This is a genomic window from Mycobacterium sp. 852013-51886_SCH5428379, from assembly GCF_001665575.1.
Classification (GTDB): Bacteria; Actinomycetota; Actinomycetes; order Mycobacteriales; family Mycobacteriaceae; genus Mycobacterium.
In genome coordinates this window covers 286,466-374,683 of the sequence record NZ_LZSU01000051.1, presented here as the reverse complement: position 1 = coordinate 374,683, position 88,218 = coordinate 286,466, and the positions used below count along the sequence as shown (strand labels likewise).

Sequence of the window (88,218 nt, the reverse complement as noted above, 5' to 3'; positions counted from 1 at the left end):
AGATGTGTATAAGAGACAGGCGCCGGGGCGGGCGGGTACGGGGTGAGGCCCGTCGCGCCCGGGGTCGGGTACATCGCGGAGAACTGCTTGGTGCTGTTCGGTGGCGTCGGGACCGGCACCGGTGGCGCCACGGCCGCGGACGACGCCGCAGCGGTGGCGGCTTTGGCCAGTTCTCCGGCCGTTGAATACCGGTCGTCGGGATCCTTCGCCATACCGCGCGCGATGACGTCATCGAAGGCGCGGTTCACGCCGCGGCGCATGATGCTCGGCCGCGGCGGCTGGGCGAACATGTGCGCGCTCATCAACTGGCGCAGGTCGCCGGTCTCGAACGGCGCCCGCCCGGTCAGGCATTCGTAGAGCAGGCAGGTCAGCGAATACACGTCGGCCGGCGGCCCGACCGGTATCCCGTTGAACCGTTCCGGCGCCATGTAGGCCGCCGAACCCACGATCATGCCCGTCGAGGTGACGCCGGGATCTCCGCCGGTGTGAGCGATGCCGAAGTCCACCAGATAGGCGAAGTCGTCGGCGTTGAGCAGCACGTTCTCCGGCTTGATGTCGCGGTGCACCAGACCGTCGGCGTGCGCGGCGTCCAGCGCCGCGGCGACCTGCGTGATGATCGATGCCGCGCGGTGCGGAGGCAGCGCGCCGTTGGCGCGGAGTTCGCCGGCCAGGCTGACGCCCTCGACGAGCCGCATGTCGATGTAGAGGACGCCGTTGATCTCACCGAAATCGTGCACCGGGATCACGTGCGGTTCCTGCAGCCGGGCCGCCACGCGGGACTCCCGACGGAAGCGCTCCTGGAAGCTGGGGTCGGCCGCCATCTCGGTGCGCAGCAACTTCAGCGCGACCATGCGGCCCTTCACCGTGTCGTACGCCCGGTAGACCTCGCCCATTCCGCCCACACCGATGACAGAACGGAGCTCATAGGGGCCGAACCGGGTACCGAGACGTGCGCCGCCGTACGGGGTGGCCATGAAGAAGAGTTCCTTTCGATTCGTCCCGACGGTACCGGGAGCTCCTCGCCGGAGCCCACTGCGCGGCCTACCCATCTGGTATGACTATGCCCACACGCTGGGCCCACACGCTGCCCACCCTGCTTTCTCTGTGCAGGGCCTGCCAGGAAGGTCTGACGGTGAGCACTCCGACTCTCGAGCCGGTGCGCGCCGCCCCGGGACCGAGGGGTGCACTGGCGCTGTGGATCCGGCGCCTGGCCGTACCGATCATCATCGGATGGGTCGCGCTCGTCGCCCTGATGAACGTCAGCGTCCCCCAGCTCGAAGTGGTCGGCCAGCTGCGGTCGGTGTCGATGAGCCCCGACGAAGCGCCGTCGGTGATCGCGATGACCCGCATCGGCGAGGTGTTCGACGAATTCGAGTCTGACAGTTCGGCGATGATCGTGCTCGAAGGCGATCAGCCGCTCGGCGCCGAGGCGCACCGGTTCTACGACGACATGGTCGACCGGCTCGAAGCCGACACCCACCACGTGGAGCACGTCCAGGACTTCTGGGGCGATCCGCTCACCGAGGCCGGCGCGCAGAGCAACGACGGCAAGGCCGCCTATGTCCAGGTGTACACCGCGGGCAACATGGGCGAAGCGCTGGCCAACGATTCCATCGCGGCGGTACAGGAGATCGTCGACGGGATGACCCCGCCGCCCGGGGTCAAGGTGTTCGTGACGGGCACCTCGGCGTTGGCAGCCGATCAGCAGATCGCCGGCGACCGCAGCGTCCGGGTCATCGAGATGGTGACCTTCGCCGTCATCATCACCATGCTGCTGATCGTGTACCGGTCGGTCGTCACCGTCCTGGTCGTGCTCGCGATGGTGGTGCTGAGTCTCACAGCGTCACGTGGCGTCGTCGCCTTCCTGGGCTACCACGAGTTGATCGGGCTCTCGACATTCGCGACCAACCTGATCGTCACCTTGGCCATCGCCGCATCGACCGACTACGCGATCTTCCTGATCGGCCGGTACCAGGAGGCCCGGAGCATCGGCGAAGACCGGGAATCGGCCTTTTTCACGATGTTCCACGGAACCGCGCACGTGGTCCTCGGATCGGGCATGACGATCGCCGGGGCGACGTTCTGCCTTTCGTTCACCCGGCTGCCCTATTTCCAGTCCCTCGGCATCCCGGTCGCGGTCAGCATGACGGTGGGCGTGGTGGCAGCGCTCACCCTGGGGCCGGCGATCATCACCGTCGCAAGCCGGTTCGGTCTGCTCGAACCCAAACGCGCGATGCGGATCCGCGGCTGGCGGCGGTTCGGTGCGGCAATCGTGCGGTGGCCCGGCCCGATCCTGCTCGCCACCATCGCGCTGTCGCTGGTCGGGTTGCTCACGCTGCCCGGGTACAAGACCAACTACAACGACCGCAACTATCTGCCGTCGGATCTGCCCGCCATGGAGGGCTTCGCGGCGGCCGAGCGGCACTTCTCGGCGTCCAAGCTCAACCCCGAGATCCTGCTTGTCGAGAGCGACCACGATCTGCGCAACCCAGCCGACTTCCTGGTGATCAACAAGATCGCCAAGGCCCTGTTCAAGGTGGAGGGCATCGGCAGCGTGCAGGCGATCACCCGCCCGCAGGGAAAGCCTCTGGAGTACAGCACCATTCCGGCGCAGATGAGCATCGGCGGCACGATGCAGGAGCTGACCAGGGCCTACGTCGAGGGCCTCACCGACAACATGCTGGTGCAGGCCGACGAGATGCAGAACACGATCGACACGATGCACAGGATGACGGCGCTGATGGCGGAGATGAGCGCCAACACCAGCCTCATGGTCGAGCAGACCCACCGGATGGCCGCCGACATCACCGAACTCCGGGACAACATCGCCGATTTCGACGACTTCTTCCGGCCGATCCGCAACTACTTCTACTGGGAACCGCACTGCTACAACATCCCGGTCTGTTGGTCGATGCGGTCGATCTTCGACGCCATCGACGGTACGAACATGCTGACCGACGAAATCCAGAATTTGCTCCCGCACCTGGACCGGCTAGACGCACTGCTGCCGGAGCTGCTGGCCCTGATGCCCCAGCAGATCGAGTCCATGCGGTCTGCCCAGACCATGATGCGCAGCATGCAGTCCACGCAGGCGGGGATCCAGGAGTGGATGGCCGCCCAGCAGGAGGACGCCAGCGCGATGGGCGAGGCGTTCAACGACGCGATGAACGACGACACCTTCTATCTGCCGCCGGAGATCTTCGAGAACGAGGACTTCAAGCGCGGGATGGAGAGCTTCCTCTCCCCCGACGGTCACGCGGTGCGCTTCATCATCTCCCACGAGGGCGATCCACTGTCCGTGGAAGGTATCGACCGCGTCGACGCCATCAAGAACGCCGCCAAGGAAGCGATCAAGGGCACCCCCCTGGAGGGCTCGCGCATCTACATCGCCGGGACCGCGTCGGCGTTCAAGGACATGCAGGAGGGCAACAACTACGACCTGCTGATAGCCGGGATAGCGGCGCTGTCTCTGATCTTCATCATCATGCTGCTGATCACCCGGGCGCTGATCGCGGCCGCGGTGATCGTCGGCACCGTGGTGATCTCCCTCGGCGCCTCATTCGGGCTGTCGGTGCTGGTGTGGCAGCACCTGCTGGGCGTCGAACTGCACTTCATGGTCATGGCGATGGCGGTGATCATCCTGCTCGCCGTCGGAGCCGACTACAACCTGCTGCTCGTGGCGCGCCTGAAAGAGGAGTTACCGGCGGGGATCAACACCGGGATCATCCGCGCGATGGGCGGCAGCGGATCGGTGGTGACGGCGGCGGGGCTGGTGTTCGCGTTCACCATGATGTCGATGGTGGTCTCCGAGCTGACGGTGGTCGCCCAGGTCGGCTCGACGATCGGACTCGGGCTGCTGTTCGACACCCTGGTGGTGCGCGCGTTCATGACGCCGTCGATCGCGGCGCTGCTCGGTCCATGGTTCTGGTGGCCGCAGCGGGTTCGCCGGCGGCCCGCGTCATCGGGCTCGCTGGCGCGCCGATGACCGCTGTCGGCGGTATGCCCGCAAAGTCGCGCCGCGACGAGAGACAATGTCAGATCAGCCCGTCCCCGCCCGATCCCGAATGTCGGAGGTAGCCGCCATGGTCCGAACACTGTCCGCCGCACTCCTCGCCGGCGCCGCCGGTGCCCTCGGGCTCGCCGCTCCCGCCGCCGCGGACGAGGCCGGCTACCTCAAGCTGCAGGACCGGTTCGCGTTCCTGACCGCCGACCAACTGCTCAGCACCGGATACCAGGTCTGCCAGGCGTCACGCAGCGGGATGGTGGCGCCCGACATCGTCGACATGGTCTCGCGGGATCTCGGTGCTGGATTGGCTTCGGCCACCGAGATCGTCGCGAGCGCCATCATCCAACTCGACTGCTGACTCAGGGAGCCGGCGGCGGCACGTTCGGCAGACCCTCTTGGATCGCCGCGAGCTGCTTGTTGCCGATCTGATCGATGAAGTCCGGCGGCGGAGCGCTCGTGTCGCCGGGCGCGCTGTCGAACGAGATCGTCGTGAAGGTGTTCTGCTCGGTGAACATCAGTGCACTCGAACCGCGGCTCCCGTCAGGCGTCGTCCCGTTGACGACGGTGCCGTCGGATCCGATCGGCGCCGGCTCCGGTGTTCCGGTGTTGATGGTGCCCATTCCCTCGAGGGTCTTGGCCTTGAGCGCCGTCGCCTGTTCGGGGTTGTCCATGACGAAAATGTTGATGGTGATCGTCGCCGCCTTGTCGGCCGTGGCGAACACCTGCTCCGCACCCTGGGTGCCGTCCGGGTTGAGCTTCGCCGGTTCGGCGATGAACTCCACCGGCGCGTCGATGTCCTCGGCCGTGATGAGCAACGAGGTGTAGTCCGCCTGCTCTGCGGCCTCGTCGGCGGTGGCCTCGCCCGAACCTGCTGCGGCGGAGGTGGTTTCGGAACTGGCCTCGGCGGCGGACGTCGACGAGCTTTCCGACGACTCCTCTCCCCCGCCGCCGCAGGCTGCCAGCACGCAGGCGAGCGCGAAGCCGGCAGCCGCCATTCGGGTTCCGGTGGCGAGTGACGCGTTCATCGATCAGTGGCCCTTTCGCAGACATTTGCTGCCACCCCGTCGGCGACATGCGCGATGATGACGGTAGCTGCAGATCCGCCGTCACCGTCAAATTTCGGCGAATAACAGAAAAGCGTGTCTGACGTCGGGTCTTGGCCGGCAGCATCCGGTGAGGTGGATTATCGTCGTGACGGTCTGCTCCCGCCGTCGGCGAAGCGAACGAATGTTGCTCCACGGGACGCTCGCTCGACGCCACAGACCAATATTGACGCGCCACGAAACCCTTTGCGAACAAAATCATCCGCCGGAGAACCGCGCCTTGTAGCCTCTGCGTGACTGAATGGAGGTCATCTCGTGACGACGGTGAAGCAGATGTGTCTCGGTGTCGCCGTAGCCGGCGTCGTTGCCGGTGGCGGCGCCGCCGTCGGGACCGCGGTGGCCTACGCAGATCCCACCGGGTCCGACTCCTCGAGTGGCGTCAACGCCGGTCCCGGCGCATCGTCCGGTTCCACGGCGCAGGACGCGAGCACCCCCACGGAGCGGCCGACTCGGGGCGTGTCGAGCCCTGCCCGGGCGTCGTCGGACCGCAATCAGTCCGCTCCGACGCAGCGCACCACCTCCACCGCCCGATCCGCGCAGCAGGACGACGACGCCGAAGCGCCGAAGTCGATCCGGAGCGGAACCGCCTACCGCACAACGGGTTCGGTCGAATCGGCCGCCGATGCCGGTCAGGGCCCGACGGGATCGGCCGCCAGCCGGCCAGCCCCTCGGCGGGCCGAGACGACCGCGCTGCGGCAGGCCGTCAACAAAGTGCCCGATGTCGTGGCCCGTGCGCTGCAGACACCGGACGCGGCACCCAACCGGATCCCGCTGCCCGCCCCCTTCGTCCCGACGGCGTTCACCAACACCGCGGCGACCACGGCGGCGACCCGCACGCGCAACACACCCGCCGGGGTGACCGGAAAGCGCGTCGTCGACCCGACCAGAGAGCGCGTGCTGGTGATCGGCGTCGACGGCGCCAATCTCAGCCGCATCCTGGCCAACCCGCAGAACCAGAACTTCGTGCGCCTGATGGAGACCAGCACGACTGCGTCCGCGAGCATCGTCGGACACACCACGATCTCCAACCCGTCGTGGACCGCGATCCTGACGGGGGCGTGGGACAACAAGTCCGCCGTGATCAACAACGTGTTCACCCCGGACACCTACGACCGGTGGCCGACCGCGTTCACCCAGCTCGAGGGCTACAACCCCGACCTGCGGACCAAGGCCATCGCCAACTGGGACGTCATCACCGACATCGCGGGCGCGGGCGCCATCCCCGCCGACGACATCGTGTTCATCCCCCAGGTCCCCGGCGACGACGACTGGGCACTGACCGATGCGGCCGTCACCGCCGAGGCGGTCCGGTCGATCCTGGGCACCGCCCCCGGCTACGAGGACGTCCCCAACTTCCTGTTCACCTATCTGGTCCAGGTCGACGAGAACGGTCACATGCACGGCGGCGCGTCCCCGGAGTACGCGGCGTCGCTCGGGCGCACCGACGACAACCTCGGGCTGCTCCTCGACGCGGTCGCCGCGCGCGAGGCGGCCACCGGCGAGGACTGGACGATCATCGTGGTCACCGATCACGGCCACCAGCCGCAGCTCGGCTTCGGCCACGGCTTCCAGTCGCCGGATGAGACGGAGACGTTCGTCATCGTCGACGGTCCCGACTTCGCCGACGGCGCCATCAACCTCTCCTACGAGATCGTCGACGTGACGCCCACCGTGGTGAGTCTGTTCGGCGCCATCCCGGACGGCAACATCGACGGGGTGCCGCTGATGTCGCTCGCCGGGGACACCCTCATCCCGCCGAACCTGTTCCAGGCGCTCGAGGAGGCGATCGCGGCCAACCAGGCGCCGGACCCGATCACGACGTTCGCGCTGAGCCTGCGCACGATCTTCGCCACGATCCCCTACTACGTCGTGGACCTGACCGGTAGCGAGGACAATCCGCTCTACGACGTGACCAACCTCATCGCGCAGATCGTCGCGCAGCTGACCGGGGTGCAGGTGTTCCCGCCGCAGTATGCGACGCCGAGTCAGCCGCAGCCCAGCACCACGGCGGTGTGACGCTCGGTGCCGATGCGTTTCGCGATCACGTTCGTCGCCGCCCTACTGGCCGTCCTGACGATTCCCGCCACGCCCGCGGGGGCGACGAAGCCCAACGCACCCGATCTGCAGGCCTACACGTCCGTGCCCGCTGAGGGTTTCGTCGTCGGCCGGGAGGCGTACTTTCAGACCCCTGACGGCTTGCTGTGCGCAATGCTGCCCGACCAGGGCCGCGCCGGTTGTCACGGACGCCTGCCGGGAACGGCCAGCGGCGCCAACGAGATCGCGCTGGCCGCGGACGTGAACGCGCGGGGCCTGCGCAGCACCGTCAACCCCGGCTTCGTCAAACCGCTCGGCGGCGCCGCACCGGTGCTTCGTGAGGGCCAGAAGCTGGTGTTCGGGGACTTCGAGTGCGGGGTGGGACCCGGGCCGACCACCGCGTGCACCGAGGGCACCCCCGCGGCGCAGTGGCTGGTGGTCTCGCCGGCCGGCACCGGCGTCGGTCCGCCCACCGAGGGGCTGCCGGACAGCTTCCCCGACCCGAACGACTTCGTCGTCGGCGACGAGAGCTACATCGTCGGAATGGGCCCGAAGAACATGTTCCCCGTCTTCACCGTCGACGGCGGACTGACCTGTTCGATCGTCGTCTTCAGCGGCGGTGAGATCGGTTGCGACGGACCGCTTCCGGGCGTCACCGGTGGGGAGAACGAGGTCTACGCCCAGCTGCCCGGCGGCGCAGGCATCCGCCGCACCGACGATCCGAGATTCTCCACCCCCGCCTACCCCGGGCCGATCCGGCGATTGCCCGTCGGGCACCGCGTCAACGGGATCGGCTCGACGTGCATGGCCATTCCGTCCGGGGTGGCGTGCTACGGCACCATCGGCGATACGGTGCAGGGCTTTGAGGTCACGCCCGACGGCGTCTCGACGTTCGGCGGGTGATGTCCCGCCGGTGGGACCCCGCCGGGCCGTAACTGGTTTGATGGACCTTGATGCGAAGCGATGACCGGCTGTCCCCTCCGGAGCCGCCCGGTGCGACGGACGATCTCGTCCCGGTGGGCACACCGATCGACCTCGACAATTGCGCCCGCGAGCCGATTCACATCCCCGGCAGTATCCAGCCCCGTGGCGTACTGGCGGTCATCCGCGAGCCGGAGTTCGTCATCCGCCAGGTCAGCGAGAATGTGGCGGACCTGCTCGGACGTCCCGTCGACGCCGTACTCGGTGCACACCTGTCGGCGCTGATCGGCGCCGACCAGTCCGCCCTGATCGAGCAGGCGGCCGCGAGCTTCAGCGATCTGCGTCAGCGCAATCCGGTCGAATGCACGCTGGCGGTGGACGGCGAACTCCGCCCGTTCGACGCGATCATGCACCGCGAACCGGGCGGGGTGCTGCTCGTCGAACTGGAGATGGCCTACGGCGAGCGGCCGTTCTCGTTCCCGAACACCTACCAGGCCGTACGCAGTTCGATCGAGGAACTCAACCGGGCCGCGACCCTGACCGAGCTGTACAACGTGACCGCGGTGGCTGTGCGCGAACTCACCGGCTTCGACCGGGTGATGGTCTACCGGTACGACGCGGAGTACAACGGCGAGGTGGTCGCCGAGGCCAAGCGGGCGGACCTGAACTCCTTTCTGGGCCTGCACTATCCGGCCTCGGACATCCCGGCGCAGGCGCGGGCGATGTACGAGCGGAGTTGGCTGCGGCTGATCTCCGACGTCGACTACACGCCGGCACGCCTCGTGCCGACCGTCGACCCCGCCGTCGGGGCGCCGCAGGACCTGACCCACGCGACGTTGCGCAGCGTGTCTCCGATCCACATCGAATACCTGAAGAACATGGGTGTGCAGGCGTCGATGTCGATCTCGCTGCTGCGCCACGGCCGGTTGTGGGGCCTCATCGCGTGCCACCACTACGCCGGTCCGCATCTGCCGCCGTACGGCACGCGCGCTGCGGCGGAGTTCCTCGGATCGGCGTTGTCGCTGCGCCTCGTCGAACGATACGAGGGTGACCAACTGGAGAAGCGGCTCGCGGCACAGGCAGTGCTGACGAAGCTGACCGCGGCGGCGATGAACGAGGCCGAGCCGCTGACCGTCGCGCTGCTCGGCGCGCCTGATCTGCTCGATCTGGTACCCGCCGACGGTGTGGTCGTCGACATCCAGGGTGACCGGCAGGAGCGCGGCACGGTGCCGCCGCCGGAGGTGGTGTCCGCGGTCGCCGCCTGGGCGCTGGACACCGGCGAGGAAGTCGCCTACAGCGACTCCCTGTCCGGGGCGCTGCCCGACACCGACGTCGACGTGCAGTCTGCCGCCGGCGCGCTGGTGCTCAACCTGCCCGACGGCCAGTCCGCGATCTGGTTCCGGCGCGAGGCGGTGCGCTCGGTGGACTGGGGTGGCGATCCGCACAACAAGGCGATCGCGGTCCAGGAGGGCGACGAGGTCAGGCTGAGCCCCCGCAAGAGCTTCGAGAGATGGCGCGAGGTGCTGCATCACCGCAGCGAACCGTGGTCGCCGAGCGAGGTCGAGTCGGCGGACTCGCTGCGGCGGTCGCTGGTGGAGTCGCTGTACAACCGGACGCGCGACGAACTGCGGGTGGCGGAGATCCTGCAGCGCAGCCTGATGCCGGAGACGTTGCCGACGCTCGAGAAGTGGCAGCTGACAAGCCATTACGAACCATCGGGGATCGGACGGGTGGGTGGCGACTGGTACGACGCGTTCCAGCTGCGCGACGGCAGGCTGATAGTGCTGCTCGGCGACGTCGCCGGGCACGGGATCACGGTCGCAGGAACGATGGCGCAGCTGCGAAATGCGTTGCGCGCGCAGCTGTTCGCGGGTGCCGCACCGGCCGAGGCGCTCACCCAGCTCAACGAGTTCAGCTCGCACATGCTGCCCGGATCGCTGGCGACCGTGGTGGTCGCACGGATCGACCTCGAATCGGGCTACGTCGAGGCGACGAGTGCGGGGCACCTGATGCCGTATCTGACCAACGGGGGGCCGAGGGCCGCCGCGGCGCCGATACAGCTGTCCCCGCCGATCGGGCTGCGCGGCGCGGTGTATCACCAGAGCACGTTCACCGTCGACCCCGACCACGGGTTCGTGATGTTCTCCGACGGCCTCGTGGAGCGGCGGGGTCAGGCGATCGACGACCGCCTCGAGCTACTGTCCGAAACCCTCGGGCGCGCAGGCGATGCCCCGGCGACGAGGCTGTGGGCGGAGATGGGTTCCAGCGAGACCGACGACGACGTCACGGTGGTGACGTTGCGGCGGTTGTAGTCGCGGCCGCGAAGTTTCGGATCGGGGCGGCGGAGAGATACGCTCTCACGCTGTGAAGCGTCTAGCAGTACTCACTACCAGTCTTGTCCTCGGATTTGGGCTGATACCCGCGGGCAGCGCGAACGCGCAGAGTCCCTGCGACCCCAATTACTCGGGCCCCTGCGTTCCGATCGCGAGCGACGTCGACTGCGCAGGTGGCAGCGGAAACGGCCCGGCGTACGTGTCGGGTCCGGTCACGGTCGTCGGAAACGACATCTACGACCTCGATCGCGATGGCGATGGGACGGGTTGCGACTCGTAGTTCGCTCGGCAATGTGCGTCGCCCGCCCTTGCACCCGTGAGTATGCATTACGTATCCTACGGAGGTACGCTTTGCATATATAGGGACCGAACATGGCACAGACGCGCAGCACTCCGATCCCCACCACGCTGGCCCAGGCCCCGCTGAGGACAATCCGGCCACGCGATGCGGCAAGTACGTACGCTCATCCCCGGCCGCAGTTGGCCCGACTGGCCGAACAGGGACTCCTTCACCGTCTCACAGATGGGTATTACGTCGTCGTTCCCCAGGAGTTGGTGGGGCGCAACTGGATACCCGACCTGGAAACGGCGGCCGCTGGAATCGCGGCCGCGATCTACGGCCATGACGACGTCGTCGTCATGGGATTGAGCGCCGCACGCCTACACGGCGTAATCCCGCGCGCACTCGCCACCGCGATAGTGGCGGTACCGCGCCAGCACCGCGCCGTCACGCTCACCGACAGGCCAGCCGTCGTCCGGTTCGTCAAGCGCGACACCGCAGGCCTCGACGCGGAGCGCATCCGCACCGAGCTTGGCCCCACGCTGGTGACGACGCCCGAGCAGACCATTCTGGACCTGGCGCACCGACCAACTCTTGGCGATAACGAATCTGACGTTCCTGACGCTGTCGCCGCCCTTTGCTCACGCAGCGACAAGAAACACCTTCAGCGCCTCGCCACCGAACAACGCCGACTGTCCTCCCTGCGCCGGGCGGAAGACTGGGCGGGGGTCGATCATGGATCCTGACGAACGTGACTCGGTCGCAACGCAGTTCGGCGTGTCCGCCGAGCAAGTTGAGCGCGATCACCTCATTTCCCACCTCCTGGCGTTCCTCAGCCGTGAGTTCGGTGACCGGGTCCACTTCATCGGCGGGACCGCCCTGGCCCGCACCCACCTCCCCGACGGACGGCTGAGTGAGGACATTGACCTCATCGCCGTCGGCAGCCGCAAAGAGGTGGCCACCGCGCTCGACGCCACACTCCCCCGCGCCGTCGCGCGCACCCACGGCCGGCTGACCGTCGAACCCGCCCTCAGCGCTACCGCCGACACCCTGCCGGTGCTGTTGCACCCCTCGGACGGACGCCCGGTTCGCCTCCAATTGCTCTCCGCGCGCGACCGGGTCGTCTGGCCGACGGAACGCCGCGATCTCTTCAGCGCTATGGGGATGCACCCGCTGCTGAACTACTCGTGCCCACGCTCCCCGCGTTCGCGGCGTCGAAGACGGCGACATGGACGGACCGGCACGCGGCCCGCGATCTCTGGGACCTGTGGGCACTGAGCCGGGTCGGCGCCATCGACGCAGACGCCGCCGCGGTGTTTCGGCGGCACGGACCGACCAACAAGGCACCGGCGCAGCACATGTTTGACCGGGCCCCGACGGACGCCAAGTGGCAGGCGCAGCTGGCCGGGCAGACCCGCCTGACCGTGTCAGCAGCCGAAGCGCTCGCCGCCGTACGCGAGGCGTGGCGGCAGGCCGTGCGACCTGCACAGACGTTCACGAACGGTGAATAAACGGTGACTCGGCGAGACTGATCTTGAAAAATAGCCTCACCAGTGGGGCGGGCGGGGCTCGAACCCGCGACCAAGGGATTATGAGTCCCCGGCTCTAACCAACTGAGCTACCGCCCCGGCGCGTAGCGCGCCGACCATCGTGTCACACCGCGTCGGCGAAGACCGTCTGCCCGTCGTCGTCCACCAGGTACCGCTCCGTGCCGGACTCGACCCGCGGCGCGTCCGCGGCCAGCGCCACCGCGATCTTGTTCGTCGCGTTGCGCATCACATCCAGCGTCAACTCGACAGACTCCTCCTCCGAGAAGTGCGCGTGCACCCCGGCAGCGACCTCTTCCGGGATCGCGGACGGCGTCCACACCAGCGCATCGACATACCGCAGCGCGGCCTTGTGCTGCTCGGTCAACCGCTCAGAGGCCTCGAAGTCCTCGATGTCGCCGTACAACTCCTCCGAGCCGCCCGCATCCAATGCCTTGGCCTCCCGCAGTGATCGGCACAGCCGGCAGTGATGCGCAGCCGCACCGCGCAGTCGCACCACCTCGGTCGTCACCGCATCGAGCTCGCGCAGGCGCGCCACCGACGGCACGTACTCCCCCAGCAGCACACCGGCAGGATCCGTGTCGTGATCCCAGCCCACCTCGTCACTGTGGTCCGGCCGCGCCAGCCCCAGCGCGGCCAATCCCGCCCACACCCGCGGCACGAAGTCGGCGACGAAGATCGCCGACACCACCCGGAAAGCTCTGTCCCCCACCACCGCTGCGAACCGCCCGCGCTGGTGATCCCCGATCCCCGTGACATCGGTGCTGAACTGTTCGGCGAACGCCGCGACCACCGACTCGACCTCGGAATTCTCGTCGAGCACATCGACCTCGACCGGAAGCGGCCGTAGCCGCAGCGCGCGCCCACTCGTCAATCGGATCACGTTGTCGAGGCGGGGATCTCCCGACGACATCGCGACCAGACGGGACAGTTGTTCGAACACCGCGTCGACAGCCACAAGCGAATTATTGCGCCTGACTGACCGACGACATGTGAAAGTCGGGAATCCGCAGCGTCGGCATCGCTGCCCGCGTCGCCCAATCGCCCCATTCGCGCGGCAGCGTCACCTCGCTGCTCCCGGCTTCGGTGGCCCGCCGCAGCAGATCCAGCGGGCTCTCGTTGAATCGGAAGTTGTTGACCGCAGCCGTCACTTCGCCGTCCTCGACCAGGTACACCCCGTCGCGGGTCAGCCCCGTCAGCAGCAGCACCGTCGGATCGACCTCGCGGATGTACCAGAGCGTCGTCAACAGCAGACCCCGCTCCGTGCTCGCGATCATGTCCGCCAGGCTCGCGGTGCCGCCCGTCATCACCAGGTTCTCCGCCGGCACCGCCACCGGCTGGTCGAATTCGGCTGCCGCCGCCCGCGGATACGCCAGCGCATTGATCACACCGTCGCGCAACCAGTCCACCCGGCCGATGTCCATCCCGTTGTCGAACACCGAGACCCGCTCCGACGACGTCGACGCCGCCACGAACGGCGTACACGCCAGCCCCGGCACCGCCGGATCGGAGAACAGCGTCAACGGCAGATCCGTCAGTTTCTCACCGACCCGCGTCCCGCCCGGGGCCGACAGCGCCGTGCGGCCCTCCTGGGCGCCCCGGCCGTCCATCGTCCACGTCAGGTAGATCATCATGTCCGCCACGGTGGACGGCGGCATCAACGTCTCGTACCGGCCGGCGGGCAGTTCGACGGTCCGGCGCGACCAGTCCAGTCGCAGTGCCAGATCCGCGAGCATCGCATCGGTCGGCACGTTGACGAAGTCGGCGGTACTGATGCCCGCCCACGCGCTGCCGCCGTGGCGTTTCGCGTTGATCTCCACCGACCCCGTCGGCAGCGTGTAGCGGCGGCGCAAACCGGTCGACGTCGCCACGAACGTCGTCTCCAGCACGTGCCGGGCGAAACCGTACAGCGTGTCCTCGCCACGGAATCCGCGCGCAAGACTGCCCGCCACCCCCGCGAACACCTCGGCGCCGGTCATCGGCACCGGGGTGCCCCAGTCCCCCGGCGTCTCGGTGGCCGCCAGCGCGGGCGCGGCATCGCGGGCCTCGGGCGCCGCGATCGCCGCCTCCTGCGACGCCGTCACCAGCGCCGGGATCGCCGCCGGTTCCACCTCGCTGGAACGCACCGACCCGACCTGGGCCCGATCACCCTTGCGCACAATCGAAATCACCGTGGTGGTGCGGGTCACCGACTCCCCGTTGGTGGTCATGGAGTTGCCCGCCCACCGCAGCGACGCGTCGGCCCGGTCAGTGACCAGAACGATGGTCTCGTCGGCGCGGCCGCGGCGCTGCGCCTCGGCCAGGACCGCGTCCACGACCTCCTGCGGCTCGATCATCGGCTCGCCCCGATTGCCCTCTTCGCTGCGCTCATCGGGCGCCCTCACTCCGGGTGTTCAGCACATTGATCCCCCGGAACAGCGCCGACGGACAGCCATGGCTGACCGCCGCCACCTGACCGGGTTGCGCCTTGCCGCAGTTGAACGCGCCGCCGAGCCGCCACGTCGCCGGACCTCCGACCGCCTCCAACGCCCCCCAGAAATCCGTCGTCGTGGCCTGATACGCCACGTCGCGAACCTGGCCCTCGAGTTTGCCGTCGCGGATACGGAAGAACCGCTGCCCGGTGAACTGGAAGTTGTAGCGCTGCATGTCGATCGACCACGACTTGTCGCCGACGATGTACAGACCGTCGTCGACGCGCGCGATGAGGTCCTCGGTGCTGATGTCCTCGGCCGCGGGCTGCAGCGACACGTTGGCCATCCGCTGGATCGGTACGTGGTGCGGTGAGTCGGCATACGAGCAGCCGTTGGAGCGGGCGACGCCCAGCCGCGGCGCGAACACCCGGTCGAGCTGATAGCCGACGAAGATGCCGTCCCGCACCAGGTCCCAGCTCTGCGCCCGCACCCCGTCGTCGTCGAAACCGGTTGATGCCAGGCCGTATTGGACGGTGCGGTCGGCGGTCACGTTCATCACCGGCGATCCGTAGCGCATCGAGCCCAGCTTGTCCGGCGTCGCGAACGACGTGCCCGCATAGGCGGCTTCGTAGCCGATTGCCCGGTCGTATTCGGTGGCGTGACCGATGGATTCGTGAATCGTCAGCCACAGGTTCGTCGGGTCGATCACCAGATCCGTCGGCCCGGCGGTGACGCTGGGCGCCTTCGCCTTCTCGGCGAGCAGCCCCGGCAGCTGCGCGAGTTCCTCGGTCCAGTTCCAGATCCCGTCACCGGCAAGAACCTCCCAGCCCCGCGCAGTCGGCGGCGCCAGGGTCCGCATGCTCTCGAAGGTGCCCGCCGCGCTGTCGACGGTGACGGCCTCGAGGCTGGGCAACACACGCACCCGCTGCTGGGTGATCGAGGAGCCGAACGTGTCCGCGTAGAACGTCTGCTCCTTGGCGGTGTGCAGACCCGCCGACACGTGGTCGACGCCGTCGGCTGCCAGCAGTCGGCCCGAATACTCGCCCAGCACTGCGATCTTCTCGGCCGACGGCACGGTGAACGGATCCACGATGTAGTCCGACACCCAGCTCACGTCGCGGTACACCGGTTCGGGCGCGAGCTCGACGCGTTCGGCGTTGAGGGGGGCCAGTGCCTGGGCGACCTGGACCGCACGCTGCGCGGTCGCCGCGGCCACCGCGGGGTCGAGTTCGGCGTGCGAGGCGAACCCCCAGGTGCCGTCGACGATCACCCGCACCGCCAGGCCGATCTCCCGGTCGAGCACCGCGGTCTCGAGGTCACCGTCGCGCAGCTGAACCCATTCGTTGGTGATGGAATGGATCCGCAGGTCGGCGTAGCTCGCACCGGCGGACAGCGCTGCCGACAGGGCGGCGTCGGCCAGCTGGTGTCGCGGTAGCGCAAGGAAATCGGCGTCGATACGTCGCGGCGCTGTCACGCCACCACCGTAGTAGCTGCGTCCCGATCAGGTCGGTGCGGCGCTCGTCGGCAGCACGGTCAGCTCCACCGCCAGTGCCGCCCCGCACACCACCGCGACGATCGCGAGCGTGATCCAGTCCCTGGCCTTCGGACCGGCGGGCGCGGCCGCGATCTGGCCGGCGCCACCGCGGGCGGTGATGGCGTCGCCCATCTCGTCGGCGCGGCGTAGCGCCACGGTCATCGTGGCCGCCAGCAGGTCGACGACCTCGATCAGCCACCGTCTGCGGCGTGCCCGCCGGCTCGCCAGGTGCTGTTTGGGCCGCAGTCGCCGGGCGGCGTACAGCGTGGTGAACTCGTCGATCAGCATCGGGAACGCGCGTAGCGCCAGCGCGATCGCGACCGACCAGTGATCGACCGGGATGCGTAGCGGCCGCAGCGGACGGCCCAATTTCGCGATCGCGGGGGCGATCTCGGCGACGTTGGTGGTGAACGAGACCATGGCGCCGAGGCCGAGCAACACGATCGACAGCGTGGTGATCCGCAGGAAGTTCAGCAGCCCGCCGAATCCGATCTCGATCGAGCCGAAGTCGACGATCGGCGCCTTACCGGCGAAGGTCGCGGTCAGTCCGCCGAGGAACAACAGGAACCACAGCCACCCGGGGATCGACGGCAGGGCGCCGCGGGGGATGTGGGCCAGCCGCGCGGCGATCACGATGAGGACGCCGACGGTCAGGATCGGCACCCAGCCGGGGTAGAAGGTCAGCAGGACACCGATGGCCAAGACGATGATGAGCTTGGTGCCGGCCCACAGATCGTGGATCACCGAGCTGCCGGGCACCGGTCGCAGCAGGACGACCGGACGGCGTTGCCGGCGCGCAGGCGCGGTCATTGCACCCTTCCCGCGGCGGTTTGGGGGGTGACCAGTGCGCCGTCACGCAGATGCAGGGTGCGCGAGCACAGCTCCTCCATCCCGGAGAAGTCGTGGGAGATCACGACGACGGTCAGCCCGGCGGTGCGGCGGAGATCGGCCAGCAGCCGCAGCAGGCCGCGGGCGCTGGCGGCGTCCAGCCCGGCAAGCGGTTCGTCGAGGATGAGCGCCCGGGGGGAACGAGCCATCAGGCCGGCGAGGACCACGCGGCGCATCTGGCCGCCGCTGAGCTGGTCGATCCGCCGGTCCGCCATCGTCCCGTCCAGACCCACCGTGGCCAGCGCCCGGGCCACCCGGGCCTCGTCCCGGGGCGAGAACCCCGCGGCCGAGGCGATCTCCTCGCCGACGTTGGTGCGCATGAGTTGCAGCCGCGCGGCCTGGAACGAGATCGCCACCGCCCCGACCTGATCGCTGACCGGCTTGCCGTCGAGGAGGCACTGGCCGCTCGTCGGCACCGTCAGACCGGCCATGATCCAGGCCAGCGTCGACTTGCCCGAGCCGTTGAGGCCGTGGATGAGCACGCCGTCACCTTCGGGCACCACGAAGTTCAGGTCCCGCAGCGCCGGCTTCGCCCATGGCGTCCCGCTGCCGTATTCGTGCCCGACGTCGATGAGTTCGAGCACCGGCGCGGCCTGGGTGTCGCCGACGGGCGCCGTCGCAGCCGGGGCCTGCGCCGTCTCCACCATGTCGGTGTTGTCGGAGGCGCCGCCGTTGCCGGTGAGGTTGATGGCGCGGTCGGCGCTACGCGCCTCGTCGTTGTAATGGGTGATGTGTACCAGCGCCATCTGATGATGGTTGGTGAGGCCGGAGAGCACCGTCATCAATCCCTCGCGGCCCTCCTGATCGACCATGCTGGTCACCTCGTCCGCGATCAGCAGGGACGGTTCGCGCGCCAACGCGGCGGCGACGGCCAGACGCTGCAGCTCACCGCCGGACAACCCGCCGGTGTCACGTTCGTCCATCCCGTCGAGGCCGACCTCGGCCAGCAACCTGGGCACATCGGTGGTGGTGCCGGGCGGCAGCCCCCAGACGACATCGTCGGCGACGCGGGTGCCGAGCACCTGACTCTCGGGGTGCTGCATCACTACGGCGGTTCCGCCCAGCCGGCCCAGACCGACGGTGCCGGGGCGTTCGACGATCCCGGCGGTCGGCTCGCGGCCGGCGAGGATCAACATCAGGGTGGTCTTCCCAGACCCGTTGGCCCCTGTCACGGCGACGTGTTCGCCGCTTTCGATGGTCAGCGACACCGGGCCCAGCGCGTCGTGGTCGGCGCCGGGATAGCGGAAGCGCACGTCGGTCATCCGGGTCGGCACCGGGCCGACGGCGCCCTGTTCGGGCACCGGTTCGAGTTTGTGCACGTCGGGGACGCCGAGCAGCCGGCTGAGCACCCGGGACAGCGCCCACCAGCCGACGAGGGTGACGAACACGATGCTCAGCACGCCCGAGCCGCCGATGAGCAGCGGCCAGTAGTCCAGGGCGGTCGCGAAGTCGCGTTTGAGCCGTTCGGCGGTGCCCTCCATGTCCGGGATGCGGGCGATGATCGCGGCGACGCCGTTGACGTTGGCGGTGATCGAATCGAAGATCAGGTTGCGCAATCGCGACAGGACGGCCAGGGCCGCCACCGACGCCGCGCCGAACGCCGTACCCGCGATGAGGGCGGTGACCAGGACGGTCGGGGTGCCGCGACCGCGTCGTTTGACGACACCGGTCAGGCCGCCGATGTAGGCGCAGTTGATCACCGTCATCATCCCGCCCATCCCGGCGATGAGGAACGCGATGGTGGCTCCGGCGACGGTGGCGGCGAGCAGGACCCGCAGCCGGTATCGGTAGGCCAGTACGCCCATCGGAACGGTGCCCAGCAGGGACAACGCCGCCGCGAACGGGACGACGACGGCGATGATCGCCGTCGCCGCGCACAGCGCTGCCATCACCGAGGCCTGGGCCAGCTCGCCCGGGTGCAACGATCCGGCACGTCGACTGGGGGTCGGCGTTCCGGTAGCGGTCATCACCTGATTCTGCCAGCCTGATGGGGTGGCACCGCGCTCCCGTCGCGCAGAATCCACCACTGCATAGTGTGCCTATGTATTATGACGCCATGTCAGGTGAGCATCTGGGCGCCGAACTGCTGTCGGTCGTGGCCCGGTTGAATCGGTTCGCCACACAGCGCACCAAGCTCCCCCTGCCCTGGGCGCAGGCCCGGCTGCTATCCACGATCGAGGACCGCGGCGCGGCGCGGATCTCGGATCTGGCCTGTCTGGATCACTGCTCCCAACCCACGATGACCACCCAGGTCCGCCGACTCGAGGACGCCGGTCTGGTGTCCCGCACCGAGGACCCCCTCGACGGTCGGGCCGTGCTGATCCGGATCACCAAGAAGGGCAGACAGGTGCTCACCGAGGCCCGCATCGACCGCGCCGCGGTGATCGATCCCCGCCTCGAGAAGCTGACGGCCGAGGACCGCGAGACGCTCGCCCGCGCGGTGGAGGTCATCGAGCGAGTGCTCACCCAGACCGACTGATCACATCGCGAACGCCAGCACCTGCGTGGTCTGTTTCGGCGAGAAGTTGTCATCGCTGACCAGGAGCACCGTCCGGCGGCCGTCGGGCAGCGTCGGACCGAGCGTGATGCCTTCGATGTTGTCCAGCGCGGTCAACCCCGGCGTGGTCGTCAGATCGGCCAGCAGCGTCTTGGTCATGGGCCGCACGGCCTGCCCGGCCACCGCCGGACGCGCCAGCACGTCGTCGGCGCCGGTCACCTCGACGCGGTAGATCCGCACGGCCACGCGGGTGCCGTAGCCGCGTTCGATCGCCAGGAACGACGAGTCGTCGAGCGCCACCAGATCCGACAGCCCGTTGTCGCCACCGGGCCCGGCCACCACCGGATCCAACGGGTAGAGGTACTGCGCTGTCGCAGTACGGGTCTCGGGGTCGAAGCGGGTGATCCGGGTGAGCGCCCCGTCGGACTCCGTCGGCGCCGGACCGTCCTCGAAGCGAGGAGCCTCCATCGCCGCCCACAGCCAGCGTCCCTCGGGCGTCAACGTGAGTCCCTCCAGGGCGAAGTTCTGCCGGGGCCCGTGCTCGTCGGCGGACATCCGCAGGCCGGCGGGCAGCGCGAACTCGCCGAGGTAGCGGCCGTCGAGGTCGGCGATGCGCACCCACGGGTCGGACAGCAGCGGCGCCCCCTCCTCGGTGCGTCGCTCCCCCTCGCTGGACCAGTACAGCCGCTGCCGGGCGGCGTCGAAGGCGATGCCCTCGGGATCCGGCGGCACCACCGGCGGGTTCGAAGCGGCGTCCAGCGGCCGGAACGGGACGCCGGCCGGATCGAGCCACGGCCGGGTCGACACGATCTCGACGTTGTCGATGCCGTTGCCGGACAGCTGGATACGCGCGGTGTAGAACCTCGCCGGATTCTTCGCCGAGCGGTCGTCGCTGACGATGTAGTACAGATCGCGGCCGGGGTCGTAACTGATGCCGGACAGACCGCCGACGACCGTGCCGTCGAACGTTGCGTCCGGCGGCACCTGCCACTGCCCCAGGAACTGCAGTCCCGCCGGGGCCGCCTGCACCGGCGCGCATCCGGCGACACCCAGCGCACACGTCAGTAGCAGCGCACCGACGGTGCTTCTCATGTGACGACCGTTCCGATCATCGAACCGACGGCGTAGGTGGCCGCGATCGCCACCCCGCCGAGTAGCAACTGCCGGGAGGCCGCCCACAGCACCGGTTTCCGGGTGAACCGCGCGGCCACTCCCCCGACGAGGAACAGACCCGCCCCGCCGCAGGCCAGCCCGGCGGCGAGCGAGGCGAAGCCGAGCAGGTACGGCAGCAGCGGGATCACCGCGCCGATCGCGAACATGAGAAACGACGACCCGGCCGCGACCCAGGGGGACGGCTTCTCGTTCGGGTCGACGCCCAGCTCCTGCACGAGATGGAAATTGAGCGCGCGGTTCTCGTCGCGGTGGATCTCCTCGGTCGCGGTGGCGGCGGTCGCCTGGGACATGCCCATGTCGACGAGCATCGCCGCGAGTTCCTCTTTCTCCGCCTCCGGATACTTGCGGAACGAGCGGCGCTCGACGCGCACCTCCGAGTCGATCTGCTCGTTGGCCGTGGTGACCGAGGTGTACTCGCCGAGCGCCATCGAGAATGCTCCGGCCAACAGTCCGGCGACGCCGCTGAGGATGATGGCGTTGGCGCCCGCGCTCGCGGCCACCCCGGCGATCAGCGCGGTGTTGCTGACGAGGCCGTCCATCGCCCCGAACGTGGCCGCCCGCAACCAGCCCCCGGTGACGTCGGCGTGCTGGTGATCGAAACTGTGCGGTCGGGGCGTGGGTGGTTCCGGGGCCGGTGGGTTCGATTGCGTCATACGTGGTTCCCCTCGGTTTCCGACATCACAGTTTCCGGGAGCGTATAGCGGGTTACCGTCCAGTATGACCACCACTGCGGAGCATCTGCGAAACGCGCTCGACGGGCGCTGGCGCGACGTGAAGAACGACATGCGGGACAAACTCTCCCACCCGGTGTTCAAACCGCATCACACGCCCAACACCGTCATCGCCCGCACCAAAGCGAGCGAGCAGTTGCGGATCATGGCCGCCGAGGGCGCCGCCGAGGACGGGTTCGCCAAGGAGCACGGCGGCAACGGCAACGTCGGCGCTGCGATCACCCAGATCGAGATGCTCGCGATGAGCGACCTGTCGCTGATGGTCAAGGCCGGGGTGCAGTGGGGCCTGTTCGGCGGGGCCGTGGAGAACCTCGGCACCGAACGCCACCACGAGAAGTACGTCAGGCGCATCATCGAGTGCGATCTGCTCGGCTGTTTCGCGATGACCGAGACCGGCCACGGCAGCGACGTCCAGTCCCTGGAGACGACGGCCACCTACGATCCGCAGACCCAGGAGTTCGTCGTCAACTCCCCTACCCCGACCGCACGTAAGGACTACATCGGCGGCGCCGCCCAGACCGCCCGGATGGCAGCGGTTTTCGCGCAGCTGATCACCGACGTCGACGGCGAACCGGTCAGTCACGGTGTGCACTGCGTCCTGGTGCCCATCCGCGACGAGGACGGCAACGACCTGCCGGGTGTGACGACCTCGGACTGCGACTACAAGGGCGGTCTGCCCGGTGTGGACAACGGCCGCATCGTGTTCGACAACGTGCGGGTGCCGCGGGAGAACCTGCTCAACCGTTACGGCGACGTCGCCGAGGACGGCACCTACACCTCGCCCATCGAGAACCCCAACCGGCGTTTCTTCACGATGCTGGGCACCCTCATCCGCGGCCGGGTCACCGTCGGTGGTAGCGGCGCCGCCGCGGCTCGGGTCGCCCTGGACATCGCGACGCGGTACGCGTTGCAGCGCAAGCAGTTCTCCGCCCCCGACGGCGACGAGGTGCTCATCATGGACTACCTGGTCCATCAGCGCCGACTGCTGCCGCTGATCGCCCGGTCCTACGCGCTGCAGTTCGCGCAGAACGAACTCGTCGCCAAATGCCATGAGCTGCAGAGCGCGGAGAACCCCGACGCCGAGGAGCAGCGCGAACTCGAGTCGCGGGCGGCCGGCCTCAAGGCCGCCAACACCTGGCATGCCAGCCGCGCGATCCAGGAGGCGCGCGAAGCCTGCGGCGGCGCCGGATATCTGGCGGAGAACCGGCTGATCGGCCTGCGCGGCGACATCGACGTGTTCACCACGTTCGAGGGCGACAACCACGTGCTCACCCAGCTGGTGGCCAAGGAACTGCTCACCGCCTACGCCGACGACGTCAAGGGCATGAGCCCGGTGGAGTGGGTGCGGTTCGCTGCGAACTTCGCCGGCGAGCGGGTGCTCAAACGCACTGCGGCGGAGACGATCATGCAGACGATCCTCGACACCCGCCAGGACAACGAGGAGGAGGGCAGCCTCTTCAACCGCGGCACCCAGGTGCAGATGTTCGAGGACCGCGAGGAGTACCTGATCTCCACGGTGGCGCGCCGGTTGCAGCGCCGGTCCAAGGAGATGAGCGCGTTCGACGCGTTCAACTCGGTGCAGGACCACGTGCTGCACGCCGCGCGCGCCCATATCGACCGCGTCGTCCTGGAGGCCTTCGTCGCCGGCATCGACGCGTGCCCGGACGAGGAGGCCCGGCGCATCCTCGACCTGGTGTGCGACCTCTACGCGCTGTCGGTCCTCGAGGAGGACAAGGCGTGGTTCATGGAGCACCGCTTCCTGTCCACGGAGCGGGCCAAGCGGGTCACCAGCGGCATCAACGAGCGCTGCCGCAATCTGCGGCCGTACGCCGAGCTGCTCGTCGACGGCTTCGGAATCCCCGAGCAGCTGCGCTACGCGGCGATGATGGATCCGGACGAGCTGATGACCGTGGGACCGGCCTAGGAGTTCGGAATCGGGTCGAGGGCCTCGAGCGTGCCGTCCTGTCCGATGCGGAACCGCACGGTACCGATCCCCGTCGGGCAGCACGGCGCCTCGTCGCCCTGGCGCCACTGATACTGCACCTGCACGGTGTCCTGGCCGCCGGTCAGCACGGACACGTAGGGGCGCGGTGACGGTGTCGCCGGGCCCAGGGGCCGGTCGCCGTCGAAGAACAGCACCTGCTGCGGACTGTCGGACTGCTGGACGGCCGGGGCGATCTGGACCCAGTGCAGCCTGCAGTCCAGGGCGTGTCCGCGCGCGACCTCGGTCCACGGCCCCGATGCGGGTGGGGTGGCGCCGATCTCGCGCTGTACAGTGCCGGGTGCCGGGCCGTCGGCGGGGGTGCAGGTGTCAGGCTTGGGCGGCGCGGCGCCGGGCGGACTCCATCCGCACCCGGCGGCGATCAGGCCCGCCGATGCCAGCACTGCCAGGGGTAGGCGCATGCGGCTCAGCCTACGGCCGGGCGGGCTCCAAGAATTCCCCAAGAATCCGTTGAGGGCCGGGGCGGATTCTCTAGATGCGCCCCGAACAGCCCCCTTACCTGATCAGGACGCAAGAGGGCGGGCCCGTCAATGTGTCGACGGGCCCGCCTCTGCCTTTCCGGAGCAACTGTTCACTTGCGAGCGGATTCGATATTCGTCAATATCGATATGTGTCTAATTCAGACGGATCAGTGGTCGACGCCTGCTGCGTGACGCCACCGAGGCTGCGCGAGCCACTGGACGAGCGGGCATCCGCCGAGATGGCCAAGAAATTGAAGGCGTTGGCCGACCCGGTGCGCTTGCGGCTGTTCAGCGCGATCGCCAGTCACGCCGGCGGGGAGGCCTGCGTCTGCGACGTCTCCGCGGGGATCGACGTCTCACAACCCACCGTGTCGCACCACCTCAAGGTGCTGCGGGACGCCGGCCTGTTGCGATCGGAGCGTCGCGCTTCCTGGGTGTACTACGCCGTGGTGCCCGAGGCGCTGCGCGAGATCTCCGCCCTGCTGGATCTGCACTCTGCGGCGTCGACGGGGGCGACGGCATGACCAGTACGGTCGCCGCCGATCCGGCCCCGGTGGGCAAGCTCTCGACGCTGGACCGGTTGCTGCCGGTGTGGATCGGCCTCGCCATGGCGAGCGGGCTGTTGTTGGGGCGGTGGGTCCCTGGTTTGAACGCGACGCTGGACAGCGTTCAGCTCGACGGGATCTCCTTGCCGATCGCCCTCGGTCTGCTGATCATGATGTACCCGGTGCTGGCCAAGGTGCGGTACGACCGCCTCGACACCGTGACCGGCGACCGCAGGCTGCTGCTCAGCTCGCTGCTCTTGAACTGGGTGTTCGGACCGGCATTGATGTTCGCCCTGGCCTGGTTGATGCTGCCCGATCTTCCCGAGTACCGCACCGGTCTGATCATCGTCGGTCTCGCCAGATGCATTGCGATGGTGATCATCTGGAACGACTTGGCCTGCGGTGACCGCGAAGCTGCCGCCGTGCTGGTCGCGCTCAATTCGGTCTTCCAGGTCGTCATGTTCGCGGTGCTGGGCTGGTTCTACCTGTCAGTCCTGCCCGGCTGGCTGGGTCTGGAGCAGACCACCATCGACACCTCGCCGTGGCAGATCGCCAAGTCGGTGCTGATCTTCCTGGGCATCCCGCTGCTGGCCGGCTATCTGTCGCGGCGGCTCGGCGAGAAGGCCAAGGGGCGCGACTGGTACGAAACGACGTTCCTGCCCAGGATCGGGCCGTGGGCGCTCTACGGGCTGCTGTTCACCATCGTGATCCTCTTCGCGCTGCAGGGTGAACAGATCACCAGCCAACCCTTGGACGTCGTGCGGATCGCCCTTCCCCTGCTGGCCTACTTCGCGATCATGTGGGGTGGCGGCTATCTGTGGGGCGCAGCCATCGGTCTGGGCTATCAGCGCACCACGACACTCGCGTTCACGGCGGCAGGCAACAATTTCGAGCTGGCCATCGCGGTGGCGATCGCCACCTACGGCGCGACCTCCGGGCAAGCGTTGGCCGGGGTGGTGGGCCCGCTGATCGAGGTCCCCGTCCTGGTGGCCCTGGTGTACGTGTCGTTGGCGATGCGCCGCCGGTTCCGGCGGCACGAGTCAGAAGGACTTCCCGATGTCTGAAGGAGCCACACCGTCTGTGCTGTTCGTCTGTGTCAAGAACGGCGGCAAATCGCAGATGGCTGCCGGTCTCATGCGCCAGATCGCCGGCGACACGGTGACCGTGCATTCGGCCGGCACCGAACCCGGCGCTGCGGTCAACGAGCTGTCCGCCCAGGCCCTACTCGAGGTGGGTGTCGACATCGCCGGCGAAAAGCCCAAACCGGTGGACTACGAGCTGGCCGAAGAAGTGGACCTGGTGGTCACACTCGGGCGGGAAGCCCGACTCGACCCGCTGCCGGGCGTGCGTGTGGAGAACTGGGACACCGTCGAGCCGGCCGAACGCGGGATCGACGGTCTCGACCGTATGCGCCTGGTCCGCGACGACATCGCGGCGCGTGTGCATCGCCTGCACGCAGAACTCACCGACGCCACCTCCTGACCGACCCCGTCTCCATCGGTGCGCGGGCCGACAGCGATCGCGGGCCGGAACTCGCCGCGAGCAGCGCCCCCACTGCGGCGATCCCGCCGAGGGCGACGAACATCGCGGCGTACCCGCCCAGGATGCTGGCGAGCGCGGCGCCGACGAACGGTCCGACCGCGGTGGAGATCATCACAGGGGCATTGAGAATCCCGCTCAGGTGGCCGTAGTGGGCGGCTCCCCAGCGTTCGGTGACAGCGGTGGCCTGCAGCAGCGTCATGATGCCGCGCATCACTCCCGCCCCGATGGCCGCCGCAACCAGAGCGGCGTAGGCGGTGAACAGACCCAGCAGCGCGGTGGTGGCGGCGACCCCGGCCATGATGAGCACCGTCCGCGGTACGACGCGGACGCGACGCACCAGAGTTTGGTACCCGAGGCGACCGAGCACCTGGCCGGCGCCCCCCAGACCGAGCGCGACCGCGGCGGCGCCGGTGCTGATGCCACGCTGACTCATCAGCGGCACCAGATTGGCGATCACCGCGTACGACGCGAGCCCGGCCAGGGCGAAGGCCGCGATGAGCGCGAGGAACGGCCAACTGCGCGCGGTACGGGTGGGCGCCTCCGAATGGTGTGATGTCATCGCAGGCGGCCACGGACGGCGCAGCCCGAAGAAATGCGAAGGAACGGTGATGACCGCCAGGATCGCGGCCAGAACGAGATAGGTGTGACGCCAACTCATCTGCGCGGACAGGGCGGCAGTCAGGGGTGCGAAGACGGTGCTGGCGAAACCGGCGACGAGGGTGAGCACTGTCAGCGCGCGCACGGCGTCCGCGCCGAAGTATCGGGTCAGGGCGGTGAACGCGGGTGCGTAGAACACCGCGCTCATCGCCAGTCCGGCGAGGAGCCAGGCGGCGACGAACCAACCGTAGTTCGGCGCTCCCGCGACGGCGGCCACCGAGACGACGCCGAGGGCCGAACCGGCAGTCATGATCCAGCGTGGGCCCACGCGGTCCAGCCACCGTCCGACGGGGATTCCCACCAGCGCCGAGGTCACCAAGCCCGCGGAGAACGCCGCGGTGACCGCGGGCGCGGACCAACCGGTGTCGGCGCTGATCCGGTCGGAGAGCACGGTGAAGGCGTAGTACAGCACGCCCCAGCTGGTGATCTCGGTGACGCAGAGGGTCAACAGCACCCAGCGCAGCCGGTGTGCTGCGCTGGGCGTCGTGCACGGAGGTGTCCCAGTCATCCGCCAACGGGGTTGAGCGACAACGGCAACGGTTGCGGCGTCGACGGCGCCCCGCAACACCCTCCGCCGTCGTTCTCGTCATCGGGACTGTCGAACAGGCCCGCGCCGTTGCACACCCCGGTATCGGGCAGGGTGAGCTCGACCCGCCGGGCTGCCTCGTGGTCGCCGGCCAGCTCGGCGGCGATGCTGCGGACCTGCTCGTAACCGGTCATCGCCAGGAACGTCGGCGCCCGCCCATAGGACTTCATACCGACGATGTACAGATCCGATTCGGGGTGGGCCAGCTCGGCGGCGCCGTGCGGCAGCACGCTCCCGCACGAGTGCATGTTCGGATCGATCGACGGCGCCAGGTTGACCGGGGCCTGCAGGATGGGGTCCAGATCGATGCGCATCTCCGACAGGAACGACAGGTCCGGGCGGAAACCGGTGAGCACCACCACGTGATCGGCCCCCGGCAATTGACGCCCGTCCTCTGCTGTCAACACTGCCCGCCCGCCGACGAGATCGATGCGCTCGGTGCGGAACCCGGTCGTCAGTGACACCCGGCCCGCATCCACCGCCTCCTTGGACCGCACCCCCAAGGCTCCGCGCTCGGGGAGTTCGTCGGCAGCGCCGCCGCCGAAGGTGTTGCCGGAGACTCCGCGGCGCAACACCCACGTCACCGTCGTAGCCGGAACGTCGCGCACCACCTCGCCGAGCTGGATCACCGCGGTCATCGCTGAATGCCCGCTGCCGACCACCACGACGTGCTTCCCCGCCCATGACGCGGCCCGCTCGGGTGTCGGGGGAACGTAGCTCAACACCCCCGAGGCCGCGGCGGCACGTTCACCGATCGCGGCGACACCGTCGGCGCCCGCAGGATTCGGCTGACCCCAGGTGCCCGAGGCATCGACGACCGCCCGCGCCTGCACGCGGGACTGCGTCCCGTCTGCGTCAGTCACGTGCACGACGAACGGAGCTTCCGCGCGGCCGGGGCTGACCAACCGGTCTCGGCCCAGCCGAGAGACCGCCTGCACTCGCGTGCCGAATCGAACCCGCTCACCCAGAATTGTCGCCAGCGGCGCCAGATAGCCGTCGATCCACTCCCGACCGGTCGGGAAACCCTCTGCACGGGCAATCCAGCCGGTCGGCTCCAACAGCCGAGCAGCGGCCGGGTCGACCAGCTCGGGCCACGGCGAAAAGGTGCGGACATGGCTCCATTGTTCGACCGCGGACGCGGCGGCTTCACCGGCTTCCAGCACCAGCGGGGTCAGGCCACGTTCTGACAGGTGCGCCGCTGCCGCCAACCCCAACGGGCCGGCGCCGATCACCACGACGGGCAGCTCTGACATTCTCCGATCCTTCCATCGACGTCTTTCGATGTGTCGATAGTCGTCGACCCATCGATACTTGTCAATGCGTGTGTCATGATGGGTGACATGGCGACCGCTACCGCTCCGTTGACCGCCAGTGACGCGGCGTCCTGCTGCTCGCCGCTGACCGGCGGAATTCTGGATGACGCTGCCGCTACTCGTCTCGCTGCGATGTTCAAAGCGCTCGCCGATCCGGCGCGAGTGAAGCTGATCTCCCTCATCGCCGCATCGGACGGCGGCGAGGCCTGCATCTGTGATCTCACCGGACCGCTCGGACTGAGCCAACCCACGGTGTCTCATCACATGAAGATGCTCGTCGACACCGGCCTGGTCAGCCGTGAGCCGCGCGGCAAATGGGCGTACTACCGGGTCGACACCACCACACTGGACCGCATCGCCGCTGCCGTCTCTGCGACGCGTCCGTAGCAGCGGCCCTGGCGTAGAAAGCAAATCAGGCCCCGCGAAGGGGCCTGATCAGCGAACACCTGCTCCCCCGGCTGGACTCGAACCAGCAACCCTTCGATTAACAGTCGAATGCTCTGCCAATTGAGCTACAGGGGACCGTCTGGGCCGCACCTCGATGCGGACCGAGGAGTGACTCTAGCGCAGCACCGGGGGCCTGACCAACTCGCTCCCGGCGGGCTCCCCGACCCGGCGCGCACCGCCCGGCGTGAGGCAGGATGGAACCACTACACCGTCTTGTTGGAGGGCTCTGTTGATCGGGTATGTCGCCGTGATGGCCGTCGGCTATGTGTTGGGCACCAAGGCGGGCCGACGCCGCTACGAGCAGATCGCAGGTACCTATCGCGCCGTGACGGCCAGCCCTGCGGCCAAAGCCGTCATCGAATCGTCGCGGCGCAAGATCGCCGAACGTGTCTCTCCCGACCCGAATCTGGTGGCGCTGACGCCGATCGACGAGCAGACGACGGTGCTGCACCCAGAGGCGCGCACCGAGAGGTGAACGAGAAACGCCTCGGCGGTTAGCCGATTCCCTGGTTGATCGTCTGGCCCGGGAACAGCGGGCTGGTGTAGAAGCCGCCGTTGCCGATGCCGAATCCGGGCGTACCGACGCCGATGCCGTTGCCGTTGGAGTAGGACAGGCACTTGCCGTCCTCCTTGTTGCCGTACCAGGCCAGGCACGGCGGGGCGGCGGAGGCGTCCGGCGCGGGAGCGGAGTACACCGCAGCGGCGATGGGAGCGGCCACCACGGTGGCAGCGAATGCGCCGACGGTCAGATAGCGCTGAATCCTGGTCATGGATGCCACAGTGAGATGCCTTCCGCTAGCCGTTCCCCCGACGGTTTATAGCGCGCTCACCATATCGCGTTACATCACCTCATGCAGAGATGTCATCTCCGCTGGCCTGTTCGAGCAGGCTGCGGCGGTAGGCCTCCATCGCGACCAGGTCGCCGAACAGCGCGTGGTATTCGTCGCCCTGCTCGACCGGTGACATCCGCTGCAGCTTCGATTTCACCTCGGCGATCTGGCGGCCCACCCAGACTTCCTGCAGACGGGCCAGCACCCCACCGACGTAGCGGGGCAACTTCTCCTCGTCCTCGACCCGGAACGCCTCCGCGCAGAGTTCGTTGACGAGGTTCGCCGCTGCCGGCGCGGCGGTCTTGTCGCGCACCGCCTCGATCCACTGCGCACCGGACAGACCCGCCGCGGTGCCGCCCGCCGCCTCGACCGCCGCGCGCACCGCCCGGTAACCGGGATGGGTGAAGCTGTCGATGGTCAACGCATCGAACACCGGGCCGGCCATCACGGGGTACTGCAGCGCCGCCTTGAGCGCCTCACGCTGCGGCCACAGGGTGGGGTCCTTCGGGTCCGGCCGTGATGCGGCGTCCTGGGTGTGCTGCGGTACGGCGGGCGACGAACTGGTCGCGGTGTTGCGGCGCCGCCGTCCGCCCTCGGGCATCCCGCGCTTCTGCGCCTCCTCGCGGACCCGGCTGAGCACCTGCGCCTCGTCGGGCCAGCCCGTCCACCCCGCGAGCCGGCGCGCGTACTCGTCGCGCAGCGCGTAATCACGGATCCGGGCCGCCAGCGGTACGCACCGGCGCAGCGCGTCGACCTGCGCCGACGGATCGTTGTCGAGGACGTCGCCGGCCGGGATCTGGCTGCGGATGGCGAACTCGAACATCGGGATCCGGCGCGCCACCAGATCGCGCAGGGCGTTGTCGCCGGCCTTCAGCCGCAGATCGCAGGGATCCATCCCGTCGGCGGCGACGGCGACGAACGATTTGCCCGCCACCTGCTGATCGCCGTCGAACGCCTTCAATGCGGCGGCCTGGCCGGCGGCGTCACCGTCGAAGACGAAGATCAGTTCGCCGCGGTACCAGTTGTCGTCCATCATCAGCCGGCGCAGCAGCGCGAGGTGGCCGTCGCCGAAGGCGGTGCCGCAGGATGCGACAGCGGTGGTCTCACCGGCCAGGTGCATGGCCATCACGTCGGTGTAGCCCTCGACGACGACGGCGCGGTGCGATTTGGCGATATCGCGTTTGGCGAGGTCGAGTCCGAACAGCACCGACGACTTCTTGTACAGCACCGTCTCCGGGGTGTTGACGTACTTCGCTTCCATCGGGTCGTCATCGAAGATGCGGCGCGCACCGAATCCGATGACCTCCCCGCCGCTGGCGCGGATTGGCCACAGCAGGCGACGGTGGAAACGGTCCATCGGCCCGCGCTTGCCCTCGCGGGACAGTCCCGCCGCCTCGAGCTCCTTGAACTCGAAACCCTTGCGCAACAGATGCTTTGTCAACCTGTCCCAGCCCGACGGGGCGAACCCGCACCCGAAGCGCGTCGCCGCGGCGGCGTCGAACCGGCGCTCGATCAGGTACTGCCGCGCCGGTGCGGCCTCCTCGGTCTGCAGCGCCTCGGCGTAGAACTCGGCGGCGGCGGCGTTGGCCGCCAGCAGACGGCTGCGGCTGCCCCGGTCCCGCTGCACCGAGGTGCTCGTTGCGCCGGTGTAGGTGACGGTGTAGCCGACCCGATCGGCCAGCAGTTCGACGGCCTCGACGAAGCTGACGTGCTCGATCTTTTGCAGGAACGCGTAGACGTCACCGCCCTCGCCGCAGCCGAAACAGTGGAAATGGCCGTGGTTGGGCCGCACGTGGAAGGACGGGGACTTCTCGTCGTGGAAGGGGCACAACCCCTTCAGCGAATCGGCGCCGGCCCTGCGCAACTGCACGTAGTCGCCGACGACGTCGTCGATGCCGACGCGTTCACGGATGGCCGCGATATCGCGATCTGCAATGCGCCCGGCCATCGGGTCATTCTAAGGGTCGCGGCGACCGCGCCTCGTGCACTCGCTCCAGCCGCCCCTCGGTGTAGGACGCGATCTGGTCGACCACGGCGCGCAACCGGGCGCCGTCGTCGTCGGCCGCGGCGAAACCGGCCGCGAACTGCGGATCCAGACTGCCCGGCGCCTGGGCCCACAACGCCAGCGCGACCTCCTGGATGCGGGTGCGCTGATCGGTCTGAATCCCCAGATGCCCGTGGTCGGACATGATGAAGTGCAGGGCCAGGGTCTTGAGCAGGGCCACCTCGGCGCGCACCAGGACCGGCACCGCGAGCTCGGCCTGGAAGCGGCGCAGCGGACCCGGACCGGCGACCTTTCGCGTCTCGGCGATCGCGGCGTTGGCGAAACGGCCGACGAGTTCACTGGTCAGCCGCTTGAGCGCGACGGACGCGGTCAGGGTGCCGTCGTACTTTCCGACCGCCGCCACCACCGGCACCTCCGAGAGCCGTTGCGCGGCGGCGAGGAGGTCGTCGGGGGTCAGCGACGGGAACGACCGGGCGCCCAGATGCGCCAGCGTCGCGGCCTCGTCGGCGTCGGCCAGCACCCGCAGGTCGATACGGCCCGAGACCACCCCGTCCTCCACGTCGTGCACGGAATAGGCGACGTCGTCGGCCCAGTCCATCACCTGGGCCTCCAGACACGGCCGTTCGGCGGGCGCGCCGTCGCGTACCCAGGCGGCCGCGGTGAGGTCGTCGTCGTAGAACCCGAACTTCTTGCGGTCGCCGAACCGCTGCCACGGATACTTCGTCACCGCGTCGAGCGCCGCCCTGGTCAGGTTGAGCCCGGCCGAGTTACCTTCCGCATCAAGCACTTTGGGCTCGAGACGGGTCAGGATGCGGAAGTTCTGCGCGTTCCCCTCGAATCCACCGAACGATTTGGCGATCTCGTTGAGCGCGCGTTCGCCGTTGTGGCCGTAGGGCGGATGTCCGATGTCGTGGGCCAGGCCCGCGAGATCCACCAGATCGGAATCGCAGCCCAGCCCGACGGCCATCCCCCGGCCGATCTGCGCGACCTCCAGTGAGTGCGTCAGCCGGGTGCGCGGCGTCTCCCCCTCGCGGGGACCGACCACCTGCGTCTTGTCGGCGAGGCGGCGCAGCGCCGCGCAGTGCAGCACCCGCGCCCGGTCCCTGGCGAAAGCGGTGCGGTGCTCGGTGTCGGTGCCGGGCAGCGTGGCAGCCTTGGGCGGTTCGGCCACCATCCGCTCGGTGTCGAACTCGTCATAGCTGTCATCTCGTGAATTCACCGAGGCACAGTCTGCCAGCACGTGCGACGGGAAACTCCGGGCCCGCGCCGCGCTCGCACTAGATTGGCGAACATGCGATTCGCCCGACTCTTCGGCCTGCTCGCCGCCCTCATGACCACCGCGGCCCTGGTGGCGCCCGGTGCCGTCGCGGAACCGCCGCTGCGGCTGCCCACCTACATCACCGATCACGCAGGGGCGTTGAGCCCGTCCGGCACGACTGAGGTCCAGTCCGCCATCGACGCGCTCTACAACGAGCGCCGGATCCGGCTCTGGGTGGTGTTTGTCGAGGACTTCTCCGGACAGGACCCGCAGGCGTGGGCCCAGTCCACCTATCAGCGCAGCAGTCTGGGCGATCAGGACGCCATCCTGGCCGTCGCCACCGTCGACCGCGCGTACGCGTTCCTGGCCCGGCCCGGCGCGCTGGGCGGCATCGACATCGACGAGGTGCGCCGCAACGACGTCGAACCCCTGCTGCGCACCGGCGACTGGGCCGGCGCAGCGGTGGCCGCCGCCGACGGACTGGCCACGACCAAGACGACCGGCGGGGTCAGCTGGGTCGGCATGCTGACCGTGCTGGCGGTGCTCGCGGTGGCGCTGGCGGGGCTGGTCTTCTGGCAGCGCAGCAAGCGGCGCAAGCGCCGCGAGGCCGAATTCGCCGCCGCACAGCGGGTGGACCCCTCAGACCCCGAGGCGCTGGCGCGCGTATCGCTCGACGCGCTCGACGACCTGTCCCGGCGGATGGTGGTCGAGGTGGACAACGAACTGCGCACCAGCGACAGCGAATTGGCGCTGGCCGTCGAGGAATTCGGGGAACGCGACACCGCGGCGTTCACCCAGGCGGTGACCAATGCGAAGAACACCCTCGCCCAGGCGCTCAACGTGCGCCACATCCTCGACGACGCGGTCCCCGAGACGCCGCAGCAGCGCCGTGACCTGCTGACCCGCGTCATCGTCTCGGCGGCCCACGCCGACCGGGAGCTCGAGGCGCAGCGCGAGGCGTTCGCCCAACTGCGCGATTTGGTGATCAACGCCCCAGACCGGCTGGACAAGCTGACCCAGCAGATGGTCGACCTGACCGCGCGGCTGACGCCGGCCGAGCAGACACTGGGCGGGTTGCGCAACCAGTTCGCCGAGGCCGCCCTGGTGTCGGTGTCCGACAACATCGACGAGGCCCGGCGGCGACTCGAGTTCGCCGACCAGAACATCAGTGCCGCAAGGAATTTGGTGGCGCGTCCGGCAGACCGGCAGACCGGTCTGGTCGACGCCATCCATGCCGCCGAGGCCGCGCTCGGACAGGCCCGCACCCTGCTGGACGCCGTCGACAGCGCCGCCACCGACATCAGCCGCGCCGTGGCCGGTCTGCCTGCCGCGATCGCCGACACCCAGAACGGCATCAATCAGGCCGGAGCGCAGCTGGCCCAGGGCCGGCTGGCGGTGGCCACCGAGCTGAGCGACGCCCGCGACGCCGCGGTCGCTGCGGTTGCCCACGCACAGAGCGACGGCAGCGCCGACCCGCTGGGCAGCTTCACCCGACTCACCAAGGCCGACGCCGAGCTCGACCGCCTGCTCGCCGACGTCGCCCAGGAACGGCAGACCGTCGAGCGGCTCACCCGTCAGTACGACCAGGCGCTGTTCACCGCGCAGTCACAGGTGCGGGCGGTGTCCGACTACATCGACACCCGCCGCGGGATCGTCGGCCCGGAGGCCCGCACCCGGTTGGCCGAGGCGGTGCGGCAGCTGCAGGCTGCCCGGGACAAGCGGGACACCGATCTGGCCGAGGCGATCGCCCATGCCAACGGCGCCGCGATGCTGGCCGGCCAGGCACAGTCGATGGCCAACTCAGATGTCGTTGCGGCGCAACGGCATTACGGCGGACCGTACGGCGGTGGTGGCGGCGGTCAGATGGGCGCCGTGATCGGCGGCATCCTGATCGGCAACATGCTCGGCGGCGCGATGCGCGGCGGCTTCGGCGGCGGCGGGTTCGGCGGTGGCTTCGGCGGCGGCGGTTTCGGAGGTGGCGGCGGAGGCGGCTTCAGCGGCGGCGGAGGCCGCTTCTAGACGCCCTTGAGCCGCACCGCGAGGTAGTCGCTCACCGCGTCGAGCGCGACGCGGTCCTGCGTCATCGAATCGCGCTCCCGGATGGTCACCGAGTGGTCCTCGAGGGAGTCGAAGTCGACGGTGATGCAGAACGGCGTGCCGATCTCGTCCTGGCGGCGGTAGCGCCTGCCGATCGCCCCCGCGTCGTCGAATTCGACGTTCCACGCCTTGCGCAGTTCGGCGGCCAGGTCGCGGGCCTTCGGCGACAGGTCGGCGTGGCGCGACAGCGGCAGCACGGCGGCCTTGACCGGCGCCAGCCGCGGATCCAGCCGCAGCACCGTGCGCTTGTCGACGCCGCCCTTGGCGTTGGGCGCCTCGTCCTCGGTGTAGGCGTCGACGAGGAATGCCATCACCGAGCGGGTCAGACCGGCTGCCGGTTCGATCACGTACGGCACGAACCGGGTGTCGCTGGCCTGGTCGTAGAACGACAGGTCGGTTCCGGAGTGCTTGGAGTGCGTCGACAGGTCGAAGTCGGTGCGGTTGGCGATGCCTTCGAGCTCACCCCATTCGCTGCCCTGGAACTTGAACCGGTACTCGATGTCGACGGTGCGGTCCGAGTAGTGCGAGAGCTTTTCTTTTGGATGCTCGTAGAGCCGCAGGTTGTCGCGGTCGATGCCGAGGTCGACGTACCACTGCAGGCGGGTGTCGATCCAGTACTGGTGCCATTCCTTGGCCGTCGACGGCTCGACGAAGAACTCCATCTCCATCTGTTCGAACTCGCGGGTCCGGAAGATGAAGTTGCCCGGGGTGATCTCGTTGCGGAAGCTCTTGCCGATCTGGCCAATACCGAACGGCGGCTTACGCCGCGCAGTGGTGACCACGTTGGCGAAGTTGACGAAGATGCCCTGCGCGGTCTCGGGCCGCAGGTAGTGCAGACCCTCCTCGGTCTCGATCGGGCCGAGGTAGGTCTTGAGCATCATGTTGAAGTCGCGGGGCTCGGTCCACTCACCCTTGGTGCCGCAGTCGGGGCAGGTGATCTCGGACATCGCGACCGAATCCGGGTCGTCGAGACCCTTCTTCTCCGCAAAGGCCTCCTGCATGTGGTCCTGCCGGTGACGCTTGTGGCAGTTGAGGCACTCGACGAGCGGATCGTTGAAGACCTCGACGTGTCCGGAGGCGACCCACACCTCGCGCGGCAGGATGATCGCGCTGTCCAGGCCGACGACGTCGTCGCGCCCGGTGACCACCGACCGCCACCACTGCCGCTTGATGTTCTCCTTCAGCTCGACGCCGAGGGGGCCGTAGTCCCACGCCGACTTGGTGCCGCCATAGATCTCGCCAGACTGGAAGACGAGGCCACGACGCTTCGCCAGATTCGCAACGGTGTCGATGATCGAAGATGGAGCCACGGGACAACAGCGTAGCGACCGGCCGGAGCCGCTCCGCCCCCACGCCGCCCCAACCCCCGTTGACATGCGCATGAGCGCATGTAATCTGGCTCAGTAATGAAAACCGTTTCCACGATCGCCGCGGACACCGAGCACCATCACCATGCCGCCGCCGCCCCCGAACTCCCCGGCCGTGATGTGCTCGACACCGCCGGTGAGCTCCTGCGGGCGTTGGCCGCGCCGCTGCGGATCGCGATCGTGCTGCAGTTGCAGCAGTCCACGCGCTGCGTTCACGAGCTGGTCGATGCCCTCGGCGTGCCCCAGCCGCTGGTGAGCCAGCACCTGCGCATCCTCAAGCAGGCCGGCGTCGTCGCCAGTGAACGCTCGGGCCGGGAGGTGCTCTACCGGCTCGTCGACGCCCACCTCGCCCACATCGTCAACGATGCGGTGGCGCACGCCGAGGAGGGGCACCGGTGAGCCCGGCGCAGGTGCGCGCGACCCGCCAGCGCGCCGCGATCACCGAACTGCTCGACGAACTCGACGATTTCCGCTCCGCACAGGAGCTGCACGACGTGCTGCGGCAGCGCGGTGAGGGCATCGGCCTGACGACGGTCTACCGCGCGCTGCAGTCGATGGCCGAGGCCGGCCTCGTCGACACCCTGCGCACCGACACCGGCGAATCGGTCTACCGACGCTGCTCCGACGAACACCACCATCACCTGGTCTGCCGGGCCTGCGGCGCGACCGTGGAGATCCAGGGCGGACAGGTCGAGACGTGGGCCGCCGACATCGCCCGCGAACACGGCTTCTCCGACGTCAGCCACACCATCGAGATCTTCGGGGTGTGCGGCGACTGCGCCGGGCTGACCTCAGTCGACTAGCGCGCGGCGCACCTCGGCGCCGTTGGCGAGCACCAGCAGCACCAGCGTGCGCAGCGCGTCATCGGGCAGTCCGGTCGCCGGGAAGTTGTAGCGCAGCAGCACATCCGCGGTCTTCTTCTTCGCCGCCAGCGACACGGTGCCCAGCAGGGTGGTGTGCGCGTGGGTCAGCACGGCGCTGCGCAGGCGGTTGTCCAGCGGCTGGTCCCACGCCAGGATCTGGGTCAGCGACACCAGTTCGAGATCGTCGGCGATCGCCACCACCCGCAGCGAGGCGATGGTGCCGTCGTGCCGCACGGTCAGTGCGCCGTCGTCCTCCCGGGTGAGGTCGACGACGTCGGTGAGGGCCGCGGCAAGGCGCGCCGGGTCCACCGGTCAGGCCCTACCGAAGCGACGGTTGCGGTGCACGTATTCCTCGCAGGCCGCCCACAGATCGCGGCGGTCGTAATCGGGCCAGAGTTTGTCCTGGAACACGTATTCGGCATACGCGGACTGCCACAGCAGGAAGTTGCTCGCGCGCTGCTCCCCCGAGGTCCGGATGAACAGGTCGACGTCGGGGATGTCGGCGCGGTGCAGATGCTTGGCGAACTGGGCCTCGCTGATGCGGCTGGGGTTGATCTTGCCGTCGACGGCCTCCTGGGCGAGCTGACGGGTCGCCTCCAGGATCTCGGTGCGGCCGCCGTAGTTCACGCAGTAGTTGATGGTGATGACGTCGTTGTCGACGGTCATCTGCTCGGCGATGTCGAATTCCTTGATGACGCTGCGCCACATCCGCGGCCGCGACCCGACCCAGCGCATCCGCACACCCATGTCGTTGAGGTTCTCGCGACGGCGGCGCACCACCTCGCGGTTGAACCCCATCAAGAAGCGGACCTCCTCGGTGCTGCGCTTCCAGTTCTCGGTGGAGAAGGCGTACACGGTGAGGTGCTTGATACCGATCTCGATGGCGCCGCAGGTGATGTCGATGAGCACCGCCTCGCCCATCTTGTGGCCCTCGGTGCGGCCGAGCCCGCGCTGGGTGGCCCAGCGGCCGTTGCCGTCCATCACCACGGCGACGTGCTGGGGTACCTGATCGGCGGGGATCTTCGGCGCGGCGGCCTTGGAAGTGTGCTGCGGGGGACGGCAGAACCGGCCGTTGGTATTCGGCGGCAGCTCCGGGAAGATGACCGGCCACGTCGACTTGTCGGGGAACTCGGGGTAGTCCTCGGCGGGCGCGTCGAGCTGCGGGTACAGCTCCTTCTTGCGCTCAGCCGCCCGCCGCGAGCTGCTCACCCGGTTCGTCACCACGGTGCACATCCTGCCGCAACACGGTGATGCGGTGGTCGGCGACCACTTGATCAACCCGGTGGACCCGTTCCACCAGCGGCAACGTCCGTAACTGCCGTTCCAGATGCCACTGCAGATGCGCTGCCACCAGGCCGCTGGCCTGGCTGCGGTGCGACGACGAGGACATCTCGGCGGCCGCCCAGTCACCGTCGTGTAGCGCCGACATCAAATCGATGACGGCCTGGGGTGGGGTGACCGATCCCGACGGCCGGCAGTGCACGCACACGCTGCCGCCGGCGGCGACGTGGAACGCCCGGTGCGGGCCGGGGGTGGCGCAGCGCGCGCACTCGGTGAGCGCCGGCGCCCAGCCGGCGATTCCCATGGCCCGCAACAGGTATGCGTCCAGCACCAGTTCCCGGGGCCGGGTGGCGTCGGCGACGGCGCGCAGCGCCCCGACGGTGAGCCGGTGCAGCGCGGGCGCAGGCGCGCGTTCCTCACCGGCCAGCCGCTCGGCGGTCTCGAGGACCGCGCAGGCACAGGTGTAGCGGCCGTAGTCGCTGACGATGTCGGCGGCGAACGCGTCGATCGCCTGGACCTGGGTGACGATGTCGAGGTTGCGGCCGGGGTGCAGCTGGACGTCGATGTGGGCGAACGGCTCCAGCCGGGCGCCGAACTTGCTTCTGGTGCGGCGCACCCCTTTGGCGACCGCGCGGACCAACCCGTGGTCGCGGGTCAGCAGGGTGACGATCCGGTCGGCTTCCCCCAGCTTGTGTTGGCGCAGCACGACGGCGCGGTCCCGGTAAAGCCGCATTCGTCCAGTGTTCCACCCCATCGGCCCGACCCCGGCGCGCAGCGCCGATAAGGTTGGCACCGATGGCAGATTCGTTCACCCCCCGACCCCGCCGGACCTCCTTCCCCACTCTGACCGATCAGCTGTATCAGCAGGCCAGCGGGGCGGTGACGGCCGAGGATCTGACGCGCCGGTCGCTGCACGCCATCACCGCCAGCCAGGGCACCCTCAACGCGTTTCGCGTGGTGCTCACCGAACGGGCGCTCGCCGACGCCGCCGAGGCCGACCGGCTGCGCGCCGAGGGCCGGGACCGTCCGCTGCTGGGCATCCCGATCGCGGTCAAGGACGACATCGACGTGGCAGGTGTGCCGACGCGCTTCGGCACCGGCGGCGACGTGCGACCTGCCGCCGAGGACGCCGAGGTGGTGCGCCGGCTGCGGGCGGCGGGTGCGGTGATCGTCGGCAAGACCAACACCTGCGAACTCGGCCAGTGGCCGTTCACCAGCGGGCCGGCGTTCGGTCACACCCGCAATCCGTGGTCGCGTGAGCACACGCCCGGCGGATCGTCGGGCGGTAGCGCCGCCGCGGTGGCTGCGGGTCTGGTCACGGCCGCGATCGGCTCCGATGGGGCGGGCAGCGTCCGCATCCCGGCCGCGTGGACCCATCTGGTCGGCATCAAACCGCAGCGGGGCCGGATCTCGACGTGGCCGCTGCCCGAGGCGTTCAACGGAATCACCGTCAACGGCGTCCTCGCCCGGACCGTCACCGATGCGGCGCTCGTCCTCGACGCCGCGTCCGGCAACGCGCCGGGCGATCTGCACCGGCCCCCGCGCGTGCGGGTCTCCGACTACGCCGCCCATCCGCCCGGACCGCTACGCGTCGCACTGTCGACGCGGTTCCCGTTCACCGGGTTCCGGGCCAAGCTGCACCCCGAGATCGCGGCGGCGTTACACGCTGTGGCCGGACAGCTCGAGCTGCTGGGCCACAGCGTGCGGCCCGCCGATCCGGACTACAGCCTCGGGATGAGTTGGAACTTCCTGTCCCGCTCCACATCCGGGCTGCGCGACTGGGCCGAGCGGCTCGGCCACGACGTCGAGCTGGACAAGCGGACCAAAGCCAACATGCGGTTGGGCTGGATGCTGTCCGAGCACGTGCTGCGCAAAGCGCGGGCCAAGGAGGCGGCCGCGCAGACGCGGATGGGCTGGCTGTTCAACATCTGCGACGTGGTGCTGGCGCCGACAACCGCACTGCCGCCACCTCCGGTGCACGACTTCGACGGGCGGGGCGGCCTGTCCACCGACCGGGCGATGATCCAAGCCTGTCCGGTGACGTGGCCGTGGAACCTGCTGGGCTGGCCGTCGATCAACATCCCCGCCGGTTTCACCTCCGAGGGCCTGCCCATCGGCGTGCAGTTGATGGGGCCGGCGAACAGCGAACCGCTGCTGGTCTCGCTGGCCGCGGCACTGGAGGCCATCAACGGCTGGGCGGCGCGTCAGCCCGAGGTGTGGTGGGACACCCCGCAGATGGGTGACCGCAAGCCCGAGATCGAAGCCACGGCGGAGTCGGCCGCCGAACCGGTGGAGTTTCGCGAGACGGCTTAGCCTTGCGGGTGCCGCGGTCCGCGAGTGTGAAACCGTTGCGATATTCGGGCCGGTTTCTCGCAGTGAGTTCACACTGGGCGACCTTGCCCGCCCCGCGATATCGCTTAGAAGCCCAGGCGGCCCAGCTGTTTCGGGTCGCGCTGCCAGTTCTTGGCGATCTTCACCCGCAGGTCGAGATAGACCTTCGTGCCGAGCAGTTTCTCGATCTGAGTGCGCGCCGCGGTTCCGACCTCACGCAACCGCGCACCGCCCTTGCCGATCACGATGCCCTTCTGACTGTCGCGTTCGACATAGAGAATTGCGTGCACGTCGATGAGCTCACCCTGCTCCGGGGAGCGGCCTTCGCGGGGACTGACCTCGTCGATCACCACCGCCAGCGAATGCGGCAGCTCGTCGCGCACGCCCTCCAGCGCCGCCTCGCGGATGAGCTCGGCCATGAGCACCTCCTCGGGCTCGTCGGTCAGCTCTCCCTCGGGGTAGAACGCCGGGCCCGGTGGCAGCTTCGCGGCGAGCACACCGGTGAGCACGTCGAGTTGTTCACCCTGGGTCGCGGACACCGGCACGATGTCGACATCCGGGCCGGCCAACTCGCTGACGGCCATCAGCTGGGCGGCGACTTTGTCCTTGGTGACCTTGTCGATCTTCGTCACGACCACCACCAGCGTGGTCCGCGGGGCGACTGCGCGGATCTGTTCGTGGATCCACCGGTCCCCCGGCCCGATCGTCTCGTCGGCAGGAATGCACAGGCAGATGATGTCGACCTCGGAGTAGGTGTCCTTGACCAGCTCGTTGAGCCGCTGCCCGAGCAGTGTGCGCGGCCGGTGCAGACCCGGGGTGTCGACGAGGATGATCTGGAAGTCCTCGCGGTGCACGATGCCGCGGATGGTGTGCCGAGTGGTCTGCGGCCGGTTCGACGTGATCGCCACTTTCGAGCCGACCAGTGCGTTCGTCAGCGTCGACTTGCCGGTGTTGGGGCGGCCGACGAAACAGACGAAGCCGGAACGGAATTCGCTCACGCGAGGACCTTGCCCGCCCGGTCGGTGACGATGACCGCAGCCCCGGCGGAAAGCTCACGCACTGCGGCGACCCCGGCGTCGTCCGCCGCTCCGCCCACCAGTACCGCGGCCTCCAGTCCGGTGGCCCCACTGGATACCGCCGCCGCGACCGCGGCCTGCAGCGCCGTGAGTTCCAGAGCAGCCAGGGCCACGGGGGCGCCCGCGTAGGTGCGGCCGTCGAGATCGCGGACCGCGGCCCCGCTGGCCGACTCCGTGCGTCCCATCGCACCGCGCGCCAGCGTCACCAGCTTCGCATCTTCGGCGTCGAGCTCAGGCACCGCGCTCCTCCGGTTCGCTCTCGTCGTTCTCGTCGGGTTCGGTGGGACTGATCAGCACGGTGCCGATCCGCACCCGGCCGCGGTGGTCGGCGCCGCCCTCGGCGCGGAGTCGTAACCCGTCCCAGGTGACCTCGGCCCCGGGGAGCGGAACGCGGCCCAGCTCGAGCGCGATCAGCCCGCCCACGGTGTCGACGTCGAGGTCCTCGCTGACCTGGATGTCGTAGAGGTCGTTGAGGTCCTCGATCGGCAGGCGAGCCGACACCCGGTACTGCCCGTCGCCGAGATCTTCGACGGGCGCGACCTCGTCGGTGTCGTACTCGTCGGCGATCTCCCCGACGATCTCCTCGAGCACGTCCTCGATGGTGACCAGCCCGGCGATGGCGCCGTATTCGTCGACCAGCAGCGCCATGTGATAGCGGTCGCGCTGCATCTCGCGGAGCAGTTCGTCGAGCGGTTTGGAGTCCGGCACGAACACCGCGGGTCGCATCACCTGCCCGACGGTGGTGTCCCTGCCGCCGTTGACCGAGTAGTAGGTCTGCTGGACAAGGTCTTTGAGGTAGACGACGCCCACGACGTCGTCGACGTTCTCGCCGATCACCGGGATCCGGGAGTGCCCGCTGCGCACCGCCAGGGAGGTCGCTTGGCCCGCCGTTTTGTCGCGTTCGATCCACACCATCTCGGTGCGCGGCACCATCACCTCGCGCGCCGGGGTGTCCCCGAGTTCGAACACCGACTGGATCATCCGGCGCTCGTCGTCGGCGACGACGCCGCGCTGCTGGGCCAGGTCGACGACCTCACGCAGCTCGATCTCCGAGGCGAAGGGGCCGTGCCGGAAGCCGCGGCCGGGGGTCAGCGCGTTGCCGATGAGCACCAGCAGCCGACTGATGGGCAGCAGCAGCACCGAGATCGCCTGCAGCGGAAGCGCGGTGTAGAGCGCGATCGGATAGGCGTGCTGCCTGCCGAGGGTGCGCGGACCGACGCCGACCGCCACGAAGCTGACGACGGCCATGATGCCCGCGGCCGCGGCCAGGCCCCAGCTGACACCGAGGTGTCCGTCGAGGTAGGCGGCGAGCAGCACGGTCGCGGTCACCTCGCAGGTGATTCGCAGCAGCACGATGAGGTTGATGAAGCGCGGCCGCTCGTTCATCACCCGTGAAAGGCGTACCGCGCCAGGCCGTTCCTCGCGGACGAGTTCTTCGACGCGGGCCATCGACACCGTGCTCAGGGCGGCGTCGATCGCGGCGAACAGGCCGCCCAACGCAACCAGGACGATGGCGCCGACCAGCTGGGCGAGCCCGTTCACGGTGTGTCGAAGTGTCGGGATTTGTCCAGCAACCGGCGGTCCCGCTCGAGCTGGCGGTCCTGGTGGTAGGCCTCGACCTGCTCGGCCACCCACTCCTCGAGTAGTTCGCGCTGCAGGGCGAACATCTCCTTCTCCTCATCGGGTTCGGCGTGGTCGTAGCCGAGCAGATGCAGGACGCCGTGCACGGTCAGCAGCGCGAGTTCGTGGCCGAGCGAATGTCCAGCGGTCTCGGCCTGTTTCGCGGCGAACTCCGGACACAGCACGATGTCGCCGAGCATGGCCGGGCCCGGATCCGGTGCGTCGGGCCTGCCGCCGGGTTCGAGCTCGTCCATCGGGAAGCTCATCACGTCGGTGGGTCCGGGCAGGTCCATCCACCGCATGTGCAGATCGGCCATCGAGGACGTGTCAAGCAACACCATCGACAGCTCGGCGGCCGGATGCACCTTCATCTTGTCGATGACGAACCGGGCGACGCTGATCAGCTCCTCTTCGGACACGTCCATACCGGATTCGTTGGATACCTCGATGCTCATGGTCGCCTACCGGCCCGGCGCTGGGCGCGGTTGAGTTGGCTGGGCTCCTCGAACCGGGCGTAGGCGTCGACGATCTCGCCGACCAACCGGTGCCGGACGACGTCGGCGCTGGTGAGTTCGGCAAAATGGATGTCGTCGACGTTGTTGAGGGCGCGCGAGGCGGTTTCGAGACCGGACGCCGCCCCACCCGGCAGGTCGACCTGGGTGACGTCACCGGTGACCACCATCTTCGAACCGAAGCCGAGACGGGTGAGGAACATCTTCATCTGCTCGCCGGTGGTGTTCTGCGCCTCGTCGAGAATGATGAACGCGTCGTTCAATGACCTGCCCCGCATGTACGCCAGCGGCGCCACCTCGATGACGCCCGCACCCATCAGCTTGGGGATCAGTTCGGGGTCCATCATGTCGTGCAGCGCGTCGTAGAGCGGCCGCAGATAAGGGTCGATCTTCTCGCTGAGCGTGCCGGGCAGGAAGCCCAGGCGTTCGCCGGCCTCGACCGCGGGACGGGTCAGGATGATCCGGCTGACCTGCTTGGTCTGCAGTGCGGCGACAGCCTTAGCCATCGCGAGATAGGTCTTACCGGTGCCCGCCGGACCGATGCCGAACACGATGGTGTGCGCATCGATGGCGTCGACGTAGCGCTTCTGGTTGAGCGTCTTGGGCCGGATGGTCTTGCCGCGCCGCGACAGGATGTCGAGCGTCAGCACCTCAGCGGGCGATTCCTCGCCGGTGCCGGACAGCATCGCGACGCTGTGCCGGACCGCGTCGGCGCTGAGCGCCTGACCGCCGGCGACGATCGCGATGAGTTCGGAGACCACCCGTTCGGCGAGCGCCACGTCAGCCGGGTCACCGGACAGCGTCACGGTGTTGCCGCGGACGTGGATATCGGCCGCCATCAGCGACTCGAGTGCGCGGAGGTTCCCGTCGGCCGAGCCGAGCAGGCCCATCACGAGGTCGGGCGGAACATTCATGCTGGTGCGCACTTCGGTCGCGTCAGCGTTCGTTTCGCGGGGCGTCACGTGCGGTGTTCTGCCTGCTTTCGTGTTGTCGGGCGGCGGAGCGACAGTTGCTGCCGCCGTCGGCCAGTCTACCGCCGGCCATCACGGTGGCCCACTCCCCGAGGTTCGCTGGTATACCTGGCCACTGGTATGCCCGAGCCTTCCACCTACCGGCCCCGCATCGCCGCCGTCGCGTGGATCACCGGCGCGGTGGTCTACCTCGGTGCGGAGGCCGCGGCAGCGGCGGCCTGGGAGGGCTACCACTACGCGAACCACGTCATCAGCGACCTGGGTGTTCCCGGCCGGCCGCTGGCCACGCTGATGAACGTCGCCTTCGGTGTGCAGGGCGCGATGTTCCTGCTCGGCGCGGTGCTGGCCCAGCGCCGCTCCGCGCGGTGGTTGACGGTGTTCGCCGCGGCCAATGCGATCGGGAACCTGCTGGTCGCGACGGTGCACGCCGGGGCGGGTCCGCTGCACGTCGTGGGGGCGGCGCTGGCCATCGTCGGCGGTAACGCGGCCGCGATCGTCGGCGCCGGGCTGAACGGGGGCAGGTCCTACCGGATCAGCTCTCGGCTGCTCGGCGCCGTCGGGCTGATCTGTACCGCCGCGCTGGTGGCACAGGTCGGGATCGTCCCCGCCGCGGTGTGGGAGCGCGCCGCGGTCTATCCGATCTTCGCGTGGCAGCTGCTCGCCGCGGGGATGCTATTGCTGCCAGCGCGACGTGAGCACGCCGAGCGCACCTAACGCCACCGCCGCGGCGGTCGAGGTGCGCAGCACGGTCGGTCCGAGCCGCACGGCCTGCGCCCCCGCCGCGGTCAGCGTGGCCAACTCCTCGTCGCTGATCCCGCCCTCCGGCCCGACGATCAGCAGTACCGCGTTCGCCGCGGACAGCGGGATGCCGGTCAGCGGTCCGGTGGCCGACTCGTGCAGCGCGAGCACCGTCGCCCCCGCGGCCACCTCGGATTCCACCCGTTGGGTCAGGTCGGCGGTGCTCAGCACGCCGGTGACCGGCGGGATGTACGCCCGCCGCGACTGCCGGGCCGCAGAGCGCGCCACCGCACCCCAGCGGCGCAAGCCTTTGTCCGACTTGGCCCCGGACTCCCAGCGCGCCACACAGCGGGCGGCCTGCCACGCCACCACCGCGTCGGCCCCGGCCTCGGTGGCCAGCTCGACCGCCAGTTCACCGCGGTCGGATTTCGGGATCGCCTGTACGACGGTGACCGTGGGTACGGCTGCGGCGACGGTGCGGCGTTCGAGGACCCGGGCGGTCAGCGTGCCCTTGGCGACGTCGGTGACCACGCAGCGCGCGACGGTGCCGACGCCGTCTGCGAGATCCAGCTGTTCGCCGGTACGGGTGCGCCGCACGGTGGCGGCGTGGAACCCCTCGTCACCCTCGACGACGACCGACTGCCCGGGTTCGGGCACGGCGTCGACGTAGAACAGCGCTGTACTCATGCGCGATCCCGCTCCGCTTCTCGCTGGACACTCATCCGCGCAAGCCGGCGTCAGCGGCCGGTGAACGTCTCACGCAACCGGCTGAACAGGCCGCCGCCCGAGTGCGCCCCCGAGGACGCTGACGTCGACCGCACCTCGGCGACGTCGCGGGAGCGGTGCTCCTTGAGCTGACGCAGCAGTTCGGTGTCGGTGTGGTCCAGCCGAGTCGGGATCACCACGTCGATGTGGGCGTGCAGATCGCCGCGCACCCCCGAGCGCAGGTGCGGCATACCGTGCCCGCGCAGAGTGGTCACCGCACCGGGCTGGGTGCCGGCCGGAATCGCGATCTCCACGGGACCCTCGATGATGCCTTCGACGGTGACCGAGGTGCCCAGCGCCGCGTCGAACATCGGCACCGAGACCGTGCAGTGCAGATCGTCGCCGTCGCGCAGGAACACGTCGTGCGGCTTCTCGTGCACCTCGACGTAGAGGTCGCCAGCGGGTCCGCCGCCGGGGCCGACCTCGCCCTGGGCGGCCAGCCGCACCCGCATGCCATCGCCGACGCCGGCGGGGATCTTGACGCTGATCTCCCGGCGGGCCCGCACCCGGCCGTCGCCGCCGCAGCGGTTGCAGGGGTCGGTGATGACCTCGCCCACACCGCCGCAGACCGGGCACGGACGCGAGGTCATGACCTGCCCGAGCAGCGAGCGCTGCACGGTCTGGATCTCACCGCGGCCGCCGCAGGTGTCGCAGGTGGACGGGGTGGAATCGCCGTGGGTGCCCTTGCCGTGGCACAGGTCGCACAGGATGGCGGTGTCGACGGTGACCTGTTTGGTCACGCCGGTGGCGCACTCGGCGAGGTCAAGCCGCATGCGCAGCAGCGAGTCGGAGCCGGGCCGGACCCGTCCGATGGGGCCGCGGGAGGCGCCGCCGCCACCGCCGAAGAACGCTTCGAACACGTCGCCCAGGCCGCCGAATCCACCAGGGAAGCCGGCGCCGTTGGCGGCGCCCGCGCCCTCCAGCGGGTCACCGCCGAGGTCGACGATGCGCCGCTTCTCGGGATCGGAGAGCACCTCGTAGGCGGCGCTGATCTCCTGGAAGCGCGCCTGAGCCTGGGCATCGGGGTTGACATCGGGATGCAGCTCGCGGGCGAGTCTGCGATAGGCGCGTTTGATCTCCTGATCGCTGGCGCCCTTGCTCACTCCGAGCAGGCCGTAATAGTCGCGTGCCACGCTTACCTTTCGAATGCCTTAACGGCTGCCGCTGATCATCGGCTGCCGCCGAATTGCCTCTTCGCTACGCTCATCGGCTGCCAAGTACCTCGCCGATGTAGAGAGCAACCGCAGCGACATTAGCGATAGTTCCCGGATAGTCCATTCGAGTGGGGCCGACCACACCCATGCCGCCGAACACCGTGCCCTCGCGGCCGTAGGCCGTGCTGACCACGGACGCGCCGAGCATCTGTTCGGCCTCGGTCTCGTGGCCGATGCGCACGGTCACCTTGCCCGCCTCCTGCTGGGCGGCCAGCAACCGGAGCACCACGACCTGTTCCTCGAGTGCCTCGAGAACCGACCGCAGGGAGCCGCCGAAGTCGGCGGTGTTGCGGGTGAGGTTGGCGGTGCCGCCGAGCAGCAGCCGTTCCTCGGTGTGTTCGACGAGTGTCTCGACCAGGACGGTGGCCGCGCGTCCGACGGCGTTGTCGAGGCGGCTGCAATGTCCGCCGGTGTTCTCGAGGTGGGACGCCAGGTCCGACACCGCGATCGACGCCGCCGAGAGCCGCTTACCCTCGAGCGCCTTACCCAGCAGATCACGCAGCGTCGCGAGTTCGTGTTCGTCGATCGGGTCGCCCAGTTCGACGATGCGCTGGTCGACGCGGCCGCTGTCGGTGATGACCACGAGCAACAACCGCGCCGGCGACAGCGCGACCACCTCGAGGTGGCGCACCGTCGAGGTCGACAGCGTCGGGTACTGCACGATCGCGACCTGCCGGGTCAGCTGTGCGAGCAGCCGGACCGCGCGGCGCAGCACGTCGTCGAGATCGACCCCGCTCTCGAGGAATCGGAGGATCGCGCGACGCTCGGACCCCGACAGGGGTTTGACGTCGTCGATGCGGTCGACGAACTCGCGGTACCCCTTCTCCGTGGGAATCCGCCCAGAACTGGTGTGGGGCTGGGTGATGTATCCCTCGGCCTCGAGCACGGCCATGTCGTTGCGGACGGTCGCGCTCGAGACCCCCAGATTGTGCCGCTCCACCAGGGTTTTGGAACCGATCGGCTCCTTGGTGGCGACGAAGTCGGCAACGATGGCACGCAGCACCTCGAAGCGGCGGTCGTCGGCACTACCCATGTGTTCACCTCCGTCTCGAACAGCTCCCGGCAGGGGTTCTGCCGCTATTTTACGTTGACCTGCGCGAGCCCGACGCAACCAGCGCTTCGCTCGGCTAATCTTCGTCCGGTGATCTTCAAGGGTGTGCGTGACGGCAAGCCGTACCCCGACCATGGACTCAGCTACCGCGAGTGGTCGCGCATCCCGCCGCGCCAGATCCGCCTCGACGAGTTGGTGACCACCACGACGGTGCTCGCCCTCGACCGGCTCCTGTCGGAGGACTCGACCTTCTACGGGGACCTCTTCCCGCACGCGGTGCGCTGGCAGGGCGTCAACTATCTCGAGGACGGCCTGCACCGCGCCGTGCGGGCGGCGTTGCGGAACCGCACGGTGCTGCACGCACGCCTCTACGACATGGACGTGCCGTACGCCGCTCAGGTCTAGCCGCTGGCCTGCATCGCCTCGCGCAGGCTGCGGGGCCGCAGATCGGTCCAGTTCGCCTCGACATAGGCCAGGCAGTCCGCCCGGGTGCCTTCACCGAAGACGACGCGCCAGCCGGCGGGGATGTCGGCGAACGCCGGCCACAGGCTGTGCTGCTCCTCGTCGTTCACCAGCACATAGAAGGTGCCGTTCTCGTCATCGAATGGGTTGGTGCTCATCGCTTCTCCTGTTCGCGCGATCGTTCGTGTCGGCCCCGTCGCCCAGATCCGCGCCCAGCACGCGGTCGGACAGCAGGCCGAGGCAGCTGAGGTTCGGGAACCCGGGGCCCTGGTTGAGCCCGGCGAGGCCGGGCAGGAACAACTTCGGTGTCACGCCGACGACCGACAGGTCGTGGCCGATCGACTCCTGCAGCGTCTCGCCGGTCAGCGGGCCGCGCAGGCCGAGTTCGACTAGATCGCGGGCCTCCTGGCTGAGCAGCCGGACGAACCACAGCGGATCGGCGCCCTGACCGTCGATCACCAGGTCGAAGCCGTGGACGGTCTCGAGCCGTTCCCCGGCGCGGTCGGTGTGCAGGGTCAACCGGATCCGGCCGTCACGGGGGACCGCGTGCGCAACCCGGCCGCGCAGATGCCGGATGCGGTCGTCCGCCAGTAGCGCCTCCTGCACGCGCGCCGAGAACACCCCGCGGTCGGTGCGGAACATGGCGTCGCGTCGTTCGGCGAGCGTCAGACCGGTCCAGCCCGTGGGGTCGGAGAACAGCATGTTCTCGAAGAATCCTTCGCCCCGGGTGAACAGTGTGATCTGCGGGCTGATGACGGTGATGGTCGAAACCCGGTGCCGGAACAGCTCGTTCAGCATCGACGCCGCCGTCTCGCCGCCGCCGACCATGGCGACGCGTTCGGCGACGATCAGTTCGTGCGCTGCGGCGCGCTGCCAGAAGTCGGCGATGGACAGCACCCGAGGATTGCCGGGCAGCAGCGTGCGTTCGGCCTGACCCGGACCGGTGATCATCACCGCGTCGGCGGTCAGCGTCGTGTCCGCGGTGCGCAGCTCCCACTGCCGGCCCACCACCGACATGTTCTGGACCTCGCCGCGGATGACGGTCATCCCGACCGCGGCGGCCACCCAGCGCAGATAGGCCGCCCAGCGGCGATGATTCGGTGCCGGCCTGCCGCGATCGATCCACTCCGCGAATTGCGAGGTGGCGATCAGGTAGGCCTGCCAGCTGTGCCGGGTCATGCGGTCGTCGAGTTCGGCGTTGCGTCGCGGCACCAGAGCTGAGCGGTACGGAAAGCCGATGTCCTTCTCGGGGCTGGTGCCGAGGCGGTGCTCGCCGTCGGTCCAGCCGCCCGCGGCGGTCCAGTTGGCCCCGACGTCGGTGCGTTCGACGACGACGACGTCCGGGGCGTCCATGCCCATGGCGCGGAGTTCGGCGGCCTTTGCCGCGACGGCGACGGCCTTGGGGCCGGCACCGATCACGGCCAGGGTGGCGGTCATGGGGCTACCTCCTGCAGGGCTTGCAGCCACAAGGACTGAAGCGTCTCGATGTCGTTGGCGGACAACACCTCCGGTAGAGCGCGCCACTGTGTGGCGAGCACCGGCGCGTCCGCGCCGGCGAGAACTGCCGCCGACACGGTCAGCTCGTGACGGACGGCCAGGTTCGGTTCGGGCACCAGCGACGTCGGGCTCAGCGTACCGAGGTCAACCCCGCCGAAGCCGACGTCGACCCGACCCAGGTAGTTCAGCAGCAGCTGCGGGTCCTGGTGTGCGGACAGCCGCGCGGCGGTATCGGAGCGCAGATAGCGCAGGAGACCGAAATCGATGCCGTGTCCGGGGATCTCGACGGTGTCGCCGCCGGGGCCGACGCGCAGCGGATAGATCGCGCTGAGCAGGCCCACGGTCTCGCCGGTGTCGACGGCGTCGCCGACGGTGGCGTCGGCGCGGCCGTGGATCTCCAGGGCCAGCAACGGCGTCGGGGTGTCCTGGCCGCGGAGTCGGCGCCACGCGGTGACGGTGCGGGACGCCGCCGCCGCCAGCAGTCGTGCCATCGGGCCCGCGGCGAGCAGTCGCTCCGTCAGGGCCGGGTCCGCGGTGTGCACGCTGACCGCGAGATCGCCGGCCCGGTCGGTGTCGGGCCGGAGCCGGCGGGCACCCAGGTCGGGATCGGCGCCGTCGAGCTGACCGGCCCAGAAGTCGGCCGTGTCGAGTTCCGCGGCGCGCCGGTGCAGGTGGGCCGACCACTGGCGGTAGGTGGTGTGTTCGCGGGTGGGCGCGGGGCGCCGTCCGGCTGCCAGCGCATGCCTGGCGGTGTCGAGTTCGCCGAGCACGATGCGCCACGAGGCGGGGTCGAGGGCGAGGACATGCGCGGTCAGCAGCAGCATGCCGGGGCCATCCTGCGGTCGCAGCCACGCGGCCGACCACAGCTGGCCGGCCTCGGGGTCGAGCGCGTCCACAGCGAGCGCGGTCTGCTCGGCGACCACGGCGGCCGGGTCGTTGCCGTCGACAGCGACCTCGCTGAACACGTCGGTGACCGTCCACTCCGGTTGCGGAACAAGCGTCATCGCGGTGCGGTCCAGCCGGCAGCGCAAAACCTGGTGGCCGGCGGCGACGGCGCCGAGCAGGGTCCGCAGGTCGTCGGCGGTGACGTCGGGCGGCAGCGGGATCGCCTCGGTCTGCGCGAGCCGGCGCGGGTCGCCGTGGCTGTAGAGCCAGTGCGCGTTCGGCAGCACCGGAATGGGGTCGTCAGATTGATCTGCGGGAGCGGCGGATTGGGCGGCGGCCTCGTCGTCGATGGCTGCCGCGAGCTCGCGCAGCGAACCGCATTCGAGCATCAGCCTGGCGCGCAACGGAATTCCGCGACGGCGCGCGGCCTGCACCACCGAGAGCGCCACGATGCTGTCCATGCCGAGATCGAGCAGTTCGGCGCCTACGTCGACGGTCGGGGTGCCGAGCAGTTCGGCGACTGCCTCCGCGAGAGCCTTCTCCGTCGGGGTCTCGGGTGCGACGGCGGGACCGGTGACCGCGGCGTCGTCCCGCGCGGCCAACGCGGCGTCGTCGATCTTTCCGTGCGCGGTGAGCGGCAGGGTGTCGAGTACGACGAGCGCGTGCGGCACGAGGTAGCGCGGCAGGCGCTCGCGGAGCATGGCGCGCAGATCGCCGACCGCAACCTCGACGCCGCCGGTGGCGGCGTAGGCGACCAGGCGCGGGCCGCTGGGGTGTCGGCGCACCGCGACGTGTGCGGCCCGAACGGCCGGGTGGGTCTGCAGCACGGTCGCGACCTCTCCGGGTTCGACGCGGAAGCCCCGGATCTTCACCTGGTCGTCGCTGCGGCCGAGGTACTGCAGGGCGCCACCGGGGTCCCGGCGCACCACGTCGCCGGTGCGGTACATCCGTCCGCCGGGCTGGAACGGATCGGCGACGAATCGGCCGGACGTCTCGGCGGCGCGGCCGAGGTAGCCCCGGGTGAGCTGGGCGCCGGCCAGGTACAGCTCGCCGGCGACGCCGTCGGGCACCGGCCGTAGCCACGAGTCGAGGACGTACTGCCGGGTGTGGCGGGTGGGCCGGCCGATCACCGGGTGCGGGTGATCGGGGATGGCGGCGACGACGGCCTCGACCGTCGTCTCGGTCGGGCCGTAGCAGTTGTAGGCCGCCATCTGTGTTCGCACGCATTCGGCCTGGATCGACCGCCAGGTGCCGGGGGCGATCGCCTCGCCGCCGAGGGCCAGTACGGCCAGCGGCACCCGCGAGATCAACCCGAAGCCCTGCAGCTGGGCGAACATCGACGGGGTGGTGTCGATCATGTCGATGCCGTGCCGGTCGATGGCCTCGACCAGCGCCTCGGCGTCGCGCTGGACGTCGTCGCCGATGAGGTGGACGGTGTGTCCGTCGAGCAGCGCGACCAGGGGCTGCCAGGCGGCGTCGAAGGTGAACGACCACGCGTGCGCGATGCGCAGGGGTCGTCCGAGCCGGGCGGCGGCGGGCCGCAGCACATGACGGATGTGGTCGTCCGCGTACGCCGACACCGCGTCGTGGGTTCCGATCACACCCTTGGGCAGTCCGGTTGTCCCCGAGGTGAACACGAGGTAGGCGGCTTGGCCCGGGGCCACCGTCACCGCGGCGTGGTCGCCGGTGCCGGCGGTGGCCAGGAACGCCTCGTCGACGACGACGGGGGCTGCGGTCTGGCGCAGGATCTCGGCGATGCGTTCGCCGGCCATCGCGGGGTCCAGCGGCACGATGGCACCGCCGGCCTTGAGGATCGCCAACATCGCCGTGACGTAGTCGGGTCCGCGCGAAAGGCGGATGGCGACAGGCGTTTCCGCAACCACTCCCTGCGCGGTCAGCGTCGCCGCCAGCCGGCCGGCGGCGGCGTCGAGCTGTGCGTAGGTCAGTGTTCCGCCGTCCCAGCTCAGTGCGACAGCCTCCGGGGTGCGGTGAGCGGCGGCCCTGAACGCGGTGTGCACGCCCGTGGGCGCGGGCGCCGGCTCGGCGCCGGTCAGCTGCAGCCGGTCCGATTCGTCGTCGGACAGGAGGCCGACCTCACGAAGGGGGCTGTCCCACAACGCGATCAGGCGTTGCACGGTGTGCAGCAGGCGCTGACCGACGCTCTCCGGGCTGACTGGGCCCAGCGCACCCTCGAGGGTTTCCACCAGAACCGTCAGCTGATCGTCGGCCATGTGGGCGGCGATCGTGACCGGGAAGTGCGACAGGCTCTCCAGCGCCGCGGGCACGAACGTCGCACCGTTGGCTTCGAACCGGTGGTCACCGCCCACGAGACCCCCCGGCGGGAAGTTCTCGTAGACCAACAGGGTGTCGAACAGCTCCCCGACTCCCGCGATCGCCCGCAGTTCGGCGTGGGTGAGGTAGCTGTGGTCGCGCAGTGCGGCCGCCGAACGCTGCAGCGCGGTGCACTGCGCGCCGACCGTCCGCACCGGGTCCAGTCGGATGCGCAGGGGCACGGTGTTGATGAACAGCCCCACTATCGTCTCGACGCCCGAGAGTTCTCCCGGCCGGCCGGAGACCGTCACCCCGAAGGTGACGTCGCTGCGGTCGGTGAACACCGACAGCAATGCAGCCCAGGCCATTTGGACGAGAGTGTTGACGGTGACGCCCCTCGACCGGGCCGCCTCGGTCAGCCGTGCGGTGGAAGTGGCGTCGAGTCGCACCCCGGTCCGGTGCGGCAGCCCGGCGGACGGTTCGACGGCGGTGAGTGCCGGGGTGAGCAGCGTCGGGCCGTCCAGCCCGGCCAGATGTTCGGCCCACAGGCCCCGGCTGGCGTGCTGATCCCGTGCCGCCAGCCAGCCGATGTAGTCGCGGTACGGCCGCGGCGGTGCACCCAACGCGGACGCGTCCCCACCTGCCCGGTAGAGGGTCACCAGTTCCCCGACGAACAGGGGCAGCGACCAGCCGTCGATCACGATGTGGTGGGCCACGATCACCAATCGCCACTGGCGGCCGGGCTTCTCGATCAGCACGAAACGCAGGACGGGTCCGCGTTCGAGGTCGAAGGGGCGTCGCCGCGCCTCGTCCTCGATGTGGGCGGCCTCGTCGTCGGTCTGCACGGCGTGCTGTTCCCACGGCACGTCCACGGCGGTGGGCACCACCTGGACGGGGCGGGGAAGGTCGCCGCGGAAGAAGCCGGCCCGCAGGTTGGGATGGCGGGCCAGCATGGCCGCGGCGCACTTCCGCAGCAGCGTGATGTCAAGGGTCCCGGTGACTTCGGCGGCCATGGCGATGACGTACGGATCGCTGTGGGCGTCGGCGCCGCTGAGCACCGTCATCGAGTAGAGCCCCTGTTGCAGCGGGCTCAGTGCCATGACGTCCTCGATGCCCGACGTCACGGGGCATCGTCTCGCGTCGCGTTCCACGACGCCGTGAGCGTGGCCAGATCGTCGGCGGACAGCCCCGATGTGCTCATCGGCGCGTGGCTGGTGTCCGCCTCGGTCGCCGCGTCGGTGGCGCGGTCGACCGCGGCGGCGAGCTCGTGCAGCGACGGGTGCTCGAAGACCATCCGGGCCGTCAGTTTCAGACCGGTGTCGCGGGCGCGCGCGGCCATCTGGACGGCGAGGATGCTGTCGCCGCCGAGGGCGAAGAAGTCGTCGTGACGGTCGGCCACCGTCACCTCGAGGACCTCACCCAGCAGGGTGGCCAACGCCCGTTCGGTGTCGGTGGCCGGTGCTTCGGCCGTATCCCCGCCGGTCGACCGCACCACCGGCGTGGCCGCGCGTTCACCGGAGCCGACCAGTTCGAGCACGCCGTGCGCCGTCCACCGCGCCCTGTCGCCGGTCCGGTGCAGGCGCGCGCCGGGTTCCGCGCCGAGGGGGTGGGCGACGAACCGGGTGGCCGACAGCGAGGCGCCGGTCCAGTGCGCGGCGGCCAGCGGTCCCCCGCCGGTGTAGAGGTCGCCGACGACGCCGACGGGCACCGGCGCGAGGGTCTCGTCGAGCACGTACACGCTGCCGCCGCTCCACTCGTCGATAATGCGCTGCCGCTCACCGGGTGCGCCGATCTCGAGATCGCGAAGCGTCGTATCGGGCTGCTCGGCGAACGCCTCCACCACCCTGGTCAGCCAGCCGACGAAGCGCTCGGCGGTCTCGCGCGAGTACAGCTCGGGCCGGTAGATCACGTGGCCCCGATAACCACCCGTGCTGTCCTCGGCGGCGAAGAAGTTCAGCGACAGATCGGCGTGCGCGGCGTCGAACGTGGGCTCCAGCACCGTGACGGTGGTGTCGCCATCCGGGCCGTGCTCGATGACCCGGTTCTCCGGAAGCTGTTCGCGCACATGGACGACGACGCTGAACAGCGGGTTGCGCGACAGCGAGCGCACCGGGCTCACCGCGTCGACCACCTGGTCGAACGGCAGATCCTGGTTGGCGTACGCGGCCAGCGACATCTCGCGGGCGCGGCGGCACACCTCCCGCAGCGTCGGGTTGCCGTGCAGATCGTTGCGCAGCACGAGGATGTTGATGAAGAACCCGACCAACTGGTCGAGCTCCGGCTCCGAACGGCCCGCCACCGGCGTGCCGAGCGGGATGTCCTGTCCGCCACCGGCCTTGTGCAGCACCACCGCCGCAGCGGCCTGCAGCAGCATGAACTCGGTGACGCCGAGGTCGCGGCACAGCGCGGACAGCTTCTCGCGGACCGCGCCGTCGATGTGGAATTCGACGGCCTCGGCCAGACCGCTGGGCACCGGTGGCCGGTCGAAGTCCGGTCGCAGTCCGGTCTCCTCGGGGATACCGGCGAGCTGTTCGCTCCAGTACTCGCGCTGCGGGCCGGCCACGGCGCCGTCGTCAGCGAGCAGCGCGGTCTGCCAGGCGCCGAAATCGGAGTACTGCACGGGAAGCGGCGCCCACGCCGGCGGTTCGCCGGCGACGCGGCCCCGGTAGGCGATCAGCAGATCGGTGAACAGCACGGTGGCCGACCAGTGGTCACCGGCGATGTGATGCATCACCAGCGAGAGCACCGTTTCGTCCCCGATGCTCAGAATGGCGGCTTTGATCGGCCGGTCGGTCTCGAGGTCGAAGACGTGACCGCGTTCCCGGTCGAGTTCGGCGCGCAGCCAGTCCTCGCCCGCACCGGACGCGCGGCGCACCTCCACCGGTCCCGGATCCTGCACGATCTGGTAGGGCACGCCGTCGATCTCGCGGTAGACGGTACGCAGGATCTCGTGCCGGTCGATGACGTCGCCGATCGCGGCGGCCAGCGCCTCCACGTCACACGGCCCGCGCAGCCGCGCCGCGAAGGGGATGTTGTTGACCACGCTCGGGCCGTCGACGCGGTAGGCGAACCACGACCGCAGCTGCGCCGACGACAGCGGTGCGGGCCCGTCCAGGTGCAGTGGCACCAGCCGCGGCCGCGCCAGCCCGCCGGTCCCGGTGCGCAGCGCCTCGATGTGTTTGGCGATGCGCGCCACCGTGGCCAGCTCGAAGACCTCCTGGACCCCGATGTCGACTCCGCACGTCGCACGCACGGCCGCAACGAGTTTGGTGGCGAGAAGCGAGTGGCCGCCCAGATCGAAGAACGAGTCGTCAGCCCCGACGTCCGCGCCCATCCGGTCGCGGCCGAGCAGCTCGCCGAACAGTCCGGCGACCTCCCGTTCGGTGTCGGTTGCGGGCTCACGGAACGCGGTCACCGAGGCGATCTCGGGTTCCGGCAGGGCGGCTCGATTGATCTTGCCGTGGGTGGTGATCGGGATCTCGTCGATGACCACGTAGGCGGCGGGAACCATGTACTCGGGCAGCGCTGCGGCGACCCGGGTACGGATGCGGTCGACGGCCACCGAATCGGTGCCCTCGCCGCTGAGCGGCGTCAGGTAGCCGACGAGGCTCTTGCCGAGGGTCGGCAGATCGCTGACCACCACGACGGCCTGACCGACGCTGGGGTCCACCGAGATCGCCGCGGCGACGTCCCCGAGTTCGATGCGGAACCCGCGGATCTTGACTTGTTCGTCGGCGCGGCCGACGAACTCGATGTCACCGTCAGCGTTGCGCCGGGCCAGGTCGCCGGACCGGTACATCCGCGCGCCCGGGGTGAAGGGGTCGGCGACGAAACGTTCCGCGGTCAGACCGGACCTGCGGTGGTAGCCGTGTGCGACATGCCCGCCGCCGATGTAGATCTCGCCGATCACGCCGACGGGCACCGGCTGCAGCGCATCGTCGAGCAGATGCAGCTGGGTGTTGATCTTGGGTCGGCCGATCGGCACGATCCGGCTGCCCTGCTTACCCTCCACCTTGTAGCGGCTGGCGTTGATCATCGTCTCGGTCGGCCCGTAGAAGTTGTGCAGCAGCGCGTCGAAGGTGGCGTGGAACTTGTCGGCCACCTCGCCGGGCAGCGGCTCCCCGCCGATCGGTACCCGCTGCAGGGTGCGCCACTGGTTGACGCCCGGCAGTGACAGGAACAACCCGAGCAGTGACGGCACGAAATGCATTGCGGTGATGCCCTCGTCGTGCAGCAGGTTGGTCAGGTAGCCGATGTCGTTGAGCCCGCCGGGTCGGTGCACGACGAGCCGGGCGCCGCAGGCCAGCGTGCCGAACACCTCGGCGATGGACACATCGAAGCTGGTCGAGGCGACCTGCAGCAGCCGGTCGGATGCGTCGACCTGGTAGTCGTCCTTGAACCAGACGAAGTACTCGCAGATGGGCCGGTGCGGAACGGGGACGCCCTTGGGCAGTCCCGTGGTGCCGGATGTGTAGATCAGGTAGGCGGTGTTCTCGGGGTGCAGCGGGCGGACCCGGTCGGCGTCGGTGGGGTCGCCGTCGCGTTCGCCGTCGAGGTCGGTGAGCGGTTCGCGCAGCACGACTTTCGCGTCGCAGTCCCCCAGGATGAAGGACAGCCGGTCCTCGGGATAGGTCGGGTCGATCGGCAGATACACCGCACCGGCCTTCACCACGCCCAGCGCGGTGGCCACCAGTTCCGGGGATTTGTCCATCAGCACGGCCACGCGGTCCTCGGTGCCGATCCCCTGCCCGATCAGCCGGTGCGCGATCCGGTTCGCCTGCGCGTTGAGTTCGCGGTAGGTGTAGTGCCTGCCCTCGTAGACCATCGCGACGTTGTCCGGTGACCGCGTCACCTGCGCGGCGATCAGATCGGGCAGCGTGCAGGCCGCCGTCTCGAACCGTTCGCCGGACGCGACCTCGCGCAGCCACGCCGTGTCGTCGGCGTCCATCACGTCGAGCCGGGACAGCGGCGTGTCGGGGCGGCGCAGCGCGTCGTCGAGCAGCACCACGAAGTGGTCGAGCATCTGTCGGGCCAGTGCGGGTTCGATGATCTCCACGAGGTGTTCGACCTCGACGAGCGCTCCGCCCTCGGACTCGGCGTCGAACTCGACCATGACGCCCAGCGGCAGTTGGGTGAGTTGGCTACGCAGGTCGGCGCGCTCGCACCGCACACCGGGTGGGGCGAAGCCGAATCGGTCGGGACCCCGGAACCCGAAGCTGACGCGGGTCATCCGCTCGGCGCCGTGCCTGCGGTCCGGATTCAGTTCGCGAACCACCACATCGAGGTTGATGCCCTGATGGGCGAAGGCGCCCAGTGCGGTGTCACGGGTCTGGAGGAGCATGTCGCGGAACGACATCGACGCCTGCGGCCGCAGCCGCATCGCCACGGTGTTGCCGTAGTACCCGATGCGCCCCTCGGCGCCGACCCCGCGGTTGAGCACCGGCGTCACCACCAGGAAATCGTCGGTGTGGGTGTAGCGGTGGATCAGCGTGCCGAACACCGCCAGCAGCACCGCATACGGGGTGGCTCCGGTCTCGCGGGCGAGATCGGCCACGCCACGGGTGGTTTCGGGTGACAGCCGCGTCTCGGTGCGCGCGGAACGCCAGCTGGTGGGCACCGCCGAACCGTGGGGGCCGGGCAGCTCCAGCGGCTCGGGCGGATCGGCCATGATCTCGCGCCAGTAGGCGAGATCCTCGTCCTCGGTGCGCACCGCCGCGGGCCGGTGGACATCGAGTTCCGCGCCCAGATCCGCGCCGGTGTAGGCACGGGTGAGTTCGGCGAAGAAGATCTCCCAGGAGCCGTCGTCCCAGGCGATGTGGTGGGCGACCAGCAGCATCACGAACTCGTGGGCGGCGGTGCGCACCAGGGTGATCCGCAGGGGCGCATCGGTCGACAGATCGAACGGCGCGGCGAACTCGCGCTGGGCGAGCACTTCGAGCCGCAGGCGTTTCGCCTGCCCCGACGGATCGGTGAGTTCGGTGAGATCGTGTTCGGTCCAGCCCGGCCGCAGGTCGGCATGGACGGTGGGCACCGGCAGGCCGTTCTCGTCGGTGGCATACGTGGTGCGCAGCACCGGATGCCGGTGCGCGACGGCGTCCAGGGCGGCGTGCAGGGCCGCCGGATCGACGTCACCGGTGATCCGGTAGGACAGACAGACGTTGAGCAGCGCTCCGGAGGGGTCGGCGGCCTGGACGAACCACATCCGTAGCTGACCGTCGGTGAGTCCATCAGCCACCGGCTGCGGCGGTTCGGCCAGTGCGGTGCCGCCGGACGCCAGTCCGCGTTCAGAGAGCTTGCGGCGCAACAGTTCCAGGCGTGCGTCGGGAGTGTCGGTCACTTCGGGGATGTCACTTTCTGGCTGAGCTCGGCGACCAGTTCGGTGCCGGTGATACCACCCAGCAGGGTGGCCAGCGGCACCGTCCGGCCGAGGAGGCTTCTGAATCGCTTACGCAGGTCGAGGGCGAGCAGGGAGTCGACGCCGAGATCGAACAGCGAGGCGTCGAGGTCGATTCCGGATCCGTCGGAGATGCCGAGCACGGCCGCGAGTCCCCCGCGGACGGCGTCCTCGGCGTCGGCCGGCGTGTCGGTGGCGGCCACGGGCACCTGTGGGACGGGCGCCGGTTCGGCGTCGCCGAAGAACATCCGCAGCCGGTGCGGATCGGCCGACAGCACCAGTGGATCGCCCGCATGGTCGGCGAGACCGGCTTCGACGGCGGCCTCGGGCGCCATCGGCCGCAAGCCGGACCGTTCGATGCGGGCGGTCTCGGCCGCGTCCACGATGCCGGCGCCGTCGGAGGCCTGCCACAGTCCCCAGCGCACCGACACGCAGCGGGTGCCCGCGGCGCGCAGCCGGGCGGCCATCACGTCGAGCATGCGGTTGGCCGCCGAGTACGCGGCGTGGCCGTGGCCGCCCCACAGACCGGACACCGAGGAGCACAGCAGGATCCGGGCGTCCGGGCGCCGTGGCCAGAGCTCGGCGATCCGGCCCAGTCCGGTGACCTTGGCGGCGAGGGTGTGCGCGGTCGCGGCCGCGTCGAGTCGGTCACCGGTGGCGAAGGTCGCCGCCCCTGCGGCGTGGATGAGCAGCGAGGCACCGGATCCGGCGTATTCGCGGGCCGCCGCGGCGAGGCCCTCGGCGTCGGTGATGTCGCAGGGCACCGAGACGACCTCGGCGCCGTGCGGTTCGGCCAGCGCCGCGAGCACCTCCGGCTCGACACCGCGACGGCTCAGCAGCACGATGCGCCGCGCGCCCTGCTCGGCCAGCCGCCGCGCGAAGTGCATCCCGATCGCGCCCGCGGCGCCGGTGATCACCACCTCGTCGAGGATCGCGGTACGCGGAGGCCAGGACGGCGCCAGCGGTGCGTCGGCCAGTCCGCGCCGGTACCGCGTGACGCTCGAACCGGCTGTGCGCAAAGCTGTCTCACCGCTACCGGCCAGCAGGGCGTCGATGACGGCGGGTCCGGTGAGGCCGCCCGCGGGCAGGTCGAGGTGGTGGAATCCCGGGTCGGGGTTCTCCAGTCCCAGACTCCGGTGGGCGGCGGCCAGGGCGGCCGCGGGCAGATCGACCACGTCATCGGCGAGGACCTGCTCGGCGGCGGCGGTGACCAGCCAGACGTCGCGACACCGCGGCCCGAGCGCCGCCGGATATCGCAGCGCGCCCGCGTCGACGAGCGCCGTCAGGGCAGCGACCGCTGAATCGGCGTCGGTGCCGCCGGGTGCCGGTGCGGCGACCACGGTCAGCTCCGCGGCCTCCGGCGTCGTCAACGTGACGCCGGGGTGGCTGTCGGCCGCGGCGCGCAGGGCCTCCCCCAGCGGGCCCGGCTCGCCGAGGTCGAGGACGGCCACGTCGACGATGTGCTGCGGCGCGTCGGTGGCGGGGACCGGCGACCAGGTCTCGTGCGCGATGGTCAGCGCGGTGACCTGGGGCAGCGGTTCGGACACCGCCCACAGCGGGGTGGCCCGCATGGGTGCGGGCGGGAAGCCGCGCAGCAGGCGGCCGGGGTCGCCGACGTATGAGCGCCAGTCGTAGCCGGGAGCCGACGCGGCGGCGGCGACCAGGTTCTCGGAAAGGCTCTCGCCGAGGGACACATCCCGCCGGCCGGATCCCACGAGCACGGCGGGGGTGTCGCCGAGCAGATCCCCCATCGCGAACAGCAGGGCGGGATGAGCCGAGAGTTCGACGAAAACCCCTGCCCCGCAGCGCAGAGCCGACCGGAAAGCGTGGTCGAACCGCACCATGTCCCGGAGGTTGGCCCACCAGTAGCCGGCGAATTCTGTTCCGGCGGGCACCACGTCACCGGTCGTTCCGCCGATGAACTGGACCGCGCTGTCGGCGAAGACCGACTCCGGCAGCCGGCGCAGCAGCTCGTCGCGCAGCGGTTCGAGGATGCTGGTGTGCACCGGGAAGCCGACGGTGATCTCGCGGGCGAACCGGCCCTGGTCGCGGACGCGGGCGACGGCGGCCGAGACGGCGTCCCGGTCCCCCGACACCGCGACCGAGGTCGCGGCGTTGACGACGGCGAGTTCGAGCCATCCGGGCGTCGCGGCGATCACAGCGCGCGCCTCGTCCGCACTGACGCCGAGGACCGCGACGGCGTGGTGACCGGGCAGCCGCTCGACGACGCTCGCCCGGGCGATCACGACTGCCACGGCTTCGGAGCGCGTGATCACCCCGGCGAGATAGGCGGCGGCGATCTCGCCGAGGCTGTGCCCCACCGTCAGGTCCGGCAGCACACCCCAGGAGCGCCACACCTGGGCCAGCCCGACCGCATGGAGGAACTGGGCGCCCTCGATCTCGGTTTCGGTGCCGGATCCGTCCGGCGTGGTCAGGTAGTGGATCGGCGACGGGGCACCGGCGGCGACGAACGCGGCTGCGCAGGCGTCGACTTCGGCCCGGTAGTCGGGCAGCGTGGCGTACGCCTCGGCGCCCATTCCCGGCCACTGGGTGCCCTGACCTGGTACGACGAACGCGATCCGCGTGGCGGCACCGTCGGCGCCGCCGGTCACCAGTGCGTGCTCGGCGCCGTCGGCCACCGCGCGCAGCCCGGCCGTCAGCTCGTCACGGGTGCGGGCGCGGATCACCCTCCGGTGCCTGCGGATCCGGCGGGTGGTCAGCAATCGGCCCGCCACGGCGTCGACCGTCGCGGCGGGGTCGCGGTCCAGGTGGCGCAGCACCGCGGCGGCGTCGGCGCGCAGCAGGTCGTCGCCGTGCGCACTCAACACCACCGGGGTACGTCCGTCGGGTAGGTGGGTGTTCACGTCGCTTCCCGGAGGTGGTCCGGCACCGCGACCACGACATGGGTGTTGGTGCCGCTCATCCCGAACGCCGAGACCGCGGCCAGGCGTTCGCCGTTCCGTGCCGGCCACGGTGTCAGTTTGTCCGCGAGCCGCAGTCCGGTCTGGTCCCAGTCGATCTCGCGGCTGGGTTCGTCGGCGTGCAGCGTGGGCGGGACGGTGGCGCGGCCGGCGGCGATGAGCACCTTCGCCAGTCCGAGCGCGCCGGCGGCGGCCTGGGTGTGGCCGATGTTGGATTTCACCGAACCGAGCAGTGGTCCGCGGCCGGGCGCGGCGTCGCCGTAGGTGGCGGTCAGCGATTGCAGTTCGGTGCGGTCGCCGAGGTGTGTTCCGGTGCCGTGCCCCTCGACCATGCCGACGTCCTCGGCGGTGACGCCGGCCTGCCGCATCGCCCGGGCGAACAACCGGGTCTGGGCGGTGCCACTGGGTGCGGTCAGTCCGACGGTGCGGCCGTCGGAGTTGACGCAACTGGCCCGCACCTCCCCCAGGATCGGCCGCCGGTCCCGGACCGCCGCCGATCGGCGCTGCAGCACGAACATGCCGGCGCCTTCCGCCCACACGGTGCCGCTGGCGTGCGCGCTGTAGGGCCGGCAATGACCGTCGTCGGACAGCGCATGCTGCTTGGAGAACTCGACGAAGTATCCGGGTGAGCCCATTACGCACACGCCGCCGGTCAGGGCGAGGTCACAGTCGCCGGCGCGCAGCGCCTGGACGGCCAGGTGCACCGCCGACAGCGCCGACGAGCACGAGGTGTCGACGGTGACGGCGGGACCGGCCAGATCGAGGGTGTAGGCGATCCGGCCGGAGATCACGCCCAGCGACGTCCCGGTGATGAGATGTCCGCTGTGGTGCGAGAACTCGGTGAGTGCGGGGCCGTACTCGAGCGCGGACGCCCCGATGTAACAGCCGGCGTCGTGGCCGGCGAGGTCGTCGGGGTTGATGCCGGCGTCTTCGAGGGCGCGCCAGGCGAGTCGCAGGGCCACCCGCTGCTGCGGGTCCATCGCCACCGCCTCGCGCGGCGAGATCCCGAAGAACTCCGGGTCGAAAACGGCTGCGGTGGAGAGGAATCCGCCGAGGTCGTGGATGGGTTTGAAACCGTCGCGACGAGACCCGTCGAAAAGCTCGCGCAGCGGCCAGCCGCGGTCGCTGGGGAACGGGCCCAGCGCTTCACGCTGTTCGGACAGCAGCGTCCAGAGGTCATCGGGATTCTCGACGCCGCCGGGCGCCTCGACCGCCATGCCGACGATGACGACAGGGTCGGTGGCTTCGGGTGCGGTCATCTGTCGCTCAGCAACCCGACGACGGCGTCCAGGTGTTCGTTGAGGTAGAAGTGGCCGCCGTCGAAGGTCGTCAGCGTGAACTCGCCCGAGGTGTGCGCCGCCCACCGGTCCGACCACTCCCGGCTGATCCGGTGATCGCGGTCGCCGCGCAGCGCGTGGATGTCGGCGGCGATCCGGTCGTCCGCGCCGCACGCGTAGCCACTGAGCGCGCGGTAGTCGGCCTGCACCGCCATGACGAGCAGCTCGACGAAGTCCTCGTCCTCGAGCAGGCGCGGATCGGTGCCGCCGAGGTCGACCATGTCCGCGAGCACGTCACGGTCGGAGGTCGGCAGCGGCGGCGCCTCGGCGACCGTCGACGGCGCCTGTCCGGCCGACGCCCACAGGGTGCGCACCGGCACACCGTGGCGTTCGGCGACGCGGGCGAACTCGAACGCGACGACGGCGCCCATGCAGTGCCCGAACAGGTTCAGTGGCGCGACCCGGTCCCACGGGCCGGCCTCGAAGAGCTCGGTTGCGAGGTCGGTGATGCTGGTGGCAGCGGGATGGCGCAACCGGTCGGCACGCTGCGGGTACTGCACGATGAAAGTGTCGACGCCGTTGTCCGACAACGCTTTCGCCAGCGAGCGGTATGCCGCGGCGGCGCCACCGGCATGCGGGAAGACCACGGTCGACGCCGCGCCTGCACCGTCGAAGCGCTTGACCCAGGGGGCGAATTCCACCTGCGGCGCCGTCATCGCATCGGCGCCGAGGTCGAACCGGGCACCGTACCGAGAGCGGAGGCCACGTCGTCCGACTTCATCGCGACGACCTCCAGATAGAGCTCGGCGACGGCATTCAGGCGGGCACTGCCCGATTCGTGACCGACCAACCGCTGGGCGAGGGCGGCGACGGTGCGCGCGGCGAAGATGTCGGTCACCATCACCGACGGCGAGTCCAGCCAGTCGCGGATCCGGGCCACCGTCTGCGTCGCCAGCACCGAATCCCCACCGAGCTCGAAGAAGTCGTCGTCGAGCCCGACCCCGTCGCGGCTCAGCACGGAAGCGACGATGTCGGCCAGCGCCCGCTCCAGCGCCGTGGACGGCGCCCGGTGGGTCTGCGCCGGGCCGTCGCCACGGTCGGCGAGGCTCTCGGACAGCAGGGTGGCCGCCGCGCGGCGGTCGATCTTGCCGCCGACGGTGAACGGGACGGCCTCGACGAGGGCGATGTGGCTCGGAACCATATGCGGCGGAACGAGTTCGGCCATCGCGCTGGTGAGGTCGCCTACCGACAGCCGGGGATCGGCCAACCGCACGACGGCGGTCAGCTGCTCCCCGCGCCGGTCCCCGGGGGTGGGGAGCACCGCGGCCACGGCAGCGTCCACGCCGGCGATGCGGCGCAGCGCGGCCTCGACCTCGCCGAGTTCGATCCGGTAGCCGCTGACCTTGACGCGATGGTCGGCGCGGCCGACGAAGTCGATCTGGCCGTCGGGCAGATGGCGGACGAGATCACCGGTGCGGTACCAGATTCGGCCGGCGTGGGACACGAAGCGCTCGGCGGTCAGATCGGGCCGGCCACGGTATCCGCGGGCGATCCCGCCGGAAACCCACAGCTCTCCGGGCACCCAGTCCGGGCAGTCCGATCCGTCGATGGCGACCACGCGGCAGGCGTTGTTGGGCAGCGGCCGCCCGAACGGGACCGCCGACCAATCCGCCGGCAGCTCGCCGGGCTCGCAGATGGTGTTGTGGGTGGCGGTCTCGGTGGCGCCGCCCAGACCGGCGAACCGGACACCGGGTGCGGCCGCGCGCAGGGCGCGCACCATCTCGGGGCGCACCCAGTCGCCGCCGGTGGGCACCACCCGGACCGACGGCAGCGCATCACCCACCTCCAGCAGCATCTCCAGCCAGCCCGGCATGAAGTGCAGCACGGTGACCCGATGGTCGTTGATCATGCGGGCCCAGCTGTCGGGATCGCGGCGCTGCGCCTCGTCGACGACCACGAGCGACCCACCCGCGCGCAGCATGCCGAACACGTCGAGCACCGACAGATCGCCTTCGAGCGTGGACAGGGCCAGGCAGCGGTCGGCAGGTCCGATCGCGAAGTGGTCGTTGATGAATTCGACGGTGTTCATCGACGCGGCGTGCGTGACCTCCACCCCCTTGGGCTCACCGGTGGATCCGGAGGTGAACAGCACATAGGCGATCTGCTCGGGCGAGATCGCCGCAGGCTTGTAGTCCTGCACCCGCGCGCCCACCCGCAGCGCCTCGCGGACGGTCAGCGCGCACAGGTTCTCGGGGATGTCGCCGTCACCGCACACCAGCGCCATCCGCGCCTCCGAACTGCGCAGGATGCTCGCGGCGCGGTCGGCGGGCTGATCCGCGCCGATCGGCACGTACACCGCACCCGCGGCGTGCACGGCCAGCAGTGCGGTGACCTGCTCGGCGCACTTCGGGCCCAGCACCGCCACGGTGTCCCCCGGCTTGATGCCGGCGACCGTGAGGGCCGCGGCGACCGACAGCACCTGCTCCCGCAGTTCGGCGTAGGTGAGATCGCCCGACCCACTGATCACCGCGGGCGCATCCGGATTCGTTGCGGCGCTGCGGAAGAAGCCGTCGTGCAGCGCGTCGCCGCTACGTTCGGCGGTGCTCTCGAGGGCCCGGCGCACGGCCAGCTGCGCCTCGGGTACGGCGACTGGATCCGGCGCGTCCCAGGCGGCGTCGTCGGTGGCCAGGCGGTCCAGCTCGGCGAGCTGGTAGGCGAACATCGCGTCGATGACGCCGGGACGGAACGCCTCTTCGCGGACGTCCCAGTTCACCAGCAGACCCCCGCTGAACGGCGTGACCTGCGCGTCGATCAGCACCTGCGGGCCCTGGGAGATGTGCCATACCGGGGTGCCGAACTGATCGGTGACGTCACCGGCGAACAGGTCGCCGAGCCCCAGCGCGCTGGTGAACACGAACGGCGCCAGCGTCGGAGTGCCGTTGTGGCGGCTCAGATCGCGCAACACCGACAGCCCCGAGTAGGTGGCGTGCCCGGCGGAGGTGTGCAGGGCCTCCTGGACGACGCGGGCCCGCTGGGCCGGGGTGTGCGCGGCGGTCAAGTCCACGTCGAGCATCAGCGAGGAAGAGAAGTCCCCGACGAGCCTGTCGACGTCGGGGTGGTAGGGCTCGCGGCCGAACATCGGCAGGTTGAGCAGGAAGTGCCTGCTGGTCGACCAGCGGGCCAGGGTGCCCGCGTAGGAGGCGGCGAACGCCATCGCCGGGGTGATCCCCCGCTTGCGGGCCGCGGCGTACAGGCCGTCGCGGGTCTGGGCGTCGAGGAACTTCCAGCGCCGGGTACCGCGGTGCGGGTTGCGCTGCTCCGCGCGGGGCACCAGCGGCAGGGCGGGCGGCTCGGGCAGCGACGGGATGCGCTCGGTCCACCAGTCCCGGTCGGTGTCGGCGTTGGCGGGTGGCGTCGCGGTGTACGCGCTGCGGTACTCCCGGTAGCTGTAGCCGAGGTCCGGTAGCTGCGCGCCCCGGTAGAACGCCGCAAGGTCGGCCATGAAGTTGCGGTAGCTGACGGCGTCGGCGGCCTGCATGTCGAGATCGACGTGCAGGCGGGTGCGCCCGTCGGGCAGCAGCGTCAGCGCCAGCTCGAGGACCTCGCCCTCGAGCAACTGATGCGATTTGGTCTGGCGGATCTCCGCGAGCCGCGCCTCGGCGGCGGCGGCGTCCAGGTCGCGCAGATCGGTGGTCTTGACCGGCAGCGGCCGGTCACCGATGCGCTGCGTACCGTCGCCGAGGATCTCCACACGCAGCATCGGGTGGCGGGCCGCGAGCTGGGCGGCCGCAGCGCCCAGACGGTCGGGGTCCACGCCGAAGCCGTCGAATTCGACGTACAGGTGGGCGGCCACGCCGCCGAGTTCGGTGAGCTCATTGCGGCCCATCCACAGGGCGTGCTGCATCGTCGCGAGCGGGAACGGTGCGTGGGGATCACCGGCATCGGCGGCGGGCTCCTCGACGCCGCTCGCCAGGGCGGGGGCGTGTTCGCCGACCAGCTGCGTCCAGTACGCGACGGTGGGGTTGGCCGCCATGGCCGCAAAGCCGACGTCGATGCCCTGTTTCCGCCAGCGGCCCGACAGGCTCATCATGCGGATGGAATCCAGCCCGGAGGCGATCAGGTCGGCATCGGGATCCAGTTCGGACGCGTCGACACCGAGGAGTTCGGCGACCTCGGCGCGCACCGTGGCCGAACTCGTCGTGAGGCTGTCCGCCTGGCTCGTCACGCGTCCTCCAACTCAGTATAGGCTGCCCTAACTTCGTGGAGGCTACCCTATATTCAAGGGACCGAACACTCCTACCAGAGGGGCCTTTCCACGCGATGAGCAGTGGTTTCCAGCACGTCCAGGACGCTCCGACCAGCGATCTGCGCGAGGGTTTCGTCCCCTTTCCCGCCGACCGGGCCGAGGAGTACCGGCGTGCCGGTTACTGGACCGGCCGCCCCCTGGATTCGATCCTCACCGACGCTGTACAGAAGCGCCCCGACCATCCGGCGGTCGTCGACCGCGACGGCGCGCTGACGTTCGCCGAACTGAGCGCCCGCGCCGACGGCGTGGCCGCGGCGCTGGCCGCCCGCGGCATCGCCCCCGGCGACCGGGTGCTGCTGCAACTTCCCAACTCGGTGCAGTTCGCCGTCGCGTTCTTCGGTTTGCTGCGGGCCGGTGTGGTGCCGGTGATGTGCCTGCCCGGACACCGCACCGCCGAACTCGGCCACTTCGCCGACGTCAGTGGCGCCGTCGGCCTGATCATCCCGGACCGCGCGGGCGGCTTCGACTACCGCGAGATGGCCGCGCAACTGGCGGCCGACCGTCCCGCCTTGCGGCACATCATCGTCGACGGCGACGCCGGGCCGTACGTGTCGTGGGCCTCGCTCGCCGCCGCCGAGGGACCGGCCCCGGACCGGGGAGCCGTCGACACCTCCGCACCCGCGCTACTGCTGGTCTCCGGCGGCACGACCGGCCTGCCCAAACTGATCGCCCGCACGCACGACGACTACGTCTACACCGCCGTGCGCAGCGCCGAGACCTGTCTGTTCACTCCCGACGACGTCTACCTGGTGGCCCTGCCCGCCGGTCACAACTTCCCGTTGGGCTGCCCCGGAATGCTCGGCGCGATGACCGTTGCCGCGACGACGGTGTTCACCGCCGACCCGAGTCCGGAGGCGGCGTTCGCGTTGATCGACCGGCACCGGGTGACGGTGACGGGGCTGGTCAATGCACTCGGCAAGCTGTGGGCACAGGCATGCGAGTGGGAGCCGGTGCTGCCGACGTCGCTGCGGCTGGTGCAGGTGGGCGGCTCGCGGATGAGTCCGGAGGAGGCGCAGTTCATCCTCGACCGGTTGACGCCCGGGCTCTCGCAGATCTTCGGAATGGCCGAGGGGATGCTGAACTTCACCCGGCCGGGAGATCCGGTCGACGTGGTGGTGCACACCCAGGGCAGGCCGATGTCGCCGCACGACGAGATGCGGGTGGTCGACGAGGACGGCGTCGAGGTGGCGCCGGGCGAAGAGGGCGAACTGCTGGTCCGCGGTCCGTACACACTCAACGGCTACTACCGGGACGCCGAGGCCAATGCGCGGTCGTTCAGCCCGGACGGCTTCTACCGCACCGGCGACCGGGTGCGGATCTTCGCCGACGGTCCGCTGGCCGGCAATGTCGAGGTCACCGGCCGGATCAAGGACGTCATCCACCGTGGTGGCGAGACGGTGTCGGCGACCGATCTGGAAGACCATCTGCTCACCCATCCGGCCATCTACTCCGCGGCCGCGGTCGCCCTGCCCGATGAATACCTCGGCGAGAAGATCTGCGCGGCAGTCGTTTTCCGCGGGAAGCCGTTGACGCTGGCCGAACTCAACGGGTTCCTCGACGAACGCGGCGCCTCCACGCACGCCCGTCCCGACGTGCTGGTCCCGATGCCATCGCTGCCGATGACCGCCGTCGGCAAGGTGGACAAGAAGAAGATCGTGGCGGGGCTGACGGCCTGACCGGTCGCGTCGGGGTCTAGATCTCCCCCGCCGTCAGCAGTTCGACGATGCGCCCGGTGACCGCCTCCGCGGTCGGGTGCTCCCACAGCAGCGTCGGGGGCAGCGCCAACCCGGTCTGCTTCTCCAGCTGCCGGCGCAGCGCGACCGTCATGATCGAATCGACCCCGATCTCGACGAGTGGTAGCCGGGTGTCCACATCGTCTGTGGCGCAACCGAGTTCGGCTGCGACAGCCGACAGCACCTGACCGGCGGCCCATTCGGCGATGTCCATGTCGCCGCGGTCGGCGACGGCCGGCGCCGCGTCATCGGCACCGATGTCCGCCGGCGCCACATCGGCGAGCATCGGCACCGCGGCGGCCGCGGGCAGCACGGGCAGCACCACGACGTTCGGATCGTCGTCGCGCATCGCGGCGTCCAGCGACCGCATCGCATCGTCGAGTCCGACGGTCCCCATTCCCAGCGCGTCGAGTTGCGCCGCGACGAATCCCGACGTCGACCCCATACCCAGGCCGCGCCAGGCCGTCCACGCCACCGCGGTGGTGCGGTCGCCGAGGTTGCGGCGGTGGCGGGCCATCGCGTCGAGATAGGCGTTGCCGCAGGCGTATGCGCCCTGACCCGGGAACCCGGCCAGATATCCGCACGACGAGAACAGCACCATCCAGTCCAGCCGCCCGGGCGGGAACACCTCGTGCAGCGCCCGCATCCCGTCGACCTTCGGGCGCATGGTGGCCTGCAGATCCTCCGGCGTCGTGCTCATCAGTAAGGCGCCGGCCTCGACGCCGGCCGCGTGGATCACCCCACGCACGGGCGGCAGGTCGGCGAGTGCCGTGCGCAACGCCTCCGCGGCGTCGGGCGCACCCACGTCGACGGCCGCGACCCGGACGGACACGCCGCGCTCTTCGAGCGCCGACACCACCGCCACGGCGTCCCGGTCGTCGTCGGCGCGCCACGCGCTCCGCTCGGGCAGCCCCGACCGCGAGAGCAGTACCAGCCGCCGCGCTCCGAGGTCGGCGAGGCGCTGCGCGAGTCGCAGCCCGAGCACACCGGTGCCACCGGTGATCAGATAGGTGCCGCCCGGTGAACAGCGCATCGGCGCCGCGTCCCCCGCGGCGGCGTGGGACAGCCGGGCGCCGTAGGCCACGCCGTCTCGGACCACCACGACACCGTGTCCGTGCAGGGCGCCCAGTGCGCGCACAGGCAGCCGGTGGCCGTCCACGTCGAGCACGCCGCCCCACAGCTGCGGGTGTTCGGCGGCGGCGACCCGGGCCAGACCCCACAGCGGTGAGTGCACGACGTTATCGCCCTCGTGCACCCGCTCGGTCAGCACCCACAGGCGGGCTTGCACCGACGAGGCGTCGAGGTGCTGCAAGGTGCGCAGCACCAGTTCCGCCGAGGCCTGCGGTGACTCGTCAGCGCGCGGCAGCAGCAGCACCACCGCATCGGGCGCGAGATCATCCAGCGCGCCGGCGGCATCGCCGGTCAGGTCGAGAATCCGGTGCGGGACGTGCGCCGCGTCGAGGTCGCGCGTCACGAAGTGCACCGTCGCCGCGTCGCCGCCGACCAAGGCCACCTCAGCGGGGGCGTCGACGTCCGGCCAGTGCACCGGCTGCCACGTCACGTGGTGCAGCAGGCGCACGGTGTCCCGGCCGCTGGGGTTCTCGAGTTCCTCGAAGGCCATGCCGGACAACGTGACCGAGACCGCTCCGGACTCCTCTGCGAGCACGACGTCGGTGATCGTCGAACCGGCGCGCCGCCGCACGTGCAGGAGCGCGACCGCGGGCGGCTTGTCGCGGACGTGGACCCGCTCGATCCGCGCCGGCATCCGTAGTCGGGCCGGGCCGCCGAAGATCGTGGACGCCGCCGATGTCGCCGCATCGATCAGCCCGGCCCACGTCGTGGGCGTCGAGCGATCGGGTTCGGCGGCGACCTTGGCGAACAGCTCGTCGTCCCCGCGGCGCATCTCGAGCACCTGCCAGCCGAATCCCATCGCGGCCACGCCCAATTCAGCGAGCGTCTCGATGACGTGGTCTGCGGGCAGCGGTTCGGTGCACCGGCTCCGGATGTCGTCCTCGTCGAGAGCGGTCGGGCCGGCGTCGACGGTGGGTACGGCCAGTGCCGTGCAATGCGTCAGCCAGCCGGAGTCCAGGTCACCGTCGTCACCGGCGGCACGGTCGTCGACAACTCGCGACGCCAGCGCGAGGGACCGGTCCTGCGACACCACCTGGACGTTGCGCGCCCGGCCGGGTGGCACCGGTGTGCGCAGCCGGACGTCGGCGAGATCGGTTGCCGCTGCGGTCAGGAACGTGTTGAGCAGCACCGCGGCCGGCACGATCTCGGTGCCCTGTACGGGGTGGTCGCCGGGATAGGGCCGCGTCGACATGTCCAGCCGCGTCTGCCACACCCGTGACGGCACCGCTCCGGTGATCTCCATCGCGCCGCCGAGCAGGGTGTGGGTCTCGGCGTCGTGGACGCCGCGTCCGCCGGGTGGCGCGCTGGGTGTGCGCCAGTGCCGCCGATGCACCCACTGGGTACCCGGCAGTCCGTCGGCCCAGGGAGTTTCGGCGGAGACGCCGTGGGCGACGGGCGCGCCATGGCAGTACAACCCGGCCACGGCGACCGCGAGGGCCCGGCGTTGCGGTTGCTCGCGACGCAGCACCGGCAGGACGGCGTGTTCGGTGATGCCGAGGTGTCCCATCGTCTCCGCGATCGAGTGCGCCACCACGGGGTGGGCCGACACCTCGAGGAACAGCCGGTGGCCGTCCTCCGCGGCGGCGGTCACGGCCTCGGCGAAGCGCACGCGGCCGCGCAGGTTGGCCACCCAATAGTCGGGATCGCGCGGTGCCATCGACCGGGGATCGCTCAGCGCCGTGGTGTAGAGCGGGACGGCGGCGGGCCGCGACGGCGCCAAGGCGCCTGTGCGACGGGCGAGTTCGCCGGTCAGGGCGTCCATGGCCGGACTGTGGAACGCCACGTCGGTATTGACCCGCCGCACCGTCACCCCCTGTGCGACCCACTGTTCGGCGACCTCCTCGACCGCCGCGGTCGTTCCGGAGATGACCGTCGACCCGGGTGAGGAGCTGATCGCGGCCACCACGTCGGTACGACCGGCCAGCCGCTGCTCTGCGTCTGCGAACGGCAAGGCCAGCAACGCCATCGCGCCCTGTCCCTGCACCGACCGGAAGCCCCGCGCCCGGTAGCACGCGACCGCGGCGCCCTGTGCCAGGTCGAAGACCCCGGACACCACGCACGCCGCGACCTCGCCGACCGAGTGGCCGATCACCGCCGCGGGTTGCACGCCACGGTCCCGCAGCGCCGCCGCCAGTCCGACCTGCATGGCGAAGGTCAACGCCTGAACCCGGTCGGTGCCGCCCAGCTCGCCGGACTGCAGCGCCGCGCGCGCAGAGAAGCCGAGTTCGGCGGCGAACACCGGTTCCACGGCGTCGATGACCGCGGCGAATGCCGGTTCGGTGGTGAGCAGTTCGCGTCCCATGCCGGGCCAGTGCGAGCCGTGGCCGGAGAACACCCACACCGCACCGTCGGCCGCGGCGGCGAACACCTCACCGGTCACCACGGCCGGATCGCGCCGATCGGCGGCAACCGCTTCGAGAGCGTGGACGAGTTCTGCGGCCTCATCCGCCACCACCGCCGCGCGGACCGCTTCGTGGGAGCGTCTGCTCCACATCGTCGCCGCCACATCGGTGACCGAGACATCCTGTGCGCGAACGCTGTTCGCGAGCGCGGCGGCCTGGGTGAGCAGACGGGTCCGGGACCGCCCGGACAGCGGGATCACCGACGGCGCGACCTCGCCCGTACCGGGCGGGGTCGTCTCGACTCGGGGCGCCTCCTCGAGCAGGACGTGGGCGATGGTGCCGCCGTATCCGTAACTGCACACGGCCGCCCGCCGGACCGCCTCGTCACGGCGGGGCCACGACTCGACCGTCGTCGGCACCCGCAGACCGCTGTTGTCCCAGTCCACCGCTGGAGTGGGCGTGCGGACCCCGACAGTCGGCGGAATCTGCTCGTGGTGCAACGCCATTGCGGCCTTGACCAGACCGACGACACCGGCGCCGCCCTCGAGGTGCCCGACGTTCGGCTTGACGGATCCGACGCGGCAGCGCTCGCCGTCCGGACGTCCGGCGCCGTAGACCGCGGCCAGCGCGTTGAGCTCGACCGGATCGCCGGTCGGCGTGCCGGTGCCGTGCGCCTCGACGAAATCCACGCTCTGAGGCGGGATTCCGGACACCTCGCAGGTGTGTCGGAACAGGTCTTCCTGGGCTGCGCCATTCGGCGACATGATGCCGACCGTGCGGCCGTCCTGGGCGACCGCACCGCCGCGTACCACCGCGATGACGCGGTCGCCGTCGCGTAGCGCATCGCCGAGTCGCTTGAGCACCACCACCGCGGCGCCTTCGCCGCGGCCGTATCCGTCGGCCGCCGCGTCGAAGCTCTTGCACCGGCCGTCCGGCGCTGTCGCCCCGGCCTTGTCGAGCACCCGGGTCAGGCCCGGTCCGATCAGGGCGCTCACCCCGCCGGCCAGCGCCAGTGACGTCTCGCGATCGCGCAGCAGCTGACAGGCCTGGTGCACGGCCACCAGCGAGGCCGCGCACGCCGCGTCGAGCGCGACGCTCGGACCCCGCAGATCGAGTAGGTGCGACACCCGATTCGCGATGCCGCACAACGACGTTCCGATGCCGGTCCACGCCTCGATGCCCGGCAGATCCTCCATGATGAGCTTGCCGTAGTCGTCGGAGTTGACGCCCATCAGGACCGCGGCGTCGGTACCGGCCAGCGAGCGCGGCGGCACCCCGGCGTGTTCGAGCGCCTCCCACGACACCTCGAGCGCCAGGCGCTGCTGCGGATCCATCAGTTCCGCCTCGCGTGGCGAGACGCCGAAGAATTCGGCGTCGAATCCGGCGAGGTCGTCGATGAAGGTGCCCCAGGGCGTCGTCTCGCGCAGGACGGCCGCGTTGCGCGGATCGCGCCGCAGATAGGGCTCCCACCGTTCGGCGGGGATCTCGCGCACGTCGCTGCCGCCGTCGAGGAGGAACTGCCAGAAGTCGGCGGGCGTGGTGATGTCCCCGGCCAGCCGACATCCGATGCCGATGATCGCGACGGGCTCGGGAGGGGTGCAGGAGTGGGTAGCCTCACCTAAGTTCCCGGGCGCCATGGCGAACATGTTCGCACAGCGGAGCCCGTCCGGGGCAGGCACCTTGACCTTGCCGGGACGCTGCGATCAGCATCACGCCAACAGCGTGCGGACCACCCCGTCGGCCAGCAACCGTCCTGCGTCGGTGAGGATCAGCCGGTCGCCGAACACATGCACCAGCCGGTCGTCGACCAGACCGTTCACCCGGCCCCGCTCGTCGGCCGTCAGCAGCGGCAGCGGCAGTCCGCTGCGCAGCCGCAGCCGCAACATCACCTCTTCGACGTGCATATCGACGCCGTCGAGGATCTCGTAGTCGGCCAAGGGCAGTTCCCCGCGGGCCAGCGTCGCGGCGTAGGTGTTCGGATGCTTGACGTTCCACCAGCGGGTGTCGCCGAGGAAACCGTGGGCCCCGGGTCCCGCACCCCACCACTCGCCGCCGTCCCAGTAGCCCAGGTTGTGCCGGCACTCGCCGCCAGGACGTGCCCAGTTCGACACCTCGTACCAGGTCAGCCCGGCGGCGGACAGCTGCGCGTCGAGCATTTCGTATCGGGCGGCCAGGACATCGTCATCGGGAGCCGCGACCTCCCCGCGCCGGACGCGCCGCGCGAGTGCGGTGCCGTCCTCGACCACCAGCGCATAGGCCGAGACGTGGTCGACGCCCGCAGCGATGGCCGCGTCGGCGGAGCGCCGCAGATCGTCGTCGGTCTCCCCCGGCGTCCCGTAGATGAGGTCGAGGTTGACGTGCTCGAATCCGGCCGCGCGGGCCTCTTCGGCCGCCTGCAGCGCCCGACCCGGCGAGTGCACGCGGTCGAGCACCGCCAGCACGTGCCGGGCGATGGACTGCATGCCCAGCGACACCCGGGTGTAGCCGGCGTCGAGCAGCGTGTCGAACAGCTCCGGCCCACTCGATTCCGGGTTTGCCTCGGTGGTCACCTCGGCACCGGGGGCCAGGACGAAATGCTCACGAACACCGTCGAGCACGGCCCGCAGCCCGGCCCCCCCCAGCAGTGAGGGGGTGCCGCCGCCGACGAACACCGTCTGCACCGGCGGCGGAGAGCCGAGGGTCTCGGCGGCCAGCGCCAGCTCCCGGCGCAGCGCGGCCAGCCAGCCGTCCGGGTTGGCGCCGCCGAGTTCGGCGGGCGTGTAGGTGTTGAAGTCGCAGTAGCCGCAGCGCGTCGCACAGAACGGCACATGGATGTAGATGCCGAACGGCCGGCCCACCGTGTGCGACAGGGCGGCGGCCTGGGCAGCGGCGGTTCGGACGGTCACTCCGCCCATGGTCCCAGGTGTGCGGCCCGGGGACTAACGACCGTTGCGCTCGCGGTGCTTACACCCCGGCCAGCAGCAGGGCCTGCGCTTGCCCTCCTCGAGCTCCTCTTGGGTGCGGCGGATGCGGCGTTCGCGGGTCTTCTGCTGTTTGGCGTCCTCCACCCAGCAGATGAACTCGTTGCGGGCCAGCGGCGTGATGTCCTCCCACTTGGCCAGCACCTCGGGGTTACCGAGCAGCGCGTCACGCAGATCCTGCGGCAACTCGTGGACGACACCGCCCGCCACGGCCTTGACACTCACGGCCCGATCGTAGCCCGGGGCCTCGGCGGACTTTTGCTCATCGAGAGCGCAAATCTTTCCCGGTTAGGGCATGTGCGCCCCGCCGTGGCACAATTGCGGGGTGACCGCCGGCTCGAACTCCACCACCCGCGTATCGCTGGTGACGCGGCGCCACGTCGACTTCAAGCGCGTGTGTACCAGCTGCTGTCTGCCCTAGCTTGCGGATTCTGTAGGACCCAGCCCTGACCACAACAGCTGGCCGACGGATCTGCGCCGCCGGACAGCCCCCGGATTGACGCGCGATCTGAAACGCCGGCTCTGACCGAGAGCCACATCATGACCACAGCCAAACCTGCCGCCGCCAAGCCCGTGAAGCGCCCCCGCGGCGAAGGCCAATGGGCGCTCGGCTATCGCGAGCCGCTCAACGCCAACGAACAGTCCAAGAAGGATGACAACCCGCTCAATGTGCGCGAGCGCATCGAGACCATCTATGCCCCCAACGGCTTCGAGTCGATCGACAAGGGCGACCTGCGTGGCCGGTTCCGCTGGTGGGGTCTCTACACCCAGCGCAAACCCGGCTTCGACGGCACCTGGACCGGTGACGAGAACACCGACATGCTCGAAGACGAGTACTTCATGCTGCGGGTCCGCAGCGACGGCGGCGCGCTGACCGCCGCGGCGCTGCGCACCCTCGGACAGATCTCCACGGAATTCGCGCGCGACACCGCGGACATCTCCGACCGGCAGAACGTGCAGTACCACTGGATCGACGTCAGGAACATGCCGGAGATCTGGCGGCGCCTCGACGAGGTCGGCCTACAGACCACCGAGGCGTGCGGCGACTGCCCGCGCGTCGTCCTCGGCTCCCCCCTGGCCGGTGAATCGCTCGACGAGGTGATCGACGGCACGCCCGCGGTCAACGAGATCGTCAAGCGCTACATCGGCAAGAAGGAGTACTCCAACCTGCCGCGCAAGTTCAAAACCGCGATCTCCGGCCTGCAGGACGTCGTCCACGAGGTCAACGACGTCGCCTTCATCGGCGTCAACCACCCCGAGCACGGCCCCGGCTTCGACCTGTGGGTCGGCGGCGGGCTGTCCACCAACCCGATGCTCGGTCAGCGGGTCGGCGCGTGGGTGCCGCTCGACGAGGTGCCCGACGTCTGGGAGGGCGTGGTCAGCGTGTTCCGCGACTACGGCTACCGGCGCCTGCGGTCGAAGGCCCGGCTGAAGTTCCTGATCAAGGACTGGGGCGTCCAGAAGTTCCGCGAGGTGCTGGAAACCGAATACCTGAAGCGCCCGCTCATCGACGGACCGGCGCCCGAACCGGTGACCCGTCCGATCGACCACGTCGGCGTGCAGAAGCTCAAGAACGGCCTCAATGCCGTGGGCGTCGCCCCGATCGCCGGCCGCGTCTCGGGCACCATCCTGACCAAGGTCGCCGACCTCGCCGAGTCCGTGGGCAGCGACCGGATCCGCTTCACGCCGTACCAGAAGCTGATCGTGCTCGACGTCCCCGATGACAGACTCGACGAGCTGCGTGCCGGCTTGGACGCGCTGGGCCTGCCGTCCACCCCGTCGCACTGGCGGCGCAACCTGATGGCCTGCACGGGCATCGAGTTCTGCAAGCTGAGCTTCGCCGAGACCCGCAGCCGCTCGCAGGTGCTGGTGCCCGAGCTGGAGAAGCGGCTCGAAGACATCAACGCCCAGCTCGACGTGCCGATCACCATCAACATCAACGGCTGCCCGAACTCGTGCGCCCGCATCCAGGTCGCCGACATCGGCTTCAAGGGCCAGATGGTGGACGACGGCGACGGTCCCGAGGAGGGTTTCCAGGTCCATCTCGGCGGCAGCCTGGGCCTGGACAGCGGTTTCGGGCGCAAGTTGCGTCAGCACAAGGTGGTCGCCACCGAACTCGGCGACTACATCGAGCGCGTTGTCCGCAATTTCGTGAAACAACGCGAGCAGGGTGAGCGTTTCGCTACGTGGGCACTACGAGCAGACGACGCGGACCTTCGATGAGCCGCTCGCGCGAAGAGCGAAGGTGAGGTGACGGCATGACTGACGTGCTTTCCGAGGTGGACCTGCAGCGGCTGGCCGAGCTCGGCGCGGCCGAACTCGGTCCGAACGCCACGGCGGACGAGCTGCTGCGCTGGACCGACGAGAACTTCACCGGGAACTACATCGTGGCGTCGAACATGCAGGACGCGGTGCTCGTCGACATGGCCGCCAAAGTACGTCCGGGCGTCGACGTGCTGTTCCTCGACACCGGATACCACTTCGTGGAGACCATCGGCACCCGCGACGCCGTGCAAGCCGTCTACGACGTCAACGTGGTCAACGTCGCGCCCGAGCGCACCGTCGCCGAACAGGACTCGCTGTTCGGCAAGGATCTGTTCGCCCGCGAACCCAACGAGTGCTGCCGCATGCGCAAGGTCGAACCCTTGAGCAAGGCGCTGAGCGGCTACTCGGCGTGGGTCACCGGCATCCGCCGGGTCGAGGCGCCGACGCGCGCCAACGCCCCGCTGATCAGCTGGGACAAGGCGTTCGGCCTGGTGAAGATCAACCCGCTGGCCGCATGGTCGGACGACGAGATGGACGCCTACATCGCCGCCAACGGCGTACTGGTCAACCCCCTCGTCGAGGACGGCTACCCGTCGATCGGCTGCCTGCCGTGCACCGCCAAGCCTGCACCCGGATCCGATCCGCGCAGCGGACGCTGGGCCGGCACCGGCAAGGTCGAGTGCGGACTGCACGCGTCTTGACGTTGTCGATTCCCGGGTCGCCACGCTCCTGCCCGCCGACCCTCGTCCTGACCGCACACGGCAGCGCCGACCCGCGGTCGGCGGCCATCACGCACGCCGTGGCCGGCCGCATCCGGCGACTGCGGCCCTGGCTCGACGTGCGGCCGGCGTTCCTCGAGCAGACCAGCCCGGCGCTGTCCAACGTACTCGCCCAGACCCGGGGCGCCGTCGTCGTCCCCTTCCTGCTGGCCGACGCCTATCACGCCCGTGTCGACACGCCTGCGGTGATCGCCGCGTCCGACTGCCGGGCCCGCCAGGCCGCGGTGCTCGGCGAGGACCCGGCACTGCTGGCGGTGGCCCACCAGCGACTGGCCGAAGCCGGCGTCTCGCCCAACGACGACGGCCTCGGAGTGCTCGTCGTCGCGGTCGGATCGTCGAACGCCGCGGCCAACTCCGGGACCGCCATGGTGGCCGGGATGCTCGCGCGCAACACCCGCTGGACCGGCGCCCAGGTGGCGTTCGCCACGGGCCCGCATCCGAATCTTGACGAGGCCGCCGCGCTGCTGCGCGCCCGCGGCGCCGACCGTTTGGTCATCTCCCCCTGGTTCCTCGCACCGGGGCGCATCACCGATCGTGTTCTCAACTGGGCTGCGCCGCAAGGCATTCCGATGGCAGCACCGTTGGGTTCGCACAACCTGGTCGCTGCCACGGTGCTCGACCGCTTCGACGCCGCAGTCGCGGTGCCCGCGGCGGCCTGAGTACACACTCCCAAGCACTGCGGCTGCACCGGTACGCTGAATCTCGACGTAGCGCCACCCCTCACCGAGCAAGGACTCGATGCAATCTCATAGACCCACGGCGGTCACATGTTGACCGCCGTGATCGGAATTGTCATTGGATTTCTCGTCGTTCTGGCGATCACCGCGCTGACCGGATACTTCGTCGCGCAGGAATTCGCCTACATGGCCGTCGACCGGTCACGACTCAAGGCGCGCTCGGAGGCAGGTGATCAGGCCTCCACCCGGGCGCTCGCGGTCACCCGTCGCACCTCGTTCATGCTCTCGGGCGCCCAGCTCGGCATCACCGTCACCGGTCTGCTGGTCGGATATGTCGCCGAACCGCTGATCGGACGGGGTTTCGAAACGCTGATCGGCGGTGCGGGAATCCCGACCGCAGTGGCCGTCGCCCTCGGCGGGGTCGCCGCGATCGCGGTGTCGACCGTGCTGCAGATGGTGTTCGGCGAGTTGTTCCCGAAGAACTTGGCGATCGCGCGGCCGGAGCCACTCGCCCGCTGGCTGGCCCTGTCCACGACGATCTACCTCAAGCTGTTCGGCTGGCTCATCTGGCTGTTCGACCAGTCGTCGAACGCGTTGCTGCGCCTGCTGCGGATCGAACCGGTGCACGACGTCGAACACTCGGCGACACCGCGCGACCTCGAACACATCGTCGCCGCGTCCCGCGACGCCGGCGAGATCCCCCGGGAGCTCTCCGCCCTGCTCGACCGCATTCTCGACTTTCCCACCAGCAGCGCCGAACACGCGATGATCCCGCGGTCCCGCGTCGACGTTGTCGCAGGCACCGACACGGTGTCGAGCGTGCTCGCCCGCATGGCCGAGCGTCACACCCGTTATCCGGTGACCAGCCCCGACCACGAGGACGTCCTCGGCGTCATCCATCTGCACGATCTGCTCGGCCCGGTGTCCGGTGACGACACCGCGGCGATGCACTGCCGGCCGGCCGTCATCGTTCCGGAGACGCTGCCGCTGCCCAACGTGGTCACCGCGTTGCAGCAAGCCGGCGACGAGATGGCCATCGTGATCGACGAGTACGGCGGCTTCGCGGGCGTCATCACGGTCGAGGATCTCGCCGAGGAATTGGTGGGCGACATCGACGACGAACACGACACCGAACACGAGGCCGACGTCATCCCCGAAGCCGATGGCTGGTTACTCGCCGGCGACCTACCGCTCGACGAAGCCGAACGCACGCTCGACCTGACGCTCCCGCCCGGTGACTACGAGACGGTCGCCGGCATGGTGATCGCGCACGCGGCGGGCCTGCCCGCCATCGGCGACACCGTGGTGATCGATCTGCCCGCCGATCCGGCCGATCTGGTGTCGGGACAGCCCCTGACACGCCGACTGACCGCCGAGGTACGGGAGATCGAGCGGCACGTGCCCGCCGCGGTCTTCGTCAGCGTCGCGACCGAGGAGGCCGGCCATGAGTGACCCGTGGGTCGTCGCGGCGATCACCGTCGCGCTGATCGCCTCGAGTGCGTTCTTCGTCGCGGTCGAGTTCGCGTTGATCGCCGCGCGGCGCAGCCGCCTGGAGGACGCCGCCCCGAACAGCCGTTCGGCCAGAGCCGCGCTGCGCAGCGCCGGTGAGCTGTCGGTGCTGCTGGCCGGCTCGCAGCTCGGTATCACCGCCTGCACCCTGCTGCTCGGTGCGATCACCAAACCCGCTGTGCACCACGCCATCACACCGTTCCTGGCTGAGGTCGGAGCGCCGGCCTGGGTGGCGGAGGTCGGCGGCTTCGTGCTCGCGCTGCTGATCGTCACGTTCCTGCACCTGGTGATCGGTGAGATGGCGCCCAAGTCGTGGGCGATCGCCCATCCGGAACGGTCGGCAACCCTGCTGGCGCTGCCCATGCGCGGATTCATGGTCCTGACCCGCCCGCTGCTCCACGTGCTCAACCAGACCGCGAACTGGTGCCTGCGCAAAGTCGGCGTCACCCCGGTGGACGAACTCGACGACACCCAGGATCCCGACGCGCTACGTCAGCTGGTGGAGCACTCCCACACCGCAGGCACGCTCGACGAGCGCTACCACGGCAACCTCGCCAGCGCCCTGGAACTCGAATCGCTGACCGTGGGGCAGATGGCTCGCCGCCACGCCGAGTACAGTTCGGTGCCCGCAGATGCGTCGCCGGAGGAGATCCAGCAGACTGCCCGCGCGACAGGGCATCTGAGGTTGTTCGTGCGGGACGGCGCCGCCACCGTCGGCGTGGTGCACGTCCGCGACAGCCTGTCGTCGTCCGGTTCGGCGCGCGACCTGATGCGACCGGTCTTCACCCTGCCCGAGGACACCCCGGTCTACGAGGCGTTGCGGCTGATGCGCGAGCAACGCAGGCACCTCGTCGTCGTCGACGGCCCGTCCGGTCGGGGCATGTTGACTCTGACCGATCTGCTGCACCGTCTGCTGCCGACCGCGGCGGCCTGACGCCGTAGCGAGTGTGCGCGCCGCGAGTCAGCTCACCGAGCTGGTCTTCGGCAGCACGACGTCCCCTGGGATCTCCGGGATCCGGGTCGCGCGCACGTAGACGGTGTCGCCCTCTTTGAGCCCGAGCGCTTCGGCGTCACCGCGGGTGATCTGCGCGGTGAACGGCGCGTGGGTCGCGGCGCTGGTGAGCTCGATACGCACTTCGAAGCCCAGCATCACGATCCGGTCAATCGTGGCTCGCGTGACCCCTGCCGACGAGACGCTGCCGTCGGCCTGCGCGATCGCCATGTCGGGGTTCCGCCCGACCCGGATGTCGTGCGGGCGCACCAGGCTTCCGTTCAGCGAGGACACCGCGCCGAGGAACGACATGACGAACGCGTTCGCCGGGGTGTCGTAGACCGCGGTGGGCGAGCCGACCTGCTCGATGCGGCCCTTGTTGAGCACCGCGATCCGATCGGCGACGTCGAGCGCCTCGGCCTGGTCATGCGTGACCAGCACGGTCGTGACGTGGACCTCGTCGTGCAGTCGACGCAGCCAGGCCCGCAGATCTTCGCGCACCTTGGCGTCGAGCGCGCCGAACGGTTCGTCGAGCAGCAGCACCTGCGGATCGACGGCCAGCGCACGCGCCAGCGCCATCCGCTGCCGCTGCCCCCCGGAGAGCTGGTTGGGGTAGCGGGTCTGGAATCCGGCGAGGCCGACGACCTCGAGCAGATTGTCGACCTTCTCCTTGATCTCGGCCTTGGGCCGCTTGCGGATCTTCAACCCGAACGCCACGTTGTCGCGCACGGTGAGGTGTTTGAACGCCGCGTAGTGCTGGAACACGAATCCGATCCCGCGGCGCTGCGGCGGCACCTTGGTGACATCGACACCGTTGATCGTGATGGTGCCGGTGTCGGGCTGGTCCAGGCCGGCGATCGCGCGCAGCAGCGTCGACTTGCCCGATCCGCTGGGACCCAGCAGCGCGGTCAGCGATCCGGACGGCACCTCGAAGTCGATGTTGTCCAATGCGGCGAAATCGCCGTAGTGCTTGTTCGCACCCCGGACGACGATCGCGGCGGTGGTCTCGGCGGTCATGGGTCCTCTTCCCCGGCTCACTTGCTCTGGCGGGCTCGGCGCGCGTCGAGCACCACCTGGACGATCAGAACGAACACCGCGACGCCCATCAACAGCGTCGCGATCGAGTAGGCGCCGTACTCGGCGCCGCGGTTGTAGCGATCGGCCACCAACAGTGTGAGCGTCTGCGAGGTGCCGGGCAGATTCGATGACACCATGAGCACGGCGCCGAACTCGCCGAGCGTGCGAGCCACCGTCAACACCACGCCGTAGGTCAGGCCCCACCGGATCGAGGGCAGGGTGATCCGCCAGAACGTCTGCCACCACGTCGATCCCAGCGTCGCGGCGGCCTCCTCCTGATCGGTGCCGATCTCGTGCAGCACCGGTTCGACCTCGCGGATGACGAACGGCACGGTGACGAACACGCTGGCCAGCACGATGCCGGTGAACCCGAAGATGATCTTCCAGCCGAAGTCGTTCTCCACGAAGCCGAACAGCCCGGCCGACCCCCACAGCAGAATCAACGCGACACCGACGACGACGGGCGATACCGCGAACGGTAGGTCGATGACCGCCTGCAGGATCGTCTTACCGCGAAACCTGTTGCGGGCCAGCACGAGAGCAGTCGGCACCCCGAACAGCACGTTGAGTGGCACCACGATCGCCACCACGATCAGCGACAGCTGCAGAGCCGAGATCGCCGCGGGGGTCCCGACCGATTCCAGGAACGCGCCGACACCCGGGGAGAACGTGCGCCACAGGATCAGCCCGACCGGGACCACAACGAGGACGAGGATGTAGGCCAGTGCCAGGTACCGCAGCAGATGCTTGACGACGGGCGACAGTGTCATCCCGCCAGCTCCTCGCGCTTCGCCGCGCGGACACCGATAGCCCGGAGCACGAACAGCACCACGAACGAGATCACCAGCAGCACAATGGAGATCGCCGCGGCGCCGGTGCGGTCGTCGTTCTCGATCAGGGTCCGGATCCACTGCGAGGAGACCTCGGTCTCGCCCGGGACGGCGCCGCCGATCAGCACGACGGAGCCGAACTCGCCGATGGCCCGGGAGAACGCCAGACCGGCGCCCGACAGCAGCGCCGGGAGCAGCGACGGCAACACCACCCGGGTGAAGATGGTCCAGTTGTCGGCGCCGAGCGAGGCCGCGGCCTCCTCGATCTCCCGGTCGAGTTCGAGCAGCACCGGCTGCACCGACCGCACGACGAACGGCAGCGTCACGAACAACAGGGCGATCCCCACACCCCACTGGGTGTGCTGGAGGTGCAGACCCACCGGGCTCGCGGGCCCGTAGAGCGCGAGCATGACCAGGCTGGCGACGATCGTCGGCAGCGCGAACGGCAGGTCGATCACCGAGTCCACCAACCGCTTGCCGGGGAAGTCGTCGCGGGTGAGCACCCACGCCACCAGCAGCCCGAATACCAGGTTGATCGCGGTGACGGCGATCGAGATGGTCAGCGTCACCCGGAACGACGCGATCGCCGAGGGTGAGGTCACCGCGGCGGCGAACGCCTCCCAGCCGCCCGCCGCGGACTGCCACAGGATCGCGGCCAGCGGTAGCAGGACGATGACGCTCAGCCAGATCGAGGCCGCGCCCACCCGCAGCGACGTGGTCCCGTGCCGGCCGGGACGCACGCCGCGTGCGGCGGAGTCAGGCTGCAGGGTTGCCGTCATCCAGTGGCCTGCTTGTAGATCTTGGTGATGCTGCCGTTCTCCTTGTCGAACAGCGCGGGATCGACCTGACTCCAGCCACCGAGGTCGGCGATCGTCCACAGCTTCTCCGGGGTCGGGAAGTCGATCGCGAAGTCCCCGGCGACGCCCGGGTCGACGGGCCGGAAACCGGCCTCGGCCCACAGTTTCTGGCCTTCGGGCGTGTACAGGAAGTTCTTCAGCGCGGTGGCCTTGTCGGCGTGGGCCGAGCCGGTCACGACCGCGACGGGGTTCTCGATCTTGAACGTCTGCGGCGGGTTCACGTGCTCGACGGGCTTGCCCTGCCGTTCGACGTTGATCGCCTCGTTCTCGTAGCTGATCAGCACGTCACCGGTGCCCTGCAGGAACACGTCGGTGGCCTCCCGGCCGGAGCCCGGCCGGGTCCGGACGTGCTCGGTGACCAGACGGTTGACGAAGTCGAGGCCGGCCTCGGGGTTCTGGCCGCCGTTGCTCTTGGCCGCATAGGGGGCCAGCAGATTCCACTTGGCGGAGCCGGAACTCAGGGGGCTCGGGGTGACGACCTCGAGCCCCGGCTGCAGCAGGTCGTCCCAATCCCGGATGTTCTTCGGGTTGCCCTCGCGCACGACGAGCGAGACGACCGATCCGAACGGGATGCCCTTGGTGACGTCGGCGTTCCAGTCCTCGGCCACCTTGCCGGCCTTGACCAGGCGCGTGATGTCGGGTTCGACGGAGAAGTTGACGATGTCGGCGGGCTTGCCGTCCTGCACGGCACGAGACTGGTCGCCCGACGCGCCGTAGGACGAGGTGACGGCGACGCCCTTGCCCTCCTCTGTCGCCGCGAAGGCGGGGATGATCTTGCTCCACCCGGGTTCGGGCACCGCGTACGCGACCAGCGTCAGCGTGGTGTCCGCGGCCGGTCCACCGGAATCTCCGGCGACGTCGCTGGCACCGCCACCGCAGGCGGCCAGGACGGTCGCGGTCAGACCGAGTGCGGTCGCGGTACGCCACCGCTTGGCGAACGGGAGGTCGGAGAACTGGGGCATGGGGTGGGCCTTTCCTTGGTTTTCTGCAGCGGGCTGGAGGAGAGCACCCGTCGATGCGGCAAGGAAACGACGTCAGGTCATGACGGCAGACGGCCGTCACCGATCCCATACCGCGGACGGGAGGGTTCAGCGACAACAGGCGACGTCTGCAACAGCGCAATCACCCACGGCGATGAGTGCCAACACATGGCACTGCGCTCCGCCGGACGCTGCTTGCATGGCGGGAAGAGTAGCAGAGCCGGCAACCGGCTCGCCCGAGGTGATCAGCGAGTGAGCAGCCACATGACGATGACGAGGACGACGAGGGCTATCAGGATGAGCGTCACCCGCGACCGCGGCATCCCCGTCACCGGGCGTCCTCGGTGCCGTGACGGGCGCGGCGGAGCACCTTGATGCTGCGTCCGAGCACCCCGTCGAGCAGCACCGCCAGCGCGAACGCCACCAGCAGCACCACCGGCATCACCACCGCCGTCTGGGCGACGAAGCCCAGCCCGGTCAGCCAGAGTTCGACGCCGTCCCACCAACTCAGGAATGCGCCCACCACGCCAGCCTAGGCGATGCAAGGATGGGCCCGTGTCGACTGAGGTGGAGGAGACCGACTGCGTCGTGTCGGGCGGTGGCCCGGCCGGGATGATGCTCGGACTACTGCTGGCCCGCGCCGGGGTGCGCGTCACGGTGATGGAGAAGCACGCCGATTTCCTGCGGGACTTCCGCGGGGACACCGTGCACGCCAGCACCCTGCGGATGCTCGACGAACTCGGCCTGGGCCGGGCGTTCGCGCAGATTCCGCACCGGCTGATCGAAACGCTCAGTGTGAACCTGCAGGGCACGACGGTGCAGGTGGATCTGCGCCGAATTCCCGGCTCGCACAAGCACATCGCCCTGGTTCCGCAGTGGGACTTCCTGGAGTTGCTCGCGTCCGCAGCCGAGCAGGAGCCGACGTTCACGCTGCTGCGCAGCACCGAGGTGCTGGCCCCGATCCGGGAGGGCGGACGGGTGACCGGCGTGACCTACCGGGATTCGGCAGGGAACACCCGCCGGTTGCGGGCGGCCTTGACGGTGGCGTGTGACGGCCGCGGATCCACGCTGCGGGAGTCGCTGG

General features: G+C 69.8%; 72 protein-coding genes, 2 tRNA genes and 1 pseudogene (1 of these 75 running past the window's edge). 29 read left to right on the top strand and 46 right to left on the bottom strand.

Features of this window, described 5'->3' with window-relative positions:
* On the bottom strand, positions 1-974 hold a 974-nt coding region (locus A5757_RS21870), incomplete at its 3' end, for a serine/threonine-protein kinase (RefSeq protein WP_156618627.1).
* 158 nt (positions 975-1,132) lie between these two features.
* Between A5757_RS21870 and A5757_RS21865 the strand changes: the two genes are divergently transcribed.
* Both A5757_RS21865 and A5757_RS21860 read left to right on the top strand, forming a co-directional pair.
* On the top strand, positions 1,133-3,985 hold the full coding sequence (locus A5757_RS21865; RefSeq protein WP_066838667.1) for an RND family transporter: 2,853 nt from the start codon (positions 1,133-1,135) through the stop codon (positions 3,983-3,985).
* Between the two features lie 97 nt (positions 3,986-4,082).
* A complete protein-coding gene (locus tag A5757_RS21860; protein ID WP_066838664.1) occupies positions 4,083-4,364 on the top strand; it encodes a DUF732 domain-containing protein in 282 nt (93 codons plus the stop codon).
* Between the two features lies 1 nt (position 4,365).
* Here the strand turns inward: A5757_RS21860 and A5757_RS21855 are convergent, their stop codons facing one another.
* Entirely contained in the window at positions 4,366-5,031 is a 666-nt protein-coding gene (locus A5757_RS21855; protein WP_156618625.1) for a hypothetical protein, read from the bottom strand.
* A 333-nt stretch (positions 5,032-5,364) separates the two neighbouring features.
* Between A5757_RS21855 and A5757_RS21850 the strand changes: the two genes are divergently transcribed.
* The 7 genes from A5757_RS21850 (at position 5,365) to A5757_RS24095 (ending at position 12,188) form a co-directional block, all read left to right on the top strand.
* The gene (locus A5757_RS21850; protein ID WP_066838660.1) at positions 5,365-7,125 is read left to right on the top strand and encodes an alkaline phosphatase family protein; all 1,761 of its coding nucleotides are present in this window, start codon (positions 5,365-5,367) and stop codon (positions 7,123-7,125) included.
* A gap of 12 nt (positions 7,126-7,137) precedes the next feature.
* A complete protein-coding gene (locus A5757_RS21845; RefSeq protein WP_066838657.1) occupies positions 7,138-8,046 on the top strand; it encodes a hypothetical protein in 909 nt (302 codons plus the stop codon).
* Between the two features lie 50 nt (positions 8,047-8,096).
* Positions 8,097-10,376 (top strand): SpoIIE family protein phosphatase, encoded by a 2,280-nt coding sequence (locus A5757_RS21840; protein WP_197497410.1) that lies wholly within the window; start codon positions 8,097-8,099, stop codon positions 10,374-10,376.
* Between the two features lie 100 nt (positions 10,377-10,476).
* Complete coding sequence (locus A5757_RS23830; RefSeq protein WP_066838818.1) at positions 10,477-10,677, top strand: hypothetical protein; 201 nt, start codon at positions 10,477-10,479, stop codon at positions 10,675-10,677.
* 92 nt (positions 10,678-10,769) lie between these two features.
* Positions 10,770-11,423: a type IV toxin-antitoxin system AbiEi family antitoxin gene (locus tag A5757_RS21830; RefSeq protein WP_066838655.1), complete on the top strand. Its 654-nt coding sequence runs from the start codon at positions 10,770-10,772 to the stop codon at positions 11,421-11,423.
* A 31-nt stretch (positions 11,424-11,454) separates the two neighbouring features.
* Entirely contained in the window at positions 11,455-11,955 is a 501-nt protein-coding gene (locus A5757_RS24100; protein ID WP_369815984.1) for a nucleotidyl transferase AbiEii/AbiGii toxin family protein, read from the top strand.
* Entirely contained in the window at positions 11,865-12,188 is a 324-nt protein-coding gene (locus tag A5757_RS24095; protein ID WP_369815983.1) for a nucleotidyl transferase AbiEii/AbiGii toxin family protein, read from the top strand. Before A5757_RS24100 ends, A5757_RS24095 begins: the two co-directional genes overlap by 91 nt.
* Before the next feature lie 43 nt (positions 12,189-12,231).
* Here A5757_RS24095 and A5757_RS21820 read toward each other — a convergent pair.
* From A5757_RS21820 to A5757_RS21795, 6 genes are all read right to left on the bottom strand, one after another.
* Positions 12,232-12,305 (bottom strand) — tRNA-Ile (locus tag A5757_RS21820).
* A gap of 25 nt (positions 12,306-12,330) precedes the next feature.
* Positions 12,331-13,137, bottom strand: a complete 807-nt coding sequence (locus A5757_RS21815) for a carboxymuconolactone decarboxylase family protein (protein WP_369815987.1) — start codon at positions 13,135-13,137, stop codon at positions 12,331-12,333.
* Between the two features lie 52 nt (positions 13,138-13,189).
* On the bottom strand, positions 13,190-14,560 hold the full coding sequence (locus tag A5757_RS21810; RefSeq protein ID WP_066838652.1) for a metallopeptidase TldD-related protein: 1,371 nt from the start codon (positions 14,558-14,560) through the stop codon (positions 13,190-13,192).
* Positions 14,561-14,591: 31 nt separating this feature from the next.
* Positions 14,592-16,109, bottom strand: a complete 1,518-nt coding sequence (locus A5757_RS21805) for a TldD/PmbA family protein (protein WP_066838649.1) — start codon at positions 16,107-16,109, stop codon at positions 14,592-14,594.
* A gap of 27 nt (positions 16,110-16,136) precedes the next feature.
* On the bottom strand, positions 16,137-16,979 hold the full coding sequence (locus A5757_RS21800) for an energy-coupling factor transporter transmembrane protein EcfT (protein WP_066838647.1): 843 nt from the start codon (positions 16,977-16,979) through the stop codon (positions 16,137-16,139).
* Positions 16,976-19,024 (bottom strand): DUF2232 domain-containing protein, encoded by a 2,049-nt coding sequence (locus A5757_RS21795; protein ID WP_066838644.1) that lies wholly within the window; start codon positions 19,022-19,024, stop codon positions 16,976-16,978. Before A5757_RS21795 ends, A5757_RS21800 begins: the two co-directional genes overlap by 4 nt.
* An 89-nt stretch (positions 19,025-19,113) precedes the next feature.
* On the opposite strand from A5757_RS21795, the gene A5757_RS21790 reads away from it, so the two are divergent.
* Complete coding sequence (locus A5757_RS21790; protein ID WP_156618623.1) at positions 19,114-19,536, top strand: MarR family winged helix-turn-helix transcriptional regulator; 423 nt, start codon at positions 19,114-19,116, stop codon at positions 19,534-19,536.
* On the opposite strand, the gene A5757_RS21785 is transcribed toward A5757_RS21790, so the two are convergent.
* Both A5757_RS21785 and A5757_RS21780 read right to left on the bottom strand, forming a co-directional pair.
* The gene (locus A5757_RS21785; RefSeq protein ID WP_066838640.1) at positions 19,537-20,646 is read right to left on the bottom strand and encodes an esterase-like activity of phytase family protein; all 1,110 of its coding nucleotides are present in this window, start codon (positions 20,644-20,646) and stop codon (positions 19,537-19,539) included.
* Complete coding sequence (locus A5757_RS21780; RefSeq protein WP_066838637.1) at positions 20,643-21,380, bottom strand: VIT1/CCC1 transporter family protein; 738 nt, start codon at positions 21,378-21,380, stop codon at positions 20,643-20,645. Before A5757_RS21780 ends, A5757_RS21785 begins: the two co-directional genes overlap by 4 nt.
* A 64-nt stretch (positions 21,381-21,444) precedes the next feature.
* Between A5757_RS21780 and A5757_RS21775 the strand changes: the two genes are divergently transcribed.
* Positions 21,445-23,382 (top strand): acyl-CoA dehydrogenase, encoded by a 1,938-nt coding sequence (locus tag A5757_RS21775; protein ID WP_066838634.1) that lies wholly within the window; start codon positions 21,445-21,447, stop codon positions 23,380-23,382.
* On the opposite strand, the gene A5757_RS21770 is transcribed toward A5757_RS21775, so the two are convergent.
* Positions 23,379-23,861 carry an LppP/LprE family lipoprotein gene (locus A5757_RS21770; RefSeq protein ID WP_066838631.1) on the bottom strand — a complete coding sequence of 161 codons (483 nt, stop codon included), beginning with the start codon at positions 23,859-23,861 and terminating at the stop codon, positions 23,379-23,381. The genes A5757_RS21775 and A5757_RS21770 overlap by 4 nt on opposite strands.
* A gap of 299 nt (positions 23,862-24,160) precedes the next feature.
* Between A5757_RS21770 and A5757_RS21765 the strand changes: the two genes are divergently transcribed.
* Both A5757_RS21765 and arsB read left to right on the top strand, forming a co-directional pair.
* On the top strand, positions 24,161-24,445 hold the full coding sequence (locus tag A5757_RS21765; RefSeq protein WP_156618651.1) for a metalloregulator ArsR/SmtB family transcription factor: 285 nt from the start codon (positions 24,161-24,163) through the stop codon (positions 24,443-24,445).
* A pseudogene (gene arsB, locus A5757_RS21760) lies at positions 24,442-25,948 on the top strand (ACR3 family arsenite efflux transporter). Before A5757_RS21765 ends, arsB begins: the two are co-directional and overlap by 4 nt.
* Here arsB and A5757_RS21750 read toward each other — a convergent pair.
* Both A5757_RS21750 and A5757_RS21745 read right to left on the bottom strand, forming a co-directional pair.
* On the bottom strand, positions 25,929-27,173 hold the full coding sequence (locus tag A5757_RS21750) for an MFS transporter (RefSeq protein WP_066838618.1): 1,245 nt from the start codon (positions 27,171-27,173) through the stop codon (positions 25,929-25,931). The pseudogene arsB and the gene A5757_RS21750 sit on opposite strands and share 20 nt — an antisense overlap.
* Entirely contained in the window at positions 27,170-28,504 is a 1,335-nt protein-coding gene (locus tag A5757_RS21745; protein WP_066838615.1) for an NAD(P)-binding domain-containing protein, read from the bottom strand. The genes A5757_RS21750 and A5757_RS21745 overlap by 4 nt, the downstream gene beginning before the upstream one ends.
* Before the next feature lie 87 nt (positions 28,505-28,591).
* Here A5757_RS21745 and A5757_RS21740 point away from each other — a divergent pair, with 87 nt between their 5' ends.
* Positions 28,592-28,951 carry a metalloregulator ArsR/SmtB family transcription factor gene (locus A5757_RS21740; RefSeq protein ID WP_156618621.1) on the top strand — a complete coding sequence of 120 codons (360 nt, stop codon included), beginning with the start codon at positions 28,592-28,594 and terminating at the stop codon, positions 28,949-28,951.
* A gap of 62 nt (positions 28,952-29,013) precedes the next feature.
* Here A5757_RS21740 and A5757_RS21735 read toward each other — a convergent pair.
* A tRNA-Asn gene (locus A5757_RS21735) sits at positions 29,014-29,086 on the bottom strand.
* Positions 29,087-29,240: 154 nt separating this feature from the next.
* On the opposite strand from A5757_RS21735, the gene A5757_RS21730 reads away from it, so the two are divergent.
* Positions 29,241-29,486 carry a hypothetical protein gene (locus A5757_RS21730; RefSeq protein ID WP_066838592.1) on the top strand — a complete coding sequence of 82 codons (246 nt, stop codon included), beginning with the start codon at positions 29,241-29,243 and terminating at the stop codon, positions 29,484-29,486.
* A gap of 19 nt (positions 29,487-29,505) precedes the next feature.
* On the opposite strand, the gene A5757_RS21725 is transcribed toward A5757_RS21730, so the two are convergent.
* From A5757_RS21725 to A5757_RS21715, 3 genes are all read right to left on the bottom strand, one after another.
* Complete coding sequence (locus A5757_RS21725) at positions 29,506-29,781, bottom strand: hypothetical protein (protein ID WP_197497409.1); 276 nt, start codon at positions 29,779-29,781, stop codon at positions 29,506-29,508.
* Between the two features lie 79 nt (positions 29,782-29,860).
* Positions 29,861-31,789 (bottom strand): DNA primase, encoded by a 1,929-nt coding sequence (gene dnaG / locus A5757_RS21720; protein WP_066838588.1) that lies wholly within the window; start codon positions 31,787-31,789, stop codon positions 29,861-29,863.
* 4 nt (positions 31,790-31,793) lie between these two features.
* Positions 31,794-33,065 (bottom strand): deoxyguanosinetriphosphate triphosphohydrolase, encoded by a 1,272-nt coding sequence (locus A5757_RS21715; protein WP_066838814.1) that lies wholly within the window; start codon positions 33,063-33,065, stop codon positions 31,794-31,796.
* Positions 33,066-33,137: 72 nt separating this feature from the next.
* Between A5757_RS21715 and A5757_RS21710 the strand changes: the two genes are divergently transcribed.
* Complete coding sequence (locus A5757_RS21710) at positions 33,138-35,123, top strand: TPM domain-containing protein (RefSeq protein ID WP_066838585.1); 1,986 nt, start codon at positions 33,138-33,140, stop codon at positions 35,121-35,123.
* Here the strand turns inward: A5757_RS21710 and A5757_RS21705 are convergent.
* On the bottom strand, positions 35,120-36,511 hold the full coding sequence (locus A5757_RS21705) for a glycine--tRNA ligase (RefSeq protein ID WP_066838583.1): 1,392 nt from the start codon (positions 36,509-36,511) through the stop codon (positions 35,120-35,122). The two genes, A5757_RS21710 and A5757_RS21705, sit on opposite strands and share 4 nt — an antisense overlap.
* Before the next feature lie 96 nt (positions 36,512-36,607).
* On the opposite strand from A5757_RS21705, the gene A5757_RS21700 reads away from it, so the two are divergent.
* A complete protein-coding gene (locus tag A5757_RS21700; protein WP_066838580.1) occupies positions 36,608-36,967 on the top strand; it encodes a helix-turn-helix transcriptional regulator in 360 nt (119 codons plus the stop codon).
* Positions 36,964-37,371: a Fur family transcriptional regulator gene (locus A5757_RS21695; protein ID WP_066838574.1), complete on the top strand. Its 408-nt coding sequence runs from the start codon at positions 36,964-36,966 to the stop codon at positions 37,369-37,371. The genes A5757_RS21700 and A5757_RS21695 overlap by 4 nt, the downstream gene beginning before the upstream one ends.
* Here A5757_RS21695 and A5757_RS21690 read toward each other — a convergent pair.
* The 3 genes from A5757_RS21690 to recO are packed head-to-tail and all read right to left on the bottom strand — an operon-like array spanning position 37,360 to position 39,445.
* Positions 37,360-37,740: a hypothetical protein gene (locus tag A5757_RS21690; protein ID WP_066838571.1), complete on the bottom strand. Its 381-nt coding sequence runs from the start codon at positions 37,738-37,740 to the stop codon at positions 37,360-37,362. The genes A5757_RS21695 and A5757_RS21690 overlap by 12 nt on opposite strands.
* Before the next feature lie 3 nt (positions 37,741-37,743).
* Positions 37,744-38,664: a decaprenyl diphosphate synthase gene (locus tag A5757_RS21685; protein WP_066838568.1), complete on the bottom strand. Its 921-nt coding sequence runs from the start codon at positions 38,662-38,664 to the stop codon at positions 37,744-37,746.
* On the bottom strand, positions 38,615-39,445 hold the full coding sequence (gene recO / locus A5757_RS21680) for a DNA repair protein RecO (RefSeq protein WP_066838565.1): 831 nt from the start codon (positions 39,443-39,445) through the stop codon (positions 38,615-38,617). Before recO ends, A5757_RS21685 begins: the two co-directional genes overlap by 50 nt.
* 62 nt (positions 39,446-39,507) lie before the next feature.
* Here recO and A5757_RS21675 point away from each other — a divergent pair, with 62 nt between their 5' ends.
* A complete protein-coding gene (locus A5757_RS21675) occupies positions 39,508-41,025 on the top strand; it encodes an amidase (protein ID WP_066838562.1) in 1,518 nt (505 codons plus the stop codon).
* Between the two features lie 104 nt (positions 41,026-41,129).
* Here A5757_RS21675 and era read toward each other — a convergent pair whose 3' ends face one another.
* The 5 genes from era to A5757_RS21650 are packed head-to-tail and all read right to left on the bottom strand — an operon-like array spanning position 41,130 to position 45,213.
* Positions 41,130-42,041, bottom strand: coding sequence for a GTPase Era (era, locus tag A5757_RS21670; protein ID WP_066838559.1), 912 nt, complete (start codon positions 42,039-42,041; stop codon positions 41,130-41,132).
* Entirely contained in the window at positions 42,038-42,304 is a 267-nt protein-coding gene (locus A5757_RS21665; protein ID WP_231984080.1) for a cytidine deaminase, read from the bottom strand. The genes era and A5757_RS21665 overlap by 4 nt, the downstream gene beginning before the upstream one ends.
* Positions 42,305-42,350: 46 nt before the next feature.
* Complete coding sequence (locus tag A5757_RS21660; protein ID WP_066838550.1) at positions 42,351-43,661, bottom strand: hemolysin family protein; 1,311 nt, start codon at positions 43,659-43,661, stop codon at positions 42,351-42,353.
* Positions 43,658-44,194: an rRNA maturation RNase YbeY gene (gene ybeY, locus A5757_RS21655; protein ID WP_066838546.1), complete on the bottom strand. Its 537-nt coding sequence runs from the start codon at positions 44,192-44,194 to the stop codon at positions 43,658-43,660. The genes A5757_RS21660 and ybeY overlap by 4 nt, the downstream gene beginning before the upstream one ends.
* Positions 44,191-45,213: a PhoH family protein gene (locus tag A5757_RS21650; RefSeq protein WP_066838542.1), complete on the bottom strand. Its 1,023-nt coding sequence runs from the start codon at positions 45,211-45,213 to the stop codon at positions 44,191-44,193. The genes ybeY and A5757_RS21650 overlap by 4 nt, the downstream gene beginning before the upstream one ends.
* 129 nt (positions 45,214-45,342) lie before the next feature.
* On the opposite strand from A5757_RS21650, the gene A5757_RS21645 reads away from it, so the two are divergent.
* Positions 45,343-45,936, top strand: coding sequence for a DUF998 domain-containing protein (locus A5757_RS21645; protein WP_066838539.1), 594 nt, complete (start codon positions 45,343-45,345; stop codon positions 45,934-45,936).
* Here A5757_RS21645 and A5757_RS21640 read toward each other — a convergent pair.
* The 3 genes from A5757_RS21640 to hrcA form a co-directional block, all read right to left on the bottom strand.
* Positions 45,895-46,647, bottom strand: coding sequence for a 16S rRNA (uracil(1498)-N(3))-methyltransferase (locus A5757_RS21640; protein ID WP_066838537.1), 753 nt, complete (start codon positions 46,645-46,647; stop codon positions 45,895-45,897). The two genes, A5757_RS21645 and A5757_RS21640, sit on opposite strands and share 42 nt — an antisense overlap.
* 50 nt (positions 46,648-46,697) lie before the next feature.
* Positions 46,698-47,858 (bottom strand): molecular chaperone DnaJ, encoded by a 1,161-nt coding sequence (dnaJ, locus tag A5757_RS21635; RefSeq protein ID WP_066838533.1) that lies wholly within the window; start codon positions 47,856-47,858, stop codon positions 46,698-46,700.
* Between the two features lie 70 nt (positions 47,859-47,928).
* Positions 47,929-48,972, bottom strand: a complete 1,044-nt coding sequence (gene hrcA / locus A5757_RS21630; protein WP_066838530.1) for a heat-inducible transcriptional repressor HrcA — start codon at positions 48,970-48,972, stop codon at positions 47,929-47,931.
* A gap of 108 nt (positions 48,973-49,080) precedes the next feature.
* On the opposite strand from hrcA, the gene A5757_RS21625 reads away from it, so the two are divergent.
* Positions 49,081-49,395, top strand: a complete 315-nt coding sequence (locus A5757_RS21625) for a type II toxin-antitoxin system VapB family antitoxin (RefSeq protein ID WP_066838527.1) — start codon at positions 49,081-49,083, stop codon at positions 49,393-49,395.
* Here the strand turns inward: A5757_RS21625 and A5757_RS21620 are convergent.
* Genes A5757_RS21620 through A5757_RS21585 form a run of 8 tightly spaced genes read right to left on the bottom strand, consistent with a single transcriptional unit; the run spans position 49,392 to position 68,922 of the window.
* A complete protein-coding gene (locus A5757_RS21620; protein WP_066838525.1) occupies positions 49,392-49,610 on the bottom strand; it encodes an MbtH family protein in 219 nt (72 codons plus the stop codon). The genes A5757_RS21625 and A5757_RS21620 overlap by 4 nt on opposite strands.
* Positions 49,588-50,889: an NADPH-dependent L-lysine N(6)-monooxygenase MbtG gene (gene mbtG, locus A5757_RS21615; protein ID WP_066838522.1), complete on the bottom strand. Its 1,302-nt coding sequence runs from the start codon at positions 50,887-50,889 to the stop codon at positions 49,588-49,590. The genes A5757_RS21620 and mbtG overlap by 23 nt, the downstream gene beginning before the upstream one ends.
* Positions 50,886-55,205, bottom strand: coding sequence for a non-ribosomal peptide synthetase (locus tag A5757_RS21610; protein ID WP_066838811.1), 4,320 nt, complete (start codon positions 55,203-55,205; stop codon positions 50,886-50,888). Before A5757_RS21610 ends, mbtG begins: the two co-directional genes overlap by 4 nt.
* A gap of 20 nt (positions 55,206-55,225) precedes the next feature.
* A complete protein-coding gene (locus tag A5757_RS21605; protein ID WP_304440368.1) occupies positions 55,226-60,442 on the bottom strand; it encodes a non-ribosomal peptide synthetase in 5,217 nt (1,738 codons plus the stop codon).
* The gene (gene mbtD, locus A5757_RS21600) at positions 60,439-63,363 is read right to left on the bottom strand and encodes a mycobactin polyketide synthase MbtD (RefSeq protein WP_066838516.1); all 2,925 of its coding nucleotides are present in this window, start codon (positions 63,361-63,363) and stop codon (positions 60,439-60,441) included. The genes A5757_RS21605 and mbtD overlap by 4 nt, the downstream gene beginning before the upstream one ends.
* Positions 63,360-64,679: a polyketide synthase gene (locus A5757_RS21595; RefSeq protein WP_066838513.1), complete on the bottom strand. Its 1,320-nt coding sequence runs from the start codon at positions 64,677-64,679 to the stop codon at positions 63,360-63,362. Before A5757_RS21595 ends, mbtD begins: the two co-directional genes overlap by 4 nt.
* Positions 64,676-65,413, bottom strand: coding sequence for a thioesterase II family protein (locus A5757_RS21590; protein ID WP_066838511.1), 738 nt, complete (start codon positions 65,411-65,413; stop codon positions 64,676-64,678). The genes A5757_RS21595 and A5757_RS21590 overlap by 4 nt, the downstream gene beginning before the upstream one ends.
* Positions 65,410-68,922 carry a non-ribosomal peptide synthetase gene (locus tag A5757_RS21585; RefSeq protein ID WP_066838508.1) on the bottom strand — a complete coding sequence of 1,171 codons (3,513 nt, stop codon included), beginning with the start codon at positions 68,920-68,922 and terminating at the stop codon, positions 65,410-65,412. Before A5757_RS21585 ends, A5757_RS21590 begins: the two co-directional genes overlap by 4 nt.
* A 95-nt stretch (positions 68,923-69,017) precedes the next feature.
* Between A5757_RS21585 and A5757_RS21580 the strand changes: the two genes are divergently transcribed.
* A complete protein-coding gene (locus A5757_RS21580; RefSeq protein WP_066838505.1) occupies positions 69,018-70,679 on the top strand; it encodes a (2,3-dihydroxybenzoyl)adenylate synthase in 1,662 nt (553 codons plus the stop codon).
* Positions 70,680-70,695: 16 nt separating this feature from the next.
* Here the strand turns inward: A5757_RS21580 and A5757_RS21575 are convergent, their stop codons facing one another.
* The 3 genes from A5757_RS21575 to A5757_RS21565 form a co-directional block, all read right to left on the bottom strand.
* Positions 70,696-75,846, bottom strand: coding sequence for a type I polyketide synthase (locus tag A5757_RS21575; protein WP_066838808.1), 5,151 nt, complete (start codon positions 75,844-75,846; stop codon positions 70,696-70,698).
* Between the two features lie 72 nt (positions 75,847-75,918).
* Entirely contained in the window at positions 75,919-77,094 is a 1,176-nt protein-coding gene (hemW, locus tag A5757_RS21570; RefSeq protein WP_066838805.1) for a radical SAM family heme chaperone HemW, read from the bottom strand.
* Positions 77,095-77,127: 33 nt separating this feature from the next.
* On the bottom strand, positions 77,128-77,394 hold the full coding sequence (locus A5757_RS21565) for a YdeI/OmpD-associated family protein (protein WP_066838502.1): 267 nt from the start codon (positions 77,392-77,394) through the stop codon (positions 77,128-77,130).
* Between the two features lie 70 nt (positions 77,395-77,464).
* Between A5757_RS21565 and A5757_RS24090 the strand changes: the two genes are divergently transcribed.
* The 6 genes from A5757_RS24090 to A5757_RS21540 all read left to right on the top strand — a co-directional run bounded on the left by A5757_RS24090 (position 77,465) and on the right by A5757_RS21540 (position 83,333).
* Positions 77,465-77,590, top strand: a complete 126-nt coding sequence (locus tag A5757_RS24090) for an Ms4527A family Cys-rich leader peptide (protein ID WP_369815981.1) — start codon at positions 77,465-77,467, stop codon at positions 77,588-77,590.
* 119 nt (positions 77,591-77,709) lie between these two features.
* Positions 77,710-79,392, top strand: a complete 1,683-nt coding sequence (locus A5757_RS21560; protein WP_066838499.1) for a nitrite/sulfite reductase — start codon at positions 77,710-77,712, stop codon at positions 79,390-79,392.
* A 35-nt stretch (positions 79,393-79,427) separates the two neighbouring features.
* Positions 79,428-80,135 (top strand): phosphoadenylyl-sulfate reductase, encoded by a 708-nt coding sequence (locus tag A5757_RS21555; protein WP_066838496.1) that lies wholly within the window; start codon positions 79,428-79,430, stop codon positions 80,133-80,135.
* On the top strand, positions 80,114-80,872 hold the full coding sequence (locus tag A5757_RS21550) for a sirohydrochlorin chelatase (RefSeq protein ID WP_231984073.1): 759 nt from the start codon (positions 80,114-80,116) through the stop codon (positions 80,870-80,872). The genes A5757_RS21555 and A5757_RS21550 overlap by 22 nt, the downstream gene beginning before the upstream one ends.
* A gap of 108 nt (positions 80,873-80,980) precedes the next feature.
* Complete coding sequence (locus tag A5757_RS21545; protein WP_066838493.1) at positions 80,981-82,342, top strand: hemolysin family protein; 1,362 nt, start codon at positions 80,981-80,983, stop codon at positions 82,340-82,342.
* Positions 82,335-83,333, top strand: a complete 999-nt coding sequence (locus A5757_RS21540) for a hemolysin family protein (RefSeq protein WP_066838490.1) — start codon at positions 82,335-82,337, stop codon at positions 83,331-83,333. Before A5757_RS21545 ends, A5757_RS21540 begins: the two co-directional genes overlap by 8 nt.
* A 27-nt stretch (positions 83,334-83,360) precedes the next feature.
* Here the strand turns inward: A5757_RS21540 and A5757_RS21535 are convergent, their stop codons facing one another.
* From A5757_RS21535 to A5757_RS21515, 6 genes are all read right to left on the bottom strand, one after another.
* Positions 83,361-84,407, bottom strand: a complete 1,047-nt coding sequence (locus tag A5757_RS21535) for a sulfate/molybdate ABC transporter ATP-binding protein (protein WP_066838487.1) — start codon at positions 84,405-84,407, stop codon at positions 83,361-83,363.
* Positions 84,408-84,424: 17 nt separating this feature from the next.
* Positions 84,425-85,237, bottom strand: a complete 813-nt coding sequence (gene cysW / locus A5757_RS21530; protein ID WP_066838484.1) for a sulfate ABC transporter permease subunit CysW — start codon at positions 85,235-85,237, stop codon at positions 84,425-84,427.
* The gene (gene cysT, locus A5757_RS21525) at positions 85,234-86,076 is read right to left on the bottom strand and encodes a sulfate ABC transporter permease subunit CysT (protein ID WP_066838481.1); all 843 of its coding nucleotides are present in this window, start codon (positions 86,074-86,076) and stop codon (positions 85,234-85,236) included. The genes cysW and cysT overlap by 4 nt, the downstream gene beginning before the upstream one ends.
* Positions 86,073-87,116, bottom strand: coding sequence for a sulfate ABC transporter substrate-binding protein (locus A5757_RS21520; protein WP_066838478.1), 1,044 nt, complete (start codon positions 87,114-87,116; stop codon positions 86,073-86,075). The genes cysT and A5757_RS21520 overlap by 4 nt, the downstream gene beginning before the upstream one ends.
* Before the next feature lie 126 nt (positions 87,117-87,242).
* Positions 87,243-87,335, bottom strand: a complete 93-nt coding sequence (locus A5757_RS24085; protein ID WP_369815980.1) for an Ms4533A family Cys-rich leader peptide — start codon at positions 87,333-87,335, stop codon at positions 87,243-87,245.
* A 127-nt stretch (positions 87,336-87,462) separates the two neighbouring features.
* On the bottom strand, positions 87,463-87,657 hold the full coding sequence (locus A5757_RS21515) for a hypothetical protein (RefSeq protein WP_066838796.1): 195 nt from the start codon (positions 87,655-87,657) through the stop codon (positions 87,463-87,465).
* A gap of 32 nt (positions 87,658-87,689) precedes the next feature.
* Here A5757_RS21515 and A5757_RS21510 point away from each other — a divergent pair, with 32 nt between their 5' ends.
* Positions 87,690-88,218 carry the 5' end (the start) of an FAD-dependent oxidoreductase gene (locus tag A5757_RS21510; RefSeq protein ID WP_255360382.1) on the top strand. Its footprint extends 692 nt past the window's final position, so 529 of the gene's 1,221 nt are visible here — the first part of the coding sequence; the start codon lies at positions 87,690-87,692; the stop codon falls past the right edge of the window.

Coding starts and splice junctions, on each gene's coding strand:
- A5757_RS21860 (WP_066838664.1), top strand. CDS start 4,083: ATGGTCCGAACACTGTCCGCCGCACTCCTCGCCGGCGCCGCCGGTGCC.
- A5757_RS21855 (WP_156618625.1), bottom strand. CDS start 5,031: ATGAACGCGTCACTCGCCACCGGAACCCGAATGGCGGCTGCCGGCTTC.
- A5757_RS21845 (WP_066838657.1), top strand. CDS start 7,138: ATGCGTTTCGCGATCACGTTCGTCGCCGCCCTACTGGCCGTCCTGACG.
- A5757_RS21840 (WP_197497410.1), top strand. CDS start 8,097: ATGCGAAGCGATGACCGGCTGTCCCCTCCGGAGCCGCCCGGTGCGACG.
- A5757_RS21830 (WP_066838655.1), top strand. CDS start 10,770: ATGGCACAGACGCGCAGCACTCCGATCCCCACCACGCTGGCCCAGGCC.
- A5757_RS21815 (WP_369815987.1), bottom strand. CDS start 13,137: ATGTCGTCGGGAGATCCCCGCCTCGACAACGTGATCCGATTGACGAGT.
- A5757_RS21810 (WP_066838652.1), bottom strand. CDS start 14,560: ATGATCGAGCCGCAGGAGGTCGTGGACGCGGTCCTGGCCGAGGCGCAG.
- A5757_RS21800 (WP_066838647.1), bottom strand. CDS start 16,979: ATGACCGCGCCTGCGCGCCGGCAACGCCGTCCGGTCGTCCTGCTGCGA.
- A5757_RS21795 (WP_066838644.1), bottom strand. CDS start 19,024: ATGACCGCTACCGGAACGCCGACCCCCAGTCGACGTGCCGGATCGTTG.
- A5757_RS21790 (WP_156618623.1), top strand. CDS start 19,114: ATGTCAGGTGAGCATCTGGGCGCCGAACTGCTGTCGGTCGTGGCCCGG.
- A5757_RS21785 (WP_066838640.1), bottom strand. CDS start 20,646: ATGAGAAGCACCGTCGGTGCGCTGCTACTGACGTGTGCGCTGGGTGTC.
- A5757_RS21780 (WP_066838637.1), bottom strand. CDS start 21,380: ATGACGCAATCGAACCCACCGGCCCCGGAACCACCCACGCCCCGACCG.
- A5757_RS21775 (WP_066838634.1), top strand. CDS start 21,445: ATGACCACCACTGCGGAGCATCTGCGAAACGCGCTCGACGGGCGCTGG.
- A5757_RS21770 (WP_066838631.1), bottom strand. CDS start 23,861: ATGCGCCTACCCCTGGCAGTGCTGGCATCGGCGGGCCTGATCGCCGCC.
- A5757_RS21765 (WP_156618651.1), top strand. CDS start 24,161: ATGGCCAAGAAATTGAAGGCGTTGGCCGACCCGGTGCGCTTGCGGCTG.
- A5757_RS21750 (WP_066838618.1), bottom strand. CDS start 27,173: ATGACTGGGACACCTCCGTGCACGACGCCCAGCGCAGCACACCGGCTG.
- A5757_RS21745 (WP_066838615.1), bottom strand. CDS start 28,504: ATGTCAGAGCTGCCCGTCGTGGTGATCGGCGCCGGCCCGTTGGGGTTG.
- A5757_RS21740 (WP_156618621.1), top strand. CDS start 28,592: ATGGCGACCGCTACCGCTCCGTTGACCGCCAGTGACGCGGCGTCCTGC.
- A5757_RS21725 (WP_197497409.1), bottom strand. CDS start 29,781: ATGACCAGGATTCAGCGCTATCTGACCGTCGGCGCATTCGCTGCCACC.
- dnaG (WP_066838588.1), bottom strand. CDS start 31,789: ATGGCCGGGCGCATTGCAGATCGCGATATCGCGGCCATCCGTGAACGC.
- A5757_RS21710 (WP_066838585.1), top strand. CDS start 33,138: ATGCGATTCGCCCGACTCTTCGGCCTGCTCGCCGCCCTCATGACCACC.
- A5757_RS21700 (WP_066838580.1), top strand. CDS start 36,608: ATGAAAACCGTTTCCACGATCGCCGCGGACACCGAGCACCATCACCAT.
- A5757_RS21685 (WP_066838568.1), bottom strand. CDS start 38,664: ATGTGCACCGTGGTGACGAACCGGGTGAGCAGCTCGCGGCGGGCGGCT.
- recO (WP_066838565.1), bottom strand. CDS start 39,445: ATGCGGCTTTACCGGGACCGCGCCGTCGTGCTGCGCCAACACAAGCTG.
- A5757_RS21675 (WP_066838562.1), top strand. CDS start 39,508: ATGGCAGATTCGTTCACCCCCCGACCCCGCCGGACCTCCTTCCCCACT.
- A5757_RS21665 (WP_231984080.1), bottom strand. CDS start 42,304: ATGGGACGCACGGAGTCGGCCAGCGGGGCCGCGGTCCGCGATCTCGAC.
- ybeY (WP_066838546.1), bottom strand. CDS start 44,194: ATGAGCATCGAGGTATCCAACGAATCCGGTATGGACGTGTCCGAAGAG.
- A5757_RS21645 (WP_066838539.1), top strand. CDS start 45,343: ATGCCCGAGCCTTCCACCTACCGGCCCCGCATCGCCGCCGTCGCGTGG.
- A5757_RS21640 (WP_066838537.1), bottom strand. CDS start 46,647: ATGAGTACAGCGCTGTTCTACGTCGACGCCGTGCCCGAACCCGGGCAG.
- hrcA (WP_066838530.1), bottom strand. CDS start 48,972: ATGGGTAGTGCCGACGACCGCCGCTTCGAGGTGCTGCGTGCCATCGTT.
- A5757_RS21620 (WP_066838525.1), bottom strand. CDS start 49,610: ATGAGCACCAACCCATTCGATGACGAGAACGGCACCTTCTATGTGCTG.
- mbtG (WP_066838522.1), bottom strand. CDS start 50,889: ATGACCGCCACCCTGGCCGTGATCGGTGCCGGCCCCAAGGCCGTCGCC.
- A5757_RS21610 (WP_066838811.1), bottom strand. CDS start 55,205: ATGGCACTGAGCCCGCTGCAACAGGGGCTCTACTCGATGACGGTGCTC.
- A5757_RS21595 (WP_066838513.1), bottom strand. CDS start 64,679: ATGACCGCACCCGAAGCCACCGACCCTGTCGTCATCGTCGGCATGGCG.
- A5757_RS21590 (WP_066838511.1), bottom strand. CDS start 65,413: ATGACGGCGCCGCAGGTGGAATTCGCCCCCTGGGTCAAGCGCTTCGAC.
- A5757_RS21580 (WP_066838505.1), top strand. CDS start 69,018: ATGAGCAGTGGTTTCCAGCACGTCCAGGACGCTCCGACCAGCGATCTG.
- A5757_RS21575 (WP_066838808.1), bottom strand. CDS start 75,846: ATGGCGCCCGGGAACTTAGGTGAGGCTACCCACTCCTGCACCCCTCCC.
- A5757_RS24090 (WP_369815981.1), top strand. CDS start 77,465: ATGTGCGCCCCGCCGTGGCACAATTGCGGGGTGACCGCCGGCTCGAAC.
- A5757_RS21560 (WP_066838499.1), top strand. CDS start 77,710: ATGACCACAGCCAAACCTGCCGCCGCCAAGCCCGTGAAGCGCCCCCGC.
- A5757_RS21555 (WP_066838496.1), top strand. CDS start 79,428: ATGACTGACGTGCTTTCCGAGGTGGACCTGCAGCGGCTGGCCGAGCTC.
- A5757_RS21545 (WP_066838493.1), top strand. CDS start 80,981: ATGTTGACCGCCGTGATCGGAATTGTCATTGGATTTCTCGTCGTTCTG.
- A5757_RS21540 (WP_066838490.1), top strand. CDS start 82,335: ATGAGTGACCCGTGGGTCGTCGCGGCGATCACCGTCGCGCTGATCGCC.
- A5757_RS21535 (WP_066838487.1), bottom strand. CDS start 84,407: ATGACCGCCGAGACCACCGCCGCGATCGTCGTCCGGGGTGCGAACAAG.
- cysW (WP_066838484.1), bottom strand. CDS start 85,237: ATGACACTGTCGCCCGTCGTCAAGCATCTGCTGCGGTACCTGGCACTG.
- cysT (WP_066838481.1), bottom strand. CDS start 86,076: ATGACGGCAACCCTGCAGCCTGACTCCGCCGCACGCGGCGTGCGTCCC.
- A5757_RS21520 (WP_066838478.1), bottom strand. CDS start 87,116: ATGCCCCAGTTCTCCGACCTCCCGTTCGCCAAGCGGTGGCGTACCGCG.
- A5757_RS24085 (WP_369815980.1), bottom strand. CDS start 87,335: ATGCAAGCAGCGTCCGGCGGAGCGCAGTGCCATGTGTTGGCACTCATC.